The following is a 115,343-nucleotide window of genomic DNA, read 5'->3' on the forward strand; positions in this document are numbered from 1 at the left end:
AGCTCGGCTTCCACAATTTTTCAAGCGTGTCCAGGTCACTCTCAAGCCCGGCGAGAAACATGAGCAGAATAACGCCCAGGTCCGCCACGCTCTTAATGATGCTGCCCGGTTGGACCCAGTTCAAAACCGCCGGACCAATAATTATTCCCGCTGCCAGTTCACCGATTACCGCCGGCAGCTTACACCGCGCGCTCAGCTGCCCGCCAATTAGCGTAAACAGCAAAATTACCACTAGCTCTCCTAAAACCTGCATTTGCATCCCACTTTCCCAACAAAAAAGACCTTCAAAAACTGCTCAGGCAACCCAAACCTAAACGCAATTCTTGAAAGTCAATGACCTCAACCAGTTTTAATGATGTTGTCCATTATAGCAAAAATCGCTTATAAATAAAAGGTGCATGTCAAAAGCACCCTTGTACGGCGAATATAGCGAACGGTTTGGCGACCGCTTAAACCCTGGGGAATAACTTGGGGCACAACTACCGTAGAACTTTTTGCAGCCCAGCCTCCATTCATCAAAATTATTTTTATCTGCATTGGTATTGGAAAAAAAGTGCAATTAATGTATAATAATAAACGTTGCGGAGAGTTGGCAGAGTGGTAATGCACCGGACTCGAAATCCGGCGAACCAAGTTTTCCTTGGCGCGCAGGTTCAAATCCTGTACTCTCCTTAATATAGGCCTTAATAACGTTGATATATCAACGTTTTATATTGCAAATGTACGACGTGGTATCAAAATAGCACTCTGGAAATTATCCTAGAGTGCTTTTTGTTTGTATTTATTTATCTTCCAATTCTGTTCTACGTTGATCAATGTATTCCTGCAGCGTATCCAAGTCTTCTTCAATGGCATCTTTTAAAATAAAACTTTTTGCAGTTGATCTTCGATTCAAATAGCGTTTTCTTTCTTTATTTTTCTCGTCCCACTTCTTATTGGCTTTTTTCCGTGCATCTGAAATCTTTTCCATTAAATAATTTCTCCAATCAAAAATAATATAATTCCTAGTAAAATCGCAATAAATGCAGATGCATAATATTTCTTCTCTTTATCACTCATGTTATTATTTCTCCTCACCACTTGGTTAGCTTAAAAATGCTTTGACAAGACTTCTGATTAGCCCCAGCAATTCGACTACTGGCGCTGACCAAGCCGCTATTGCTGTGTATTTAGCAATTTTAGCTTGAGTTTCTTGTTGAAGCATTTTTGCTTCTTCTTTTTTATTACGGCAACAGTTTCAGGTATTGGTGCAATGTAACGAGCCTTGTTCCGCTGATTAATATCCGCCTGGCTAGTACCACGGTTTGGGCCTGAAAACTGCGTTGCTCTTAACCCACCAAATATTTTAGCATTTTTTAAGAAGCGCACAATAAGCGTTCAGCAATCCGCAAAAATCAAAGATGCCGTCCATAGCCAAAGACCGCTTCAGTTCATTGCATTGCCAAGCGCTAAGCGAGCTCGCCTGCAGCCGGCAATACGCTTTAGGTCAATCTTGCGCCGAATTAATATCATTAAACGCAAAGAGGACCAACCTCCGTGCATATAGGAAGTTGGTCCCCAACTAAACGTTTTGAATTTTAATCTTGGGGTTAACCCATAATCAGCATGATTACGGGAACCACGATCACAAACAAGACAGACGCCGAAACCACAATGTTGGTCGCAAACTTGACGTCACCGTGGTAGGTGCTTGCCAAAACGGGCAGAACCGCGAAGGTTGGCGTTGCCGATTGAATAATCAGCGTCTTGTAAAAGACCGGGATCATCGTCAAACCAGCCTGTGCACCGAGGTAAATTAAGACTGCAATTATAATCGGCGCCAAGACGAAGCGTCCAAGCAAGGTAACAACTACGGACCGGTCAAAGTTCATATTCTTTAATCCGAAGCCGCTCAGCATGATTCCAATGTAAATCAGCGACAACGGCGTAACCAGTGCTCCGACCTTTGACAACGTGGTAGTCACAAAGCTTACCAGCAGGTGGCTCTGCAGCCAAGGGATAAAGATGAACGGTATCGCCACGATAAATCCCCAAAGAGGAGCCGGGATCAGGTGGTGCCAGTCAAGCTTAACCTTTTGGTTACCGCTAGCAACGGTGGGGTCGTCGGCCGCAATAATCCACACGCCGACCGTCCACAGCATGATTGTGTTGACGATGTAGTAGACGAGCAGGTAGGGCACCGAGACGGTTCCAAACAGCGCCTCGTTAAGCGGCATCCCGATGAATACCGTGTTGGCAAAGTTCATTGCCGTTATCATTAATCCGCGCCGGCCCTTAGGAATCTTCATTGCCCTAACCACGAACCAGCCGATCAACAAGCCGATCGTAATGCTCAAGATTGTGTACAGAAGCCCGATTGACAGCCTGGACAGCTGCTCAGGCTTGAAGTGCTCCATCATCGACATAAAAATTGACGCCGGCAATGCCACTTTCATGATTATTTTAGATAACGATTGTGAAAACTTTTCATCAAACCAACCCTTTTGATTGGCAAAATATCCGATTGCAATCATGATCATGATTGCTAAAACACTTTGAATTGACGTCCAAAATATTCCCATTTTTATACTTACCCCAGTTCCTTTATATTTCCTAGCATGGAAGCAAAGTCCACCACTCACCCGGTCGCCGCTTTTGCCAGGTCAAGCGCAAATTTTTCCCAAAATTATGCTTGCACTGTTTTGATTAAGCTAATCTATTAATGCCGGACCGCAGGTTTTTCCCGCAATCCTGACGTCTTATTATGCAGCTTTAAGACTACCGGCCAAAACATTGTCGTGCCGGGCAACACGTGTCCTAATCATTATTGCTCGACACCCCAAGTGGCTTTAACTTTTAACTCTTCAATGTCATTCATTATGCCATTGCTGTTTAAAAATTTCAAATTACATCAGTTATTTTTTAAAATTTAAAATGGATTAAAAAAATACCATTGATTTGGCATTCTTGTCCAACTGCTTGCACTCATTTCTTAAAATTTATTCAAGCATTCCCCCTGCTTAAACCGCCTCCAAATACCATCTGCTAAAATATTATTGAATAAGTATTTAGGTGGAGATGCAATATTGCATAAGAGTATTTGGCTTGCAGCTTTGTCGGGCCTGATCTTGCTGCTATTAATTATTAATATCAAAAAATCACGTCGTTTTAACCTCTTCGACCACTGGCTGCACCACAAGCTGGTGCGCAGGCAGAATGGATTCAGTTGGCAGGTTATTGCCTTCATCAACGATCCTAAACTGCTGGTTGTTTGGGATGTTTTCCTGGCAAGCTTCTTAATTAACGAGGAGCAAAACGCGAAGGCATTTTGGGTGCTATTCACGCTCGGCTTTGCTGATGCGGTCGGAATCCTCCTCAAAAAATGGGTGCGCAGGCAGCGCCCACTTAAGCATTCGGAGCTCGAAAGCGGCTACAGTTTTCCCAGCGGGCACGTTTTAGGAACGACGGTCATGGTTTTGATTGTCGAACAGCTCTTTGCGCCCCAGCTGGGCACCGGCCTAGTGGTCACGCTCACTGCAATTTGGGTAATGGTGGTGATCTCACGCATCAGCCTGCGCGCCCACTACCCGTCCGACATCATCGGCGCCACCACCCTGGCAGTTTTCTGCTTCAGCGTTTCGCAACAGCTCTTTGCGGTTTTTATTTAAGGGAGCCCAAAATTCTCTGACTACCTGTGAAGTAGTGCATATCCGCCCAGTACTCAAGACGTTTTGCTGCTCAAGCCGGACCCAAAAATCGCAGCACACAAATAAGGACCAGCTCCGTTAAAAAGAGTTGATCCTTATTTGTTTTAATACGACTATATTAATGCTTAGTATTACAGCAGGCTCATCATCTTGCCTACTACGTAGATAATCACGCAGAGTGCCAACGTGTACATTGCACAGTATGGCAGAACCTTCTTTAAAAGAACGCCCTCCTTGCCATCCAGGTTGGTTGCACCGGTGGCAATTGCAATACTCTGCGGCGAAATCATCTTTCCGGCAGTTGCACCGGCCATGTTAGCTGCAGCCAGCCAGTACGGACTGACGTTCAGTGCGTGTGCAGCCTGCGCTTGCAGACCACCGAACAGAACGTTGGCGGAAGTGTCGCTGCCAGTGATGAAGATGCCAAGAACACCGATGATTGGTGAAATTACCGGGTAGAACGGGCCGGTCACAGCAACCAGACTAACGGCAATGGCATTAACCATGCCACTGTAGCCCATGACCTTGGACAGACCAACAATCGCACATACGGTCACAATGGTTTTGCTCAATTGCTTGATTGTGCTGCCTAAGACCGCGAACATCTTGCCCAGGGATAGTCCCTGAACGGCCCCACCAATAAAGCTGGAAAGCAGAATCAAGGTACCCGGCGAGGTCAGCCAGTCAACGTCAACCGGCTTGGCCCCAGGGCCATTGTAGAAGTGGAAGCTCGATTTTACGCCCGCCAAGGTGTTCTTGACACCCGGGAACAGCGACGAGGTACCGATTATCAAAATGAAGAGCAATATGAACGGGAACCATGCCTTGAATTTGTCGCCAGCCGACTTTTCAGGTGCGTCGGCTGCTGCTTCCATGTCTTTTTTAGTGTGCATTTTGGTAACCAGAACCAGTGCAGCCAGACACAGAATCGCCCCGATGATTGAAGGCAGTTCTGGTCCCATGTACTTAGTAATGAAAATCTGCGGAACAGCAAAAGTTAACCCTGCAAGAAGCGTAGAGGTAAAAATACCTTGGTCCTTAAAGGACTTCATGCCTTTGCCACCGGCAAGGTAAACCAGGACAAAGGGAACAATCAGGATTAAAACAAACAGCTGAATGGAAACAAAGAAGCCTAGTTGCGTGGCTCCCAGCCCCGTAACTTTAGCCAGTGTGGTGATTGGCAAGCCGATTGCACCAAAGGCCGTTGGTGCAGTGTTGGCGATTAAACAAATCACCGCGGCTTTGATGGGGTTCATGCCCAACATAATCAAAATACTTGCGGGGATGGCCACAGAAGTACCGAAACCAGCCACAGCCTCCAGGAAGCCGCCTAATGCCCAGGCCAGAATCAGCACGAGGATTCTGATATCCTTAGTAATAGAGGTCAACATGGACATGATCGTGTCCATGCCGCCCGACTTTTTACTGATGTTATAGATGAAAACAGCAGAAATGATAACGTAAATGATTGGCCAAATTGCCATAATGATGCCGTCCAGGCCAGCCGTAATGCTGTTGGTAAACGAGAAGTTGAACCCGACGATGCTTAATATGATTGCGCCAACAAAACCAATCACACAGGCGAGATCTCCGCGAACGTGAAAAACGCCCAGGGATAATATCAACCAGATGATTGGGACCATGGCAATCACGGTTTTTAATAAATCCATTTTAAATTTCCTCCAAAAAACTTACTCAACGTTAAAAAATACTCCCGTTACACCTCCTGAAGAGACACATCGACTGCATCAGTTGTTTTAAATTAGTAGCTATTAATCTAACCGCTTACATTATAACATGATGTCGCAACCGTTTAAAGAGAAAATTAATATTTAAAAAATGAAATTATAATGATTTTTATCACAAATAAAATTTCAAAAAAGCGGCTTTATCGGCATGATGTGTTTTCATTGTATAAATTTTCACTAATATATTTTACGCAATCGGACCAGCTAATTATTTATATAAAACATATTATTTGCAAACAAAATAATTGAATGAATAACCAGACTGCGGCCACATTCTGGTTGTGCAAAACGCGCAACTAGGGCTTAAATCGGAGTTAGCCAAAAAGACTAGCCCCCACTCGCAGCGTGAAAGTTAGTCGCGTTTTTAAAATTAGTGCCATTACAATCTAACGTTTAAGCAGTGGCCACCATGTGAATCTTAGCGTATTTATTCAAGCCTGCACATCGGCAAAACCCACCATCAGGCTGCCCTCTTCCGCGTAAAACGCACACAGTCCGCGCATGGGACGGATAATCACGCTAGTCTGCGGGTACTTTGCAATAATCTTTTCCTTGAGGCTTTGTGCGTCTTGTTCATTGTTGCACTGGTCAATAATTACCGGGCCGCCCTGATACTTCATTTCATCCATCAGCGCCAGGATTTTCTTGAGTGCCCGTTTCATTCCGCGCACCTTGGCAATCGGCTCCAGCTTGCCCGCGGTGCTGGCCGTGCCCACAAGGTCAATCTTCAGGGCTGCGGCCACCTTGGCCACGGCCATGTTAACCCGGCCGTTGAGTGCCAGGTTATGCAGCGACTGCAATACAAACAAAAGATGCGTATGCGTTTTATATGCGGAAATTTTTTGCTCTAAATCGACAAAACGGATTTTACCATCCACCAGCCGCCTAAGTTCACGCAGAATAATCGCAATCTCTGGTCCGGCCGTCAGCGTATCCACTACGATGATCCGACTATCCGGATACTCTTTCTCGTAAATTTCCTTAGCCTGGTATGCCGATGAAAAGCTTCCGCTGAGTCCGCTGGTAATCGTCATCAATACAGCCCGCTTGCTGCCTTCCAATTTCTCAAGCCAATCATTGATGCTGGGACACGAAGTTTTGCCTTCTTTGGTGTTTGCAGCCATGGCTTCAAGGAATTCGTTCATATCCAGGCTGCTGTCGTCAACAAAATCCCGCCCCGCAAGGGATATTGTCAGGGGAACAACGGCCAAAGACCCACTGCTTTGTTCGTTTGCGCCAGAATCAATTATCAATTTTACTTTTTCCATATTGCTTAATATCCTCGCCGAAATAAACCGGTCTAAATTAAATTTTGTATAGTTAAATGATATAGCATCCCGCACGAAAAAGCGACTAAATATTTTTAAAGTTTTTTTAGTAATAGAAATCGTTTACAAATGTTTACATAATCACAAACTTGGGATAAAATTTAACCTGTAGAGATGGAGCGTGCGCTCCACTAATGTATGTGCTATTCTTTAGTGCAGCATTTATTTTTTAGGAGGTTTTTAGATGTTAAAATCAGTCATTGAAAATGTTCATGCACTGGAAATCTATGATTCACGTGGCAACCCAACAGTTGAGGCTTTTGTTACCCTTTCAAACGGCGTTGTCGGCAAGGCTGAAGTTCCATCAGGTGCTTCAACGGGCGAAAACGAAGCAGTTGAATTGCGTGACGGCGGCAGCCGTGTGGGCGGCAAGGGCGTTGCCAAAGCCGTTAAAAACGTTAACGACAAGATCGCCAAGGCGCTAAAAGGCCTTGATCCACATGATCAAGCAAACATTGACCGCGTAATGATCGAATTAGACGGTACCCCTAACAAGGCCAAGCTTGGTGCCAACGCCATCCTGGGCGTGTCGATGGCTACTGCGGCTGCAGCGGCTAAGGACAGTCACCAGCCTTTGTATAGGTACCTGGGCGGAACCGACCTCGAAATGCCTCAGACTTTCCACAACGTTATCAATGGTGGTGAGCATGCAGACAACGGAATCGATGTTCAAGAGTTTATGATTACGCCCGTTAACAAGACTTCATTCCGCGACGGCTTTGAAAAGATTGTCAACACCTACCACATGTTGAAGAAGGTTCTTGAAGACATGGGTTACGAGACTGGCCTCGGTGACGAAGGTGGTTTTGCCCCTAACATGAAGAACTCTGAAGAAGCCTTGAAGGCTCTGCATGAAGCTATTGTCAAGGCAGGCTACAAGCCTGGCGAAGACATTGCCATCGCCTGCGACTGTGCCGCTTCTTACTTCTACAACAAGGAAGATGGCAAGTACCACTTCGAGGGCAAAGTCTTTGACGACGACCAATTAGCTGAATATTACGACAAGCTGTTAGACGAGTTCCCTGAATTGATTTCAATTGAGGACCCTTACGATGAAAACGACGTTGACGGTATGATCAAGTTCACTGAGACCCACAAGGACAGAATTCAAATCGTCCTGGATGACTTCATTTGTACCAACCCTAAGCTTTTAACTAAAGCAATTAAGGAAGGTGCTGGCAACGCTTCACTAATCAAGCTGAACCAAATCGGTACGGTCAGCGAGACCTTGGAAACCATCCGTCTTTCCCGTAAGAACGGCTACAACACGATGATTTCTCACCGTTCAGGTGAAACCGGTGATACCTTCATTGCCGACTTTGCTGTTGCAATCAATGGCGGTCAGCTTAAGACTGGTGCCCCGGCTCGTTCAGAGCGGGTTGAAAAGTACAACCGCTTGCTTGAAATCGAGGAAGAACTCGGTGCGGGCGAACGTTTAGCTACCTTCCCGGACAGTGTTGACAAGGATTAATCAATAACAATTTTTCCCAACTTAAAAGGGCTTGCAGATTTGCAAGCCCTTTTTGGTGCCCAATATTTTTACACCAGTATTTATGGTTAGTATTTTGTTAATTCAGTTTGTTCTTGGCAGCCAAGTACTTGGCCTTAGAAATGTACGTAATCTGGTGAACGTACTGGCCCTTATGGTCAATTGCAATATACTGCCGGCTTGGATCGTAGCCACCCACGCGCTTGATGCGGTACGGCAGCTTTTTGCCGGTCGCCGGGTCAATGGCCTGCACATTACGATGATCTTGGCTATTCTTAGACACTTTTGCATAACTGACCGTTTCCGGAATATTCTGGTTGATCCGATCGGTCCAGAAATGATCGTCAGGCGCCACCTTGCCAATCGCTATCAAAAAAAGCACGTAACCGGTGACTAGTAACTTCTCAAACATTTTTGCTCCTTTCACTGCTTACACGTTCCTATATCGAATCGAAGAAGCGGGCTGCGCAAGCGCAACCACATACGCCTATTATTTAGCATTCTGATAATTCTAGGAGGTTCAACAATTTACCTTTTTAAATAAACTTAAAATATGTCTTGCCGGTCAAGTTTAGAAATGAAAGCGTCAGTCTATCCCAATTGCTAGTAAAAACAGGCTAATTATGCTAATTTAGATAATGAATTATTAATAAGGAAGGAAAACTATGTCTGAAAAAATTAGCGGCTTAAGTCAAGCCCAAGCAGATAAACTTCTCGCCCAGAAGGGGCTAAACGCAGTTCCTGAACCAAAATTCAACTTTTTTAAGGAATTTTTATCTAAGTTGTGGAACCTCTCCGCCTGGATTCTGGAGGCGGCCCTGCTTCTTGAATGCGTGCTCGGCAAGTGGATTCAGTCGCTCTTCGTACTGTTAATGCTCTTATTTGCGGCCTGGAACGGCGCATCCAAGAAAAAGCAGTCACGCCGCGTGCTAAATAATATTTCACACAAATTGACGCCCACCGTTTCAGTCGAGCGTGACGGCAAGTGGCAAAGCATCGACTCCAAGTACCTGGTACCAGGAGACCTAATCAGCATCCAGCCCGGTGACGTCCTCGCAGCCGATATTGAGCTCGTCGACGGCCAGATTTCAACCGATGAAAGTTCAATCACGGGCGAAGCCAAAACGGTCCGCAAGAATCCGCAGGACGCGGCTTTTGCCGGCACAACCGTGATGGAGGGCAGTGGTCTTGCCCGCGTGACGGCAACCGGTGCTGATTCCCGTTCGGGTAAAACAATCAACCTGATCAACAATTCAGCTGCTCCGGGTCACCTGCAGCAGCTATTGACTAAGATTATCTACTATTTGTGCATTCTCGACGGGATCTTGACGCTGGTAATCGTGATTGCCTCCTTCTTCAAGGGCGGCGACCTCAAAAACCTGGTCGGCATGCTGCCATTCTTGGCGATGATGTTTATCGCGTCCATTCCGGTCGCAATGCCGTCAACCTTTGCCTTGTCCAACTCCTTCGAAGCAACCAGGCTGAGCAAGGAAGGGGTTTTAACTTCAGACTTGACGGGCATCCAAGATGCGGCCAACTTGAACCTGCTGCTGCTCGACAAGACGGGCACAATTACGGAAAATAAGACCGCAGTATCAAGCTGGACCAACTTCAGCCAGCTAGACAACAAGGATGTTCTTGAACTGGCCGCTGCTGCCACCGACCAGCGCAACAAGAAGATTATCGACAGCGCAATCGATGACTACGTGGTCCAGCAGGGGTTAACGGTCAAGACCGCAACCGACTTCATCCCCTTCACATCCGCCACGGGCTACTCGATGGCCACGGTTGACGGGCATAACGTCAAGCTGGGTTCTTTTAAGCAGCTATCCTTAATTGACCAGACGGCTAACGACAAAGTCAAAGAAATCGACTTCAGCGCGGGCCGTTCTGTCGCCTTGCTAATCGACGACCAGCTTGCGGGCGTCTTCATCCTGCAAGATAGAGTTCGTTCTGATTCTAAGGAAGCATTGGCGGAACTCAAAAAAAGGGGCGTCCTGCCCATCATGCTGACCGGGGACAACCAAAAGACGGCCGTGGCCGTCGCACGTCAGGTTGACCTCAAGGGCCAGGTGATCTCGATTCACGATTTTAACGAGGATACCGACACAAGCAACCTGGCCGGCATTGCCGACGTGCTGCCCGAGGACAAGCTGCGCATGGTCAAGTTCTTCCAGCAAAAAGGCTATATTGTCGGGATGACCGGGGATGGCGTCAACGACTCCCCCGCTTTGAAGCAAGCCGAAGTCGGCATCGCTGTCTCCAATGCGGCCGACGTGGCTAAGCGCTCCGGCAAAATGGTTCTGCTCAACGACGGTCTATCGTCAATTGTCAAAATTTTAGATGCAGGTCACCGGGTATACCAGCGCATGACCACCTGGTCACTGACCAAGCTGGCTAGAACGGCCCAGCTAACAATGATTCTCACCTTTGGCTACCTGTTCTTCGACTACATTCCCATGGCCTTAAACGCAATGGTAATCTACACCATCATGAATAATATGGTCACGATGATGATTGGAACCGACCGGGCACAGATTACCTATAAGCCGGAAAACTGGAATATGGCCAAGCTGGCTAAAATTGCCTTCTCGCTGGCCGCTGGCTGGACCATTATCGGCATCGCCGCGATTGCCTACCTGAATACACACGGGTGGTCACATGGCACAATCTCGACCATGGTCTACGTCTTCCTCGTTTTGAGTGCGATGTTCATTATTTTGATCACCAGAACCAAGCGCTACTTCTGGCAGGACTATCCCTCCAAGGCCGTAGCTCTGACCCAGCTGGGCGACGTCATCCTCACGGTGATCCTGGCCCTTCTCGGCATTGCCATGACCAAGATCAGCTTAGGCAACCTCTTGTTGACCTTTGTTGTGGCGCTCGTCGCAGCGGTAGTTATCGACCTGTTCTACCAACCGATTATGAAAAATAGATAATTTATCAGACAAAAAAGAGCTGAACCCACCATTGAGTTCAGCCCTTTTTTTGTATCCGATATTGTTATTTTACCAGTTCATAGACGTAGGAAATTTCACTAGGCCGGTACACGCCGTGCAGCGTCCCCACCTTCGTGAAGCCCATCTTGGTAATCAAATGCTGCATTGCCTTGTTGTCTTCGTGCGTATCAATCCGGATTGAGTCCACGTCCGAGCGCTTGGCCTTGATGTCACTAATGACGGAATTCAGCAGCTGGGTGGCATAGCCCTTGCCCGCGTGCTGCGAATGGATGGCCACGCGGTGGATAACAACGTACTTATCCGTATCCATAAGCCACTGGCCGTTCAGGCTATCGTATGAATGGTCGGGCGCATCGACAATCGCAATTGCACCCACGGTTTCGTGGTCATCGGATTCGGCCAAAAAGGCCCAGCCCCGTGCGATATCTTCTTCGATTTGGCCCGTTGAGGGGTAGTCGCCTTGCCACTGGTTAACGCCGCTTTCCGCTAATTGGTTAGCGCCATCCTTTAAAATAGTGATGATCCGGTCAAAATCGGCCGTTGTTGCTTTTCTTAATTGCAAGTTACCTAACTCCTTTTTTGAAATACCGTATTATTATAAATATTTCCGCCGGGATTGTAAAAATATTTGGTTGCATCCCAAAAACTTTAAATTTATTAAAAACAAAAGCAAAGCATGCGTAGATGATAGGCTGCTTTGCCACTCCTTTACTGCACCATTGCGGCCGGAAAATACTGCAAAGCGACCACCAGGTAAGAACGTATGGTGATGCGGTTTTAATCAAGAAACAGCGCTACTACATTGTCGCTAATAACTGTTTTGTGAAGGCCACTAACTTTATCTAGCCGGGCTACAAGGAGATGTTTATTGCTACTGGGGCATTTTTCATACTGATACCCGGCAGCAATACCAATATGACAAGATTTTCAATACGCAAAAAAGGGACCTAGGTCCCTTTTTGCAATTATCACTCATCTTTTGCCAACCGGGCAAGATGATGTGCTTTAGCTATGCTCCGTGGAATTGGGTTAGTGAAAACACGTCAAGTCCAGGCAGCTTTTCTTTACCCTTTAGATCAGGGAGTTCAATGTAGAAGGCAGCGCCAACCAGCTTGCCGCCTAAGTTCTCGACCAGCTGCTTGCACGCACGCAGGGTACCGGCCGTGGCTAGCAGATCATCACAGATGACTACCCGTTGGCCCGGCTTGATTGCATCCTTGTGCATCTCTAGGCTGTTTGAACCGTATTCCAAATCGTATGATGCACGTTCAACTTCACGCGGAAGCTTGTGGGGTTTTCTCGCTGGTACAAACCCAATCCCTAATTCGGTTGCAACCGGACAACCAACAATAAAACCACGCGCCTCAGGGCCAACGATGACGTCTGCCTGCTTGCTCTTGGCGTATGCCGCTAACTTGTGTGTAGCTGTCCTGAATAGCTCTCCGTCCTGCAGAATGGGCGTAATATCGCGAAAAATGATGCCCTCATTAGGAAAATTTTCGACACTTGCAATGTGTTCCTCAAAATCGTTTGCCATAAGAAGAAAAAACCTCCAAAACTTCAATTGCTTTCTAAAGCTTCTTTGACTTAATTATTCTAACAGACTTTTACCTTAAAAGCATTAACCACCCAGCAATTAATGCCGTTTTAATTGCTGTTCGACGTAGGCCAGCAGCTTGGTGCTGGACGCATGTCGCAGCGCCTGCACAAAGTGAATTTGCGAGCGGGCTGCCTTAAAGTAGCGCGATGAGGCAAGCGGCTGCTTTACGGGGTTAGAAACGCCAAAAATCTTCCCCTGTTCCACCTTAATGAATTTTAATTCAAAGAAGACGCGCATAATAAAGAGCAGACTATTGTAATCCATCCCCAAAAAGGCGGCCACCGGGCGGTAGTCCTCGATTGCTAGTCCCCTATGCAGGTAAACGTACCGTAAAACCTTGGCAAACTGGGACTGGGCCGGCAGACTTTGAACGGGCAGCCGGTCAATCAGAAAACGCAGGTAGAGCTGCCGGTATCCATTCTGCAGGGCCAGATCAAGTTCCCGCTGGTTACGCGGCACGTCAAGCAAAACTGCTACTTCATCGTTGCCATCATATTCGCTAACCAGCGCGATTTTTTCCGGGTCAACCCCAAACGTGTTGACGGCCCGTGACCGGTTTTTGTCATCGAACAACAGGTACGTGTCCGCAAACCCCATTACGTACTTCTCTTGGCGCAAATCAACGACAGGCACTGAAGCACTGGCTTGCGGCGCTGCAAAAATCATCCCTTGCATCATGCCCTGCAGCTTGACCCGTCCCTGGTAACGGTTCTCCTCCAGGTGCACGAACAGCTGGTCAATATATGGCAGAAGCGCCTTAGTCAGGTACTTCTTATTGAAGCCAACAACAGCAAGACTGTCATTGCCTTTAGTAATCGTCAACTTAATATGGTTCTTGTCTTTGCCCATGTAGAAGCAGCTGCTGACCTGCGGGTGGGTAATGCTAAAGACGGGCTGCTCATTATCCGTGCCAAAGGGCCCGACCTGCTTGATTGCAGCGGTTGTATCAAGCCCTATATCAGCAAACGGCAGCTCGGCGTCATAGTGCTTTGTTACCCTGCCGTGCGAACCGTGGTAACTGGCTTCAAAGGCTGCCCTAAACGCATCGATCTTATCTTCTTTCATCGAGAGGCCGCAGGCAAAATCGTGGCCGCCAAACTTTAGCAAGAAATCTTCCTTCAGGGGATTAAGGGCATTGAAGAGGTTGAACCCGGGAACAGAACGGCCCGATCCCTTGACAATGCCCGCATCATTCCTGGTTAAGACCACAACCGGCTTATGAACCTGTTCTGCAACCCTGTTGGCCACCAGCCCCAGGACGCCTTCGTGAAAAGTCGGATCGTAGATTACCAGCGTTTTTTTAGCTTGCCAGTCGTTAGCCTTAATTTGCCTCAGACTGGCCTCGTTGACCTCCTTGGTGAGCTCTTTACGTTTCTCGTTAAGCTGTTCAACCTCATCGGCGATCTTCTGCGCCCTTTCTTCATCGTCACACAGAAGCAGCTCGACCACTAGCTGCGCATTGGCAAGACGGCCGACTGCATTCATCCGCGGTGCAATATCGAAGCCAATGTCGGTCTCATTGATCTGGCCCATGGTCAGCCCCGCGTTCTTGATTAAAGCGCGCAGGCCGGGGCGTTCGGTCTGATTAAGCATTGCAAGGCCCCGCTTAACGATGACGTGCCCCTCGCCCGAAACCTTGACCATATCCCCAATGGTGCCAATCATTGCTAGTTCAAGCAGCTCGGGCATCGGGTCCTGCATCAGCTGCCGACAAATCGTGAAGGCTACGCCCGCGCCGCAATAATCGTCAAAGGGGTACTTCTGCCCCGGATAATTGCTGTGCACAAGCGCATAACTGTCGGGAACCTCTTCTTGAATCTTATGGTGGTCGGTAATGATTGTGTCCACGCCTTGGCCATTAGCATAAGCAACCTCCTTAACACCCGTAACGCCGTTATCGACGGTGATAATCAGCCCGGTCCCGTCGGCCACGATGCGCTTATAGGCCTCCATATTGGGGCCGTAACCGTCACGGAAGCGGTCCGGAATAAAGTAATGCACATCCGCGCCTAAAATGCCCAGGGTCTCAACCATAATCGTCGTGGCCGTGATTCCATCGGCATCGTAGTCACCGTAGACGGTGATTTTTTCGCCGTTGTCAATCGCCTTGTTGATCCGTTCTACCGCCTTGGCCATGTCATGCATCAGCAAGGGGTCCGCCAGGTCATTTTCCGTGGCATTGAACCAGAAGTCGAGCTTTTCATGAGTATCAATCCCGCGCAAAGAAAACAACTTAGCCGCAAGCGGGCTAAGTTGGTATTCAGCGGCCAGTTCGGGTGCTAGCGCACTGCTAGTGCGCTTTTTCCATTCAATCATCTAATAGTTAAAACCCTTTTCTAAACTTTGCAGCTTCAAAATAACATCCCCTAGTTCGCATTGAGGTCATCATCGTTCATCTTCAAAACGGCCATGAAAGCATCCTGTGGAACTTCGACGCGACCGACCGCCTTCATCCTTTTTTTGCCCCGTTTCTGCTTTTCAAGCAGCTTTGCGCGCCGGTCGGGGTCCCCCGTATGAATCTTCCACGTAACGTCCTTGCGGTAGGGTTTGACCGTTGCCCGCGAAATAATTTTGGCCCCAATTGCGCCTTGAATGTCGACCTCGAAGTTCTGCCGCGGTATCAGCTTCTTGAGCATCGACGTCATTTGCCGTGCGCGTTTCTGCGCCTCATCGCGGTGGGCAATGAAGCTTAGGGCATCGATTGCCTGCTTGTTCAAGAGGATATCGATTTTGACCAGGTCGGTCGCACGGTAGCCGGTAATCTCGTAGTCAAGCGATGCGTAGCCCTTGGTCGAGGACTTGAGGTCATCGAAAAAGTCATAGATGATTTCGGCCAGTGGCATGTCATAAATGACGTTAACGCGGTACTTGTCCAGGTAATCCATCGTGACAAACTCGCCGCGCTTACGCTGGCACAGTTCCATCACCGGACCAACGAAGTCGTTTGGAACCATCACCTCGGCCTTGACGTAAGGCTCTTGGACCTCCTTGTACTCGCCCGCCGTGGGCAGGTCAGACGGATTATCGATTACATTGGTCGAGCCGTCGTTCATGATCGCATGGTAGTCAACTGACGGTGCCGTCATAATCAGGTCAAGGTCAAATTCCTGCTCCAAGCGCTCCTGAACCACGTCCATGTGCAGCAGTCCCAAAAAACCGCAGCGGAAGCCAAAGCCCAGGGCCGTTGACGTCTCCGGTTCAAACTCCAGTGCAGCGTCGTTCAGCTGCAATTTTTGCAGGGCTTCTTTCAAATCATCGTACTTGGAATTATCGACCGGATACATCCCCGAGTATACCATCGGTGGAATCTGACGGTAGCCCGGCAGCGGCTCAGCCGTCGGATTCGCAGCCGCAGTAATCGTGTCACCGACCCGCGTTTCCCGCACAGACTTGATGTTGGCCGTAACGTAGCCCACGTCTCCGGCAATGAGGATATCCTTTTTCACCGTTTGCGGGCTCAGAACGCCAACCTCGGTTACCTCGTAGTCCTTGCCCGTGTTCATGATGCGAATGCGGTCACCGGGCCTAACCGTGCCGTCTTCGATCCGCACGGACAGAACAACCCCGCGGTAGTCATCGTACTTGGAATCAAAGATCAGGGCCTTCAGGGGCGCCTCCAGGTCGCCGCGTGGTGCCGGCACGTTTTTGACGATGTATTCCAGCAGTTCGGCAATGCCCTGGCCCGTCTTGCCGGAAACCTCTGCCGCGTCCGTGGCGTCTATTCCCAGCATCTCCGTAATTTCTTCCTTGGCTTTCTCCGGGTCCGCCGACGGCAGGTCAATCTTGTTGATTACGGGCAGGATCTCCAGGTCGTTGTCAATCGCTAAATAAGTGTTGGCCAGTGTTTGGGCCTGAACGCCCTGCGAAGCATCAACCACCAGGAGCGCGCCCTCACAGGCCGCAAGCGAACGTGAAACCTCGTAGGAAAAATCCACGTGTCCCGGCGTGTCGATCAGGTGAAAAATGTAATCCTCGCCATCCTGGGCATGGTACTTGATCTCAACCGAGTTCATCTTGATCGTGATCCCGCGCTGACGCTCAAGCGGCATGTCATCCAGCATTTGGTTCTTGAGCTGGCGTTCCGAAACCGTATCGGTCAGTTCCAGAATCCGGTCGGCAATCGTCGACTTGCCGTGGTCAATGTGGGCCACGATGGAAAAGTTGCGGATATGTTTTTGGTAGTCTTGTAGTTTTTTAATGTCCATAAATTATTTGCACCCTCTGCTAATTACCTTCCATTATAACAAACTCACATCATGGATAAAATTAAATTGGCTGTTTCTTATCGTTCTCACCCAAGCGCTTATCCAAAAAAAGAACTAGCTCCGAATAATTGTTAAGAGCTAGTTCTTTTGCTTAATTACTGCAGCTTTTCCTTCAGTCGTTCAAAGAAACCCTTTTCCTGCGGCGAAATCGAACCGCCACCGGCCTTGACAAAGTCGACCAGGGCTTTCTTTTGCTCCTCGTTGATGGACTTCGGTATCTGGACGTCAACGGTTGTTATCTGGTCGCCAGAGCCGTTGCCACGTATATAGGGTACGCCCTCGCCGTGCAGGGTAAACTTCTTGTTGGGCTGGGTGCCGGCGGGGATCTTCAGCTTCTGCTCGCCGTGCACCGTCTTAACCATGATTTCATCCCCCAGCGTGGCCTGGGCAAAGGAGATCGGCACAGTAGTATAGATCGTTGTCCCGCTGCGCTCAAAGTCTTTTGATGGCTTGATGCGATAACTAATATACAAGTCACCGTAAGGACCACCATTCTTGCCGGCCTCGCCCTGACCCTCGTAGCGCAGCTGCTGACCGTTATCAATACCAGCTGGGATATTAACCTCGATCGTGTTCTTGCCTTGAACTACGCCGTCGCCGTGACAGGTCTGGCACGGGTGTTCAATGATGACGCCGCGACCATGACACTTATCACAGACGGTTTGCCGGCGCACAACGCCAATCAGCGACTGCTGGGTAATCGTCATGTAGCCCGTGCCGTTGCACTTGTCACAAGTGATTGGGTGCGTGCCCTTTTCGGCACCGTTGCCGCCACACGTCGGACAGGTTTCGCTGCGCGTATATGAAATCTGGGTTTTTTTGCCGTTAATGGCATCCATAAATTCAATTGTCAAGGTATAGTCAAGGTCCTGCCCGCGCGTTGGGGCAGTTGGATTAGCCCGGCGCTGTGCGCTGCCTGCTGCACCACCGAAGAAGTCGTTGAAGATGTCGCCGAAGTCGCCGAAACCGCCAAAATCGCTATAGCCCTGGCCGCCTCCGCCAAAGCCCTGGCCGTTAACACCGGCTGCACCAAATTGGTCATACTGGGCCCGTTTCTTTTGGTCATGGAGCACTTCATAGGCCTCATTGATTTTTTTGTACTTTTCTTCAGCACCCGGTTCATGGTTGATGTCTGGGTGGTATTTTTTTGCTAATTTACGGTAAGCAGAGTTAATTTCTTTATCACTGGCATTGCGATCAACACCGAGCACACCATAATAATCTTCCTGTGCCATCTAAAAGCTCCTTACTTTCCAAAAGAAAAGAACTACTTTGCGGCAGTTCTTTTCTGATTTATTCAATTATAAACCTATTGCTTATCTGGGTCTACCTTATGGAACTCACCGTCGCCAGCCGCACCATTGTTTGCATCGCCGCCTTCGGTGCCCGGTTTCTGGGGACCTGCCTGCGGTCCGCCTTGACCCTGGGCACCTTGAGCGCCACCATTTGCCTGGTATAGCTTGACGGCTAGGTCCTGGGCAACCTTAGACAATTCATCCTTCTTGGTCTTCATTTCGTCCAAGTTGTTGTCCTTTTGCGCCTTCTTCAAAGCGTCAAGGGCTTCTTGAACCTTCTTGGTATCATCTTCCGATACCTTGCCCTTAACGTCCTTGAGCGTTTTTTCCGTGGAGAAGATTAACTGGTCAACTTCATTGCGCAAGTCGACTTCTTCCTTCTTCTTCTTGTCCTCTTCGGCGTGTTCTTCGGCCTCTTTTTGCATCTTCTGAATTTCTTCATCAGACAAACCGGATGAACTCTTGATCGTGATCTTCTGTTCCTTGCCTGTCCCCATGTCCTTGGCAGAAACGTTGACGATACCGTTCTTATCAATATCGAAGGTAACCTGAATTTGCGGGACGCCGCGTGGAGCAGCAGGAATATCCGTCAGTTCAAAGCGGCCCAGCGTCTTGTCGTCCGCTGCCATTGGGCGTTCACCCTGCAAAACGTGCACGTCAACGGCGGGCTGGTTGTCGGCCGCGGTCGAGAAGATTTGACTCTTAGAGGTTGGAATGGTCGTGTTCTTTTCGATTAACTTGGTGAAGACGCCGCCCATGGTTTCAATCCCCAGGGAAAGGGGCGTAACATCGAGCAGAACAACGTCTTTAACGTCGCCGGAGATAACGCCGCCCTGGATTGCCGCACCCAACGCAACGGCTTCATCAGGGTTGATTGAGTGGTCAGGCTCCTTGCCAGCCCACTTCTTAACCGCTTCTTGCACCGCTGGAATACGGGTTGAACCACCATTTAAAATCACCTTGTCAATGTCATTAACGGTGAGGTCGGCATCTTTTAGCGCATTGTCAAATGGAATCTTGGTCTTGTCGACTAAGTCAGCCGTCAATTCTTCAAACTTGGCCCGCGTTAAGTCTGCTTCTAGGTGCAGCGGTCCTGCTTCGCCAGCAGAAATAAACGGAAGCGAAATATGAGTCGACGACACGCCAGACAAGTCCTTCTTGGCCTTTTCAGCGGCATCCTTCAACCGCTGCATTGCCATCTTGTCCTTGGATAAATCAACGCTGTTTTCATCCTTGAAGTTCTTGACCAGCCAGGCAATAATCTTGTCATCAAAGTCATCACCGCCAAGGTGCGTATCACCGTTGGTAGATAAAACTTGGAAGACCCCATCGCCCAACTGCAAAACAGAAACATCGAAGGTGCCGCCGCCGAGGTCATAGACCAGAACTTTTTCATCTTCGGCATCCTTGTCAAGACCATAGGCCAGTGAAGAAGCAGTCGGCTCGTTGATGATCCGTTTAACTTCCAGGCCCGCAATCTTGCCGGCATCCTTGGTGGCCTGACGTTGCGCATCGTTGAAGTAAGCGGGAACCGTAATTACTGCCTCAGTGACCTTTTCGCCCAGGTAGTCCTCAGCAAATTTCTTGATGTACTGCAGGATCATCGCTGAAATTTCTTGCGGCGTGTAGGTCTTATCACCAAACTTAACCTTGTAATCGGTCTCGCCCATGTGGCGCTTGATTGATGAAATCGTGTTCGGATTAGTGATTGCTTGCCGCTTGGCAACTTCACCAACCTGAATTTCGCCATCTTTAAAAGCAACTACTGACGGAGTAGTCCGATTTCCTTCCGGATTGGTAATAATTTTAGGTTCTTTTCCTTCCAGAACAGCAACTGCTGAGTTGGTAGTTCCGAGGTCAATTCCGATAACTTTTGACATTGTTTAACTTCCTTTCACTTACTGTGCAACAACGACCATTGCTGGTCTTAAAGTGCGATCCTTATAACGGTAGCCCTTTTGCAGGACCTGGACAACGTGATCCTTTTGATCATCATTCTCAGCCCCAACCGTTTGCACGGCCTGGTGCAGCGTCGGATCAAACTTGACGCCTTCCGCTTCAATCTCGCTGATTCCGTGGTCCTTCATGGCTTTGACAAGTGCGTCGAGCGTCATCTGAACCCCCTTCTTGAGCTGCTTTGAGGCTTCGTCATCGACCTTAGTGGCCAGTGCGCGCTCCAAGTTGTCCATTGCGGGCAAAATATCCTTTGCCAAAGACTGCGATTCATACTTGATCAGCTGCGCGCGTTCATTGTTATAACGGTTTTGCATATTTTGCATCTCAGCTTGACTGCGCAGGAACTTGTCTTCGAGGTCCCGGTTGTCAGCCTGTAGTGCAACCAGCTTAGCGGCAGAGTCTTCTTTCTGAGCCCCTGCGTCTTTCAGCTTGCCGGAATTTGCTCCGGCAGCTGATTCATTTTTGCCTGCATCTTTTTTCTTGGATGCCGCTTCAGAAGATTCGGTTTTATCCTTCTTTAGTTTTTTTTCTTTAGGAAATTTTTCCTTACTCACGGCTAACCTCCTTTATTTAAACCGACCGTAATACTCCAGCAGCTTCTTGGCCAATTCGTTTCTGAAATATTCCAGAAGGCCAATCACCTGCGAATACGGCATATTGTTCGGGCCGAGCAGCGCGATCACGCCCTTGCCGTGCGAGCCAACGCTGTATTCTGCCGTTAGCAGACTGTAATCCTTCAGCAAGTCATTGGACAATTCCGAACCCAGGCTAACCTGAACTGGATAATGGCCGATGCTTGTGCCGCTAGGTTGGTCCATTAAACTTGAGATCAAGTCGTTGTGGTCAATCAGTTCATACAGCGACCGCAGGCTCGCGACGTCGCTCATTGAAGCGGTATTCAATAGGTTGAGCTGTCCGTCAACGTACATCTGCTCGCTGGCAGCATCGTTAATCACGTCCTCAACCAGATCAAGCAGCTCGCCCGCGTGATGACTGCTGAGCTTCTTGCCCAGGCCGCGGTTAAGCAGTGCCGGCGTTACCTTGCTGAGCGTTTTGCCCACCAACTCGTCGTTAATCATTCGGACAGCCTTCTCAACCTCATCGCCGTGAACGTTGTGCGGCAGACTGTAGACCTGGTTATGGACATTGCCGTCACTTGTCACCAGAATCGCCATAATCTGCCGGCTAAACAGCGGGACAATGCGGAAGCCCGTGATGGTCAAGTTGCTGCTTTCCGGTCCCTCCGCAAAGGCCGTATAGTTGGTCAAGTCTGACAGAATCTTGGCTGCCTCCTGCACAATTTCATTTACCTGGTGAAACGGCTGGTCTAGCTGGTTCACGATTCGCTGGTAGACGGATGACGGAATCTGTAGGGGTTCAACCAGGTTATCGAGGTAATAGCGGTAACCGTCCGTTGACGGCACGCGCCCACTCGACAAGTGGGTCTTCTCAATCAGTCCCTTGTCTTCCAAAACAGCCATCTCATTGCGGACGGTTGCGCTTGAAACCTTAATCGGCAACTGCTTCATCACGGTCTTGGAGCCGACTGGATCATTGGTCTGCGTAAAATCATTAATAATTGTTTTTAAAATTAGTTCTTGACGTTCGGTCAACATAAGTATCGCCCTCACTTTTAGCACTCATTGCTGTTAGGTGCTAACAACTATTATGATACTAGTATTTAGCAGAATGTCAAGTCGAGTGCTAATTTTTTTGCAATAAAATTAACCCGCGCTGCACATAAAAAACTATTTCTGCCGGGCAAAGTAGTCCTTGATCTCGGCCTCGTCCTGCGCCATCCGTTTTTTTAATTCAGCCAGGCCCGCAAACTTAATCTCGCCGCGGGTATACTTATACCACTTGATAATCATTTCTTGATCGTATGCCTCTTCATCAAAGCCAAAGAGGTTTGATTCAATGTAGATTTTTTTGCCATTGTGAATGGTAACGTTGTAGCCCACGCTGGTCATCGAGTCGTACCACCTGCCGCCAATCTTGGTTCTCGTGGCGTAAACCCCGACCTTGGGCACGACCTTGTTCTCGCTCCAGACCAGATTTGCGGTCGGATAGCCCAACTTGTGGCCGTTGCGCAAGCCGTGCCCGACGGTGCCCGACATCACGTAGGGTTCACCCAGAAGTTCTGCCGCCAGCGCCATGTTGCCCGCACTAATTGCCTTTTTAATTTCGGTCGAACCGATTTTCTGCCCCTCATAAGACTGTTTCGGAACATCAATAATCTTAAAGCGGCCGCGGGCAAAGCGCGGAAAGTTGGTCATGTTGGCAACGTCCCGCGGTCCGTACGTATAGTCAAAGCCCGCCACAACGGTGTCTGCGTGGAGCTTGATGATGATCTCATCGACAAATTCCTGCGCGGTCAGCCTGCTGAAACGGTCGTTAAAGTGCATCACCAGCAGGTAGTCTACCCCCAGCGCACGCATTTTGTAGGCCTTTTCTGGCAGGCTGTCAATGTAGGACACGTCGGCATTCTGGTACACCTCTTTAGGGTGCCGGTCAAAGGTCATTACCATCAGCGGCAGGCTGCTTTTTCTCGCCGCCATTTGTGCCAGCTTAATCAGCTGCTGGTGGCCGCGGTGAACGCCGTCAAAAAAGCCGAGGGCCAAAACGGTTTTGTCCGGGATTAAGTTTTCTTCTACCGGATAAGTTAAATGGATAATTTGCACGATAAAGCCTTCATTTCACCTAATTATTTTGTAAAAGCATTAAATAGGGGCGATACTGGGTATCATCTTTTTGATATATTGCCTTAACCCTTTTATTGTACCGTAATGCAACCCATTTTGCATTTGTTTCCAGGGAGATTGCCGCCCCATTTTGCACCTTGAGCCACTGGTTTTCCGGTAGGTCCACCTGCGGGTAATCCGCAAAAAAAGCATCGATGGGCTGAATAAGAGCAGCCGCCCTGCTCGGATCGCTGACAATTTCATCCAGCTTGACCGCCTGGTGAACATCAAAGCCGGCACTCGCCGTGCGCCTCAGGCTGGCCATAACGGCTGGCACGCCTAATTTTGCACCCAGATCGTTAACAAGCGAGCGCACATAGGTGCCCTTGCTGCACTCGATCTTAAAGCCAAAGGTTTCCCGGCATACCTGCCGATCCAACGTGGGGTTCCCGCTTAAATCATAAGAAAAAACCCGCACGGTCCTTTGCGGCCGTTCAACCGCGATCCCAGCCCGGGCATACTCATACAAGTGTTTGCCGTTGACCCGCACGGCCGAATATATTGGCGGGACCTGTACGATGGAGCCGGTGAAGGCCTGCATGGCCGTCTGAATCGTGCTGGCACTAATTAGGTCCGTTATTTCCTCTTTCGCCAGCACCTTGCCGCTCAGGTCGTAGCTGTCGGTTGCTAGTCCCAGGACGCCTGTGCCCTCGTACTTCTTGTTACGCGTGTGCATAAGCTCGATCAGTTTAGTCGCCTGCCCGATTGCAATCGGCAAGACGCCCGTCACATCAGGGTCGAGTGTCCCTGCATGGCCAATTTTTTTAATGTGCAGTGCACGCCGCAGTTTGTATACGACGTCGCTGCTCGTCATGCCCTTGTCCTTATCGATTACTAAAATTCCGTTTATCATCATTGCCCCCGCCGACTAAAAAAGCGCCGTTTGGCGCTTTAACTAATTGTTTCGCTCCGTGTCCTGCTTTTTGAGGTCAGCAATCAAGCGATCAATTTTACTACCATATTTGACTGAGTTATCGCGCTTGAAAATCAGCTCGGGAACCTTGTAGACGGTCAAAACCTGTCCCAGCAGGTGGCGCATCATTCCCTTGGCTTTTTCCAAACCAGCAGCGGTTTCCTCTTCTTTTTGCGGATCTTCGGAAAGAATGCTGTAATAAATGGTCGCATAAGACAAGTCATTGGTACATTCAACCGCCGTGATTGTGACGTCATCAACGCGTGGATCACGAATATTCTTCCGCAAAATCTTAGTCAGTTCACGGAGGATCTCTCCTTCAACACGACCTATTCTGTGCTTCATCGTTTCCTCCTAGCAAAACTACTTAGGCTGAACTTCCTGCTTTTCAACGGCTTCGAGTTCGTCGCCAATCTTGATATCATTGTAGCCTTCAATCGTCAGCCCACAGTCAAAGCCCTGCTTAACCATCTTGACGTCGTCCTTGAAGCGCTTGAGTGAAGCCACCTTGCCGGTGTAAATCACGACGCCATCGCGGATGAGGTTGACTTCCGAATCACGGGAAACGTAGCCAGAGTCAACGAAGGCACCGGCAATCGTTCCGACCTTTGAAACCTTCCAGGTTTCACGGACGGTCATGTTGCCAACAACCTTATCTTCATAAGTAGGCTCGAGCATCCCCTGCATGGCGGCCTTAACGTCGTCGATGGCCTTGTAAATAATGCTGTAGAGGCGGATGTCGACGCCGTCGGACTCGGCCTGTGACCTGGCCGTTGCGGTTGGACGAACGTTGAATCCGATGATGAAACCATTAGAGGCCCCAGCAAGGGTGACGTCCGAATCATTAACCGCACCGACACCGGCGTGGACGATGTTGACCCGCACGCCCTCAACCTCAATCTTTTCAAGCGATTGCTGCAGTGCTTCGACAGAACCCTGGACGTCAGCCTTCAAAACGATGTCGACTTCCTTCATGTTTTCCTTCTTCATCGTGTCAAACAGGTTGTCCAAGGTAACGTGCTGAACGTTCTCACGCGCGTGCACGAGGGCCTGTTCGGCTCTTTGCTCACCGATGGTACGGGCGGTCTTCTCGTCGTCGAAGACAACGAGCTTGTCGGCCGACTCCGGAACATCGTTCAATCCGGTGATTTCAACCGGCATCGATGGCGTCGCCTTCTCAATCTGGCGACCGCGGTCGTTGGTCATGACCCGGACGCGCCCGAAGCGGTTGCCGACAACAATCGGATCACCGGTATGCAGCGTGCCCTGCTGAATTAGCAGGTCGGCAACGGGACCACGTCCCCTTGACAGACGGGCCTCAATAACAGTACCGATTGCCTTTTGTTCAGGGTCAGCCCTGAGTTCCATCACGTCGGCCTGCAGCAGAATCATCTGCAGCAGCTCGTCAACATTTTCGCCCGTCTTAGCGGAGATATTGACAAAAATCGTGTCGCCACCGTAATTTTCCGGGATAAGGTTATACTTCATCAGCTGCTCGGTGACGTGTTCCGGGTTGGCACCAGGAACATCCATCTTGTTAATCGCAACAATGATTGGAACGTGCGCACTTTTGGCGTGGTCAATAGCTTCAATTGTTTGAGGCATGACCCCGTCATCAGCAGCAACAACCAGGACAACAATATCCGTGATCTCAGCTCCACGCTCACGCATGTTTGAGAACGCGGCGTGACCCGGCGTATCCAAAAAGGTGATCGGCTTGTTGTCGATTCTAACCTGGTAGGCACCAATCTTCTGCGTGATACCGCCGGCTTCGTGGGCCGAAACGTGCGTGTGACGCAGACGGTCAAGCAACGTGGTCTTACCGTGGTCGACGTGACCCATAATCGTGACCACTGGTGGCCGCTTAACCTGCTTCTTGGATTCCTTTGAGGCTCCCATGCGCTTGTCGTACAGGTTGTCAATGTCGGACAGGTCCTCGTGGACCTTTTCTTCAGAATTGATGCCGTATTCCGCCGCAATCAGTTCAATCGCATCCTTGTCCAGCGATTGGTTCTGGTTCGTCATCACGCCCAGCATGAAGAGTTTCTTAACGATTTCAGCCGGTTCACGGTGCAGCAGCTTGCCGAGGTCCTGCGCGTTCATCCCCACTTCATAAACCAGGGTCTCTGGCAACGGACGCTCTTTTCTCTGTGTTGGCTGCTTCTTAGGAGCCTGCTCAAATTGATGCTTCTTGTTCTTCCGCTTGCGCTTGGGATAATTATTGTTGCCGCCATACGTTTGGTTTCTGCCCTTGCGGCCAGGCTTGCCCGAATTGCGGGTATAGCCGTTGCCCCGGCGTTTTTCTTCCTTAGCCGGTTCAGGTCCGCCCGCAGCTTTCACGCCCTGTGGCTTGCCCGTGTGCGCAGCAGTCGAGCCCTGGTTCTGCTTCAACCGGGCCGGTGACGGCTTGATAATCTTGGGACCGGCCACTTGGGAGGCTGTGCTTTCAGTCCTGGCAACCTTCTTAACGGTATTTGGTGCGGGTGCTTTTTTAACGTTCTCCGCTTCTTTGCCGGCTTGAGGTTTTGCCACATCCTTGCTTAAGTTCTTGGCGGGCACTTCAGCCTGACGAATCGCCGTATGTTCTTCAACGCGCTGCTTCTGCTTCAACTGCTTAAGCAAGTCTTGCGTAGCCGGCTTGGGCGTACTCTTTTGTGAACCTTGGTTAGCGCGGCGGCCCGAATGGTCCTGGCTCTGCGAGCGGTTGTTTATGCGCCGGTTCCTGCGGCGACCGTTATTTTTGCTGCCGGAAGCATCCTCCCGCTTTTTCTCGTTTTTCCGGATTGAGTTGACGGAAATTTTGATTTTTCCGCCTTTTTTTGCGGAACTTTCTTGTTTTTGGGCAGGAGCGGGGCTGCTAAAACTTCCCTTTAGCTGATTCACTTGTGAATCTTCTAGTGATGACATATGGTTCTTAACATCGAACCCAAGATCTTTCGCCTTGGTGACCACAACTTTATTTTCGATGCCTAACTCTTTTGCGATTTCATAAATTCTTTTCTTAGCCATCCAATCACACTCCTTCATTAACCTTTTGTACTAATGCTTTGCAAAAGCCGGCATCGGTAATACCCAACACCTTGCGCTTTTTGCCAACTGCATGCGAAATTTCGCTGCCGCTAAAGGCGGAAATGACCGTAATATCATTCTGCTCAGCAACTCTTGCGACTTTTTCACGTGTATCCGCGTGACTGTCATTAGCCAAAACAACTACCTTAACTTTTTGTGCCTTGAGGCCGATAAGGACCGTCTCAAGCCCCGTAACCAGCTTCCCGGCCCGCTGGGCAAGTCCCAGCAGATTCAAAGCTTTCTGTCTATTTTGCAAATCTATTTATCACCAAATAATTCTTTCCTTGCCTTTTGATGGTCGACGTAGGCATATAATTCCTCGTAAAAACTTGCGGGGATATTTGCGCCCAGGCTCCGTTCAAGCACGCCTTTTTTCTGGGCCTGCTTTATTTTGTCCGGGTCAAGTGAAACATATGCGCCGCGCCCGGGCTTTTTGCCCGTAGAATCAACGGCAACATTCTTTTCCTTGTCGACCACAATGCGAACCAATTCCTTCTTCGGCTGCATGGTATCAGTCAACAGGTCTTTCCGCATTGGAATTTTTCTTTTTTTCAAAAGAACTCACCCCTTGCCACATTCTTCGTCAGTGCTTACGCTATTCAACTGTCTCTTCACCGTCGGTACTCCCAACAGCATCCGCTTCGGCCGCAGCATCATCGCCAGCAGCTTCTCCGTTTTCTTCAGCGACCAGGTCCGAATCTTCCTCTTCCACAGAAGACTCATTCGAATCATCCGCAGCGGTTTCCGCGTCTATTTCCGCGCTCTGAATGGCCTCTTCATTTTCCTCATCGGCTTCATCGGCGCCCTCGTTAACAAATTCAACTTCAGACTCCGGCCTGATGTCAATCTTGTAGCCGGTCAGGCGCGCCGCCAGACGAACATTCTGGCCCTTCTTGCCGATCGCCAGCGACAGCTGGTAATCCGGAACAATCACCAGGGCACTCTTTTCGTCCTCCTCGTCACCGAACTGAACGGCAATGACCTCTGCGGGATTGAGCGCATTGGCAATGAAGTCCGACGGGTCTTCTTCATATTTAACAACGTCGATGTTTTCGCCGTCAAGTTCGTTGACCACATTCTGCACGCGCGCACCGCGTTGACCCACACAAGTACCGACCGGATCAATGTTCGGGTCGTTTGACTTAACCGCAATCTTCGTCCGGTCACCGGCCTCGCGTGCGATTGAGACGATCTCGACCGTCCCGTCGTAAATCTCCGGCACTTCCTGCTCAAACAGGCGCTTAACCATGTCCGGGGCGGTTCGTGACACCGTGATCTGCGCACCCTTGGCGTCGGAACCAACGTGCGTCACAAGCACGCGGACTTGGTCCTGCGGGTTGTAGTTTTCGTGCGGCATCTGGTCATTACGCGGCATTACCGCTTCAACATTACCAATTTTAACATAAACGAAGCGATTATCGCGCCTCTCAACCGTCCCGGTAATCAGTTCGTCCTCATATTGCGAATATTCATCGATAATATGATTCCGTTCTGCTTCCCGCAAGTGCTGCATGATGACCTGCTTGGCGGTCTGGGCGGCAATGCGCCCAAAATTCTTCGGTGCCACGTCAAAGCGGATCTTGTCGCCCAGCTCGTAAGCCTTGTTGATGGCAAGAGCATCCTTCAGGCTTATTTCCAAGCGGTCATCGTGGACCTCCTCGACGACAACCTTTTCGCTCATCATCTTGAAGTTGCCCCTGCGTTCGTCGAATTCAACCACAACGTTCGTTGCCTGGTTGTAATTCTTTTTATAAGCAGCGATAAGTGCAGCCTCAATCGCTTCCACGATCACATCTTGCTTGATACCCTTAGTTTCTTCTAAAGTCGCAAACGCCTCTAGCATTTCTTTCGACATAACTTTTAATCGGCCTTTCTAAAATTCAATTGCAAAACGAATGTTTGCAACCAGTTTACGGGGAATAGTTATTACCTTCCGCCTTGTTTTGATCTTGATTTCCAACGAAATTTCGTCTTCGTCGTACGCTTTGAGCGTCCCCTCGAATTCCTTTTCACCCGCAACTTTTTGGTAAAGGCCGACGTGAACGTAATTGTTCAGCGCCTTCTGCCAATCCTTCGCGGTCTTAACCGGGCGTTCGACACCGGGCGAGGAAACCTCAAGAACGTAGGGGGTCGGAAACGGATCCGGTTCGATTTCGTCGAGCTTGGTCGAAATCAATTCGCTTAAACCCGCAATCTCATCCATATCAATCCCGTTTTCACGGTCTACGTATATCCTTAAATAGTCCTGCCCCTTTTCCTTTACGTATTCAATATCCACCAATTCGTCGTTGCGCGACGCAATAATTGGCTTAATCTCTGCAAGAACAAAATCTTTAACTTTCGCCAAGTACTTTCCTCCGTAATAAAAAGAGTGAGCAGAAATTGCTCACTCCGAATCATTATTCGAACTTATATATGAAGTATACCACAATTATATTAATACTGCAAAATTTTAAAAGAGCGAAAGTTGGTTCTGGTCGGGCATCCCCGTCAAAACCTCGTTTTCCTCGAGGTAATTCATAATTGTCTGCGACACCTTGCCCCTGTTTGCCAGGTCCTCTTTCGACAAGAATTTTTGCTCGGTCCGGGCGGCCACAATCTGCTTGGCCGCGTTGATACCAAGCCCGGGGACAGCGTTGAAGGGCGCCAAAATGGTGTGCTGGTCAATAATCTTGAAGTTAGTGGCCTCGGAGTTATTGAGATCAACCATCTTGATCTTGATGCCGCGTTCAAGACACTCGTTGGCAATTTCCAGAACCGTCAATAGGCCCTTGTCCTTGGCGGAAGCATCGTTACCCTTGTTTTGGATGTCTGCCATCGCCTTTTTGACCGTGTTCTTGCCGTGGCTCATTGCCACCAGGTCAAAGAGGTCGGCACGCACGGAAAAATACGCGGCGTAGTAGATTTCCGGGTAATAAACCTTGAACCAGGCGATACGCAGGGCCATGAGAATGTAGGCCGTCGCGTGGGCCTTCGGGAACATGTACTTGATCTTGAGACAGGACGGAATGTACCAGTCGGGAATCTTATCGTTCTTTTTCAGCTCCGCCATGTCATCGTCGCTGATGCCGCGACCGTGCCGCACGGACTCCATTGTTGAGAACGCGACCTCCGGCTTCACGCCCCAATGGATAAGGTCCATCATAATGTTGTCCCGGCAGCCAATCACGTCCTTCAGCTTGCAGGTGCCGTTATCGATCAGTTCCTCGGCATTGCCCAGCCACACGTCCGTTCCGTGGGAAAGACCGGAGATCTGGAGCAGTTCCGAAAAGGTCGTTGGCTTCGTCTCCTCGAGCATCCCGCGCACAAACCTGGTGCCAAATTCGGGCACGCCCAACGTGCCCGTCTTAGACTGGATCTGGTCGGGCGTTACGCCCAGTATTTTAGGGCTGGAAAAAAGCGACATGACGCCCGGATCATCGGGCGGAATTGTCAGCGGGTCAACGCCAGAGAGGTCCTGCAGCATCCTGATCATGGTCGGATCATCGTGCCCCAGAATATCAAACTTCAGGATATTATCGTGAATGGAGTGGAAGTCGAAGTGCGTGGTCAGCCAGGCCGCATTAACGTCATCGGCGGGGTACTGCACGGGCGTGAAATCGTAGATGTCCATATCATCCGGCACAACCACGATCCCGGCCGGGTGCTGCCCCGTTGTCCGTTTGACGCCACTAACGCCGGCCGCCAGATGGTCGAGCTCGGCCCGGCGCAGCTTCAATTCCTTTTCCTCATCGTAATGCTTAGCGTAGCCGTAGGCCGTCTTGTCGGCAACCGTGGCAATCGTACCGGCACGGTAGGAATTATCCGGTCCAAACATTACCCGAATGAAGTTGTGGGCTACTGGTTGGTAGTCGCCCGAGAAGTTCAAATCGATATCGGGGACCTTGTCGCCGTGAAAGCCCAAAAACGTTGCAAACGGGATATCCTGTCCGTCCTTCACCAGGTCAGTTCCACACTTAGGACACTTCTCGTCTGGCAGATCATAGCCCGAGCCGTATTCGCCGTTTTCAAAAAAATGGGAATACTTGCACTCGGGGCAGCGGTAGTGCGGGGCCAGCGGGTTGACCTCGGTGATCCCGGACATCGTGGCAACCAGGCTGGAGCCGACAGAACCCCGCGAGCCAACCAAATAGCCGTCCTTGTTGGACTTGGCCACGAGGCGCTGCGAGATCAGGTAGATGACCGCATAGCCGTTGGAAATGATCGATTTAAGCTCCATGTCCAGGCGCTCCTGCACAATCTGGGGCAGCGGATCGCCATACAATTCGTGTGCCTTATTGTAGGTCAGTTCTTTCATTTCCTCATCGGCGTTTTCAATGTGGGGCGGGTAGAGTCCGTCCCTGATCGGGGCGATCTCTTCCGTCCCCTCCGCAATCTTATTCGGATTGGCAATGACAATCTCCCTGGCCGCATCTTCACCCAAGAAACCGAATGCATCAAGCATTTCCTGTGTGGTGTACAGGTGCATATCCGGCTGCTTCTTGTTCCGGTTCGGATTGCTTCTTTGCGCAGAAACCAGAATTTGCCGGTAGATGGCATCGTGCTCTTCGACATAGTGGGCGTCGCTCGTCGCCACCACTGGTTTGCCCAATTCCTTGCCCAGCTTGTAAATATTGGTCAAGATTTCCTCTAATTCCGCTTCATCCGCAATCAGGTGGTCGGCAATCAATTCCCTGTAGCTAGCCGGGGGCTGAACTTCCAAGTAGTCGTAGAACCGGGCCTTTGCGCGGGCCTCATCATAGCCCTTCTGCATCATCGCAATAAAAACCTCACCCTCCTGGCAGCCCGACCCAAAGAGCAAACCATCGTGGTTCTTGGTTAGGTCCGACTTGGGCGTCCGCGGTATCCGGTAAAAATACTTGGTGCTGGCCAGCGAAACCAGCCGGTAGAGGTTTTTGAGTCCCGCCTGCGTCTTGGCCAAAATCGTCATGTGCTGCGGGCGCGCCCGCTTAAAGACCTGGCCCCGCGCTGCGTAGTCGTTCATCTTGCCCAGGTCGTCTTCACCGTACTTCTTGGTAAAAGCCGCAAGCAGCTTGAACATCAGGTAGCCCGTTGCTTCCGCATCCTGGTTAGCCCGGTGGTGGTGTTCGAGCACGACGTTGTACTTCTTAGCCAGCGAATCAAGCGTGTGCCGGGTCTGCTCCGGGTGCAGCAGGCGCGACACCTCCAGCGTGTCGACGACGGGCTGGGTGATTTTGGACAGGCCAGCCCGCTTGAGCGCCGCGTTGACAAAGCCAACATCAAACTGGACGTTGTGCCCGCAAAGGGGCCGCTCACCGTAGAAATCCTGGAACTGTTTGATAACAACGGCCTCATCGTCGGCCGCACCGACCATCTCATCGGTAATCGAGGTCAGATTAATCGTCTGCTCACTCAGGGGGTGGTGAGGATTGATGAACTTGTCGAAGCGTTCGATCACCTCGCCGTTTTTCATTTTAACCGCACCGATCTCGATGATTGTGTCATAAACGGAGGAGAGTCCGGTCGTCTCGACGTCAAAAATCACAAATTCACGGTCCTCATAGATCATGGGGGCCGGATTGAGAACAAGCAGGGCATGGTCATCGATCATGTTGGCCTCAAGGCCATAAACAATCTTGACGCCATTCTTTTTGCCGGCGCTGTAAGCTTCGGGGAAGGCCTGGACGTCAGCGTGATCGGTAATTGCGAGCGCCTTCTGGCCAAACTTCTTGGCGGCCAAGACAAAGTCGGTTGCGGTATTGGTGGCATCAAGCTGACTCATATTGGTATGCAGGTGGAGTTCCACCCGCTTTTCCGCACCTTCGTATTCTTCTTGGCGGCCCACGTGTTCAATGATCTCAAAACTGGAAATATTGAAGACGGTGTCGTGGTCCCACTGGTCCTCGGACGCGGACCCCTGCATCTTGGCCCACGTGCCGGGCTTCAACTCACCGATACTCTTTTTCTGGTCGTCATCGGACACAAATTTTTTAAACGTAATCGAATCAGTATAGTCGGTAATTTCGCCGGTAAAAATAGTTGCGCCGGTTTTCAATTCGCGCCGGTCGATGTTGAAGATGTTGCCCTCAATCACAACGTTGCGCGTGCCGTCCACTACCTCCTTGATCTGCTTCACCGGCAGGCTCTCATCGAGCTTGCGGCTGCCGTAGCGGGTTTTCCTGGTCGGGTAGCTCTGCTGCTTTGGGCGTTCCTTAGGCGGTGCGGCATTGTACGCTTCCTGCATGGTCTGCTCGTGCTGCTCCTGGAGCTGCTGGAGGCTGGCCAAGTTGCTCTGTGAATTGGCCTCGTCGACTTCCGTCACAAACTTCAGGTTGAAAAAGCCATAGTCCCGCATCTCTTCGGCCAGCTGGTCCAACATTTTCTGCTCAATCAGACCGTCCACTATCAGGTTATCCACCGGAATGATCCAGCGACCATCCTCCTTTTGGGGCTGGTGACTGGAAATAAATTCACGTGCCACCGGCTGCAGTATCTGCGAATTCTGGACCGCATAGTGCCAGTAGTCCGGCAAATAATCATCGGCACCGTCCTTCGTGCGTACAATCAAGCGCGTGTCCACGAAGGAAGAAAAATTAGCCCCGATGGACTTGTTTAGGGCATCATACGTTTCAAACTTTAGCGGTGTAGTAAAAAGAACATGGATATCCCACCTATGTTCCTTAGCGTACACATCCACGTTCTCAATTTCGCCTTTTTGCACCAGGTCATCATCCGCGAACTGTTCCGGAAAGTGAACCTGCTGCAGAAGGCGTAAGAAAAGTTTATTTTTATCAGCCACAAAAATTATCCTAACTCTTTATTGATAAAACTGTCTAATTCTGCGACGGTTACCTCAACCGCCTTTTCATCTGTTGGGCGTTTAACCTCAACGATACCGTCAGCGGCCTTTTTGCCAATAGTAATGCGGATCGGTGCACCGAGCAAATCCGCATCTGCAAACTTGACGCCGGCACGCTCATTGCGGTCATCGTACAAGACGTCGCAGTGCGCGCTGTACTTCTGCTCGAGCTGCTCTGCTAGCTGCGTTTGCGTGTCGTCCTTCATCTTCATCTGAACGATGTGAACGGCAAACGGCGCAATTTCCTTGGGCCAGGCAATTCCGTTCTTAGTCAGGTGCTGCTCAATCACAGCAGACAAAACCCGGGTGACGCCAATCCCGTATGAACCCATAATGACGGGCTGGGCCTTGCCGTTCTGGTCCAGGAAGCTGGCGCCCATGGTCTTCGTGTAGTATGTGCCCAGCTTGAAGATGTGCCCCACCTCAATCGAAGTGGTGAACTGCAGCGGCAGGTGGTCTACCGGATCTGGCTCGCCTTCGTTGGCAACGCGGACATCGCCAAAAATATCAGCATTAAAATCACGGCCCAGGTTGGCATTCTTAATCTGACAATTGTCCTTGCCCGCACCAACAATCACATTGAAGAGGTTCTTGACGGTATCATCCGCAATGATGCGGTCCGCCCAGTCGGCGTTCACCGGTCCCAGGCCGCCCTTGCCCACACCGGCAACCGCACGCAGCTCCTCGTCTGTCGCTACTCGCAGCGCATCAGCGTCCAGCAGGTGCGTGAGCTTGACCTCGTTAACCTGCTTGTCGCCCCGAATCAGAACCAAAACGTGCTCCTTCTCGTTAAGCACATACAAAACGCTCTTAACGATTCTCGTGACCGGCACCTGCAGGAAGTCAGCCAGGTCCGCAATCGTCTCCTGCCCCGGCGTAGCAACCTCTTCTACCGGACGCAGCTCTTCCTTATCCTGCTTGAAGGTGTCGACGCTGACCGCCATCTCCAAGTTGGCGGAATACGTGCCGCTCTCATTGGTTGCAATCGTGTCCTCACCGATTGCGGCAGGTGCCTGAAATTCAGTGGAATTCTTGCCGCCCATCGTGCCCGAGTCGGCAATTACGGGTGTGACCTTGACGCCGCAGCGGCGGTAGATGGCTTCGAATGCACGCTTCTCATCGTCAAACTGCTCGTCCAGCTGCTTGGTTGTTGCAGCAAAGCTATACGCATCAAGCATGACAAATTCACGCGTGCGCAGAAGCCCGAAGCGGGGCCGGTTTTCGTCGCGGAACTTATTTTGAATCTGGTAGAGGGCAATCGGCATCTGCTTGTAACTCTTCAGGTTCTTGGCCACAATCTCGGTGAAAGTTTCCTCGTGGGTTGGACCAAGCATGCTGGGCCGGCCGTGACGGTCCTTAAGCTTAAACATCTCGGGCCCGTACTTCTGCCAGCGTCCGGATTCTTCCCAAAGCGTGGATGGCAACAGTTCCGGCATGAGCATTTCCGGCACGTTGATTTTAGCCATTTCCTCACGCATGATTTTTTCAGCCTTGCTTAAAACGCGGAAGCCCAGCGGCAGGTAGGCGTACACGCCGGCCGTGACCTGGCGCACATAGCCGCCCCGGAGCATGAGCTTGTGACTCGCTACAACCGCATCCGACGGCGCCTCTTTTAAAGTTGGCATAAACAATTTGGATTGACGCATTAAATTTCCCCCAAGAAAAACAATTTTTAATATTCTATTTAATAAAGTAGCGGTAAATGTCGTTGCCGGTAACCGCAATAATCAAGAGCAGCAACAGGCCAAAACCAACCAGCTCAACCATCGCTTCGTGGTCCTCGGAAATAGGCTTGCCCCGCAGTATCTCAATGATGTTCAGCAGGAACTTCCCCCCGTCAAGGCCGGGAATCGGAATCAGGTTCACAATGCCCAGGTTGATTGAGATCATGGCTAAAAAGGCCAGGAGGTAGGAGAAGCCCATCCGCGAAACCTGCGACGTCTGTGAATAAATACCGACGGGCCCAGACAACTTATTCAGACTAAAGTGCCTGAACAGGTTGCCCACGGCACTGAAAATCATCCCCGTGGTTGAGACGGCGGTATCCCAGCCGCGGCGCAACTTAGGCCCAAAGCGTTCGTCGCTTTTGGCCTGAATGCCGATCTGATATACCGTCTGCTTTTGTACCTTGACGGCCTTGGGCTGCACCTTAACCGTCTTGACCGTGCCATTTCTAACCAGCTCAACGGTTAACGCCTTCCCCTTGCTGTGGTCAATTTGCCGGGAAATGTCCTCAAACGTGACGGTTTTGCGCCCATTGATGGCACGTATCCTGGACTCCGGCTCAATCCGCGCAGACGCGGCCGGCGAACCCGCAACCACCCTGCTGATCGTCGTTGTCGCCGGACCGGGAACGGTAAACGTCCACATCAAAAAGACGACAAAGCCTAAAAGGATATTCATTAAGGGGCCGGCCACATTGGTCGCCAGCTTCTGCCACACATTGGCTTCCTGAAACTGCGTATCGCGCGGCGCAATAATCAGTTCCGTTTTGGTCTGGTCAATAATTGTTGCATCATGATCCACGTGATACGTAACTTGTTTATCCTCGTCGCCATTTTCATAGCCGGTGATAAGCAGGTCGTCAACTAAGTCGGCCTTGGTTATCAGCACGGGAATACCCTCGATGGGCAGGTCTGCTTCCGACGCATCGATCCTAACCACCTGGTCGTGGTCGTTTAACTGCAGGATAACGGTCATGCCCGGCTCAAGGGCCGGCCCGTCATCCTTGCTTGCCAAGCGCACATAGCCGCCCAGGGGCAGCCAGCGGATGGTGTAGGTGGTCTTGGTGCGACGCACCTGGAAAAGCTTGGGCCCCATGCCAATCGAAAATTCGCGCACCAAAACGCCGCACTTCTTGGCGACGATAAAATGCCCGAACTCATGGACAAAGACCAAGAGACCGAATACAACTAAAAAAATCAGTATACCCTTCAATTAGAATTCTCCTAATGCACGATTCCTAGTAGCGCGGCAAAAACGGGCAGGACAAAAAGCATGCTGTCGAAGCGGTCCAGGATGCCACCGTGGCCCGGCAAGATTTTGCCGGAATCCTTCACGCCGTAGTAGCGCTTATAAGCGGATTCGACGAGGTCGCCCATCTGGCCAACAATTGACAGGGCAAAGGCGATGATAATCATCTGCCCCTGCGGGTAACCCGTGTTGACAAAGTAAACATAAATTGCGGCACATACAACGGCACACAGTGTGCCGCCAATCGACCCCTCCCAGGTTTTGTTGGGGCTGATCACGGGCCATAACTTATGTTTGCCAATCTTGCGCCCGATCATGTACGCGCCGGTATCGGTGAGCCAAACAACCACAAAAACGTAGCACAAAAGCGCGAGGCCATTGGTGCTGTTCCTGACGCCGGCCATGTAGTGAAAGCCGGTGCCAATGTATAAAGAGCCCAGGGTGTAAACACTGACGTCGTCAAAGGTGGTCTTGTTTTTGGACAGAACCGTCCATGAAAGCATCAGCATGATGAGCGCAAAGTACACCCCGTACTTTGTCCAGTTGAAGGGCGCACCGTTGAAAAAGCTGTTAGGCACAGCCCACGTAATGGTTGCCAACAGTGCTAGCAGGAAGTTGACCGAGACCAAGATCTGCTTTTTCATCAGGAAAATTTCACTGATGCCGACTGCTGCAAAGGCCACCGTGAGCCAGTCGATCCACGCCCCGCCCGCTAGGACAATCGGAATAAATAATATTAAAGCAATAACTGCTGTAATTACACGTTGTTTCATATCTCTACCTAACTATCTGATTCATCGACCCGACCGAAGCGGCGGTGCCGACCTTGAAACTCATTGACAAATTTTTCCAAGTCTGCGGCGGTAAAATCAGGCCAATTTTTGGGACTAAAGGCAAGCTCGGAATAAGCCAATTGCCAGAGCATAAAGTTGGAGATTCGCTGTTCGCCCGATGTCCGGATGAGCAGATCGGGATCGCTGTATTCACCCAGCTTGGCCGTCATCAGCCGTGCCGAGATCATGTCTTCGTCAATCTGCTCGCTGCCGATCGCCCCCGTCTCAACCAACGCGGCCAGCTCCTTCACGGCGGTGGTAAGCTCGCTGCGGGAACCGTAATTAAAGGCAAAATTCAGCACTAATCCCGTATTAGCTGCCGTCTGTGCCATGGCCCGCTGCACGACGTCGTGCGTCTTACGCGGCAATTCGTCCAGGTAGCCCATAATATTGACCTTGACGTTATTTTCCATCAAAGTCGGCATAAACCTGTCAAAAAAGCGCACTGGCAGATTCATCAAGTAGGCCACTTCTTCCTTGGGTCGGGCCCAATTTTCCGTCGAAAAGGCATAGAGCGACAACACCTTGATGCCCATCTGCGCAGCGGCCAGGGTAATGCGTTCAACGTTGTTCATGCCCTCATAGTGACCCGCAACGCGCGGCTTGCCCTGCCTGCGGGCCCACCGGCCGTTGCCATCCATGATGATCGCCAGGTGGTTGAGCTGGTTCTTCTTGTCTGCCATTATTTAGCCTTGCGTGATTTCTTTACGCTTCTGGTCGGCAAGCTGGTCAATCTTCTTAGTGGCATCGTCCGTCGCTTTTTGCACCCGCTTTTCCAAACTGCGCTGCTCATCTTCGGTAATATCGTCATCCTTCAATTGCTTCTTGAGGCTGTTCATCGCATCGCGACGGACGTTCCTAACCGCAATCTTGCCTTCTTCAGCCAGCTGGTTGACCTGCTTGGCGATTTCCCGGCGCCGCTCACCGGTTAGCTGCGGGATCACCAGTCGGATGACCTTGCCGTCGTTTGCGGGGGTCAGGCCCAAATTGGATGCAAGCAGCGCGTGTTCAATGTTGTCGAGACTGCCTTGGTCATAGGGCGTAATCAAGAGGACGCGTGGTTCCGGAATCGTGATGCTCGACAATTGGGTTAGGGGCGTTGGTGCACCGTAGTAGTCAACCTGAATTCCATCCAAGATTGCCGCATTGGCTACGCCAGCACGGATGGAACGCAGATTTTTGGCAAAAACAGTGATGGATTTGTCCATGTTTTCCTGCGCTTTTTTAATAGTATCGTTGTTCATTATTTTCCTCCTTCAATTACTGTGCCGATATGTTCTCCCATGACAACCTTCTTAATGTTGCCCGCGGTGTTAACGTTAAATACGATCAACGGGATGTTTGTGTCCATTGAGAGTGAACTTGCGGTCCGGTCCATGACCTTTAAGCCCTTGGAGATTACGTCAAGCTGAGTTAATTCACTGTATTTTTGGGCGTTGGGGTCAATCTTGGGATCGGCCGTATATACACCGTCGACGCCGTTCTTGGCCATCAGGATTACGTCTGCGTTGATCTCAGCAGCCCGCAGCGCCGCAGTGGTATCGGTCGAGAAGTAAGGGTTGCCTGTACCCCCGCCCATAATTACCACGCGGCCCTTTTGCAAGTGCCGAATCGCTTTGCGCCTGATGTAAGGTTCGGCAACTTGCCTCATCTCAATTGAAGTCTGCAGACGAGTCGGCACACCAACGTGCTCTAGGCCGTCCTGAAGCGCCAAGCCGTTCATGATTGTGGCGAGCATGCCCATATAATCAGCCTGTGAGCGTTCCATTCCGAGCTTGGCGCCCGTTTCACCGCGCCACATGTTGCCACCGCCGCAGACGATGCCGATATCGACCCCAAGGTCATGGACCGACTTGATCTCTTGGGCCAAGTGGCTAATAACGGTTGGACTAATTCCGGTTCCCTCTTTACCAGCTAAAGCTTCACCAGATATTTTCAAAACAATGCGATGATATTTGACTTCAGTCATGACAACCTCCTCTATTAACTTAAATTATTCTACCATAGAAAACGGGCAAATGTGGATAGCAAAACGAAAGCCGGCCACTTTTTGTTAAAGCAAAAGGCACTTGTGCGCGTGCGTGGTTTTGCGCGCAAGGGCGGATCGACAGAACGTGCACGATTCCCAAAAACCCCTAGCTGGGTCATTAAGTTTTTATAAAGTGGCTGCTCCCAAAGGCGGCCATTTGGAGGCGAGTGCAATTTGCGGCTACCTTAACGCAAAACTGCTATAATTGGATGTGAGATAATAAGATACTTTTTCCTTACGAACAAAGCCACCCGGCACTTTACCATGCCGGGCGGCTTTTTGCATGCAAAAAGAGGGAAAATCATCCGGTCAAAATGATTCCTCCCCTTTTTGGCATATTTTTAATTATCTTTTGGCGGCTTCAGCGGCGGCAACCCGGCCCGAGTAGATGCAGTAGCCGGCCTCTGACCCGGGAACGTTGACCCCGTAAGTGTCACCGACGAGAACCGCAGACGCGTCTGCACCGACCGCATACAAGCCAGGGATTTTCCGCCCCTGCTTATCCAAAACTTCGTTCTTGCGGTTCACGCGCAGTCCGCCCATCGTGCAATAGGCACCAACACCAATTTCAAAGGCGTAGAAGGGACCAGTCTTTACATGGTAAAGGTAATCTGCTGGTTTTTCAAAGTTGTCATCGCGGCCGCGGTCAACCTGCTGGTTGTAGCGTTCAACGGTTGCAGGCAAGTCGGGCAGGTCAAGTCGGGCCGCCAAGTCCGCAATTGAATCGGCAACGGTAAGGAAAGATAAGTTTTGCGCTTTAGCGGATTCAATCATGGCCTTCAACTGGTCAAGCCTGGTCCGGTCAGACAACGGCTTAAGGCTGCGCGGCAGCTTATTGTCTGCGAATTCATCTACCGCTTTTTGGTCCAATATTGCAAAGACCTTCTCCTGTCTGATAAGCGCATTTCCGGCGTGGGCCCATATTCTAAACACGCTCTCATCCACAAAGCGATTGCCGCTTTCGTTGACCCACAAAGGTGCCATCTCGCAGCTGGCTATTCCAATGTCGGTCTTCCAGAACTTAAACGACGGTACCGTATCTTCCATGATCTGTCCGCCAAACATCATTGCCATGCCCAGGCCGTACTTCTTCGCGCCGACCTTCCACGCCATCTGCAGGCCCGCGCCGGTGCTTTTGCCGGAATTCATCGGCACAATGCGGTTGGAATTGGAATTAAAGTACTCCGTCAACATCGCGCGGTTGTTTAAGTAGCCACCGGTTGCCAGGATGACCGTCTTGGCCTTGATGTCTGTCCGTTCTTTGCCGTCAAAATCTTCAATCGTGAGGCCCGTTATCCTGCCGGTGTCATCTTGCTGCAAGTCGGTGACCGCCGCGGAAGTAATAAACTCAACGCCCCTTTGCTCTGAATGGGGCTGCATCCCATCGTGAATGGCATGATTGCCCAGGCCACTAAACATGTGCCAGGTGTTCAGACCCGCGCCCAGGGTTGCAACGCCCTTAAACTTCACACCGAGTTGCTCCAGCCAGTCGACGTTGGCAGCTGACTGGGCAATGTAGTCCTTCCAGATCATGGTGTCTGCTTCAAAGTGCGAGAATTCCTGCTCGTCGTGCAGCAGTTTTTCTGCGGAAAGATCGATTCCCTGTTCCTTCTGCATCTGGCTCCCAATGGCAAACACGCCCTCAACGTAGTTGCCCGAGCCACCGGTGGTTCTGCCCTGCTCAACTACAAGCGTCTTTAGCTTCCTACTTGCGGCCTCGGCTGCAGCGGCTTGACCGGATAAACCGGAACCAACAATCACCAGGTCATACTGATTATTTTGTGCTAACATGTTTTTCTCCCTCATTATTGAAATCTTACTATTAAATGATATTTCTAAATACCGCTTACAATGCTAATATAAGTTATGAAATCACCAATGTAAAATAAATATTTTGAATTCTGATCATTGTGAAACTGCAATAATAGTGAGGCAAGATGCTATGGATGAAAAACTTTTACACCAAATTCTCCTAACCGTGAACGAGGTCAAGACGGTCAGTGAACTGGCCAATCTGCTGTACTTGAGTCAGCCCTACGTCAGCCAGATTATTACCAAGGCGGAGGGCCACTACCACGTCCGCCTGGTCAACCGCAACCGGGTGCCAATCTCCTTGACCCCAGCCGGTGCCGAGTTAGCCAGGGGGCTAGAAAAAATTATCGGCGACCGCATCCAACTTGAACACGAGTTGGAGCACTATTCACCCAACCAAAAACCATTAATTAAAGTTGCGCTTGCGCCACTCTGGACCGCTAGAACAACCACAGCGGTCATTAGTGAGTTGCAAGGTGCATTTCCCAATTTTCAATTTGAAATTCAGCACCTTTTCACTTCGAATGAGTCGCTTAAGATGCTCGAAAACCACAACGTTGACGTCTTTTGGGGTGCCCTGCTGCACGGGCCGGAATTCAACTCGCGCTACCTGTACCGTTCCCGGGCGAGCATAATCATTCCCCGCAACCACGCCCTCTTTCAAAAAGGCAGGCGCAAAGTGGCATTTTCACCGGCATTATTCCACCAGTTAAACAATAGTGCCCTCGTCTCACTGACCGATAACTCCGTTTTTCAAAAGATTGCCGATCACTTATTCGCAGACGACGGCATCAGGGTCCATAAAACAATCAAGGTGAACGACTTTATTGGCGCCTGCCAGCTTGCAATCAAGGGGTTAGGCATCACGGTTACGCTAAACGACACGCTGGATTACCTGAATGCCAGCAGGTACGAATTTAACGTCATGGAGATTCCACGCACGATGTTCAACCTGGACGTCGGTGTAACTACTAATAGAAGTGCTTCGCCCCAAGTGAACGAAGTCGCGCAAAAGTTGTGTAGGGTAGTTAATTCAGCAAACAAAAAACTTTGAATATCAATCAGAATTTAAATTGGTGTACACAATAAGATATTATCTGTCTGAAATCGGAATCCACGCTTCGTCAAAGCGAATTTCCGCCTCGGGATTGCTCAAGACCAGCAGAAGTGAAGTAATAATATCGCCGTTAAGCAGCAAATCGTTCTTTTTCAAGTAGCGCCTTACCTCGTCAAGCCATTTTTTACTGTCAATGTCTTGTGCGTTTCCCATAACCACTGTATGCAAACAGGTTTGAGTAGGAATTGTGCGTACCCTGTCACTGGCTTTCAACCCAAAACGCTTAAAATTATCTTCGCTGATAATCATTTCGATTTCGGGCTCAATTACCGATGTTTTTTGTAAGACCTCCTGCTTGCGGTATCTTATGGACGCATTTGTAATCGGCATCAGTTCGTTCCACTGCCGGTATTCTTCAGTCTGCTCCTCATTACTCTGGTGCGGACCGCCCATTTCCCTTAAGAACAGCTGCTTAAAAGCCGGTGAATTCTTCCACTTGAAAAAACGGCTGCCCTTCATCAACACTGTTTAGAAGGTTGTAATTATATTTCATAATAGCGAGTGTTACACTTAATCGCAAACTTTCTTTTTCTAGCTTATCAATTTGCGGCTTTACGTGCTCTAAAGCAACTTCTTTACTGGGAGAGTTCAGAATACCCAGTGTTTCATTTAGTGAGAAGCCCGCTTGACTCAGGTAGCGTGCCATGAATATTCGATACGAGTCGTTTAGGTTGAAGCGGCGCTGCTTATTATTGCCAACCCGTTGCGGCGATATTAATTTTTTCTTTTCATAATATTCAATGCCCTTGATTGAGATGCCAAAAAACTTTCCCAGTTGCGAAGATGTATAAATATACGGGTACTTTACTTCTCTTTTCATAGTCATTTATCTCTTTCTGCTTTCACACAGCTATATTAAAGCAGAAAAAAAGCCCCATTTCAGAAAAATTAGGGCCCTTTAACAATTTATTTAATTATGGATCTTTGAGACTGCATCCTTAGCGGCTGCACGGCCGAAAACGCCGCAGTTAAGCAGGGACATTCCGTCACCAAAGTAGTCGATTCCCATGACGCCACTGTCGGCACATGAACCAGCAGCGTACAAACCAGGAATGGGCGTTCCGTTCGCGCTCAAAACCTGGCCGTGCTCATCAATCTTTGCCCCGTGTAGCCGTCAGTACATACCTGCGGCATTCTTAAGATATAGTAGGGCGCCGTTATCTTGACCATGTGAGCAGGATTTTTGTGAAAATCTTCATCCACGCCCTTGTCGCACAACTCGTTGTACCGCTCAATCGTTTTCTGCAAGGTCTTTGCATCGATGTTAACGTCTTTCGCCAATTTTTCGATGCTGTCTTCTTTATAGCCAAAATTCCTATCATGTGCGGTCTTCTTCGTGAGGCCCAGTTCGGTCATGATCGGATATTTTTCTGCCGTCTTTTGGCCGTAAACCGCGTACCCTTCGTCATAGCCGTTGTACCAGCAGCGCTTGGTAAATTCGAAGGTAAAATCATCTTCGGAAACCAGCCTCTTGCCGCTGCCGTCTACCGAAAGAACGTCATAGTTGGGCAGCGTTGGCGATTCCGGAATTGCCTCAGGGAACTTATCGCCAAACGAGGCACCGTAGAAATAATACATAAATTGCAGGTACGGCACGTTAACAATTTTAGCGTTTACCTGGTCAAAAAATTTGAGTGCTGACCCGTCACCGTTGCCAACAACAACTTCAATATTGGTCATCTTCGTGTTGTATTTTTTAATTAGCGTGGGGTCTGCCGTGTATGAACCGGTCCCGACGATAACGGCCGCCGAATGAATTGTTAGCCTAGCGCCCTCAACGGTCGTAGCTTCAACCCCCTTTACTTGCCCGTCTTCGACAATAAGTTCGTCAACCTTCACCCCTAAACGCAGGTCGACGCCCTTGTCGCGGGCTGCCTTGACCAGCGTATTCATTAGTGCTGTCCCCATGCCCTTGATGGTGTGTGCACGCTTGGTCAGACGCGGCGCTTTAGGCGCAATGTTGACGACCTTGTCCCATTTCAGTCCCTGATCCTCCAGAAACCTGATGTAATCAGCTGATTCATTTGCCAGTTTGCGTAGCAAATCTGGTTCGATATTAGGCTCGTCGCCGTATACCGCCATGAGGTCATTATAAAAACTTTCCGCGCTGTCGCTAATCCCACGCCGCTTCTGCTCGTCGGTGTCCGCACCCATGATAAAACCCTGCGCACGGGTCGTGGAACTGCTGTAGGTTTGTCCGGCCTCAAGGAGCATCACGCTTGCACCCTCCTGGGCGGCTTCCAAGGCGGCACTGAAACCGGTTAGACCTGCACCAATGGCAATAATGTCCGTGTGCAGCTCCTCGTGCTTGGGTTCCGGTTTTGCAATCTTGCGGTTGGCAAAAGCACGTGAATCCCCACCGGCATCGTCTATAGCCTTGGCCACGCCCGCTAAGTAGCCCGTGGATGAAACCGTTGCACTCGAAATGGCATCGACGGCGGTTGACTGATTCTCAATTATCTGCTTTCTTAAAAGTTCAAAGGCCATGCCACCAATCACCGGCGTATCCGAATATTTAAGAACCTTTATATCCTTTATCTGGTTGTCCTGAAAGGTAACCTCTAAAGTTGCTCTCCCCGTTCCGGGCAAACCCTCGTTTTCGGCAAAAGACGCAATGTCTTCCCGGTAAACGCCGTCTTTTATATTGGTGTCAGTCGAAATTTCAATGCCTTCCAATTGATCCTTAATATTCTGAAGCGCCTCATTAAAGCCCCTTGAAGTATAGGAAGCACCAGAAACTGCGTCAGCCGCAAACCTGTTTGTTTTGTTCACCTGTGCAACCAGCTTGGGCAGCGCTAACTCGCCAATATTCTCAGTGTCATTGCTCGAAACAACCTTAACGTTTTTCAGTTGCTCACCGGCAACTTCGCCTTCTACAATAATGGTGCTTTTGAAGCCCTTGCCTTTTCCGGTATAAACGGCTTTGTCTGTCATTTTTATCTCTCCTTTTTAAACGCTTACGTATTTAGTGTAAGTGATGAAGGAGGTTCACCGTCAACTATATAATGAATTTTTTCACTAAGTTTACAAGGCGGTATTTTTGCAAGCGCAGCTTTTAACAGCGGTTAATCGGCCCAGTAAATTTTGCCTCTTAAGTAAAAAACACAAACGTCCCTTGCGCTGCGCCAACCGCTTTGGTGAAACGTGTTTTAAAGGACTACGTTTGTGCTTTCAAACCTGATATTTTTAACCAGGGCCGGATGACCTATTCATTAATCAATTTTCCGCAGCATTTTTGCCTGCTAACCGGCCAAAGGTCTGGGCGTGACTCGAAGCCAGACCCGGCACCCGGTCATTATATGAGCCCCAGAAGAAGCCGCCGGAATCATTTCCGCCCGCATACAAGTGCTTGATTGGCTGGTAGTTCGTGTCAAGCACCTCCATCTTGGTATTAACCCTCAGACCATCAAAAGTACACAGGATGCGGCCACCCAGAATGCAGCCGTAGTACGGGGCCTTGTTAACCGGCGTTATTCTGTAGGCTTCCTTGCCGAACTCCCGGTCGCTGTGGGCAATGACGGACTGGTTATTATTGGCCACGGCTTGCTTTAAATTATCAGCCGGCAAGTGGAGCTTTGCGGCCAATTCCTCGACCGTATTGGCCTTCGCAATAAGACCCTTTTTGATGTAGTTCTCGGTGTCATCGATAAATGCCTGCTTGCCACTCATATAACCTGGGAAACCATAGCGTGCACATCCCAACATGTGCATCTTTTCAAGTTGTTCGGCATAATTATCATCCCAAACCATTGCGTATAGGTATCCGGGCTCTTTGCTTGCGGCATTGACAATGAACTGGTACGGAACAGATTCATTAGCAAATCTTTTCCCGCGCAGGTTAACCTTTAAGAATGGATATGATCCAATCCAGAGCCAGTTATCATACGTGGCAGTTTGGTAGTACATATCTTCTGTTTTAGTTCCCACAGGAACAAGTCCACGATCGAAAATACTCTCGGCCGGCTCTTCGTCACGCATAGCACCCACATTTAAAGCTGCTGTAATCCCTGCTCCGTTCGACCGGGGAGAATCGTTATAAACATTTTTCTTGAGAGACAAAGAATTCCACTGTTGTAATAAATCCGTATTTGCAGAGTAGCCACCCGTTGCGATGATTACACCCTTTGATGCATCTATTTCATAAAATTCATCTTTAGCAAGGTCCTTGACAATAGCACCCGTCACTGTATCTTTTTCCTTAAGCAATTTAACTAAAGAGGTTTGGTAACGCATATCAACATTATGATTTTCTTGATACTTAACAAACCAGTCTCCGTAAGATACAAAAGACTGATCATCCGTCGTTGGATCGTTTTCGGTTGGAAAACCTTGATAGGCTTTTCCTGTTACCATTGCATCCGGCTCTGACTTAAAGTGCGCACCATTCGGTCTTAAAACATTGTCTTCCAACCAATTAACGCTTTCGGCACTGTTATCTGCCCATGTTTTTAGCAAGCGTTCATCAACATTGTGCTGTGCAAACGAAGCCATTGATTCAACTAGGTCTAGCTTGTTGATTACCGTTCCTGCCCGTTTCTGAGCATTACTGTCAACACTGGCTATACCTACTCTCATTAGATTTATTGTTTTTTCTTTTTCAATCAAAATAACATGTACGCCCTTTTCGTTAGCAGCCGCGGCAGCCATCATGCCGGCATTACCACCCCCAACTACTAAAACGTCAGTTTTAATTATTTTAGCGGGAACCACTTTGTCTAAATCGTAACCGTCTACATTTTGATATTGATTCATAATCATATTCTCCTTTTGCTTTTGTTTAATAGCGCTTTCAGATATAATAATATCATCTTTAAAAAGTAATGATTATTAACTTTATTATTACTAATAAGCATCTTTTATCAGGAGACTATTATGAACTTAGATCATTTAGAAATTTTTGTTGATTTGGCAGAAACGCTAAACTTCAGGAAAACGGCTTACCGTAGAAATATTTCTCAACCAGCCGTGTCTCAAGCACTAAACTCTATAGAGAATGAAATTGGTGTAAAATTATTCAAAAGATCAAGAAGAGGAGTTGAGATTTTGCCTAAAGGGCAATTGCTTTATGAAAACATCAAGCCACTTCTAAATACATATTTCAAATCAATTCAAGAAGTACAGCAAACCTATAAAGAAAAATTTGCCTTAACTATAGGTATAACAAATTCTCCGTACGAAGAAGAATTCATCCCACAACTAATACCTAGATTTCGGCATCAGTTCCCCAGTATAAAAATTTTTCTCCAAAACTATGATCATACACAACTCAAAAGGCAACTTTTAAATGGCGACTGTGATTTAATTCTAACCACTAAAGATGACGTAGCGGAGCTTAAAGATGCAAAGTATGATGAAATTATTACCGGAAATTTCTGTGCAACGGTCCCACGCTCAAACTCTTTATCCGCTAAAAGTTTTTTTATTAGTCAGGATTTTAAGGATCAAAGTATAATTCTTTTGGATAATAATTGGTGTCCACCAGAACAACTCAGACTTCAGGAAATTATTCGCAAAGAAAATATTGCTAAAGACATAGCATACGTAAATAACGTTAACACTGCCAACATCATGAGTAGGTCTGGACTTGGCATTACATTTAGCCCAGACTTTATATGTGGCAAAGACAACAAATACGTAAAGTCCATTCCAATTAAGTACGATATCGAACTAAGTTACGGGGTTGCTTCTCTGACTAGTAATAAGAAAACAAGTATTACTCAATTTACTGATTTTCTCAAAGATCAATTGCAAATAAAGCAACAAAACAAGGATTAATATAATATTTAAAATTGCCGAAACTAAAATATATACTGATTTTAACTTTAAATCTTTTATACGTAGTAACAAAGAAAGGATCGTTCAATGACGCAACGCCGTTCACCAATGCTTAACATTGCCGATATCGGCGATTACTTAAAAGTATTTGCCTGCACCGCTGTCATGTCGCAGCCAATTATGTCCATGATCCTCGGCGTGGGGCAGCCCACCCAGACGCAGGATGTTTTTGGCCTTCTTTATAACCTGGTAAAATATACCGCACCTGCCTTTATCTTTGGCATTCTTTATTCGACGATCCGTACCAATGATTTGGCGGGGGCGTTTTCTTACCAAAAGCACATGAGGGCTAGTTGGTCCAACCTGTTTGTACCCACATTTTGGTGGACGCTGGTCTACCTGCTGGGCATGCCGTGGCTGCAATTTATTATTCTAATGCCGCTTTTTTGGGCCATTAGCTGCTATGTGGGACAAAACACCAAGTGTGGTACTCTTGTGGCACTGGTTGCCGCTGCTTTGTACTTTGCCTGGCTTTATTTTTACGTCTTTCACGGCGTACACGAACGGGACTGGTACCTGCTTGACCACTTCTTTGGCGCCTGGCTATTGACCTGGCTTTTATCCTTTGCCTCGGCCTACCTCCTTCACTGCGGATGGAGCAGCGTGAAACAGGTTGCCATTGGCAAAAGCGAATAACAAAAGCAGCATTCCTGCTAGTAGCGGGATGCTGCTTTTTTGTTATTAAGTCATTTAATTCTGCAGAGGCCGGCGTTTATATCCCCTAACCCGCGACTTCTAAATCATAAACCAGAATTTGAAAACATTATTCACCATTATTCTGCCTTTTCTTGCCAATGGTTAAAGTAGCGTATAATCATCCAACTTAAGATGATGGTTAACAAAACTGGTACAACATAAGTCAATGCAGATACTTTTTGGTAAGCAAGCGGAATGTTAGGCAGCCAAAAGACGGTCAAACGGCTTTGCCATGCCCAAGGAATAACCGGCCAAATAAAATCAAGCAAGGAGGTTATGCCTAACATCGCAACTACCGCGCCAAAGAAGCCTAAAACTAAACTACCACCAACATTCCACTTCATTGCAGCCACTTCAGCAAGCTCATACTGCAAAAAGCCCAAAAGCGCCATGGCAATGCTAGTAAGCAATAATTTAATAAAAGAAATGCCCACCACGTTGAAACCAAAAGTCAAGATGAGGTAATAAATTAAATTCGTGCCGATGATTTCAATTACATACAGCAGCCAGTAATAAAACAATTGCCCCACTATTATTTTGCCCCTGCTGATCGGTTCGGTTAGCCAATTTTTAAAGTCCCCGGCCTTTTTTTCCCGGTCATAGACTAAGCACACTACAATACTTATGGCTAGTGGCGAAGCAAGTGCCAAAAGATCATTAAACGTATTGATCATATTTGCTGCACTAGAGAGGGCTTTTCGACTGCCGTAATAATAACCAAAGATAACGGGGAGGACAATTAAGGCGATTAAATGTAGGTAGAGCAGCATGCTGCGCCGTAGTTTGACATTTTCCGCACCAAAAATTTGTTTAAGCATTTTGGGTCACCTGCCTTTGAAATGAAGCAGCCGTCAAGCAGCTGAAAATAACGAATAAGCCCATCGAAGCCAGAATGGTCCAGGAAGCGTTGGGTACAACTTCACCAGCCTTTAGTGGAAAACCATTAATATGCAATTTAATTAGTGCAACGGGAAAGAGGTTGGACCAACCATACGGCAAAACCGGGCCCCAAGAAAAGGTGGTTACACAAAATATGCCAATCATAGAGCCAATAAAGGCTAGTCCAACAGTAACGTAGAGGTTAGATATTCTGCTTAACCACGTGTACAGGGGAATTTCCCACAATGTCGTTAAAAAAAGTCCCCCGACTGCTGTTAGGCAGGGCATAATTCCGACCCTAACCGGACTAACCAGACTGGTTAACAGCAGAAAAATGGCTAAAACCAGACTGACAGCAAACGACAGCAGCACACCGTGCAGAATTCTTCCTAATTCATAAGTAAATAAATTAGTGGGAGAACTTAAAATTGTTTTATACTCCGTACTATTTTTTTCATGACGATCAATCAGGCCAATAATTAGGGCCAAATATAAATTAAGCCAGAGAAAGCCCCACTGGTTAATTGTGCTTTCAAGCACGTAACCCGTAGAATTAAAGAAAAGACCAGTGAAGACAACAACCAAAAAGGGAAAAAGCACCGTTAGCGGTCTGATAATCGTTCTCTTGACTTTAAAAAGCTCATTTGCTAAAACGCTAAGCATATAAAACACCGGCCTTCTCTAGGGTAGAATTAAAGAGTTTTTCCAAATCGGTTTCGTGGTCATAAGGCTGCTCCAAAAGAAGCTTGCCCCCACCAATAATGCCAATGTTATCGGCCAGGTGTTCCACTTCTGAGAGCATGTGGCTAGAAATAATGATCGTGATGTCTCTCTGCTTGAATTCAGCGATCAAATTGCGCAGCTGCTGGATGCCTACCGGATCCAAACCATTGGTGGGTTCATCCAAAATCAGCAGCTTGGGGTGTCCAACTAGTGCTAGCCCGATGCCCAACCGTTCCTTCATTCCCAGGGAAAAGTTCTTGGTTAGTTTTTTCCCCGTGCTGCCCAGACCGACGGTTTGCAAGATACCTGGAATTTCGCTTTCGCTTGTTCCCCGCAAACGACAGATCACCTGCAGGTTTTCTTCGGCAGTCAGATTGCCGTATAAAGGAGCATTCTCAATCAGCGAACCAATATCAGCCAGGTCAGACCTTGTCCATTCATGGCCGGCAAATTTGACTTTGCCACTCGAAGCCGCAATCATTCCCGTTAAAATCTTCATTAACGTAGTTTTACCAGCGCCATTGGGTCCTAAAAGACAATAAACTTTATTTTCAGGAACATGCAAATTTATTCCATCTAAAACCAGTTGGTCCTTAAACTTTTTAACAATATTTTTCGTTTCAAGCAAATTAGTCATGTTCACAATCTCCCGCATAAACTTTCATGCCTTATCTATAATTTTCTATCTGTATATTATTGTTAATAAATACATCATCTAATATATCATATTATTAAAATTAATGGAATTTATTTTTAAGTTTGCTTGTACTAGGCCAGCAAATTTTATATCCCCAGTCCCATAAAAACCAGTCATTAAGTCGGACTACAGATGAAAAGGCGTTGAACTTCTTGTTCAACGCCTCTTTAGTTGGTGTGGAAAAACTAATCCCCACACTCTTTTTGAATTAATCAAAAATTACTTCATTTGTTCTTGAACTTCAGCAGCAAAGTCTTCCTGCTTCTTTTCGATGCCCTCGCCTACTTCGTAGCGGGTGAAGCCGGCAACTTCGCAGCCTTGCGACTTAGCGTATTCTGCAACGGTCATGTCGCCATCCTTGACGTAAGGTTGGTCAACCAGGCAGATTTCGCTCAGGTACTTGTTGACCCGACCCTCAACAATCTTAGGAATGATGTTGGCAGGCTTGCCTTCATTCTCGGTTTCCTTGGTGAAAACTTCCTTTTGCCGGTCAAAGTCGGCCTTAGGAACGGATTCCTTGTTCAGGTACTCGGGGTTGATTGCTGCAACGTGCATGGCGATGTTCTTTGCGGCTTCTTCGCTGTTGCCCTTAAGGGTAACGAGGGCAACAATTGCGCCACCGTTGTGCTTGTATGCACCGAACACTTCGTCGTCGCTCTTGGAAATCAGGTCAAACCTTCTGAGCGTGATCTTTTCGCCGATAACAGCGGTCAGGTTGGTGATGGCGTCGCCGACAGTAGAACCATCCATTGGTGCCTTCAAGGCCTCATCAACGCTAGCAGGTTTCGCAGCCAAGATTGCCTTAGTTACATCATCAACCAGCTTGATAAACTTGTCGTTTGATGATACGAAGTCGGTCTCTGAGTTGACTTCAACCAGGGCTGCCGTGTTGCCGCTGAATGCAAACTCAGCAAGACCCTCGGCAGCGATGCGGCCACTCTTCTTAGCAGCCTTGGCAACGCCGTTTTCCCTTAAAATGTCAATTGCCTTTTCAATGTCTCCATCGGCCTTAACCAAAGCCTTTTTAGAGTCCATCATTCCGGCACCAGTACGATCACGTAGCTCTTTAACTTGTTTAGCAGTAATATTTGCCATTAATGTATCCTTCCAAATAAAAGCTTAACAATAAAAATTAGTCTTTGTCTGCGTCGTCTTCGGTTGCAGCTTCATCAGCCTTGGCAGCTTCTTCCGTGCCTTCTGCTTCAGCATCCGCGCCGTCCTTGGTCATTTCAGCTTCTGCGCTTTCGCCTTCGTCAGCGCCCTGCTTGCCTTCGATTACGGCATCGGCCATTGCGCCGGAAATCAGGCGGATAGCACGGATAGCGTCATCGTTTGAAGGAATGACAACGTCAATAGGATCTGGGTCAGTGTTAGTGTCGACCATGGCTACAACCGGGATGCCCAGGATGTTGGCTTCGTGAACGGCAATCTTTTCCTTTTTCGGATCAACTACGAACAAAACGTCAGGGATTCTTGGCATGTCTTCGATACCGCCCAAGAATCTTTCCAGCTTGTCCATTTCTTTAGTCAAAAGCGAGGCTTCCTTCTTTGGCAATACATCAAAGGTACCGTCTTCTGACATCTTCTTTAAATCTTTTAATCTTTGTACCCGACTCTGGATGGTCTTCCAGTTAGTCAAAGTACCACCAAGCCAGCGTTGGTTAATAAAGTATTGACCAGCACGGGTGGCTTCTTCAGCGATGGAATCTTGGGCCTGCTTCTTTGTACCAACAAAGAGAATTACGCCGCCATCTTGAGCAACAGCTCTGACAAAGGCGTAAGCATCGTCCAACATCTTAATGGTCTTTTGCAAGTCGATGATGTAGATGCCGTTTCTTTGGGTAAAGATGTACGGCGCCATCTTCGGATCCCATCTTCTTGTCTGGTGACCAAAGTGGACACCAGCTTCAAGTAATTGTTTCATTGAAACTACTGACATAATAACTTCCTCCTATGGTTTTAAACCTCTCAAGCGGTCACCTCAACGTCTCACCATTGTCTGGCACCAAAACGTTGATCGCCCCTGATGTTTTATACATGCATGCCATTTGGCATACCTTAAAATGATACTAGATTTAGGCCTAAGTTGCAAGGCTAAAAATCAACTCCCCGGGTGCGCAAAAAGTTTTCCTTCCACGTCCGCGAATGATGCTTGAACCAGTATTCACGCTTCAGTGCCAATTTTTTGTCCGAAAACTGCTCGTGATAAATCATCTTGACCGGCCGGCGGGCCTTGGTATACTTGGCCCCCTTGCCGCTGTTATGCGCCGCCAAGCGCTTGGCGAGATCATCGGTAAAGCCCCCGTAAAAACTGCCGTCGCGGCACAAGAGGACATAAAAATAATACGATTTTTGTTCACGGCGCTTCGCCCTGTTCTCCGGCGTTTCGCGAATAATCCGCTGAATCTGCGGTAGGTAGCTGCCGTCTTCACCGTGGACCACAAGCGCATCCCTGAGAACCAGGCCGTCGCTGGCCGTGTGTTTCACCGCCTCGACGACAACCAGGTTGCTGTCCTCGCCGCGGTGGGCAACGTAGGGCTGCACCACTTTGACGCTCAGATCGTGATTGATGCACAGATAAGCAATCTCACCCAGCCGTTCCGGCCGGTGCACCATGAAGAATTTGCCCTTCATCTTCAATAATCCGCTGGCAACGCTGATAATTTCTTCCAGGTTGATTAGGAGCTCGTGGCGAGCGATGGCCTTTTCGCGGTCGGGGTTAACCTTGTGCTCGGGGCTGACCTTGAAGTACGGCGGGTTGACTACAACGACGTCATACGAATCTTTGCGCAAAAAGGCGGCGGCGTCCTGCACGTTTTTTTGAAAAACCGTGATGCGGTTCTCCATCTGGTTTAGCTCAACAGACCGCCGTGCCTGCGATGCGATGTCTTCTTGTATCTCCACCGCATCATACCTGGCCCGGTTGAAATACGCCATGTACATGGTAGCGGCGCAGTTGCCCGCGCACAGATCCGCGACCTTTGAATTGTCCCGGATTGCCTCCTTGGCAGCAGCTGCCAGCAGCAGCGTGTCCAGTGAAAAACTGAAGGATTCCTTGCTCTGGATGATTTTGAGCTCATCGCTGTACATGTAATCAATCCGTTCATTCTTGTGCAAATTGTCCATAAAAATTTTATCCTCTCCTCAGGCTCTGTTATAATATTTTACAACAATTGGAGGAGATTATGTTTTACCACTTTATTCGCCCGGTTGCCCGCTTCATCGTGTGGCTAATCAACGGGCACCTGCACGTTAATCACCGCGAGCGCATCCCTGACGGCAACTATATCCTGGCGGCACCGCACCGCACGTGGTGGGAGCCCATCCTGTTTGCCCTCGCTGGCAGTCCCAAGGAATTCATGTTCATGGCCAAAGTCGAATTGTTTAAGAATCCACTGCTGCGCTTTATCCTGAGGCATGCACACGCCTTCCCCGTGGACCGTACACATCCCGGTCCATCAGCGTTGAAAATTCCCATCAGCGGTTTGAAGAAGGGGAATTATTCGCTGATTATCTTTCCTTCCGGGACCCGGCACTCTGAGGAATTAAAGGGCGGCACCATCGCGATTGCCAAGCTTTCCGGCAAGCCAATCGTGCCGGTTGTCTACCAGGGGCCACTGACCTTCACGGGGCTCTTAAAGAGGAGACCGCTTGAAGTCTGTTTCGGCGAGCCCATCCGCGTTGACCGCAAAATGAAGCTGACCCATGACAACGAAGAAGTGGTTGACCAGCAGATGAAGGAGGCCTGGGCCCGACTTGATCAGGAACAAAATCCGGCCTTTCACTACCATGCCCAATAAAGGATTAAACGAGATTGAAGCCCCATAGGCTGCAATCTTTTTTTCTGGTGTTAGAATAACTAATATTCATTATTTATTATGGAGGGGTTAGTCAATTGTTAGAGAAGACTTTTTATAAACGGATGTTGAGCAACTCGTTCCCTTTCCCCGTGAGGGTAACCTACTGGGATGGCAAGAGCGAGGTATACGGAAACGGCAGCCCCAACATCGAAATCATTTTTAACGAGAAGATACCGATTGCGTCCATTCTGAACAATGCAGCGCTGACACTAGGCGAGGCCTACATGGACAAGCGCATTGAGGTCAAGGGCAGCTTGCAGCGGTTGATTTGCGGTGCCTACGAAAGCAGCAGCAGCTTTTTGCGTTCCAAAAAGTTCCGCAGGTTCCTGCCGCACGACAAGCACACCGAAAAGCAGAGTGAGCAGGACGTGCAGAGCCACTATGACATCGGCAACGACTTTTATAAATTATGGCTTGACCCTACCCTCACCTATTCCTGCGCGTATTTTGCCGATGACAACCACGATGACCTGGAAAAGGCGCAGCACGCCAAGATTCACCACATACTCGATAAGCTGCACCCGCAAAAGGGCAAGACGCTGCTTGACATCGGCTGCGGCTGGGGCACGCTGATGCTGACTGCCGCCAAGGAATACGGCCTCAGGGTGACCGGCGTGACCCTGAGCGAGGAGCAGTACAAGCTGGTGCAAAAGAAAATCTACGATCAAAACCTGCAGGATGTAGCCGAGGTAAAGCTTGAGGACTACCGCGAACTGGGTGAAGACGAGTGGGACTACATCACTTCGGTCGGCATGTTTGAACACGTCGGCAAGGAGAACCTGGGCCAATACTTCCAAGACGTTGCCAGGTACCTCAAAAAAGACGGTATTGCACTAATCCACGGCATTACCCGCCAGCAGGGCGGCGCCACCAACGCCTGGCTCGACAAGTACATCTTCCCGGGCGGCTACATCCCGGGATTAAGCGAAAACATCGAGCACATCGTAGCCAGCAGCCTCCAGGTAGACGACGTGGAGATGCTGCGGCGCCACTACCAACGGACGATTGAAATCTGGGACCAAAACTTTATCCGGGCCCGGTCCACGATTCAAAAGAAGATGGGTGAACGGTTCACGCGCATGTGGGACCTCTACCTGCAGGCGTGCGCCGCATCCTTTGAATCGGGCAACATCGACGTTGTCCAGTACCTTTTGAGCAAGGGTCCGTCGGGCCAAAACCTGCCGCTGACCAGAAACTACATGGTTACTAACTAGTCTTGATTAAACAAAAAAAGAGCATGAAGCCAATTCATGCTCTTTTTGGTTAGAAGCAAACTTATTTCTTAAAAATCTTGTCCGGGTTGAGGATGTAGTTTGGATCAAACAGCTTCTTGACGCTCCTAAGCAGCTCGGTGTAGTCGTGACCATAGAAGTCCTCGTAGTAGTTTGCGCGGGCGTAGCCAATGCCGTGTTCACCCGACATGTTGCCGTTCAGATTCTTGGCGGTCTTGTACAATTCAGAAATAACTTTGTCGCTGGTCTTGGCATATTCTTCATCGCTCATGTCGTCCGAGCAGAGGTAAATGTGCAGGTTCCCGTCACCGGCGTGGCCGAAGTTAGGGATTCTGATGTTCAGTTCCTTCTCCAGTTCTTCAATCCGATCCAGGACTACCGGAATGTGATTAATCGGCACGCACACGTCGATTTCGTCCATCTTTGGCGTCGAACTCTGGATTGCCAATAGCAGCTCTTCGCGACACTTCCAGACCGTCTTGGCCTCTTCCGAGTCGGCACTCATGACGATTGCCTTGCCGGCCTTAAACTTTTTAACGGCTTCAAGCGTCTGCTCCAGTTCAGCGCGCCACTCGTCCTCAGTGAAGGAGTCGATGCCGATAATGATGAAGCCGTTGCCGGCTTTGATCGGGAATTCGGTTTTGGCGAATTTTTCCCACAAGTCAATGACCTTGCGTCCCATGAATTCAACGGTCGTCGGCACCACCCCGGAAGCCAAAATTGCCGGGACGGAGCGGATGGCATCATTCAGCGTCGGGAATGGAATAACCGCATTGATTGACTTGCGCGGTTTGGGGTAAAGCCGGATGGTGATTTCGGTAATGACGCCAAGGGTACCTTCAGCACCAACAACGAGGTCCCTGAGCGAGTAGCCTGAGGACGACTTAACGGCCTTTGAACCGAATTTGTACATCTTGCCGTTAGTCAAAACAACCTTCACTTCACGGATGTGCTCACGCGTAACGCCATACTTGATTGCCTTTAGCCCACCGGCGTTCGTTGCCGTGTTGCCGCCAATCGTTGCCCAGTGCATGGCAGGAGCGGGCATGTAAGCAAACGGCTTGTCTTCCAGGTATGCGTCAAGGTCGTTGAGTCTCATGCCGGCCTGAATGGTCATGGTCAGGCTTTCCGGACTATATTCCAAAACCTTGTTCATCTTAATCATATCAAGTGAAATACCCCCCTCAACGGTCAGGTTCGCACCCATCAACCCGGTTGAGTTGCCGCGCGGCACCAGCGGAATATGATTGTCACTTGCGTACTTAACGACGTGCATTACCTCTTCGTTAGTGATCGGTTGAATAACCAAATCCGGCATTGCCTTAAAAGTTCCAAATTGATCGTGGTCCCAGTGCGCATTAGGGGAAGTAACAAAGCGCTCCGGATCGGAAATAAATTTCCGCAAATTGTCACGGTCGGTTTGATTAATCTTATGGTATTCCATAGTAGTCTCCTTCTTATTTATCAAAATTCACAAATTCAGACAAAACTATATTTATAATCTACTACTTTATGTAACCGTTATCAATAGTGCTTTCAAAAAATACTTTTCACAAATTGTCAAAGACTACTTCTGGCCGTTTTGCAGAGTATACAGGTTATAGTAATAACCCTTATGGTTTAACAGTTCTTCGTGCGTGCCTCGCTCAACGATGCACCCGTTGTCGAGGACGATAATTTGGTCAGCATCAACGATGGTCGATAAACGGTGAGCAATCGCCAGGGTCGTCCGCCCCTGACGCAGGCGCCTTAAGCCCTGCTGGATCAACGTTTCGGTCTCGGTGTCCACGCTTGCGGTGGCCTCATCCAAAACCAAAATCTTGGGATCAGTAACCAGTGTTCGGGCAAACGAAATCAGCTGCCGCTGGCCCTGACTAAATTCGCTGCCCCCCTCGCCGACCTGGGCGTGGTATTTGCCCGGCAAGTTGGCAATGAAGCGATCGGCCTGAACCGTTTTAGCAGCATCTTCAATCTGCTCATCGGAAATATTTTGGTTATAGAGCCTAATGTTAGAGTTGATGTCACCGTAAAACATGAACGGTTCCTGCAGCACCAGCCCCATTTTTTTGCGCAATTCGGCCTTCGGGTATTTTTTAATGTCAACGCCGTCGATTAAAACCTGCCCCTGGTAGAACTCGTAAAAGCGCATCATCACGTTGATGATTGAGCTCTTGCCCGAGCCCGTATGACCAACAATTCCAAGCGTTTCACCCGGGTTGACGGTAAAGGAGATGTCGTGCAGAATCTCGTTTTGGCCGTCATACGAAAAGCTGACGTGCTTAAACTCGATCTTGCCCCGGGCAATCGTTAGTCCCTTCTGGGCATCCTGTGCGGGTTCATAGTCGGTGTTGTCCAGTATCCGGAAGATGCGCTTGCCCGCAACAATGCCGTCCTGGAAGAACGTCATCTGGTCCATCATGTTGGAAATGGGGTTAAAAAACTGTGAAATATACTGCGAAAAGGCGTAAACGACGCCGGCGGGCACGAACGTTGAGCGCAGCGGAAAGCCGAAGTACATCAGCGTCAGGGCCAGGGCCAGCGAATAAAGCAGGCTGGTCAGCGGCGACAGCAAAAGCGAGTTCAGGTTGATCATGTTGAAGCGGGTCTTCATCAGGGCCGAGTTTTCCCGCTCAAAGTTGCCGGTCATGCGCTCTTCCTGCTTGAACTGCTGGATCAGGGAAACGCCCTCAATTGATTCGTTCAGGTTCGTGTTGATCCGGCTGAGCCGCTCCCGGTAGTTGCGGTAGAGCTTAGAGGAGCGCCTTGAATACGCCCAGATAATGAGCAGGAGAAACGGCAGAAAGGCCAGCACGATTACCCCGGCCCAGAAGTTGGTCGTAAACATTGCGACCATCGCCGAGATGATAGAAAAGAAGGATATAACGACACTGGATAAAACCGTTAGAAAGTTGCTCAGGGTCATCGTGTCATTGGTCACCCGCGACACGATTGAACCGGCCGGCGTCTGGTCAAAGTAGCGCATGCCCAGCGTGTGCAGCTTCTCATAGAGCGCGGCCCGCAGGCCCTCCAGCGATTTTTCCGAACCCAGGGCAAAGAAGTACTCGTACGTGAACTGTAAAACGCCCTTGATCACTGAACCCAGCGCGTAAAGCAGCCCCGCAAATATGATTACCTGCGTAGTCACATCGGCCTTGACAAGATAATTATCCAGGAAGTACTGCAAACCGTAAGGCAGCAGCATGTTAATGACACTGACTAAAAAGGCGCCAATGCCCGCAACAATCATCTCGTTTTTGAAGTGCAGCACAAAACCCAAAAGGCGCTTAAAGATGCCGAGCTGCTCTTTGACCGGGATTTCTTGGGACCAAACGGATTGGTTCATGTTCTGTTCATCCATATTATTCGCCCACCTTTTCTTCTAGTTCCTGTCTCTGCCACATGTCGGCATACCAGCCCCGTTCAAGCAGCAGCTGGTCATGGGTCCCGCGCTCAACAATGCGGCCGTTTTTCAGCACCAGTATCAGGTCGGCGTTCATCACCGACGTCAGCCTGTGCGTTGCAATCAGCGTGGTCTTGCCCGCACGCTCTCTACGCAGCGAGTGCAGGATTGCCTGCTCTGTTCTAGCGTCAACCGCCGACAGCGCATCGTCTAAAACCAGTATCTGACTGCTCTTCAGCAGGGCGCGCGCAATCGACATCCGCTGTTTTTGGCCACCGGACAGCGAGACGCCGTTCTCCCCGACTAGCGTGTTGTAGCCGCCCGGCATTTGCAGGATGTCATTGTGCAGGTCACTCTTTTTAGCGGCCGCAACAATTGCGTCCGTACCCGTGTTGGCATCGGCGAACGCAATGTTCTTTTGAATGCTGGTTGAAAACAGGTAGTTGTCCTGCGGCACGTATGCAATCTGGCGCAGCAGCACGTTCAGCGGGATCTCGCGGATGTCATGGCCATTCAGCGTTATTTGGCCGTCGTAGCGGTCAAACTCACGCAGAAGCAGCTGAATTATCGTGGTCTTGCCCGCTCCCACCTTGCCGACAAGCCCAAGCGTTTGCCCCGTTTTCAGCGTAAAGTCAACGTTTTTCAGGACCGGAATCTGCGGCTCATCGGGGTAGGCAAATGACTTAACCTGAAACTTCAGGTCGCCCGCAATGTCGCCGGCACCTAAACTTTCGTCGGCATTTTGATCGGTAATTGCCGGCTTCTCGTCGAGCAGCTTTTCAATACGGTCGTAGCTGGCGCTGCCCCGCTCCAAAATGTTAAAGAGGTAGCCAATCGCAAACATCGGCCACACCATGTTGCCGATGTAGGCAATAAAGGAAACCAGCTGGCCAATTGTTAGAACCTTGCTGCTGACGAGCAGACCACCGTAAATAATCGTGATTGTGTAAGTCAGACCGATGAGAATCGTTCCCAGCGGGTCAAATAGCGCATCCCACTTGAAGACGCGCTTGTTGATCGTGATCGTATCATCGATCATCTTATCGAAGGCTGCAGTGTCGTCTTGACCCTGGCCAAAAGTCTTGAGCACCTTAATCCCCGACACGGATTCCTGCGTCTTGTTGTTCAGACGCGAAAAGGCTGCCTGCGACTTGTCGAAGGCATCATGGAGCTGGTCGCCCAGTTTCCACGCCCCCCAGGCCAGAAACGGCAGCGGCAAAAGCGCCACGACCGTCAGGCGCCAGTCGACAAAGATAATCATGGCAACCATCGTCGAGACGCTCATGATCAGCGAGTCAACCAGGGTCAAAACACCCTCACCGGCAACTTCTTGAACGGCGGAAACGTCATTGGTGGCATGGGCCATCAGGTCCCCGGTCCGGTGCCGCTGGTAAAAGGTGCGGTCCATTTCCATAAAGTGGGCAAACAATTTCGAGCGCAACTGCAATTCCAGTTCCGCGGAACCGCCCCAGATCTGCCGGCGCCAAAAGTAACGGAAGCCATAGAGCAGGAGCGCCGCCAGGATTATTGCCAGGATCAACAGGCCATACTCCTGCCAGCTGATGTGGCCCAGTTCCAACTGGTCAGCCATTAGCCCCAGAATGCGGGGCGGCACCAGGTTGACTATCGAGGTCAAGGCCAAAAAGGCAATGCCAATCAGGTAGCGCTTCTTTTCTTTTTTAAAAAACCAGCCTAGTTTAAAAAATATTTTCATAGCTCATCTATCTTCCATAAATAAAAAGGCGGAGACAATCCTCCGCCTTTATTCTCAATCGTGCAAGACCATTATTTTTGGTGCTTCATCATGTTCATCACCTGGTTAACCTTCTTGGCCGAAGGTTTTTGGCCCATCTGTGACATCATGGCAACAATCATGTCTTCATTGATTGGTGGATTATCCTTAAAATACTTCTTCATGTATGCTCTTGCACCGTAAAAACCGCCAATTAGGCCCAGCAACAGTGCTATTACAATTAAAAAGACTGCTAATCCCATATTCATAAAATGTTCACCTCAATTTGTCCAATAGTTATATCTTACCTAAAAATTAAGTAAAATTAAAGATAAACGTTAATCTTTTCTTAAACCTTTTTCCCGTTGAGCCCGTTTGGCCTTTTCAGACGTTACCTCACGTCCGTTTTTATCAATCAGAACCAGGTTTTCAACGTCCTGCTTAAAGCCCGCGCGGAAGTTCTTGATGAACTTTTGGTGTAACTCTTTACGCTCATCTTCCTCCTCAACGCTCAGTCCGACGGTCTTTTTCTTATGGTACAGTTCGTTGATGCGGTTGATCAACTTTTTTTCTTCGTCTTCAGTCATTATTTACACCCCTTATCCTAAAAAGTCTACCTTATTTCGTCCAATAAAAAAAGTTTAATTTCTTAGAACGTTTGTTTGCGTTTATGCCAGATATTTGCTAAAATATGCTTATCAACAGTTTGTCAAGTGCAAGGGAGCAAAATTATGACCAACATTCAGGATAATAAGCAAGTGCAAATTCTACGCTACATCTATGATACCGTCCAAAAGCGGGGGTTCCCGCCCACCGTCCGCGAAATCTGCCACGCGGTTGACCTGTCGTCCACTTCGACCGTTCACGGCCACCTCTCCCGAATGGAACGCAAGGGCCTGATCATTAAGGACGCAACGAAACCGCGCGCACTGGAAATAACCGACGAGGGCAAGAAGCTGCTTGGGCTCAAGCCAACCGAAATTCCCGTTGTCGGGGTCGTCACGGCTGGTCAGCCCATTTTGGCGGTGGAGGACATTGAAGACTACTTCCCGCTGCCGCCCGACCTTGCCAACGATGCGGGCGACCTGTTCATGCTGCGGGTACACGGCGAGAGCATGATCAATGCCGGTATTCTGAACGGCGACAATGTTATCGTACGCAAGCAGAGCACCGCGACCAACGGTGAAATTGTCGTCGCCATGACCGATGAGAACGAGGCCACCGTCAAGCGTTTCTACAGGGAAAAGGATCACTTCCGCCTGCAGCCGGAAAACGACACGATGGCACCGATCATTCTGGAGAACGTGCAGATTCTGGGCAAGGTAGTCGGCCTTTACCGCAGCAATATTTTCTAGTTGCTACTGCCCGAGTTGTTTCTCCCAATCTATTCGGGCAAACGGGCTCTTGCCCTTCAATACAGCCGTTTTGCCAACTCATGAATTCCACAATTCAGGGGTTGGCCGGACGGCTTTTTTGTTGCAGAAGAAATCGTGCGCTGCCCCACCCTTCTTGCCTGTCCGTTAGCGGCGACGCCGCCTTGACGTCGGGGTGCAGCTGGTGCTTTAATTTTGCAAAGGAGAAAAATCAATGAATTACTTAACCTGTTTCTTAACCATTTTATACGGCGGCATCATGGGTTTGGCGGCGCTGGCAGCCCACAAAACCTTGCCCGTCTGGCTCGTTGCAGCCAATTTTCTGCTGGGCGCTGGCGTCGTCCTTGCCGGGCTAACGGACCGGCCCACAATCGTTACGGGTTTCCTGCTCGCCCTTTTAATTGTCGCCGCGGTCAACGGCATGGCACTCCACCATCGGGTTGACTGGAGCCACTGGCTCGTCCGCTTCTTCCTGACCATCCTGCTGATTGGGCTCAACCTCAATTTTTAGTTAATTTAAAGGACGCAAGAAACGCATGCGGGACGGCTGATGAAGGGGCAGGCGCCGCCTACCACCTGCCAAAAGCGGTATGCGGGACTTTCCACATCTACTGTATAATCACGCTTCACAAATACTGGGCCTGGTTTAAAACAATAAAGCCTGTCAAACCAGCATTATTGTTTTTGCTTGTGAAATTTCCATCCGTTCCACGGTCGTTTCATGGCTGCTGCTTTTCACAAAGTTGGGACTAGGGGTTATCCAGAATCTGGGCTGCAAGGTCAAGTGCCTCTTCGTGTGCGTCCCTGCCCCAGCCCCGTCCTGCATGCTGGTCCAGGTCACTGAGCGAGTCCGCCGTAAACAAAACCTGGGCAAAATCAACGCCGCGGAATTGTGCACAAGCCGCCAGTGCCGCGCATTCCATCTCCACGCAGGACGCGCCCAGGGCCTTAAACTGCTGGGCCTTTTGCGGCGTTTCCCGGAAGAAGCCATCGGTAGTCCAGGTCGTGACCTCCTTGACCCGCACTCCGTTCGTACCCATCAATTTTTCCACGCGCGTCAAAAAGGACGACCGCAGGTCAATGAAATTCTGCGCTGGCGCATAGTGCATGGACGTCCCTTCGTCGCGAATTGCCCTCGTTGGCACCAAGAAGTAGTTTTCGGGCAGGTCGACCAAAACGCCGGCCGATCCGATTGCCAGTACCTGCCTAACGCCGTAGCCAACCAGCCAGTCCAAAAGCTGTACGGCTGCCGGGGCGCCCAATTTAGCCTGGCAGAACGTGACCGTTTCGTTTGGCAAGTCAACCGCGTAGATTGGCGTCAAGCCCTCAAAGCAGTCGAACTGGCCGAGGACGCGGTGCGGGTGCTGGGCCAAAAAAGCGTCAATGGCATCGCTTGTGATAAAGCCAAACAGCAACTTGGCCGGAAAGTGGTAGTGCGTTTCGGCCTTTTCGTGGTCGGGTTCGATGACGGCGCGCGGGCTAGCATCAAAGTCCGCCAAAAACAAGTTTTCCATAGTAGTTTCCTCCACAAATTATATTGCTATCGATTTTACCATAGCCAAAAAAAGAGAACCACCCCGCAACAGGATGGTTCTCTTTAATTTAAGCGGATTAACGGCGCTTTTCTGCAATTCTAGCAGCCTTGCCGTGACGATCACGCAGGTAGTAGAGCTTGGCACGACGTACACGACCGTGACGCAGCACCTCAACCTTCGCTACACGCGGGTCGTTAACCGGGAAGGTACGCTCAACGCCAACACCGGAGGCCATCTTACGAACAGTGTAAGTAGCACCAATACCGGCACCCTTCTTCTTGATAACAACGCCTTCATACATCTGAATACGCTCGTGCGTTCCTTCAACAACGCGGACGTGAACACGAACAGTGTCACCGGCGCGGAAATCAGGAATGTCATCACGCAATTGTTCTTTGGTCAATTCTTGAATTAATGGATCCATTTTTTTCTCCTTCTACGGCATTCATGGGCGCTCTTTAGCCCCAGCGGAACACCCCTAATTATTAGTGCAAACAAAATTGCACCTTGATTATTCTAGCAAACAAATCCGCTGAAATCAAGCGCGGTCCTCCTCACGCTTGACCTCTTCCAGCATCTTCTTCTCCGCGCTCGACAATTCATACTTTGCCAATAGGTCAGGGCGGTGCAGGTAGGTTGCACGCAGCGCCTCCTTGTGGCGCCACGCGGCAATCTTCTGGTGGTTGCCGGACAAGAGCACCGCCGGCACCTTCATCCCGTCCAGGTCTTCCGGTCTGGTGTACTGGGGGTACTCGAGCAGGCCGTGGGCAAAGCTTTCCTCAAAGGGCGACGCAGCGTTGCCCAGGATGCCGGGAAGAAGACGCACCGTTGCGTCAATCATGCTCATGGTCGGCAGTTCACCACCGGTCAGGACGTAGTCGCCAATCGAAACAACCTCATCGGCCAGGTCGTACACCCGCTGGTCAAAGCCCTCGTAGTGTCCGCAAATGAAGGTCAGGTTTTCTTCCTGCGACCACTCCTGGGCCATCTTCTGGTTGAAGGTTTGCCCCTGCGGCGCGGTGATGATCACCTTGCCCTTAACGGCCACCGTGTCAAGGGCCTTCTTGATTGGCATGACCTGCAAAACCATGCCGGCACCGCCGCCATACGGCGAATCATCCACGTGGTGGTGCACGTCGGTGGTGAAGTCACGGAAGTTGATCAGGTTGAGCTGCCACTTGCCGTCTTCCAGGCCCCGCCCCAGCATCGACGTGGTCAGGGGCGTAAACATGTCCGGAAAGAGAGTCAAAACGTTAATCTTCATCGCGCAAACCCTCCAGTAGTTCAACGTAGACCTTCTTATTGGCAACGTCAATTTTTTTCACGACCTGGTCGATATAGGGAATCAGGTACGTGCGGCCGGATTCCTCGGTAACTTCCCAGACGTCGTTGGCTCCGGGAGACTCGATGCTGGTGATCGTGCCCAAAAAATGCCCCGTCTGGTTGTCAATCACCGTGCAGCCAATGATATCGCGGTAGTAATACGCCCCCGCGGGCAATTCGTGCTGATCCTCTTCACTAACGACCAGGATCTTGCCCCTGATGCGCTCGGCTTCATTAATGTCAGTGATTTGGGCAAACTGCACCAGCCAAAACTGCTTGAAGGGGCGACTGCTGCTAACCGTCAGCACCTGGCTCTCGTTACCCTTGAGCGCCAATTTGCTGCCCGGGGCAAAGCGCTCGGCGGGAAAGTCCGTGATTACCTTGACTTTCACTTCACCTGCCAGACCATGTGTCGTCAATACTTGCGCAACATCGTAAAATTGCATTTTTTCTCCTAGTCAACAAAGAAAAAAGTTTGAAGCAGCTGGCTCCAAACTTTTAACTGACAAATTCATTATTTGGTGAATTTTGATTCATGCAGCTTCTTCATTAAGCCGGCACCTGAAAGCAGTGACCGAACAGTGTCTGAAGGCTGTGCGCCCTTCTTCAACCATTCAAAAATCTTTTCTTCATCAAGTTTCAGTTCTTTTGGTTCTGAAACTGGGTTGTAGAAACCAACTTCTTCGATGAAACGACCGTCACGAGGCATTCTGGAGTCCGCAACAACGATTCTGTAGAAAGGCTTTCTCTTGGCACCCATGCGGCGCATACGAATTTTTACTGACATAATTAATTCCTCCTAAAAGTTACGAACATTAATATAGCACTTTTTTTGATGGGTGTAAAGTGTTTTTACTTAACAGGCAAAACAACCATAGACGCCTGCTAATTATGAATGATAACGTTTGACCTTCAGACGTTTTTTCTTGTTTTTCTTAAACTTCTTGCCCATGTGGCGCATTGCCATCTTGGCCATCGGCGAGTCCATTCCCGGCAGCTTGTCCATGCCCTTGAAGTTGCCCTTGGTGATCTTGCTCATCATGTCGCGGGCCTGCTTGAACTGCTTAATCATGCGGTTAACCTCGACAATCGGTCGACCGGAACCCGCCGCAATCCTCCTTCTGCGACTCGGGTTGAGCAGTTCCGGATTTTCGCGCTCCTGCGGGGTCATGGAAGAAACGATGGCCTTGACGTGCGTAATCTGACTTTTATCAAAATTAATGTTCTTAAGCTGGGGGTTGTTGGCCATGCCCGGAATCATCTTCATGATCTGGTCCAATGGTCCCATCTTCTCAACCTGGTCCAGCTGGTCAACAAAGTCGTTGAAATCGAAGGTGTTTTCCTTCATCTTTTCGGCAACTTCCTCGGCCTTCTTGGCGTCATAGTCCTCCTGGGCCTTCTCAATCAGGGTCAGCATGTCGCCCATGCCGAGGATTCTTGAGGCCATCCGGTCCGGGTAAAACGGCTCCAGGTCGGTCAGCTTTTCGCCCTGACCGGTGTAGATGATCGGCTTGCCCGTGACGGCCCTGATCGAAAGGGCCGCACCACCACGGGTGTCGCCGTCGAGCTTGGTCAGGATGATGCCGGTAATGTCCAGGCGGCTGTCAAAGCCCTTGGCAACGTCCGTAGCGGCCTGACCGGTCATCGCATCAACGACCAGCAGAATGTTGTCGGGCTGGGCTACCTGCTTGACCTGCTCCAGCTCTTCCATCAGCGGTTCGTCAATTTCCAAACGGCCGGCGGTATCGATGATAACGTAGTCGTTCTTATTTTGCGCGGCCTGCTTCAGGCCGTTTTCAACGATCTGCGCAACGTTCTTCTGGTCCCTTTCGCTGTATACCGGTACCTGCAGCTCATCGCCAATCTGCTGGAGCTGGTCAATGGCTGCGGGGCGGTAGACGTCGCCGGCAATAAAGAGCGGCCGGGCCTTTTCCTGCTTCATCAAGCGGCTGGCCAGCTTGCCGACCGTCGTCGTCTTACCGGTACCCTGCAGGCCGACCATCATGATAACCGTCGGGATGTGTTTCGACTTGTTCAAAGTTGCGGCACTCGTGCCCATCATCTTGGTCAATTCATCGTTGACAATCTTGATGACCTGTTGACCCGGATTCAGACTCTCCTGGACCTCCTTGCCCAGTGCCTCCTCCTTGATTTTCTTGATAAAGTCCTTGACCACCTTGAAGTTAACGTCGGCTTCAAGCAGAGCCAGTCTGATCTCCCGGCTGGCAGCATTAATGTCTTCCGCCGAAATTTTGCCCTTGCCCGTTAAATTGCGCAGCGCCTTCTGAATTCTTTCACTCAAATTTTCAAAAGCCATGAATTACTCTCCCCTCATTTTCGTCAATAATTCGTCGATTCTTTGTCTGGCTTTTTCTGGTTTCCCCTGCTTTAGCAGTCCAGAAATACCCGTTAATTCTTGCTCAATATCATCATAGTCCCGCTTCAGGTGCAGCTTAGCTTCATAATTGCCCAAAAGCTTGCGGCAGCGCCGCAGGTTGTCATAGACCGCCTGGCGCGACACGCCGTGGTTAGCCGCAATCTCGCCCAAAGAAAGATCATTGTAGTAATAGTCAGAAAAATAATCCTGCTGGTTCTGGGTGAACAGAGCACCGTAATATGCGTACAGGTCGCCTAATTCTTCATTTTTTTCGAGTTCATTCATTAACTTTCACCTTGAACCAGTATAGCAAAAATAGCGGCTATTGACGATTGAAAAAGCCAAGATTAGGCCCCCCCAATTCCGTAAATCTTGCTTTTTGGCCTGAATATCTGTATGATTACCATTGATTATTTTTAACAACCAACTTATTATTTTTAATATAATGATGTTATTAATGTTAAAATATTTTAATTGCGGCGCTTAAAGTTTGACCTGAGTGCCGTCTTTTTATTTAATCCTGCAAGGGTCACTAAAAGCATGACTACTTCGCACAATGCCAGTCACGTTAACGGTTACTCCGCGCTCCGGATTGCCGCCTTTTAGCGCCCATCTTAGTAACAAAGGAGTATATTTTACGTGAATTTATGGAAAGCAATGAACCGGAAAGAAGATCCCAGCATCTACCAGCAAAAAGACGGGCGGCTGGTTCGGACGCTCAAGGTGCGGGACTTTCTCGCCCTCGGGGTGGGCACAATCGTGTCAACGTCGATTTTCACCTTGCCCGGTGAGGTGGCAGCACTGCACGCCGGGCCCGCCGTTGCCCTCTCCTGTATCATCGCTTCGATCGTTGCCGGCCTTGTTGCCTTCGCCTACGCCGAGATGGCGGCGGCAATGCCGTTTGCCGGCTCCGTCTACTCGTGGATCAACGTCATCTTCGGCGAATTCTGGGGCTGGATCTCCGGCTGGGCCCTTCTGGCCGAGTACCTGATCGGAATGGCCTTCATCAGCTCGGGGCTTTCCGCCAACCTGCGGGCCCTGATTGCGCCCTGGGGCTGGAAATTGCCGCGTGCACTGGCCAACCCGCTCGGCGTTAGCGGCGGCATCCTTGACTTGGTTGCGCTGATTGCCATCGTAATCGCTGCCATTCTTGTTAGTTTTGGCGTTTCCAAGGCTTCACGCGTCGAAAACATCCTGGTCGTCGTCAAGGTATTGGCCATCCTCTTATTTGTGGTCGTCGGCCTCACCGTAATAAGAAAGGCCAATTTCTTGCCCTTCATTCCCCACTACCGCCAAACGCCACACGGACCTTTCGGTGGTTGGCAGGGAATTTATGCCGGCGTCTCGATGATCTACATTTCCTTTTTGGGCTTTGATACGATTGCGTCTAATTCGGCGGAGGCGGTCAACCCGCAAAAGACGATGCCCCGCGGCATTATCGGCTCCCTTCTGATTGCCGTCGTCCTGTTCGTTGCCGTCAGCCTGGTACTGGTCGGCATGGTGCCCTACCATCAGTATCTGAACTCGGCCGAACCCGTTGGCTACGCCTTAAGACAAACGGGCTATGGCAAAATTGCCGTCATCGTTCAGGGTATCGCCATCTTAGGCATGTTCACCGCGCTGATTGGTCTTGCCATGGCCAGTTCCCGCCTCGTCTATTCCTTCGGCCGCGATGGCATGATGCCGAAGGCGTTAGGAAAATTGAATAAAGACCACCGCCCGGCTAACTCGCTTTGGACCGTCGCAATTATCGCGATTGTGATCTCGGCCTTCATCCCCTTTTCGTTTCTGACCCAGCTTGTTTCCGCAGGAACGCTCATTGCATTCATGTTTGTTTCCATCGGCATCTACAAATTGCGCCCGCGTGAGGGGCTCGACATCGCTGACCCGGCCTTCAAGGTGCCCCTTTACCCGGTTCTGCCCGGTCTCGCCTTTCTGGGCTCTTTAGCGGTCTTCTGGGGCCTTGATAGCCAAGCCAAAAAATACATGCTGGGCTGGACCATCATCGGACTGTTCATCTACTACCTGTATGGAATCCGCCATTCGGCAATCATCACCAAACAGTAAATTTAATACTCAAAAAGCCGCGAGCAGAAATTACGCTCACGGCTTTTTTGTGCCTACATCGGGGGCTTGCGGTAGCGGCGCTTACTGACTGCCTCTTTTTTGCCTTCCGCCTTGCGCCGCAGCTTTTTGGCCGTCTTCACGTCCAGATATCCTTGAGTCCTGTTCCCTTCTGCCTGCAGTTCGATGAATTGTTCATAGTCGCGCGCGTCCAGCTGGCCGTTCTCAACGGCGGCACGAACGGCACACCCGGGCTCATTATTATGCCTGCAGTCACGGAAGCGGCAGTTTTGGGCTAATTCAACGATTACGGGGAAAACTTGGGCCGCGTTGCTTGTCCCGACGCCCACGCTCTTGATGCCGGGCGTGTCAATCAGGACAAAGCCACCGCGCGCAATCGGAATAAGCCGCGAAGAGGTCGTCGTGTGCCGGCCCTTGTCGGTCTTGGCACTGATGCTGCTCGTTGCCATTACCTCTTCGCCCGCAACCGCATTGACCAGTGTCGACTTGCCCACGCCCGAATTGCCGTAAAACGAGACCGTTTGACCAGGCAAGATGCTGGCCTTGAGCCCATCAATTCCCCCACCCGTGACGCTTGACGTGCAAAAAACGGCAACGCCCAATTCCGCCGCAAGCCTAGCCGCCAATTCACCGCTTGCCGGATTAAGGTCCGCCTTGGTCAAAACTAGGGACGTTTGGTATTCCTCATCTTTTTGGAAGGCGTAAAGGTAGCGCTTGATCCGCGTATCCTTAAAATTCTTGTTCAGCGAGATGCAAATGAATAGCTGGTCGAGGTTGCTGGCAGTATCCTTTTCGACGGCGTGGTACTCTTCGCCTGTTATGCGGCCCAAGGTGCTGTAACGCGGCAGGCGTTCATTAATGAGGTCGAAGTCAACTTGCCCCTCAATTGCCACCCAATCGCCCACCAAGAACCGCTCCGTGCGGTCCTTCGGAATGGCAGTATATTCACTGCCGTCGAGGTGCAGCACCTTGCAAACGCCCGCCGAGTTGAGTGCAACGCGTGCTAGCGTCAGGCTGCCTGCGACTTGCACGTGCTTTTTATATGTATCTAAACCTAATTCCATGTTTAACCCCTATAAAAAGCAGCGTTTGACGATGGCAGGCAACTTTTTCCTGCAGTCTTGCCACCGCTTTCAACGTTTAACTAACCTTTATTAGCTGCTTACCTTCTAATTTATACGCATGCGTAAACTCATTCTGCAAATCTTCCGGAATATGGTGATCAATCTCGACCACGGTCAGGTCGGAACCCAGAATTAATTCGTGAATTTCGTGTGCGGTTTGCGGATCTAATGAAGCGGTACCCTCGTCAATCAGCAGGAAATTGCGGTTATACAGGAATGCCCGGGCCAATTCAATCCGCTTCTTTTCACCGCCCGACAGGTTGGTCCCGTCTTCCTTGATGACCGCGTCCAGGCCAATCTTCTCGACCAGCGGTGTCAGGCCCGCTTCTTGAACGGCATGCGCTAGTTCCTGTTCAGAAAAATCCCGTCCCAGCGTCAGGTTGAAGCGCAGGGTATCGTGAAAAATGTTGGAATCCTGGTTAACCTCCCCGAAGTAGTCGGGGCGCGGGGCGATGGCCGTGCCGTCCGGCTGGATCAGTTCGACTCGACCCCGGCTAGGCTGCAGGACGTGGTCAATCAGCTTAAGCAGCGTACTCTTGCCCTGACCGCTGCGCCCGGTCAAAAGGATCTTCTCCCCGCGCCTAACCGTCAGGCTGGCGTTTTGCACAATGGATTTATCTGCATAGCCAAAGGTTACATTGTCTAGATGCAGCTCCTTGAAGTCGATTGTTGTCAGCTGGTCGCTTACTTCAGACTGGGGCAGCTTTTTAATCTTTTCCAGCTTGCCCAGAAGCGGCTTAGCCGAATTAATTGTTGTCATCGACTGGTTAATGGCTAAGATTGAGTTGACCACCCAGGTACTGGAATACTGGACCATGATAAAGGAAGAAAGCGGCAACCGGTGATCTAGAACAAACAAAATACCGATTCCGATGGGCAGGTACGACAGGGCATAAGCCAAGATGCCAGCCAGCAAGTTGCTCATAGCAATTGTGTTCTCCCGCTTTTGCTTAGCAGCAGCAGTGTCGGTAATAGCCTTCCTACCCTTTAGTAAAAAGAAGGGCATGGCGTTGTAGTGCAGAATCAGGTCGATGTGCTTAAGGTAGTCCGACATGAAACCCGTGTACTTGCCCACGCTGGCACTCCACGCCTTGGAACTAAGCATGACGCGCTTGGCCATAATCCTGGGAGCGACTGCCGAAATAACCGAGAAACACATGAAGACCAAGGTTAGCAGGAAGTTGGCGTTTAGAGCCATGACCAGGCAAAGCAGCAGGTTAACAATACTAGTAATTAATTTAAAGATTTCCTTGACGTAATTATTCTCGACCAGCTCTAAATCATTGGTGACAAAAGACAGCTTGTCGGAAACCGATCCCTTCTGCCGGACAAAGTCGGAAGAGAGCAGGTCGCTGCGCACGTTCCGGTTAAAAAGGTAGATGTTCCGGTTCAGGGTCCGCTCATACAGGTAACGAGCAAACGTCAAAAGAATGGTAGCCAGGACAATCAGACTAACTTCGACCACCACCCGCCTTTTATCGGCGGCCTCAACCATGGCAAAGATCTGCGAATAGGTCCACGTGCTGAAGGGCGTATCCAGGCCCACAATCACGGTCAAAATATTTTTTCATAATTTTCCATTCCTTGCGTTATTTTAGAAGGCCCCTTGCCTATCGTTACAAGCCATAGTGCAGATGCTGCAGCAAAATACAACGAAACAATCTTTTCTTAATTATAGAATATCTTATTAATATTTCAATGTTAAACTAATATTTTTTTAATTAAGTGCAACAAAAAAACGATTCAGTCATGCTGAATCGTTTTAAATTAAAGAGATAATTGGCGCTGTTGCCCTAAAGGTTGGCGTCCATGTTAAACGTCAACTTCGACATCTTGATCGACTCGATCATCATCTGGCCCCAGAATTTTTCGGAGCGTGTGCGCGTGTACTTAACCGTCTCCTGGTTTTCCTTGGTCAGGTATGCGGTCAGATCGGCACCGGTCTTGCCCTCTGCACCGTCAATTACATCGTGAACGCGACGACGGTAATACTGGTTCAACTCATTCAGGTAGTCCGTATCAAGCTGCACAAACTGCGGGTAGTGGCTTTCAACCAGAACGGCGAGCGACTTGTAGTACCACCAGGCGTCCTTCATGTTGTAGTCCAGGGACGTGTTGTTGTATGACGGATCCGTATCGCTCATGTTGGCAAAGAACGGCACAAACGGCGTGAAGGTCGGGCCGCCGATGCAGACCCACATGATGGCAGCGCGGTCTTGAGGCACGTCGTTCCTAATCTGCAAAATATGCGAGTTCTGCGTCCGGTTCAAACCGATTGGACGGAAGCGGTGCCTATCCTCTTCGGAACCGTGGCCAAACGGATCATACGGGGTGTTCTGGTAGTGACTGCCGAGGACAAACTCGATGTCCTCGCGCGTAATCTTCTTGGCGGCACGACGAATGAAGGGCAGGTCGCCGTCGGTTGGATCCTGCTCAATTTCCGGGTTGAAGTACTTTTGGCCGTACCATACCCGGTTGGTGTTATAGAAGCGGTCCTGCTGGCTGTAAGTGCCGAAAATATGGCGGAAGTTCCAGCCCTCATGGTCAACGTTCAGGTGGTGGCTGGAGACAAAGTCCTGGATGCCCTCGCTCCACATGAAGTTGTCCGGATCATCGAAGTCCACCTGCTCGATTGAAACCCGGTTGGCTGCGACAGCATAGGCATCATCCGGAATGCGCTGTGCAACCCAGTGGTGACCCGTGACGATCTCCATGTACCAGATTTCGTCCTTGTCACCAAACAGAACGGAGTTGCCGGCAGGAGAACCATACTTCTTGATCAGCTTGCCCAGATACTCGACGCCGCCGCGGGCGGAGTGGATGTACGGCAGAACGACGGTCTGCATGCAGTCCTCGTCCAGGCCGTCTTTGACCAGCGGATCATAAGCCAGTGCGCGTTCGTTGCCGTAAGTGGATTCGGTGCAGGACATCGCCACGTTCTCCTGGTTGATGCCGCTTTCGTCGTAGTAGCCGCGGTGCTTGTAGTCAACGTTCGGAACGGCTGGGACCGCCTGTGCATCTTCCGGCAGGTCCATGGCGAACTTGTTCAGCCAGGACTTGATCTTGCGGCCCTTTTCACCCTTGGTGGCCGGTTCAATTATGAACTTCTGCGGGGTGATGGGGCGGAAGGTGTCGTCGTTGCGGGCAATCATCGTTGACCCGTCAACCGAGGCGTTTTTTCCAACTAAAATCGTGGTGCATGCACTATATTCTTTCATGTGTAAACTCCTTTAAACTAAATACAATTATACTAAACAAGGTCATGAAAAAGACCGACGGCATAGTCAGCGGCATCAAAGTCAGCCAGATCGCTAGGCTTTTCACCCAAACCCACCAGTTTAACCGGCAGTTTCATCTCATTGCGAATGGCTAAGACGACGCCACCCTTGGACGTCCCGTCCAACTTGGTCAGAACAAGCCCGGTCAGCTTCGTTGTCTTGTCAAAGTCCTTGGCCTGGAGCAGCGCGTTTTGCCCCGTTGAACCGTCCAGGACTAGCAGGGTCTCGGTTGGCTCGTCCGGTGCCTGCTTCTTGATCGTCCGCTCAATCTTTTCCAGCTCGCTCATCAGGTTCTTCTTATTCTGCAGGCGGCCCGCCGTATCCACAAGCAGGTAGTCAGCGTGATCTTCTAGCGCCCTGCTCGTGGCATCAAAGACCACCGCGGCCGGGTCGGCCTGGTCCTGCCCGGTCACAACAGGCACACCCACGCGCTTGCCCCACTCAACCAGCTGCTCAACCGCACCGGCCCTGAAGGTATCGGCAGCGGCCAGCAGAACCGACTTGCCTTCGTCCTTGAAGCGCTTGGCTAACTTGCCGATGGTCGTGGTCTTGCCGGCACCGTTCACGCCGACAAAAAGGTAGATGTTGGGCTTGCCGTCAGCGTGTGCGCGCAGATGCTCGTTTGCGGAATCACCATTTTGGTCGTAGAGGTTGACCAGCTTTTCGACGATTACCTTCTTCAAGTCATCGCGCGACTTAGCGTTCTGCAATTTGGCCTCATCCCGCAGCTGGGTTGTCAGCTCCTCGGCGGTCTCATAGCCCACGTCCGATTCAATCAGCAATTCTTCCAAATCATCAAAAAAATCCTCATCGACCGCGCGGAATTGGGCAAAGAAACGGTTGAGCCGGGCACCAAAGCCCTTGTTGGTCTTCTCCAGCCCCTTTTCATAGAGTGCGGTCTGGTCAACCGGACCGCTTGCTGCGGTTTTTTGCACGTCCGCCGGTGCAGAATCATCGCTTTCCGGTGCGGTATCCTCAACTTCTCCTGCGGGTGCTTCCTTCGCATCATTGCCTGCCCGGGCAGTGTCTACTTCGCCCGCGTCTGACCCAGGAATATCCTGCCCTTTAGCGGGCGCATCAGCTTTTACCGCAGACGTTTCAGACGACGCTTCAGCTGAAGCGGACGCAGCATCCCCTTCAGCGGCGATCTCATCAGCGGCCGCTTTTTCCTGGCCATCCTGCTTCTTTTGCTCTGTCTGGTCACTATTGTCGCCAAACAATGACTTCTTAATCTTATCAAATAAACCCACTCTCAGCTCACCTCATCCTTTAATTCTCTTAACGAAACCGACAAAACCTGCGAAACGCCGGACTCCTGCATCACGACGCCGTACAGTTGGTCGGCCCGTTCCATCGTTCCACGCCTGTGCGTGATCACGATAAACTGGGTATGCATGTCGTAGCGCTCCAAAAACTGGGCAAAGCGCGTCACGTTGGCATCGTCAAGCGCCGCTTCGACCTCATCCAGTATGCAAAAAGGCACGGGCTTGACCTTGAGCAGCGCAAAGAGCAGCGTGATTGCCGTCAGCGCGCGCTCACCACCGGAAAGCAGACTCAACCGCTGCTGCTTCTTACCCGGCGGCTGCGCCACAATCTCAACCCCGCTCGTCAACAGGTCGTCGGGCGCAGTCAAAACCAGCTTGGCACTGCCACCGCCGAAGACAACCGGGTAAAGCGCGGTAAAGCTCTTGGCGACCGCGCAAAAAGTCTCGTTAAAGCGGCTGCAGACTTCGGCGTCCAGTTCAGCCATCGATTCGCGCAGGTTGTCGCGCCCCTTGAGCAGGTCAGACTGCTGGCCGGTCAAGAACTCGTAGCGCGACTTAACGTCTTGGTACTCCTCAATCGCCTTCAGGTTGACCGGTCCAATGTCGGCTAGAGACATCTGGTGGAGCTTAACGCTCTTTTGCAATTTGGCCCTTGTTTGTTCATTATTTTCGCCTTCAGCTTGGCTCAGGGCAGCCTCATAACTCAAAGCGTAATCCTTGGAGAGCTTCTCTAGTCGCTGGTCAATCTTGCTGGCCAACTGGGCAATCTTAACGGAAAAATCCTGCTGCTCGGCGGCTGCACCCTTGCGCAGGTCATAGTTGCGACTCGCAACCTGATCAAGCTGGTTGATTTTGGCATCATACCTGCCCAATTGTGCACTCATAGTATTCAGCTTGGCCTGCAGCTTCTTTTTGCGCTCCGTTTCCCGCTTCAAATCAGCGGCCAGCTTCTTTTTCTTCTCCTGGTCCAAGCTGCCGTTCTGCTCAAGTGCCGCTAGCTTGGCCGTTAGGGTCTTAACCTGCTCTTGGGACTGGTTCAAGCTGTGGGACTTCTCCGTCTTCTTGTTGACCAGGTTCTCAAGCTTGTTGGTAAGGACGGCAATTTGCGGATCGAGGTCGGCCAATTTTTCCTGCACCTGCTGGTTGATTGCCGTAAAATTCTTGATCTGCTCCTGGACGGCGTTAATCGCAGCCTTTTGCTGGTCAATCTGTTCTACGTAGGCTTGCTGCTTGTCTTCAGCCGCCCTAATCTTTTCCTTGATTGCCTCGGCCTGCTCAGCACGTTCCTGCTTGCGCTGGACAAACAGCTTGCTGGCTGCCTTGAGGCGGTTGACTTCCTTCTCCTGGTTTTGGTACGAAAGCACCGCCTCACCCAAGTCACGGCTGTATTCCTGCGTCCTGGTCTGGGCATCCGCCACCTTCTGCTCCACGTCCGCACTGACCGCCGTCAACGCAGCAAACTGACTCTGGTCGTGATCCAACTGCTGCTTGAGCTGCGCAATATTCTTCTTCAGCTCATTAAGCTCGGTGGTCGTCTGCAGGGGCGAGTTGTTCTTCTGGCTGCGTTCCCCACCGGTCATCGAACCGCCGGGCGCAACCACGTCCCCGTCCAGCGTGACGATGCGGTAGCGGGCAATGCGCTGCCTGATCTTCATCGCATTATCAATCGTGTCGACGATTACCGTGCTGCCCAACAAGTAATTGATGGCCGCACTAATGTCCCTTTTCGCCGAACTCGCGACCAGTTCACTGGCAATGCCCTGGTAGCCCGGATAGGAAGCCAAAATCTTGACCGTTGAAGGCGGAATCACGTATTCACGCAGGCCGTCAAGCGGCAAAAACGTTGCCCGCCCAGCGTGGTCTGCCTTCAACTGGTTAATCGCGTCCCGTGCACTAACCCGCGTCGTTGTGACCAGGTCCTGGACGCCGCCGCCCAGCGCGGTCGACATCGCCGCCTCCAGCTGCACTGGAAAAGTGATCAGTTCGCCCACTGCTCCAATGACGCCCGGATAGCGGTCCAGGTGGTTGAGGACATTTTTCACCCCGTAGTAGTAGCCCTCGTGGCGCTTACGGATATTTTCCAACGCCTCATAGCGGGCCTGCACCTGGCTGTAGCGCCGGCTGTTGTCATTGACCAGTTTGCGCAGGTCGGCCAATTCAGACTGCTGCTCCTGCTGCTTTGCGGTTAAGCCGGACCAGCGCTTTTTCTCGGCCTGATACTTTTGCTTGAGGGTTTTGCCCCGCTCGCGCAGCCGGTCCAGTTCCCCGCTCGACTTCTTCAGCTGAGCGGACACGTCGTCTTTTTGGTATTCACGGTCGTTAGCCGTCCGGCTCAGTTCCGCTTTGAGGTAGACCACCTGGTTATTGTTAGACGTCTGGTCCTGCAGCAGCTGAATGTAGCTGGCACGTAGGTCCTCAAGCTGCCGGTTCAGCTGCTCCGGGTTTGTGTCCAGACGGTTCGTCAATTCCCTGCGCTTATCCTGGAGCTTGGCCTGGTCACGCTTCAGCTCAGCCTCACCTTGGGCCAGCTTAGCGCATTCGTTGGTCAGCAGCTTAGTCTGCTCCTGCAGGTCGGCCAGTTCGGCTTCGTATTCCTTCTTCGTTGCATCGCTGTACTGCTTGCTCTGCTCTGCCACCTGCAGGCTGGTGTTAAAATCAGACAGTTTCTTGGTCAAAGCCAAGAGGTCGCTTTGGACCTGCTCGCGCTCCGTGCTGATCTGCTTGTATTCGTCACGCTTGGCCGCAACGGCATCCTGTGATTCCTTGACCTCCCGGTCAAACTTTTCAAGCAGAACCTGATTCTGGTCCGCCTGCTCCTGCACCTTCTGTTTCTGCTGGTCCAGGTCCGCAATTTCAAAGGCCAAAAGGGTCTTCAGGTCCCGATCCAGTCCTTCCTTTTGAAATTGGTGCTGCTTGGCCAGAGAACTTTGTTCGTGCAGCGGTTCAACCCGCTGCTCCAGTTCCTTGACCAGGTCATTGATGCGAATCAGGTTGTCGGTCGTCTGGTCGAGCTGCGCGCTGGCTTCTTCCTTCTGCTTCTTAAAGTGAAGGATTCCGGCCGCTTCCTCGAACAGGCTCCGCCGGTCCTCCGGCCGCGAATTCAGAATCTGGTCAACCCGACCCTGCGAAATAATCGCCAGGCTGTCCTGCGAAATGCCCGAATCCAAAAACAGGGCCCGAACATCACGCTGACGCACGCTGTGCTTGTTGATTAAGTACTCGCTTTCGCCGGAACGCAAAATGCGACGGGTAATAATTACCTGGTCGTCATCAAAATTGAGTTCGCGGTGCTCATTGGCAAAGATCATCGTTACTTCGGCGTGACTGGCCGCCTTGCGGAATTCGCTGCCCGCAAAAATAACGTCCTTCATATTCGAACCGCGCAGCGACTTGGCACTCGACTCGCCCATGACCCAGCGAATAGCTTCGGTGATATTGCTTTTGCCGCTGCCGTTGGGCCCAACTACACCCGTAATTCCGGTATTAAACTTGATCTCTGTTTTATCGGCAAATGACTTAAAACCATCAATAATAAGTTCTGTTAATGGCACTAACTCATCCCCCTTTAATTGAGCAGCTTCAGGGCGGCCTTGGCGGCCTCTTGCTCTGCGGCCTTCTTGTTGTGTCCTGCGCCCTGGGACACGGCCTTGCCGTTGACCGCCAGTTGGACGGTAAAGCGGGAAGGCATCTGCTCCTCGCTCAAGACCGTGTATTCAATCCGCACCGGTCCATCCTGCTGCAATAATTCCTGCAGGTCAGTCTTATAGTCGCGCGAGGCATCAAACTTGCCGGCATCAATTAACGGGTAAACGGTCAGGCTCAAAAAGTGCTCGACCGCATCCATGCCCTGATCAAGGAAAAGCGCACCGTTGAACGCCTCAAACACGTCTTCTAAGAGTGTTTTGCGCGCACGTGCCCCCGCTTTTTCTTCACCATGACCCAGATTGATTTGGGCAGGGAAGCCAAACTCCTGCGCAAACTCGGCAAAGCCCTCGGTGTCAACAATATTGGACCGCATGCGCGTCAGTTCACCCTCGTTTAAATCGGGGAAATTCCGGAACAGGTAGTTCGAAATTGTCAATTCAAGCACCGCATCCCCCAAGAATTCCAGCTTTTCATAGTTGCGAATCCCGTCTCCGGGGTGCTCATTTGCATAAGAAGAGTGGGTAAAGGCCTCTTCCAGAAGTTTGGGATTTTCAAACCTGATTTTGTATTTCGTCTTTAACTGATTAATAAATTTTGTACTAACCATTTTGCCAGCCCCCTTGTCTTCTTAGATTATACCAGTTTTTACCACCTAAAATAAAAAAGAAAACTATTGCTGAAAATTTATGCAATAGTTTTCTTCATTACTGTAAAAAGTGTGGTCTAATTGATGCATTAAGGAGACTTTAATTATTTAGCGTAGCCAACTTGGTACCATAATTGGTGACCATTATTGTTTTGTGAAGGTTTAAGTGAATATCCGGCCAGCTTGCTGTTAACAGCATCAATTTGGTATTCATTATAAGTTGGAATTACGTAAGCCTGATCAACCATGTACTTCTGCCACTCATGGAACTTCTCAACCCGGTATTTGTGATTGAAGGCCTTTTGCGAATCCATTTCCTCAATGAGCTTATTGTTCTCCGGCGTGACAAAACGGGAGTAGTTTGACATTGTTCCTTCACTGAACATTTGCTGCTGCGAAGGCTCTGAAGACAGACTCCAGCCTGCCATGAACATATCGACCTTCGGATCATCGTGCTGGACCTTGTCGTAGAACGAATTGAACTCCGTTAGACGACCGCCCAGCAGCTTCACGTTCAGGCCAATCTTGTGCCACTGTTGAATATAGTTTTGCACAATCGGTTCCTGGATTGCACTACCAGACATGGCCGCAAAGGTAATCGCAAGCGGCTTGCCGTTCGGCTGCACCCGCCATTTGCCCTTCTTCTTAAAGCCGGCCTTATCCAGAATTTGGTTGGCCTTCTTCAGATTATAAGTGTAGCCCTTGTTGCTCTTGTCGAAGTAATCACCAAACTGGGCCGGAATTAATGTTGGAATCTGGAAACTCAAGCCATCAGTATAGTGCTTGTAGACCGCATCGGTATTCATCGCATAAGCCATGGCCTGGCGCAATGACTTGTTGCCCATTTTAGCGTTAGGATTCATGACGTTCTTAGACTTCTTGTCATCCCACTTGCCGACCTTGAATGCAACATAGCGGTATGCAAGTGGAACCTGGGCGACAAACGTAACGTCCTTGGTGCCCTTGACCTGCTTCCACTGTGCGTTAACAACGCGTGCAACGTCAAACTTATGGCTCTTAATTGATTGCGAAGCTGAATTAGGGTTAACCACTTGGTAGATGATCTTATCCAATTTTGGCTTGCCGCGCCAGTAGTACTTGTTTGGCACCCATGTAACCGACTGACCGCGGACGATATGATCGACTTTATACGGGCCAAAGTACAGCGGCTTTTTTCTAACTTCATCTGAAGCTTCCAACTTTGCAAACGGAATATGCTTTAAGTAGTGGTACGGAGCCGCTGATTCCCAAAAATAGCCATTGCCGCTGTTGTACATTCCGGGTTTCAATTCCTTGCAATGCAGCACAGCTACACGGCCGTTTTCGCCATCCGGCATTTCGATGCCGGAAATCGTCTTGGCCTTGCCTTCATGATATTCCTGCATGCCATTAATGATATTAAATTGACTGGAATATCGCTGTGATTTTGTGGCCTTGTTGGCGATAATTTCATAAGCATATTCAATATCCTTAGCGGTTACCTGCTTGCCGTCGGACCACTTGACGCCCTTTTTAACCGTAATCGTAACCGTCTTGGCCTTACGATCTAGCTTTAAGGTTGCAGGACCCTTGTCAGTGATCTTATAGTGATCATCGGTATCAAACAACGATTCTTGTCCAGGCGATGAAACATCGGCGGAAGGCTGGTCCATTTGCAGCTCTTCATTAAATACGCCAGTAAAAGGAGTATCGGTTTCTTCTGCAATTTTTAATGTTCCGCCTTGCTTAGCGTCCTTTTTAGACATTTCAACGGGAAACTTGCTGGCCGTTTTTGCACCTTCATTGCTGCTGCCGCTTTTGCCACAGGCTACTAGAGTAAGTGCTGCTGCACTAACAACGCCAATTGAACTAAGTAATTTTGTTTTATTCATTTTTTTACTCCTTTTCACTAGTAGAATAATTAGTGAAGTTTCTAAAACAAGTTAATGATTAAATAATACCACATAAAATGAAAAAAGCAATAAAATTATTCATTTTTATCTAATTAAATTTATAACATATTTGTGGCCACAATTAAAGATCCTGAGACAAAGCCCAAGATCTTTATTAACTAGTATTGACTATTTACTTAACAAAACCAACCTTGTACCACAGCGGGTAACCATTAGTGCTTTCAGACGGCTTCAAAGAGTAACCAGAAATCTTCTTATTAACTGCTTTGACACTGTAACTGTTCTGTTCGGGAATGACAAACGCCTGGTCAAACATGTACTTCTGCCATTCGTGGAATTTCTCCACCCTGTACTTGTGGTTGAAGGCCTTCTGTGAATCCATCTCCTCAAGCAGTTTATTGTTCTCGGGTGTCACAAAGCGATCATAATTGAACTCTGTATGTTCATTATAGAGACCCATTGGTGATGGCTCAGATGAAAGCGACCAGCCTGCTTCAAACATGTCATATGACGGATCATCGTTATGAATCTTATCGTAGAAGGAGTTGCCTTCGGTCAGGCGTCCACCGGTAAGGGTAACATTCAGACCAATCTTGTGCCACTGTTGAATATAGTTCTGGATAATCGGTTCCTGCGTAACGCCACCGGACATGGCCATGAACTTAATGCTCAGTGGCTTGCCGTTGGGCTGAACACGCCACTTGCCCTTCTTCTTGTAGCCGGCCTTGTCTAGAATTTCGTTGGCCTTCTTCAGGTTATACGTATAGCCCTTAATGTCCTTGTTGAAGTAATCGCCAAATTGGGCTGGAATTAAAGTTGGAACTCTAAATGACATGCCATGAGTGTAGTGCTTCAAAACGTCGTCAACGTTCATCGCATAGCCGATAGCTTGACGCAATGCCTTGTTGTTCATCTTCGACTTGTGATCCATCACGTTCTTGCCCTGTTTGGCATCCCACTTGCCGAGATGAAAGCCAATATACCAATAGCCCAATGGAATATCAGCTACAAAATTGACTCCTTTAGTGTCCTTAACTTGATTCCACTGGGAGTTGATTACCTGAGTAATGTCAAACTTGTGGCTCTTAATGGCCTGAGAAGCTGATTGTGACGAAACAACTTGGTAAACAATCTTGTCCAATTTTGGCTTACCGCGCCAGTAGTACTTGTTGGGCGTCCACGTAGCGGCTTGCCCACGCACTAACTTGGTTAAGACGAACGGTCCAAAGTAGAGCGGCTTCTTTCTGATTTTATCAGAAGACATCAACTTGCTGAACGGCACATCCTTCAAGTAATGATACGGCGCAGCTGATTCCCAGAAGTAATCATTGCCTGAGTTAGTCATGCCCGGCTTTAGTTCTGAGTAATGCAGAATCACTGTCCGACCTGATGGGCCATCCGGCATTTCAATTCCGGAAATCGTCTTTGATTTGCCGTCGTGGTATTCCTTCAAGCCCTTGATTTTTTCAAGTTGGGAATTATAGCGCTGTGACTTTGACGATTTGTTTGCAATAATTTCGTAGGGATACTCAACGTCCTTGGCAGTCACCTGCTTACCGTCGGACCACTTGACACCCTTCTTAACCGTGATTGTCACCGTCTTGTTCTTGTGGTCAATCTTCATCGTAGCCGGACCCTTATCGTTAATCCGGTAGTCATCATCCGTATCAAACAACGCTTCATTACCCGGTGATGCTACTTCTGAATCAGTCGTAACGGTAGACAGCTCATTAGAAAAGATACCGGTAAAAGGTGAGTTGGCAAGCAGGGCCAACTTTAACGTGCCACCCTGCTTCGTTTCCTTGGCCGGCACTGCGGCTGGAAACTTGCTGGCCGTCTTAGCATCGTCAGCATTATCATTGTTGCTGCTCTTGCCACAGGCAACAAGGGCAAGTGCTGCTGCACTAACGACCCCTAACGAACTAAATAATTTTGCTTTCTTCATATACATAACTCCTTCATTATTAGGATTGGCAATGTTTTCAAAACAAGTTAATAATTTAATATTAGCATAATTAATTAAATATTCAATAGCATTGTTCATTTTAATCTAATGCAATTCTATATAATTAAATATACGCTCACATAAAAACCCCGAGAAAATCTCGAGGCTTAACTGTCTTATTGAAAAATACTTATTTAGCATAGCCAACTTGGTACCATAATTGGTGGCCGTTGTTATTTTGTGACGGCTTCATTGAATAACCCGTCAGCTTGTCGTTAACCGCTACAACCTTGTAGGAATTATTAACCGGAATAACGTAGGCTTGATCAAACATGTACTGCTGCCACTCGTGGAACTTCTGTACCCGGTACTTGTGGTCGAAAGATTTTTGCGAGTCTAATTCGTTAATCAGTTTGGTATTCTCCGGCGTTGCAAAACGGGCGTAGTTCCATGATGCATTCTCCGCGTACATCGTAGCCGGGGAGGGTTCACTTGCCAAACTGATAGCTGCCATGAACATGTCAACAGACGGATCATCATTTCGAAGCTTGTCGTAGAATGAATTGAACTCGGTCAAACGGCCACCCGCAAGACTAACATTCAACCCAATCTTGTGCCACTGCTGCAGGTAGTTCTGCATAGTCGGCTCCTGGGTAGAATTGCCAGCCATGGCCATAAACTTGATCTTGAGCGGTTTGCCGTTAGGCTGCACGCGCCACTTGCCCTTCTTCTTGTAGCCAGCCTTGTCCAAAATCTGGTTGGCCTTCTTCAAATTGTAGCTGAAGCCCTTGGTATCTTTGTCAAAGTAGTCGCCAAACTGAGCCGGAATGAGGGTTGGCACCTGGAAGGATAACCCGTGCGTGTAGTGCTTGTCAACATCAGATACGTTCATTGCGTAGCCAATGGCCTGCCGCAGTGCCTTGTTATTCATCTTGGACTTCGAATCCATCACGTTCTTGCCCCTTTTGGCATCCCACTTGCCGACCTTGAACCCCATGTAGCTGTATGATAGCGGTATTTGTGCAACAAATTTTACGTCCTTGGTGTTCTTCACTTCAGTCCACTGGGAATTAACTACTTCAGCTACATCGAACTTGTGGCTCTTGATTGCCTGGGAAGCCGAGTTTTGTGAAACAACCTGGTAGACAATCTTGTCGAGCTTTGGCTGGCCCCGCCAGTAGTACTTGTTAGGCGTCCACGTAGCAGACTGGCCCCGCACCAATTTAGAAAGCTTGAACGGGCCAAAGTAAAGCGGGTTCTTTCTAATCTTGTCCGAAGATTCCAGCTTGTTAAAGGGCACATCCTTAAGGTAGTGGTAAGGGGCAGCACTTTCCCAGAAATATCCGTTGCCCGAATTGTACATGCCCGGCTTTAACTCCGTGTAGTGCAGTACCATGGTACGGCCATTCTCGCCTTCTGGCATTTCGATACCAGAAATAGTATCAGCCTTGCCCTCGTGGTAGTCCTTCATCCCCTTGATAAGTTCAAACTTGGAATCGTACCTTTGCGACTTGGTTGCCTTGTTGGCCATGATTTCGTAGGAGTATTCCATGTCCTTGGCGGTTACCTGCTTGCCGTCTGACCACTTGACGCCCTTTTTCATCGTAATTGTGACAGTATTGTTCTTGCGGTCAAGCTTCAGGGTAGCTGGCCCCTTATCGTTGATCCGGTAGTTATCATCCGTATCAAACAATGATTCCTCACCCGGGGAAGCAACATCACTATCAAAGGCCGTTGAATTTAATTCATCTGAGAAGATGCCCGTGAATGGGGACTCTGTCTCCAGGGCCACTTTAAGCGTGCCCCCCTTTTTGATATCCTTCTTCGGCATTTCACTTGGAAACTTGCTGGCCGTCTTGGCATCATCGGCATTGTTGTTATCGCTCTTGCCACAAGCAGCTAGGGCAAGCGCAGCTGCACTCACAATTCCTAATGTACCAAGTAATTTTGTTTTTTTCATTTACACATAACTCCTTCTTATATTGGAATAGAAAAAGTTTTTAAAACAAGCTAACAACTAAATACTAGCATAGATAATTAATAGTTCAACCTCTAGACGCCTATCACTTCTTTATGAATCAACAAGCAAACTCCATTTTAATATTTCGACATAAAAAAGCGTTCACAATAGTCAGACTGTTGCCTGTCTATTGTAAAGCACTCCCTTAATTATTATATTTTTCCTTGCTAGTTTTCACGCTGCCGAGCGTCACCCGCACGCTGCAGGGCCCGACCAACGTAGTTAATGCTAAGAGAAATCGCCAACAGCAAGATTGTCGCAGGCAGCCACAGCCACGGCCGACTGACAACATTCACCGGGTCGTTGGCAAACCCAATTAGGGTACCAAGCGATGGTACATCAGATGGCAAGCCGTAGCCGATAAAGGACAGAGTCGTTTCGATACCAATGTTGCCGGCAACCGTCAGAACCACGTCGATAATCAACATGGAGGTAATGTTAGGCAGAACCTCCCGAAACATGATCTTGATGTCAGATGAACCAGACGTCTTGGAGGCCAACACGTAGTCGCGGCCCCGCTGCGAGAGAACGAAGGCCCTCATCAGCCTTGCCGTCGAGGTCCAGCCAAAAAGCGAAATAATCCACACTAATGTTATTGGACTAAATTTAGGAACAACTGTTACTAAGACAATTTCAATTGGAAATGTCGGCAGCACCTGGACAAAGTCGACGATTCTCATGATGACTGCATCAACCCAGCCGCCGTAATAGCCTGAAACCAGACCAATGAGCAAGCCGACCGTCTCACAGACAGCGGTCACGCCCAGACCGATTAGGATAGAGTTGCGACCACCCATTATCAAGAGATTAAGGATGTCACGCCCCCCGTCATCGGTACCCAGCAAGTGGCCATTTGTGGCCCAGCTGGTATAAGATTCGATAATATTAGTCTCTGCAACCTTATCCGAATTGAGGAATAAGGAACCACCAAACGTAAATAGCAAGACCAGGATAATAACAATGAAGGCCGTCAGGGCAATCTTGTCTTTGACAATCTCGTGCACAACCACCTTGAAACCTGACGTCGGAGAGGAAATTTTACGCTTCTTAGTATCTTTTTTCAAAGTATTTTCTTTCTTTTCAGACATTTCTTTCTCCTCCCTATTTAATCCGGATCCGCGGGTCAATAATACTCATGATAATATCGGACAGCAGGTTGCCCAGAAGAGTCAAAATACCAAAGATTAAAATCAGCGCCGTCAGGGTCGTGTAGTCACGTTGAGCAATCGAATCCAGAAACAGCTTGCCCATGCCGGGGTAACTGAAGACGGACTCGATAATCATCGAACCACTCAAAAGACCGGTAATAACCGTACCAATTGATGAAGCAATCGGCAAAAGCGAGTTGCGCAGGATGTGCTTTCTGAAGACGACGTTTTCAGGAACGCCCTTACTGTGGGCCGTCCGCACGTAGTCTTCCACCTTGTTGTCAACGATCCCCGTTCTGAGGTACTGGACGATATTGGTCGTAGTGACCAGAGCAACCAGGCAGGCCGGTAAAATGATGTGGTAAATCTGACTACCTAGCGTTCCGAAGAAACCCGAAGCATTAGGTGAAACCGAACCAGAAATCGGGAACCAGCCCAGGGTAAAGCCGAAGAGCCAAATCCCTAAGATATAGAAGACAAACGGTGGAACTGCAAAGGTAATGTAGTTAAAAATCTGCACAGACTGGTCCTGCCACTCGTCCTGGTGACGTCCGGCAGCAACACCCATCGGAATAGAAATTGAGTAACTGATGATGGTTGTCAAAAGCGACAGCCAGAAGGTGTTGACCGCACGGTCGGCAATCAGCGAGGTAACGGGAACGTGCTGAATGTAGCTGGTCCCCAAATCGCCCTTAAAGAGGTTGCCCACCCAGCGCGCATACTGCACCGGTGCCGGATCATAAAGTCCAGCGGCACGCTTCAGTGCCTCTAACTGCTTAGGATCCGTGTTCGGGTTGATCTGCCCCGTGAACGGGTCACCGGGCATCATTTTAGCCAAGAAGAAGACCAAGATACTCAAAATAATCAACTGTGGGATCATGATTAATATACGTCTTAAGACTGTTTTCCACATTATTAGTCGCTCCCCTTTTCATTCAATGTTTCTTGTCTGACCTCATCTGCAGGGAGGGCAACCAGGTGGTTGCCGGATACCTGCTGCAGCGGGAAGACACGGCCATCCTTGTCATACCACTTGCTCTGATCATTCTGAAATTCTTGTTCAACTTCCTCACGGTGCTGCTTGTGTTCCTCTCTGTGTTCCACATCAACCATTGGAATAGCCGAAAGCAAACGCTTCGTGTAGATATGCATTGGATGCTTGTAAATATCTTCCCGACTACCGATTTCCACTAGCCGGCCGCGGTGCATAATCGCCAGATTCTCAGACATATGCTTAACCACACCCAAATCGTGCGAAATAAACAGGTAAGCAATGTTGTACTGCTGCTGAATATGCTTCATGAAGTTCAAAACCTGGGCTTGGACCGAAAGGTCAAGGGCACTCGTTGGCTCATCGGCAACAATCAGCCGCGGGTTGGTCGCAACCGCACGCGCAACACCAATTCTTTGCCGCTGGCCGCCCGAGAACTCGTGCGGATACTTATAGATCGAATCGCTCGGCATCCCCACAATATCAAGCAATTCCTGTACCCGATCACGCTCTTGGTCGGTCGTTAACTTTTCAAAGTTGCGAATCGGCTCGGCAATGATGTCTTCAATTCTTTTGCGCGGATTCAAGCTGGACATGGAGTCCTGAAAAATCATCTGCACGTCCTTATTGTAGTTAAGCTTGCGCCGGTTGGCGGACTTGGTAATATCCACGCCCTTATAAATAATTTGTCCACTGGTGACCGGTTCAACGCCCACAATTGCCTTACCGGTAGTGGACTTACCGGAACCAGATTCACCAATTAAGCCATAGGTCTCACCCTCGTTAATAGTGAGACTGACATCGTCAACGGCACGAACGTAGTCGGTAATTCTGTTCCAAAAACCAGACCTAATCGGATAGTGGACTTTTAAATTTTTAACTTGAATAATTTCTTTAGCCATAAAACTTACTCCCCACTCGCTTCATCCTGGAAGTGGAACGTCTTCCAACAGGTACATCTGACCCAGTGGCCAGGTTCAACTTCATGCATTGTCGGATTCTCTTCGTGTGCACTGGCCGGAATCCAGGGAATGCGGTCGGCAAAACGATCGCCTTCACGCGGCATGTTTTGCAGTGACGGCACTGTCCCTTGGATCACGTGCAAGTCATCTTCTTCATCTTCGGTTTGTGGCATCGAATTAAGCAATGAACGAGTATAAGGATGTAACGGATGTTCAAAGATCGTCTTAACGTCGGCTTTTTCCACAATTTGACCTGCATACATCACCGCCACCTGATCAGCTGTCTCGGCCACAACGCCCAAGTCGTGAGTGATTAAAATGATTCCTGAGTGTGACTGCCGTTGAATATCTTCGAGCAGGTCCAGAATCTGAGCCTGAATCGTCACGTCAAGCGCGGTGGTCGGTTCGTCAGCAATAATAATCTCCGGCTTGCAGGCAATCGCCATCGCAATTACAATCCGTTGCCGTAATCCACCAGAAAGCTCAAAGGGATACATTGCAAAAGTTTCTTCGGGCTTAGGCATCCCCACCTGGTTGAACAATTCAATCACACGGGCATGACGCTGCTTTTCATTCATATCGGTATGGTAGTAAAGCGTTTCTGCCACTTGGTCACCCACCCGCATCAGTGGGTTAAGGCTGGCCAAGGGATCCTGGAAAATCATCCCAATCTTATTCCCGCGGATTTTATCAAACAGGGTTTCGTTTAAACCTACAAGGTTCAATTCATTATACAGAATATCCCCGGTTACTTTCGTATTCTTGTGGTCATACAACCCAATAATACTTGCAGCAATTGTACTCTTGCCACAGCCAGATTCCCCCACAACTGATAAAATCTCATCACGCTTGAGCGTTATGTTAATATCATCCGCAGCATCGTAAAATTTTCCTTGCAAACGGTATGCAGTGTGCAAATGCTGGATATCTAGCAAGAGATCACTTTGTCTTTCCAAAGGTCATTTCCCCTCTCAAATTTTCAACGAATTTATTAAAGATATTTAATAAATTTATTTAATTTCTAATTATAAACATCAAACCGACTATATGCAAATCACAAATCGATTATTTAGAAATTATTTTTGGTGATCCGCAATATAATTCACCGCATCACCCACCGTTTTAATTTTTTCGGCGTCCTCATCAGCAATCTCGGCGCCAAATTCATCCTCTAGCTGCATGATAAATTCAACCAGATCTATGGAATCAGCGTCCAAATCCTTGGTAAAGTTGGTGGCATTAGTAATCTTATCCCGGTCGACTTCAAGGTTCTCCGCCAGGATGGCCTGGATTTTTGTAAAAATTTCTTCTTTAGTCATGATTTTTCTCCTTATATAGGTTATACACCTAATTACTCAGCGTGCCCAAATTCAGCCCGAAACTCATCAATAATCTTTTCCTGCATGATCTTATCAACCTGCTTGATTGTGTAGTAGATCGCACGCGCATCGGAGCGCCCGTGCGTCTTGACCACAGGGGCGTCAACGCCGAGCAGGACGGCGCCGCCGTACCTGTCGACGTCAAACTTCGCCATCAGGTTTTTCAGCGCCTTTTTAGTCAGCAAGGCGCCCACCTTAACCACAAGTCCGTTGTTTAGCAACCCATCCTTCAGCAGGTGTATCAGCACGCTGGCCGTGCCCTCGATATTCTTAAGCACCGCATTGCCGGTAAAGCCATCGGTCACGACGACGTCGGCCCGGCCGTCAAGCAGCTCGTTGCCCTCAATGTTGCCGATAAAGTTCAGCTTGCTGGCCAAAAGCAGCTGGTAAGCCTGTTGGTGAACGTCGTCGCCCTTGTCGCTCTCAGCCCCGTTGTTGAGCAGGGCAACGCGCGGACTTTTGACGCCCCGGACCCGTTCGGCATAGTACGACGCCATTGTGGCCCAATTGAGCAGGTATTCTGGCTTGCTCTTCGCGTTTGCGCCAACGTCAATCATGTTGAAGCCCGCGCTTGAACTTTTAACCGGCAAGGTCGGCATCAGCCCCGGCCGTTCAATGCCCTTGATCCTGCCAATGACAAAAATGCCGCAGGCCAAAATTGCCCCCGTATTGCCCAAAGACAGAAGCGCATCCGCCTTGCCCTGCTTAACGCAGCGGGCGGCAGCAACAAGTGATGAATCCTTCTTGGTGCGGATTGCCTTGACCGGTTCGTCCTCATCCTTGATAATCTCGGTAGTTGCAACGACCTCTATGCGGTCGCCGTCAGCGCCTACCAACTCGCTTATTTTGGCCTCGTCCCCAAACAGGATGAACTTCGTTTCTGTTAGTTCGGCCTTCGCACGTAAAACGGCTTGGACGATCGCTTCTGGAGCATGTTCGCCACCCATCGCATCAACTGCAATTGTTCTCATTTGTTACCACAATCTTTCCTAAGTTCGCTTTTGTTGTAATTGTTTATATTCTAGCACTTGTTGCAGGTTTTTATGGGGCGGATCTTGCAATTCGGGATCTTTTCCGATCAACGCACGGGCCACCTGTTGGGCAACCACCAGCGTTTCGTAGTTGTTGACTACGTTGCCAACCTGAAATTCGGGCAGGCCCGACTGGGCGCGTCCAAAGATATCGCCCTCGCCGCGCATCCGCAGGTCCTCCTCCGCCAGCTTGAAGCCGCTGGTCGTTGAGGCCACCACCTGCATCCGCGCCTTGCCCGCTTCCGTCTTAGGATCAGCGACGAAAACGCAGTAGCTCTGTGTTTTGCCCCGACCGATACGGCCGCGCAGCTGGTGCAGCTGACTGATGCCGAAGCGGTCCGCGTTGTAGATGACCATCATGTTGGCGTTTGCCACATCGACCCCGACCTCGATCACGCTCGTTGCAACCAGAATATTGATTTGACCGTCCGCAAAGGCAGCCATGATCTCGTCTTTTTTGGCGCCCGGCATCTGACCGTGAAGCAGAACCACCTTTTGGTCAGGAAAGTCGTGGCTCAATTTGATAAAGAGTTCCTCCGCGTTTTTTAAGTCAAGCGCTTCAGATTCCGTAATCAGGGGCGTGACCGCGTAGACTTGAAAGCCCGCATCCAGCTGCTTGTGCATTAGCCGGTAAACCTCGTCCATCTGGCTGCTGGTCTTCCACGCGGAAATGATTTTCTTGCGCCCGGCCGGCAGGTGGCGAATTTCGGAAATCGTCATGTCGCCGTAGACGGTCAGTGCCAGCGTCCGCGGGATAGGCGTGGCGGTCATCGCCAGCACGTCGGGCAGGTTGCCCTTGTTGATCAGCGCCTGCCGCTGCCCCACGCCGAAGCGGTGCTGCTCGTCAATTATTACCAGGCCCAAATTCTCAAAAATCACCTTGGACTGGATCAGAGCGTGCGTGCCGATCACCGCGTTGATCGTGCCATCGGTCAGTTCCCGGTATATTTCCCGGCGCTCAAGCGTCTTGGTCGTCCCCGTTAAAAGGGCGCTGCGCACGCCCAGGGGCCTGAGCAGCTCGTCAATTTTTCTAAAGTGCTGTGTAGCCAGTATTTCGGTGGGGACCATCAACGCAGCCTGAAAGCCAGCCGTAATGGCGGCGTAAATGGCGTAGACCGCAACGATTGTCTTGCCCGAACCGACATCCCCCTGGAGCAGACGCTGCATTTGCCTTTCCGAGTGCATATCGGCAAAAATTTCGTTGATTACCTGTTTCTGGTCGGCGGACAGTTCAAAGGGCAGGGACTTGGTCAGTGCCCCCACCTCTTTTAGGTTGTACTTCTTGGCAAAGCCCTTGTTCTTGGCGTTGCGGCTGCCCAACAGGGCCAATTCCACCTGAAAAATAAAGAATTCACGAAAGATTGCGCTCCTCTTGGCCAGTTCCGCTTCCCGGCCATTTTTGGGGTGGTGCATCTTTTTGATGATTTCCTGTTCGGGCAGCAGGCGGTACTTCTTGCGCACCTCGTCCGGCACTATATCAGCAACTTCAGGCAAAAAGTCCGCCAGTGCAAGGTCAATCAGTTCAACCAGCTTTTTTTGCCGGATGTGCCGGTTGACCGAGTAGATTGGCGCCATCCCGCTGTCGTTTTCCTTGGCGGCAACAAACTTAAAGCCGGACAGGCTCTGCCTTGCGGCGTTGAACTTGCCGTAGACCGCCACCTCGTCGCCCACCTCGATTCGGTCCTTAAGCCAGGGTTGGTTAAAAAAATTGACCATGACAACATCATGGTCAATTCGCATTTTAAAACTGAGCCGGCTCTTCTTGTAGCCGAAACGACTAATGAAAGCCTCAGTAGCAACGACGCCCTTCAGCATTGTTTTTTGACCATCCATGATCTGGTCAAGGGGAATCGTCTGGAGTTCGTCGTAACGGAAGGGAAAGTAAAACAGCAAATCATAAATACTGTAAATTCCTAGGCTGCCAAGGGCAGCTGCGGTTTTTGTCCCCACGCCCTTCAAGTCCGTCACGGGTGCAAACACCTTACTTGCGTCCATTGCTATTCAACGGAAACCAGGAAGTTGTAGACCGGCTGGCCGCCGTCATGAACTTCAAACTCGAGGTCATCGTGCTTTTCTTTCAAGGCGGCAACAACTTGCTGCGCCTCGTTTTTGTTTGCATCGCGCCCAAACATAATGGTAATTATCTCGGAATCCTCATCCAGCATCTTTTCAATCATCTTCACGGTTGCGCTCACCGCGTCCAGACCCGTAATCTTGATGTCGCCGTCGATAATGCCGAGGTAGTCATTCTGGTGGATATCAATCCCGTTGATCGTCGTATCGCGGTTGGCCTGAGTCACTTCACCCGAAACCACCGCTTCAAGCGCTGCGGTCATGCTGCTTACGTTCTCGTCCACCGTAGCATCGGCATCAAACGACAGCATCGCAGACAATCCCTGTGAAATTGTCTTGGTCGGAACAATGCCCACCGGAATGTCGCTGACCTCGGCCGCCTGCTTGGCCGCCATGATGATGTTGCCGTTGTTCGGCAGCACGATCGCCTGCTTGGCGCCCGACTTCTTAATGGCATCGATGATGTCCTGCGTTGACGGGTTCATTGTCTGACCGCCGGAAATTATCCGGTTTACGCCTTCGCTTTCGAACAAGCTGCGGATGCCGTTGCCCGAAGCCACGGCAATTACGGCAAAGTCGACGCTTTCCTGGTCCTCCGCACTGTTATTGACAATCGTCTCGTGTTGGATACGCATGTTGTCGATTTTAATCTTCCCTAACTGACCAAACTGGCTGCCGTATTCAAAAATCTGCCCCGGATACTCCGTGTGCACGTGTACCTTGGCAACCTCGTCGTCAGAAACAGCCAGCAGCGAATCGCCTAACTTGGACAAGTGTGCACGAAATTCTTCAAGGTTAAACGGTTTTTTATCGGGAACATTGGCAGTCAAATCAACCATAATCTCCGTGCAGTAGCCGTTGGCGATGTCCTGCGTTGCAAGCTGGGACTGGACGGACTGGTGGTGCATGGCGTTGATCATCTCATCCATCTCGCCTTCATCCGGCTGGTACTGGTCGGCAAACTTTTCGCCCAGCAGGCCTTCCAAAAAGCCCTCGTAGATGAAGAGCAGGCCCTGACCGCCGGAATCGACCACACCCACTTGCTTTAAGACGGGAAGCAGGTCCGGTGTTGTCTTCAAGGCCTTCTTGGCCCCTTCGACGATTGCCCTCATTACCTCTTCAACGTCATCGGTTGCGCTCGCCTTGTTCGCACCCTCCTGGGCGGCAACGCGGGCAACCGTGAGGATGGTTCCCTCTACGGGCTTCATCACGGCCTTGTACGCGGTTGCCACACCGTTGGAGAAGGCACTCGCAAACTCCTGGGCATTCAGGGTCTTCATCCCCACCGTGGCCTTGTACACGCCCCGGAACAGTTGCGATGAGATGACCCCGCTGTTACCGCGGGCCCCCATCAGCATCCCCTTGGCGAAGCTCTTGGTCAAATCGCCAACGCTGGTGCTGGTATCTGCGGCAACCGCCTTGACGCCGCTCTCGATCGTCAGGTTCATGTTGGTACCGGTATCGCCATCTGGAACGGGGAAAACGTTCAAAGAGTTGATAAATTCGGCGTTGCGCCCAAGCCGGTGCGCTGCTACGCGAACCATATCCCTAAATTTTTTACTATCTATTTCCTTTAAAACCAAATTATTAACCTCCGCTTGATTTATTCGTCAAGCACTTTAACACTTTGAACGATGACATTAACAGCTTTTGTATCAATTCCAAGCTGGTTCTTTAAGTTGAACTTCACGCTCCCCTGAACGTTGCGGCTCACCTCGGATATCTTTAAGCCGTAGCCCACGATAATGTAAACGTCAACCGTGATCTTATTGTCCTCCGACTTAACGACAACGCCCCGCTTATAGTTTGCCCGGTTCAGAATGCCGTCAAAGCCATCGCGAATGGCGTTCTTGGATGCCATGCCTACAACACCATAATTAGATGTAGCTGCGCAGCCAACGACAATTGCGACCACACCGTTTGAAATATCAATCAAACCATCTTTTGTTTTGATTTTAACAGCCATGTTTCTCCTCCGTATCAATGTTCTCAATATTATGACTCTATTTTATCATAGTAAGCAAGCATAAATACAACATTCCCGTTCAAAAATACTTTTGTTGTTGCAATGACCAAAAAGATATGCTATCTTAGTTAAGTATGAAAACACAATAAAGGAGGTTTAGCAAATGGCAAAAGATTATATCACTGGTAAAAAGACCACTTTTGGTAACACACGTTCGCACTCACTGAATTCATCACGGCGGACCTGGAAGCCAAACCTTCAAAAAGTTCGTATTCTTGTTGATGGTAAACCAAAGCGCGTATGGGTTTCAACCAAGACCCTGAAGTCTGGCAAAGTTACCCGCGCCTAACAAATGATTAAGAGACCAGCGATTTACTTCGCTGGTTTTTTGTTTACCGTCAAATGTTAGCGCACACTTTGTTTACATCTTGTTTTTGCTAATATAATGTTGCACACAGCTGCCGATTAAAATATAATTAATTTCATACGTTAAGTTAGCAAGAGTGAGGTGCAGGCGCAATGCTTACAGAACAAACAATCAAAAAATTTCACCTAGTGCAGACCAGCGGGCAGCTCATTATCCTGCTGGTTTGCGGTTTACTCGGTCTTACCCGGGGCGGACTGTTCGAGCAGACACAGATGTTTGACGTCTTGCTTTGCCTTTTGCTAAGCCTTCTGGAATTTTCCCTGCTAGTGCCCGAAAAAGAATCCCCCAAGCGCTGGCAGTTATTTAACCACTACTTCGAAACGGTCGCGCTTTGCTACACCATGCCGGAGAGTTTGTTTTTCCTGACGCAGACGCTAAATCATTATCACTTGGTTAATATGACCATCTGGATAATTCTGGTCACCCTTTATTCCTTTGTCATGTATATTCCAATGGCCAAGCTGGCGCTGGGGCGCGTGCGCAACAACTGGGGCAGGATCCTGCTTTTTGCAGGGGTCGTTTATAATTCGCTAATGTGGACGCCAAGTATGGTTGTCGGCTCTTCGCATTATGCCAAAATACTCATGCAGATGAATAATTCCGGCCTTGCCGGTATTCCGGTTCTGGTCATTATTACGCTAATTATTATGCCTGAATGGAAAGTTGCCAAGCCCCATTTTACTATTAGCCGGCAGGCTTCTCTTTGGTCTAGCAGCTTAATAATATTGCTGCTAGTTGCACATCTTGTCTACATCATTTTGCCAACTATACTTGGTGCATACAGCCTGGATGCCGTCTTAGATTACTACCTGGGGCTGATCAACTTGGGGGTAGTATTCACTGCACTAGAAGCCGGCATCGCCGAGGAATGGCTGATGCGCCTTATTGTCATTGCCCTTCTTGCCCAGGTCTTTCAGGGCAACAAGTACCGTGTCTACCTAATCGTTTTGACAGACGGTCTCATCTTCGGTTCGTGGCACCTTGCCAACGTTTCACACCAGACCCTGGCATCCACGCTGCAACAAATGGTCGAAGTGGGTGGCTGGGCACTGCTTATTGCCGCCGTCTACCTCTACACGCATTCGCTGCTTCTAACGATGACTTACCACGGCTTGTACGATTTTACCTTATTTATGCTGCAGGGGGGAATTTCTGTATCTGGCAGCCCAATAAAAAGCGTGACGCAGCCCACCGCATACGAATGGCAGGTGACCCTTATCAGTGTGGCAATCTGTGCCATCATTGCCCTGATCATTATTTCTGGCAAGCACAGACGCAGAGTGATTGAAGGTAATTTGGCCACCCTGTAGTCGTCATTCATCAAGACCAGTTAGGGAATATCCCTGGCTGGTCTTTTTTGCTGCAAAGAAAAAACCTGCTATCAAGCAGGATTCCATCTTTAATACTAACTAAATGTTCTGGTAGCGGTCAATGTCTTTGGACTGAATTACCGCCACCACGCCCTGTGCAAACGACAATTCAAAGTCGAGCCGCCCGGGCAAAAACTCATTGGAACTGAGGGACAGGGGGAAGCTGCTGTCATAGTGGGCCAGGTTGTACTTGGCGCGCGCAATGTTTAAGTCGCAAACGGCCGTTAAGGGGGCCACGCCAAAGTAGGCGTAGCCCGGCTCCCGCTTTACAACGTGCCTGCCCGGATTATAAAAACTGATCAGGTTCTGACGGTCAACAATTTTGATGCTCTCGGCATAGTCGTTAAATTCCGGCTTGGCCACCATTAACAGGTTGGTCAGAAAATGATCGAGCCGCCCGCCCGTTGCGCCAACCACTACCAGGCTGTCGGCCCGGTAGTCCACAAGGGCATAATTGACCGCAAGCTCGGCATCCGTGTAGTCTTTTTCCGGAACCGAATAGCGGATATCCACGACCTTTTGCTCAATCTTGGCCAGTTCCTGCGGATTGAGCGAATCGAAGTCGCCCACAGCCAGGTCTGGCGTCACGCCCATTTCCACCAGCAGCTGGCTGCCCCGGTCAACGCCGATTATCAGGTCGCCCTCAGCCCGGCTGGTTTTCAAATCTTCTTTCAGGTTAGCGGCCCACTGCGCCTTGGGCCCGCCTAGCAGCGCAACTGCCCTCATTGCAAGATCCCCTGCAGTTCCTCAACCTGAGCGCGCACGCTCTTTTGGCAGAACAGGTAGGAGCCGGCCACAAAAATGCTGGCCCCGGCCTCTTTAGCAATCTTGGCCGTCTCTTTGTTGATGCCGCCGTCAACTTCAACGGGCACCCGGTCCCCCAGCAGACTTACCGTCTGCACTATTTTTTTACCAGATTCGGGAATGAACTTCTGCCCGCCAAAGCCGGGATAAACCGTCATGAGCAGAACCTGGTCAAGCCTGGCCGCAAAATGATCTAAGACATCTACCGGCGTATCGGGGTTGAGCACCAGGCCCGCCTTAACCCCGTGGTCCTTCAGGTAGTCCAGCCACTTGTCCAAAGCATCTTCGTCCATCGCCTCGTAGTGCAGCAGGACGAGGTCGGCCCCGGCCTTGACAAAGGCGGGAACGAAAACATCCGGGTTGTTGCTCATCAGGTGGACCTCAGCCTCAAGGTCTGGAAAGGCACGCTTGAAGTCACTCACGAGCTGCGGTCCAAACGACAAGTTGGGCACGAAGTGCCCGTCCATGATGTCAATGTGGAAGCGGGAAATTCCCGCCTCGGCGGCCGCCTTAATATCCTTAGCCAAATTCAAGTTATCAATATTTAAAATCGATGGTGCAATTAACATATTTTTCCTCACTTCAAGTATTCTGGCAGCTTGCTATTCGTTATCTCCGACCGCATCAGCAGGTAGTCGTCGTAGCGGCTCTTTTTAATCTGGCCTTCCTCAACCAGTTTTTTGACCGCACACTGCGGCTCCTGCAGGTGCTGGCACGTGCGAAACTTGCAGCGGCTGCTGGCACGTTTGAATTCGCAAAAGTAGCTGCACAACTCATTGACCTTGACCGGTGACAGGTCAATTGCCGAAAAGCCCGGCGTGTCGGCCAAGAAACCCTGACCCAGGGGAAAAAGCTGGACCGTTCTGGTCGTGTGCTTGCCGCGGTTCAGGCTGGTCGAAATCGCCGCCGTTTCCTGTTTCAAGTCCTTCTTGAGGTGGTTGATCAGGGTCGACTTGCCGGCACCGGACTGGCCCGCAAGCGTCCAGATCTGTTCCGGACCGATTGCCTGCGGCAGTTTTTCCTCAAGCCTCTCCCAATCATCAAAAATGGGGTAGCCGATTTCGGCGTAGTAGTCTAGGTCCGCCCTGATTTTGGCCAGGGCACCCGAACCGGCCAGATCGCTCTTGGACAGGTAGATGCTGACGTCGACCCCCTTCCAGGAGAAGAAGGTCAGGTAGCGGTCCAGCAGCTGCAGGGAAAAGTCCGGTTCAACCGCCGACATGACCAGCAAAACGTGCGCAACGTTGGCCAGGGCCGGCCGACCAATCAGGTTGGTGCGGTCCAGGACCTCGACCAGGTAGCTGGTTCCCTGCTCATCCACCTGGATTCTGACACGGTCGCCCACCGTGGGCTTCAGGTTATTCTTGCGAAAAACACCGCGTGCCCTTGTACGCACGACACCTTGACTTGTCTGCACGTCGTAGAAGCCGGCAATCAGGCCCACGACAATTCCTTCTGCTTGCCTAGTCATTTGTTCACCCTTTCATTTAAAATGGTCTGTCCGTCACGGACCACGCGCAGAGACCCGGGCCCGTTCTTGAGTTCAAACGGAACCGAAAAACTGGTATCCCGCTTGATGTAGAGGTCGCGGTAAACGTCCGCCCGCGAATGGTTGTCGTCTGCGACGTAAATCTGCACGTGGTTGCCCCGCTTGTCATCATCGTCTTCATCATCATTATTTTCATAGGTCACGGTGAAGGTCTTAATGGCGGTCGTGTCATTTTCCTTCTTAGGACCTTCCGAGACGCTGACCGTAATCGTGCTGCCACTAGGCACCTTGGTTCCAGCCGCGGGACTCATCGAAACAATCATGTTCTTCTTAACCGTATCGGAGTAAGTTGTATTGACTTGCAGCGCCAAATCGTGCTTTTTGACGTACCTTTTGACCTCTCTAAGCGAATAATCCTTGAAGTTAGGCAGTTTGATGAGGTTGCGCTTAACGTGGTCGTCGCGGCCCTTGGACACGGTCAAAGTGATTGTGGTTTGGTTGGGCTTAACTTCTACGCCGGCTGCAATGCTTTGGGCGATAACGTGGTCGGGGGGAACATCATCCGCAAACTGGTTTTCCCTAATAACGTCAAAACCCATCTTTTCCAACTTTTCAACCGCCGAGCGGTAATCGGCGCCCGTCACGTCGGGCACCTGGACCATGCCGGAGCCATCCGAAACGTAGAGGTCGATGTAGCGGCCCCGCTTAATGTGCTCCCCTGCCGGCGGCGAAGTTTCAATCACCCTGCCGGAATCAATGCTGGCGGAACTTTTGTGCTTGATGCGGCCCACCTTGAGTCCCATGGTCTCTAGCTTTTCACGGGCACTTCGTTCGCTCAGATTCGTCACGTCGGGAATCCTTACGTCCCCGTTACCACGATTGGAAAGCACTAAAAACATCAGGCCGACCACAACCAGCGCAGCCAGGCCGACAAAAAGCCACCACCACTTGTACTTGCGCAGACTGTACGCAAAAGCTGACCTTTGGGTTTGCTTGCCTTTATCCTCTGGCCAGTCTTCTGCATCGGTCTGACCTGCACCGCTTTTAGCTTCAGGGCTAGACTTGAAGTTAGGCAGAATAATTGTTTCATCATCATTCAAGTCGCCGCTAGCCATAAAGGCGGGTTCATTTGCACGCTCCGGGTTAAGGCTGGTATCCAAATCCGCCTGCATGTCGCTGGTTGATTCATAGCGGTTGCGCGGATTCTTAGCGGTCGCCCTTAACACAACATTTTCCAGCGCCTGGGGGACCTCCGCATCCTTTTCCCTGATCGACGGAATCGGTTCCTGGGCGTGCTTGAGCGCGATTGCAACCGCGGAGTCACCGTTGAACGGCACGGAGCCGGTGATGAGCTCGTAGAGGATTATCCCTAAAGAGTAAATATCAGACTGCTTGGTAACGAGTCCGCCCCGGGTCTGCTCGGGGGACATGTAGTGAACCGAACCGAGCGCCGAATTGGTCTGCGTGATTGAATTTTGGTTCAGCGCAACGGCGATGCCAAAATCGGCAATTTTAATGTTGCCGTGCTTGTCCATCAAGATGTTCTGCGGCTTAAGGTCGCGGTGAATCACGTTGTGCTTGTGCGCCAGGGTCATTGCACTCAGGATCTGGTCCATGATGCGAATCACCCTGTGCAAAGCGAGCGGTGCATTCTGCCTGATGTAGTCCTTCAAGTCGGGACCGTCAACGTACTCCATGACCATGTAAGGCACGCCGTGATCATTGTCAACATCGAGCACCATGACAATATTGGGGTGGCTTAACTCGCTAGTCGCCAGGGCCTCACGCTGAAAGCGCGCAAGCGTCTGCGGCTCCTTCTGCAGGTCGAGGCGCAGGATTTTGACGGCAACCTTGCGCGCCAGGATAATATCATCGGCTAGGTACACGTTAGACATGCCGCCCTCGCCCAGCGTATCAATGATGCGGTAGCGGTCGCCTAGTAGATAGCCCTTAGTGATCACTGCTTTTCACCACCTTCATTCAGAACAAGGCAAACAGTGATATTGTCGCCGCCACCCAGACGGTTGGCCTCGTTGATCAGCTTGTGGCAGCGCTCCTTGAGCGACAGGTCCTTGGTGGCCAGTATCTGCTGAATCTGCGGATCACTGAGCGAATTGGTCAAACCATCCGTACACAGCAAAATAATATCATTATCATTGAGAGCTATTTGGCGAAATTCCGGATTAATCGTGCTGGAAACGCCCAACGACTGGGTAATGATGTTTTTTTGCGGGTGGTTCTGGGCCTGCTGCTTGGTGATCTGGCCCATTTTAACCAGTTCATTAACCAGTGAGTGGTCTTCCACTAGCTGAATAAACTTGCCGTCCGTGTAACCGTAAGCCCGCGAGTCACCCAGGTGGGCAATGAGTGCCTGGTCTTCAAACACGATGGCTAATACGATCGTTGTCCCCATTCCGTTAAGGTCGGGAAAACGGTCAGCAGTTTTCAAAATCGTCTCATTCTCGGTGTTGAGCTGCACGTCGAGCCACTTGTGGGCACGCGCACAGTCGAAAAAGTCGGTTGTGCTGAAACTATGACCCAGGTGGTTGACGGCCATTGCCGAAGCAACGTCGCCGCCCTGATGACCACCCATGCCATCACATACAATCGCCATCGTTGCGCCATTCTTGTTTTCAAAAACCTGGACAAAATCCTGGTTGCTCTTTCGTATTCGTCCAATGCTTGAAGCAAATGCTGTTTTTATCAAAACCTTAACCTCGCATTACAAACTTGGCAATGAAAAAGCCATCACTGCCATAACTATCTGGCAAAATCTTCAGCATCCCGCTTGGTGCTGCTATTTTGCCCGCCGTAAAGGGCCGCAGCTCAAATGCCGGATTCGCCCGCAAAAAAGCCCTGACAACCTCTTCGTTTTCCGCAGCCGTGATTGTACAAGTAGAATATACCAATTCACCGCCAATAGACAAGAGCGGCGCCACGTGCTTCAAAATTGCCAGCTGAATTTGCGCTAAATCATCCAGGTCGGACCGGCTCTTGTTGTAGCGAATCTCGGGCTTGCGCCGCAGCAGTCCGAGTCCGGAGCACGGCGCATCCACCAGGATTTTGGCGAATTGGCCGGCTTCAAACACCGTATCCGCATTGCGGGCATCGATGGCCCTCGTCGTCAGCCGCTGCCCAACGTTCATCCGCTGGCAGTTCTGCTTGACCAGGCGCAATTTATTCTCGTGAATATCCAGCGCCGTCACGTGCCCGTGAGGCAAATTTTCGGCTATTTGAACAGTCTTGCCACCGGGCGCACTGCAGGCGTCAAGCACCTCTTCATCCCCGGAAAAAGCAAACGCGCTGACGGCCAAGCTGGCGGCTTCATCCTGAATTGTCAATTGGCCCCTTTTAAACAAGGCGGTCGTGCTGACGCCCCCGTGACTCAGAACCAGCTCCTGGCTGGTTAGGGCAGATTCTTGCGGTGCAAAGTCCAAAGCGGACAACTCGGCACTAACGTTGGCGGTGTCCGCCAGACGTGCAACCCGCACCGTATTTTTGGCGGGCTCATTGATAGAAGTCAGGATGCTGGCAGCTCGCTCTGCGCCCCAGTGATCAACCATGTACTGGACCAGCCACTTGGGCACGCTCTCCTTCACGCTGAGGTAATTGATCTTATCATCGGGGTTGGGCAGGAGGGGGCCGCGCCTAATGAGCGCACGCAGAACGCCGTTGACAACCTTGAAGCCCGTCGAATGGCTCTTGCCAAACTGCTTGGCCAAGATGTTGGCCTCATTCACAACCGCCCGGCTGGGCACCTTGTCCATGAAAATAATCTGGTAGGCCGACATGAGAAGGAGCGGCTGCAGATAATTCTCCTTGAGCTTGGTCTTGATGAGGTCGTGCAGCTGGAACTCCAGGTATATCTTGTACTGAATTGTGCCGTATACCAGCCGCGTTGCAAAACTGCGGTCAACGGGCGACAGGGAGGAACCCTGCAGGGCGTTGTTTAAACTGATATTGGAATACGACCCGTCGTGCAGAACGTGCACCAGGGTTTTGAGTGCCACGGCACGCGCGCTTTTGCTTTTACTCGTCAACAATTTTTTCTCCTACGTTGAACTTTGCGCCCTGCCCGTTCAAAAAGTTCTTAACCGGCATTGACTTCTTCCCCGCGGGCTGCACTTCTTCTAGGTCTAAAACCGTCCCACTTGCAAAGCTGAGGGCAAAGCGGCCGTCCTTGGCAACGAGGCTGCCGGCGGGCAGGCTCGTCTTTTGCGGACTGACCCGTGCACGCCAGACCTTGAGCCTTTTGCCACCGACACTCAAGTAGGCCCCGGGCGCCGGATTAAGCCCCCGGATCAAGTTGTTGGCCGCGCTCGCCGTCATCGCGGGCTTAATCTGTTCCTGCTGCTTACTGATATTGGGCGCAAAAACAACCTTGGCCGGATCCTGCGGCGTCTTCTTATCCGGATTGGCAATAATCTGGGGCAGGGTCTCAAGCAAGAGGTCGCGGCCCACAAGCGCCAGTTTGGCAAAAATGCTGCCCGCCGTATCGTCGTCTTCAATCTTAATGGCCTGCTGGGCGTAGATAGCGCCGGCATCCATTTCCTTGACCATTTCCATGATGGTTACGCCCGTTTTTTTATCGCCGTTGATCAGCGAATACTGAATAGGCGCACCGCCGCGGTATTTGGGCAGGAGCGAGCCGTGAACGTTCACCGCAGCAACCTTGACGGACCGCAAAAACGTGGTGGGCAAAAACTGCCCGTAAGCAGCGGTGATTATCAGGTCGGCATGCAGTGCAATCAGGTCGGCCAGTTCCGGCGACCGCGGCAGCCTGGCCGGTTGGTAGACCGGCAGGCCCAATTCCTCAGCGGCGGCCTTAACCGGCGTCTTAGTTACCTGCTGCTTGCGGCCCACCTTCTTGTCCGGCTGCGTTACCACGGCCTTGACTTCATAATTATTTGCCACTAGTGCTTTTAAAATCGGCACGCCAAAGTCTGGCGTCCCCATAAAAATTACTGATGTCATTATCGTATCCCCCTTACATAATGCGTTCGGGCTCGTTATCAATGTAGATATTTAGTCCGTACTTCTTGACTTCCTGCGCTGAATCTTGAATTTGGTGCAACAAATTATTTAGGTTATCCTCTTTTTTATATTTTACCAGTATTTGGTAATAATATTGATTTTTTAGGCGAGAAATTGCGCTCGGCGTCGGCCCCAGGATAATGGTCGACCGCTGCAGGCTTTGCTGGAGGCGGTTTTTGATCTTGAAGGCCGCACGCGCGGCGTTCTGTTCCTTCTTGGAAGCAACCGCAATAAGGACGGTGTAAAAATAAGGCGGGTAATTGCCGGCGTGGCGCACGTTCATTTCATAGGAGTAAAAGCGCTCATAGTCCTGGGTCTGCGCAAATTTAACCGCATAGTGGTCAGGGTTAAAAGTCTGAATGATGACTTCCCCGGTCTTGTCCGCGCGCCCGGCGCGGCCCGCAACCTGGGTCAAGAGTTCGAAGGTGCGTTCGGACGCGTTGTAATCGGGCAACCAGAGGCCGGTGTCGGCATTGACAACGCCGACCAGCGTCACGCTGGGAAAATCCAGTCCCTTGGCAATCATTTGCGTTCCGAGCAGTATGTCTGCCTCATGACTGCCGAAGGCATCGAGGATTTTTTTGAAGGACCCTTTGCGCCTCGTCGTGTCCACGTCCATCCGCAGCACCCGGGCCGCGGGCAGCAGTGCGCCTAGTTCTTCCTTAATCTTCTGCGTTCCCGTTCCCAAAAAGCGAATCTTGCGGCTCTTGCAGTTGGGACAGACCTGCGGAACAGCAGTGGCATAGCCGCAGTAGTGGCACTGCATCTGCATTGTATCCTTGTGCATGGTCAAGGAGAGGTCACAATTGGGACACTTCATAACGTAGCCGCACTCGCGGCACAGCATGAAGTTGGCAAAACCGCGCCGGTTGAGCATCAAGATGACCTGCTCCCCGCGTGCCAGACGCTCCTTGATTGCATCAACGAGCCGGTCAGACAGGTCAAACTGGCTGCCCGCAAAACTGGTCTGCTTCAGGTCGATGAGAGATACTTGGGGTAATTTTTGCTGGTTGGCCCGCCTTGTCAGACGCAGCAAGCGGTAGACCCCCTTTTGGGCCCGCGCCCGACTGCCAAGCGAAGGCGTTGCACTGCCCAGGATCAGCGGGCACGAATTGTACTTGCTGCGCCAAATGGCAACATCGCGTGCATGATAGCGTGGATTATCCTCCTGCTTGTAGGAAGATTCGTGCTCCTCGTCAATCACAATCAGGCCAATATTGGTTAAGGGTGCAAAGACGGCGCTGCGGGCCCCAACAACGACGTGAACCTCGCCGCGGCGAATGCGCCGCCATTCATCGTATAGTTCACCCTCCGACAGTCCGCTGTGCATGACCGCAACCTGCTTGCCAAAGCGCCCCTTAACCTGCTCCACCATTTGCGGCGTCAGCGAGATCTCCGGCACCAGCATGAGCGCATTTTTACCGGTTGCCCGCACCTGACTAATCGCATGCAGGTAGACCTCGGTCTTGCCGCTGCCTGTTACCCCCTCAAGCAAAAAGGTTTGCGCCCGCTTTTCTCGGATTGCAGGCTTGAGTTCGTCTAGGGCAGCGCTTTGCTCGCTATTCAGCTGGTTTTCCTTGGGTTCATGAGCCTGGCCCACAAAACCAGCCAGCGGATCGCGGTAAACCTCAGTTGCTTCCTTTTTAAGCCAGCCCTTCTTTACGGCCCCGTTCAGGTCTGCGGTGTGAACCCCGGCGCTTTGCTCTAGCTGCGCTTGCACCTGCGGAAAGTCCGCGTAATTCTCAATCACGTACATTAAAAGCTGCTTTTGCTTCACCGCGTTGGACCTAAGCGATTCATAAATCGCGGCGTACTTTTCCTTGTCCAGCGGCAGCGAGTAGCAGTTTTGCGTCTTGACGCGCGCCCGGTTTTCGACGATGTACTCAATCTTGGCGTCCTGCGCACGCAGCAGCTTGCGGATAAAAACAATCTCCTCGTTATCGGTGACCTGGGAGAGGTCAACCGGATCACCCTGAAAGAGGGACATTTTTTTGGCCCGGGGCGTGACCGGCGTCAGGATCTTGCGGTAGTTTGCCCGCATCACCCGCGGCAGCATTGCCTTGAGAATCGAAATGCGGTAAGAAAAAACGCGGTTGGCCAGGGCCCGCGACAATTCCACCAGTTCGGGCGTCAGTGGCGGCATTTCGTCAACGACCAGCAGCAGGTCGCGCAGCTTGCCCTGGAAGTGGCTCTTCGTGCTTAAGCCCACAACGAAGCCCTGCAGTTTGCGGGTGCCAAAGGGGACAAAAACCCGGGAGCCCACCTCAACGTCACCCTCAAGCGCAGCGGGAATATGGTACTCAAAGATCCGGTCTGTCTGCTTGGCCGCAATATCAACAATAATTTGTGCAATCATTTAATCACCTTCAAAAAATGACCTCCATCCTTTTGGTGATGGGGGTCATAATTTTACCAACTATTTATTGACCTGGCTATGTTTAGGGTCAACCGTAACCTTGCCGGCTTCAATTTCCTCAAGGGCCTTGCCCACTGGTTTTAGTGATTGGTATTCCTTAAGCGCATCCGGCTCGCCGGCCTCTAATTCGTGTGCCCTCTTTGCGGCAAGCACAGAAAGTGAATAGCGCGAATCAACGCGGTCTAACAACTTATCAATTGATGGATATGTTACTCTCATCTTTAATCCTCCCTGACCATTTTCCGATAGGTATCGATGACACGCTTAACGCTCACGTGCTCGGCATCAACAATTGCTTTAATGTGATCAACGGCATTAGCAACCGTATCGTTGACGACGGCGTAGTCGTAATCCTGCATGACCAATATCTCATTGCGGGCCTGCTTGATCCGGCCCACAATCACGTCCTCTGGTTCTGTTCCCCGGTTTTCCAAGCGCAAGTGCAGCGTGTGCAGGTCAGGCGGCGTCAGAAAAATAAAGACGCCATCCGGCATTTTTTCACGCACCTTTTGCGCACCATTCACGTCAATCTCAAGCAGAACGTCCTTGCCCGCAGCCAGCATCTTCTTAACCGGTACCAGCGGGGTGCCGTAATAGTTGTTCACGTACCGGTTGTACTCTAACAGCTCACCGCGGCCAATAGCTTCCTTGAATTGTTCTTCGCTAACAAAATAATAGTCCTGACCGTCAACTTCGCCCGGCCTGGGCCTCCTCGTTGTCATCGAAACCGAATACTCAAACGGGAAAACCTTGTTTTCGACGATTGCACTTTTAACGGTTCCCTTGCCAACCCCAGAAGGTCCCGAAAGGACAAGCAACAAACCTCTTTCTACCATGCCATACTCCCCTATAAAAAGCTATTATATCTAGTTTGCACTAAAAGGAAAATATTTTCAAGCTGAGCGATTAATAAAATATCCCGATAAGATATTTGCATACCAAAACGCCTCAAATAAATTCAAACTAAAAGCTTGTTTTTCTGAACAGATGTTCTATAATTGGTTTTGTCAAACAAATGTTCGATAAAACTGTGAGGTGCGTGCTGATGAAAAATTCACTCAAAAAAGTCTACCATTACTTATTCGCTTACGACGACGACAAATTAAGCATCTACAACCAGTACAATAGCGAAATCCTCTGCGCGCTGGAGTGGGCGCTCCTTCACCGCGCATACGTTCTGCTCTCCTACCAGGACGGTACAAGCGAGGTTGGTCAGGTTGCCCGGCGCGTTTCGGCCGGCCGCTTTGTCCTACGGTCAACCGATCACAGACTGATCAGGATAGTGGACATCGACAGCATCTTCCGCGTCGACCTGGCATAAAAATTAAGCAAAAAAATAGTCAGAATTGCATCCTGACTATTTTTTATATGCCGGTCAATCTTTCTTGACCAGGTAAACTGTTTTGCCCCTGAATTCAAACCCGGCATTTTGATAAGCGTGGATGGCCGCGCGGTTGTCAGCCTCGACGTCCAGGACAAATTTACTTGCACCCTGCTGTTGGCGCTTCTTCATCATCTTCTTGATGAAGTACGTGGCAAAGCCGTGGCCGCGCAGCTCTTTTACGACGAACAGGCCAAAAAAGTAGTCATACGTCCCGACATCCACCGCACAGTAGCCCGCGATTTTATCCTGGCAGACCAGGACAAAGCTGCACGCATCCTTATCCTCCAGCCCCTGGGCAATATACTTCCTGGAAGATGCGGGGTTTTCGCCAAAGGCCTGACTGTGCATCGCCGCCACCTCGTCAACGTCTGCTGGACTTAACGTGCGCACGGTCAAAGCCTGGTCAAGCTCATCGTCATGGGCAATCGGCGCAGGTGCGGTGCAGCACATATTGTATTCCGCATCGTCCACTTCCAGCTTAACGTTTGCCAAAAACTGAGGATTGAGGTCTAAAAAGCCCTGCTCACAAACGTAGTAAAATTGCTCGTACCCGTAACGGGACAGGATTTTGTAAGCCCGCGCAAGCATTGCCTGCGCAATTTTGCGCCTGCGCATGCTTGGTGCAACCTCCAGGTGGATGTCGACCCCTTCATTGGGCGCATCATCAGCGTAGAGCATGGTCAGCCCGACCAGCTCGTCTTCGTGGTAGGCCAAAACAAAGGTCGGCATGTCCGCAAAGTAGTTGTACTGGTTATTCAGGTAGATATCCGAATAGGTACCGTCTTTTTCGTGCACCAATTGCGCCAACCTTTCAGCCTGGTCCGTTTCTTTTTTGGACAGCGTTATTTTTTCAACGTACTTCATTTTTGCTTTTTCCTTTTAAAACTCTTCATCAGGTCCTTGGCATTCTGCTTGGCCGCCTGGGTCACGTTGCTGCCGGCCATCATCTCGGCAATCGCCGTGACGGTCTCCTCCTGCGTGAGCGGACCGATCTGGGTGTAGGTGGCGCCGTCCTCAACCTTCTTGGCAACCAGGTACTTCTGGTCACCGGCGGCCGCAACTTGCGGCGAGTGCGTGATTGCAATCACCTGCTTGTGTTCACCGATTGAGTGCAGTTTCTGGCCGATTGCCGCCGAAACCCGCCCCGACACGCCGGTATCAATCTCATCGAAGATCATCGTCCCCACCGGTTCAACCCGGCTAAAGATTGCCTTTAAGGCCAAAATCAGGCGGGACTGCTCACCGCCGGAAACGATTTTTACCAGCGGCAGCAGCTCTTCCCCGGGGTTAGGCGCAATCAGGAAGACGACCTCGTCTGTGCCCTTTTTGGTATACGTGTTGGCCCGTGAAAACGAGATGGAGAACCGGGCCTTGGCCATGTAAAGGTCGGCCAGCTCCTGCTTGATCTTGTCTTCAAGCGTGCCCGCAACCTTAATGCGGGTTTGGTGCAGCTTCTGGGCTTCATCCGCCAGTCTGGCCTCAACTTCGGTCACCTGCTTCTGCAGGCTTTCCTCGTCGAGACCGCCGGTTTCGTACTGGCCTAACTCCTTTTGCACCTTCTCGTAAAAGGCAAAAACATCCCGCAGGGTCGGGCCGTATTTTTTCTTGAGCGAGTTGAGCAGGTCCAGGCGGCTCGAAACGTACTGGAACCGTTCCCCGTCAAAGTCAAGCGTATCAAGAACGTTGGATAACTCGCTGCGCGCGTCGCTCAGGGCAAAGACCCCGTCATCGATCGTCGCGGCAATATCCTTGAACTTGGCACCATACTCCGACAGTTCGTTAGCCGCATTCTGCGCATTGCCGAGCAGCGTTTCGATGCCGTGCTCATCGTCATCGTAAAGCTGCATCAGGTAGTTGGCCGTATCGACTATTTTCTGGTAGTTGTTAAGCTCGCTATACTCCTGTTCGAGGTGCTCGTCCTCAGCCGGATCGCTCAGGTTGGCCGCAGTCAGCTCATCGTTTTGAAAAGTCAGAATGTCCTGCTTCTGGGCGAGTTCCTGCGCGTCCTGGCGCAAGTGACTCAGCCGGGCGGTCAGCTTTTGCCAGTCGCGGTAATCACTCTGGTAGTCCGCAAGGGTCTGCTTGAAGCTTGCGGGTGCATAGTTATCGACCAGGTCGATCTGCCTGTCCTGGTCCATCAGGATCTGCTGGTCGTTTTGCCCGTGAATGTCGACCAGGTAGTTGCCCACCAAGCGCAAGACGTTGATGGTCGTCAACTGGCCGTTGATCCGCACGACGTTGCGGCCCTTTGCGGCCAACTCGCGGCTGATGACGAGCTGGCCGTCCGAATCGGGCAGGCCGTACTCCTCGCAGAGTGCGGCGATATGATTGGAACCGGCAGACCCCGGCTCAATTTCAAAAAGGCCGCTAACAACCGCCTTCTTTTCCCCCGAGCGGATCATTTCTTTCTGCCCGCGGCCGCCCATGAGCAGCGAAACGGCGTCAATAATGATCGACTTGCCGGCACCGGTCTCACCGATCAGCACCGTCATGTTTTCTTGAAAGCGAACCTTTAATGCCTTGATAATAGCGAAGTTTTTAATGTCCAGTTCAACTAGCATAATTTTCTCCTAAAGTTCGGCAGCCGCCCGTGCGACAACGTCTTCTGCGGTTTCAGACCACAATAGCCTGCCGCCCGCGCGAACGTCTTTTTGTAAGTGAATCAAGAATTCAATGTTGCCCTTGCCGCCCTTAATCGGCGAATAGTCCACGTTTAGAACGTTGAAGCCGATTGCGCGCGCTTGATCCACCGTGTGCTCAATGACCGCACGGTGGACGGCATGGTCGTGAACAATGCCGTGTTTACCGACATTTTCCGGTCCCGCCTCAAACTGGGGCTTGATCAGGCACACCGCTTCGCAGTTGTTTTTCAAAATCTGAAACATGGGCGGCATGATGAGGTCCAGCGAAATAAACGAAACGTCGGTCATCGCAAAGTCCGGCAGGCCGCGTTTAAAGTCCTCCGGCTTGCTGTAGCGGAAGTTCTGCTTCTCCATTACCACGACGCGCGGATCGTCCCGCAGCTGCCAGGCCAGCTGGTTGTAGCCGACATCAAGTGCGTAGACCATTTTCGCCTTGTTTTGCAGCGCCACATCGGTAAAGCCCCCGGTCGATGATCCAATGTCGAGGCAAACCTTGTCCGTCAAATCGATTGCGAAGGCCTTCAGGGCCTTTTCCAGCTTAAAGCCACCGCGGGACACGTACTTCTTCTTGGTCGCCTTGACGAAGAACCGTTCGTCGCTTGGAAAGCTCGTACCGCTCTTGTCAATCCGCTGGTGGTTGTGGTCGGACACCAGTCCCGCCATGATCGCACGCTGGGCCTGCGTCCGGGAATGAAAAACGCCCTGCTTGGCCAGTAATACATCTGCTCTTTCTTTTGCCATCTATAACACCTTTTGGTACAAATCGAGAAAGCCGCTGAGAACGCTTCCGTCAAGGCCCGCCAGGCTAGCCCTGGCCGCGCTGATCAAGTCGCTCAACTGGCGACGGCTCTCTTCCAGCCCCTTCAGCGTCAGCGTGTTGTTTTTGCCGTGTTCTTGGTCCTTGTGGGTTGCCTTGCCGGCTTCCGCGGTAGTCTCAACAACATCAACCAGGTCGTCGTAGATCTGGTATGAGCGGCCGAATTTCTGTGCAAACGCCTGGAGCTTATTTTTGGTTTCACCGTCAGCACCCGTCAGGGCAACGGCCATCTCAACGCAGGCTTCAATCAAGCAGCCGGTCTTAAGCCACTCCATCCGGTTGATGAACGCAACGTCGCCGGCAACGCTGGCATTGTTGGTCGAGTCGATATCCAGGTACTGGCCGCCCACCATGCCGTTGGCACCGACCGCATCCGTGATAATCCTCACCAGCTCGATCTTGTTAGTGCCCGTGGCAATCCACCGGATGCCCAGTGGCAGGAGCGCATCGCCCGCCAAAATTGCCTCGGCTTCGCCCCATTTTTTATGGCTGGTCAGCTTGCCCCGCCGGTAATCATCATTATCCATCGCGGGCAGGTCATCGTGAATCAGCGAATACGTGTGAATCAACTCGATGCCGCACGCAATTTGCACGTCGGCGGGCGTTATTTCACGTTCAAGGGCAGCAAGAGTCGCCAGAAACAGGAGCGGCCGCAGCCGCTTGCCGCCGGCCATGACCGAATAGCTCATAATGCGGCTGATTTTTTCATCGTCTATTTCTCCCGCCAGGTGCGCAGACAGGAATTCATCCACCACCGGCGTCCATTTTTTCCTAAAGTCGTTAAAGTTCATCGTTATTCTTCCGGTGCCGCTGCATTGTTCGGATCCAGCGGATGTTCGGTCCCATCCTCGTCGATCAGCTTGGCCACAGTCTCCTCGGCCGCCGTCAACTTCTTGTTCAGGTCGCGGCTCAGCTTGACGCCGGTCTGAAACGCGGTCAGGGCTTCCTCCAAGGGAACATTGCCGCCTTCAAGGCTATTGACTATCTCCTGCAGCTCCTTCAATTGCTCTTCAAAATTATTTTTCTTTGCTACCATTATTGTTTCTCCTCGTTGATTTGATCACTGCGGTTGCACGACCATCCTTAAAGTGCAGGGCAACCTCATCTTCCTTTGCGACCTGCGCAACCGAGCTGACCGTGCCCTTATCAGCTGCGGTCACATAGACGTAGCCGCGGTCCAAGGTTTTAAGCGGGCTGTAATCGTTCAATTGCTGCGCGAGCTGGGCCAGTCCGTGTCTTTTATCACCCACAAAGTGGCGCATAACATCGAGCAGGTTCTGGTAATAAAACCCCGCCTGCTGCTGCATTTGCCCAATCCGCTTGTCCGGACTCGCAGAACGCAGCTTCTGCGCCAGCAAGCGGTAGTTCTGCCGGGCCCGTTCCATCTGGTGGAGCACGTTGCGGTTCAACTGCGCGCGCAGCAGGTCCAGTGTTTGGGCCTGTTCGTCGTAAAGCCTGCCCGGCTCGCGCATAATAACTGAGTTGTTGATCCGCTCGAGCGTCTCTCGCCGCACCCTGATGGTGTTCTGCATGCTTATTAGGAGCCTGCCCTGCAGCTGGTGAATGCTAGCCAGTTCATCCGTTAAGTTGGGCGTCGCGTATTCAGCCGCGGCCGTCGGGGTTGCGGCCCGGACGTCTGCAACCAGGTCGCAGAGCGTCGTGTCCGTTTCGTGGCCCACCGATGAAATGACGGGCATGGCCATCTGGTAAACCTGCCGCACGACCTCTTCCTCATTAAACGGCCACAGGTCCTCAAGCGAGCCCCCGCCGCGGCCAATAATCATTACGTCATACTTGTCGCCGCACGCGGCAATCTGCTTCATGGCCCGGATCAGCGATGCTGCAGCACGGTCGCCCTGCACCTGCGCCGGGAACAGGTCGACCTGCGCGTGCGGAAAGCGCCGGTTGACCGTCACCAGGATGTCGTGAATGACCGCACCGGCGGCACTGGTAACAACCGCAATGTGGTCGGGAAAATGGGGCAAGGGCCGTTTGTGCTCTTGGTCAAACAAGCCCTCCTGGGCAAGTTTTTTCTGCAGCTGCTTGAGCTGCTCATACAGAGCGCCGAGCCCGGCCGGCTCCATTGCTTCGGCGTAAAACTGATAGGAGCCCTGGGGGCCGTAGACGCTGACGTAGCCGCTGATGTAAACCTTCATGCCCTCCTCCGGCCTGAACTTGACCTTGTCGAAGTGGGACCTAAACATGACTACATTAATCTTGGACTTCTCATCCTTCAGTGAAAAATACTGGTGGGAGTTGCGCCGGAAGCGAAAGTTGGATAATTCCCCCTGAAGAAAAACTTTGTGCAGGTACGGATCATTCTTAAATTTTTGCGTAATATAATAATTTAAATCCGTAACGCTAAGATACTTATTATCGTCCATCTTTTCTCCTCGTCAATTTTACCACTTGTTCCATCAGCGCCTCGACCGTTAAGGGCCCGATGCCACCCGGAACCGGGGTAATGTAGCTCGCCTTGGGCAAAACCCCGGCAAAGTCCACGTCGCCGACAACCTTGCCGCAAGCGCGGCTGATGCCAACATCCACAATAGTGGCGCCCTCCTTGACCATATCGGCAGTAACCAGGTGCGCATGGCCGGCCGCAGAAATCAGAACGTCGGCGTTTTTCGTATATTCCTGCAGGTCACATGACTGTGAATGCAGAATCGATACCGTGGCGTCACGCTCTAGCAAAAGCGCGGCCAGGGGCTTGCCCACAATACCCGAGCGGCCAATAATTGCCACGTTTTGGCCGCGGAGATTGATGTGGTAATGATCCAGCAGGGTTAAAATGCCGTGGACGGTTGCCGGCTCGACGAAGTGGTCGCCGCGCCACAGCCGGCCGATGTTGCTTGGTGTCAGGCAATCGACGTCTTTTTCCGGATCAATGTGTTCAAGCGCCTCGTTAACGTCGATCTGTCCGGGTACGGGCAGCTGAATCATGACGCCGTGCACACGCTCATCCGCATTAAGGCGGTCGAGCAACGCGCACACCTCGCCCTGGCTTGCACTTGCGGGCAGCTGGTAGACCCGCTGGGCGATTCCCACCTCGTCTGCCCGCTTCTTCTTCGTTTTCAAGTAAATTTTGCTGCCAGCATCGTCGCCAACGTTAACTACGCAAAACAGGGGCCGTATCCCTTCGTGCTTGAGCTTCTTTACTTTTTCTTTAAGCGCGGCCGCACGGACATCCGCCAGCAGCTTGCCGTCTAACAAT

Annotated in this window: 102 protein-coding genes, 1 tRNA gene and 1 pseudogene (2 of these 104 cut by a window edge); 16 read left to right on the forward strand and 88 right to left on the reverse strand. The window is 50.5% G+C overall.

Features of this window, described 5'->3' with window-relative positions; all coding sequences use genetic code 11:
* Window positions 1-253: the beginning of a cation:proton antiporter gene (locus AC2JF6_RS01080; protein ID WP_500728898.1), read on the reverse strand. 908 nt of this gene lie to the left of the window's left edge; only the first 253 of its 1,161 coding nucleotides appear in the window; the start codon lies at window positions 251-253; its stop codon lies beyond the left edge, outside the window.
* Between the two features lie 330 nt (window positions 254-583).
* Between AC2JF6_RS01080 and AC2JF6_RS01085 the strand changes: the two genes are divergently transcribed.
* Window positions 584-672, forward strand: a tRNA-Ser gene (locus AC2JF6_RS01085).
* Between the two features lie 109 nt (window positions 673-781).
* On the opposite strand, the gene AC2JF6_RS01090 is transcribed toward AC2JF6_RS01085, so the two are convergent.
* Together AC2JF6_RS01090 and AC2JF6_RS01095 are read right to left on the reverse strand one after the other, a co-directional pair.
* Window positions 782-970, reverse strand: coding sequence for a hypothetical protein (locus tag AC2JF6_RS01090; RefSeq protein ID WP_500728899.1), 189 nt, complete (start codon window positions 968-970; stop codon window positions 782-784).
* 619 nt (window positions 971-1,589) lie between these two features.
* Window positions 1,590-2,561 carry an AEC family transporter gene (locus tag AC2JF6_RS01095; RefSeq protein WP_500728900.1) on the reverse strand — a complete coding sequence of 324 codons (972 nt, stop codon included), beginning with the start codon at window positions 2,559-2,561 and terminating at the stop codon, window positions 1,590-1,592.
* Window positions 2,562-3,065: 504 nt separating this feature from the next.
* Between AC2JF6_RS01095 and AC2JF6_RS01100 the strand changes: the two genes are divergently transcribed.
* Window positions 3,066-3,647 (forward strand): phosphatase PAP2 family protein, encoded by a 582-nt coding sequence (locus AC2JF6_RS01100; protein WP_500728901.1) that lies wholly within the window; start codon window positions 3,066-3,068, stop codon window positions 3,645-3,647.
* A gap of 170 nt (window positions 3,648-3,817) precedes the next feature.
* Here the strand turns inward: AC2JF6_RS01100 and AC2JF6_RS01105 are convergent, their stop codons facing one another.
* Together AC2JF6_RS01105 and AC2JF6_RS01110 are read right to left on the reverse strand one after the other, a co-directional pair.
* Entirely contained in the window at window positions 3,818-5,356 is a 1,539-nt protein-coding gene (locus AC2JF6_RS01105; protein WP_500728902.1) for an L-lactate permease, read from the reverse strand.
* A gap of 509 nt (window positions 5,357-5,865) precedes the next feature.
* Entirely contained in the window at window positions 5,866-6,702 is an 837-nt protein-coding gene (locus AC2JF6_RS01110; RefSeq protein WP_500728903.1) for a DegV family protein, read from the reverse strand.
* Window positions 6,703-6,946: 244 nt separating this feature from the next.
* Here AC2JF6_RS01110 and eno point away from each other — a divergent pair, with 244 nt between their 5' ends.
* Window positions 6,947-8,233 carry a phosphopyruvate hydratase gene (gene eno / locus AC2JF6_RS01115; protein WP_500728904.1) on the forward strand — a complete coding sequence of 429 codons (1,287 nt, stop codon included), beginning with the start codon at window positions 6,947-6,949 and terminating at the stop codon, window positions 8,231-8,233.
* Between the two features lie 97 nt (window positions 8,234-8,330).
* Here the strand turns inward: eno and AC2JF6_RS01120 are convergent, their stop codons facing one another.
* On the reverse strand, window positions 8,331-8,663 hold the full coding sequence (locus tag AC2JF6_RS01120) for a YxeA family protein (protein ID WP_500728905.1): 333 nt from the start codon (window positions 8,661-8,663) through the stop codon (window positions 8,331-8,333).
* A 253-nt stretch (window positions 8,664-8,916) separates the two neighbouring features.
* Between AC2JF6_RS01120 and AC2JF6_RS01125 the strand changes: the two genes are divergently transcribed.
* A complete protein-coding gene (locus AC2JF6_RS01125; protein WP_500728906.1) occupies window positions 8,917-11,190 on the forward strand; it encodes an HAD-IC family P-type ATPase in 2,274 nt (757 codons plus the stop codon).
* A 64-nt stretch (window positions 11,191-11,254) separates the two neighbouring features.
* Here AC2JF6_RS01125 and AC2JF6_RS01130 read toward each other — a convergent pair whose 3' ends face one another.
* Window positions 11,255-11,773 carry a GNAT family N-acetyltransferase gene (locus tag AC2JF6_RS01130; protein WP_500728907.1) on the reverse strand — a complete coding sequence of 173 codons (519 nt, stop codon included), beginning with the start codon at window positions 11,771-11,773 and terminating at the stop codon, window positions 11,255-11,257.
* A 122-nt stretch (window positions 11,774-11,895) separates the two neighbouring features.
* Between AC2JF6_RS01130 and AC2JF6_RS01135 the strand changes: the two genes are divergently transcribed.
* On the forward strand, window positions 11,896-12,057 hold the full coding sequence (locus tag AC2JF6_RS01135) for an SLAP domain-containing protein (protein WP_500728908.1): 162 nt from the start codon (window positions 11,896-11,898) through the stop codon (window positions 12,055-12,057).
* Between the two features lie 163 nt (window positions 12,058-12,220).
* On the opposite strand, the gene AC2JF6_RS01140 is transcribed toward AC2JF6_RS01135, so the two are convergent.
* From AC2JF6_RS01140 to vprA, 23 genes are all read right to left on the reverse strand, one after another.
* Complete coding sequence (locus AC2JF6_RS01140; protein WP_500728910.1) at window positions 12,221-12,748, reverse strand: adenine phosphoribosyltransferase; 528 nt, start codon at window positions 12,746-12,748, stop codon at window positions 12,221-12,223.
* Between the two features lie 99 nt (window positions 12,749-12,847).
* Complete coding sequence (recJ, locus tag AC2JF6_RS01145) at window positions 12,848-15,124, reverse strand: single-stranded-DNA-specific exonuclease RecJ (RefSeq protein ID WP_500729095.1); 2,277 nt, start codon at window positions 15,122-15,124, stop codon at window positions 12,848-12,850.
* Window positions 15,125-15,177: 53 nt separating this feature from the next.
* A complete protein-coding gene (gene lepA, locus AC2JF6_RS01150) occupies window positions 15,178-17,016 on the reverse strand; it encodes a translation elongation factor 4 (RefSeq protein ID WP_500728911.1) in 1,839 nt (612 codons plus the stop codon).
* Between the two features lie 155 nt (window positions 17,017-17,171).
* Window positions 17,172-18,311 carry a molecular chaperone DnaJ gene (gene dnaJ, locus AC2JF6_RS01155; RefSeq protein WP_500728912.1) on the reverse strand — a complete coding sequence of 380 codons (1,140 nt, stop codon included), beginning with the start codon at window positions 18,309-18,311 and terminating at the stop codon, window positions 17,172-17,174.
* Between the two features lie 74 nt (window positions 18,312-18,385).
* Complete coding sequence (gene dnaK / locus AC2JF6_RS01160) at window positions 18,386-20,251, reverse strand: molecular chaperone DnaK (RefSeq protein ID WP_500728913.1); 1,866 nt, start codon at window positions 20,249-20,251, stop codon at window positions 18,386-18,388.
* A gap of 18 nt (window positions 20,252-20,269) precedes the next feature.
* The gene (grpE, locus tag AC2JF6_RS01165; protein ID WP_500728915.1) at window positions 20,270-20,881 is read right to left on the reverse strand and encodes a nucleotide exchange factor GrpE; all 612 of its coding nucleotides are present in this window, start codon (window positions 20,879-20,881) and stop codon (window positions 20,270-20,272) included.
* Window positions 20,882-20,893: 12 nt separating this feature from the next.
* Window positions 20,894-21,943 carry a heat-inducible transcriptional repressor HrcA gene (hrcA, locus tag AC2JF6_RS01170; RefSeq protein ID WP_500728917.1) on the reverse strand — a complete coding sequence of 350 codons (1,050 nt, stop codon included), beginning with the start codon at window positions 21,941-21,943 and terminating at the stop codon, window positions 20,894-20,896.
* A 132-nt stretch (window positions 21,944-22,075) separates the two neighbouring features.
* Window positions 22,076-23,008 (reverse strand): riboflavin biosynthesis protein RibF, encoded by a 933-nt coding sequence (gene ribF / locus AC2JF6_RS01175; RefSeq protein ID WP_500728919.1) that lies wholly within the window; start codon window positions 23,006-23,008, stop codon window positions 22,076-22,078.
* Window positions 23,009-23,027: 19 nt separating this feature from the next.
* Window positions 23,028-23,921 carry a tRNA pseudouridine(55) synthase TruB gene (gene truB, locus AC2JF6_RS01180; protein WP_500728920.1) on the reverse strand — a complete coding sequence of 298 codons (894 nt, stop codon included), beginning with the start codon at window positions 23,919-23,921 and terminating at the stop codon, window positions 23,028-23,030.
* 42 nt (window positions 23,922-23,963) lie between these two features.
* Window positions 23,964-24,326: a ribosome-binding factor A gene (locus AC2JF6_RS01185; RefSeq protein ID WP_500728921.1), complete on the reverse strand. Its 363-nt coding sequence runs from the start codon at window positions 24,324-24,326 to the stop codon at window positions 23,964-23,966.
* Window positions 24,327-24,344: 18 nt separating this feature from the next.
* Entirely contained in the window at window positions 24,345-26,990 is a 2,646-nt protein-coding gene (gene infB, locus AC2JF6_RS01190; protein WP_500728922.1) for a translation initiation factor IF-2, read from the reverse strand.
* Window positions 26,991-26,994: 4 nt separating this feature from the next.
* Window positions 26,995-27,306 (reverse strand): L7Ae/L30e/S12e/Gadd45 family ribosomal protein, encoded by a 312-nt coding sequence (locus AC2JF6_RS01195; protein WP_500728923.1) that lies wholly within the window; start codon window positions 27,304-27,306, stop codon window positions 26,995-26,997.
* 2 nt (window positions 27,307-27,308) lie between these two features.
* Window positions 27,309-27,605, reverse strand: coding sequence for an RNase P modulator RnpM (gene rnpM / locus AC2JF6_RS01200; protein ID WP_500728924.1), 297 nt, complete (start codon window positions 27,603-27,605; stop codon window positions 27,309-27,311).
* A 40-nt stretch (window positions 27,606-27,645) separates the two neighbouring features.
* The gene (gene nusA / locus AC2JF6_RS01205; RefSeq protein ID WP_500728925.1) at window positions 27,646-28,905 is read right to left on the reverse strand and encodes a transcription termination factor NusA; all 1,260 of its coding nucleotides are present in this window, start codon (window positions 28,903-28,905) and stop codon (window positions 27,646-27,648) included.
* 18 nt (window positions 28,906-28,923) lie between these two features.
* Window positions 28,924-29,397 carry a ribosome maturation factor RimP gene (gene rimP / locus AC2JF6_RS01210; RefSeq protein WP_500728926.1) on the reverse strand — a complete coding sequence of 158 codons (474 nt, stop codon included), beginning with the start codon at window positions 29,395-29,397 and terminating at the stop codon, window positions 28,924-28,926.
* Window positions 29,398-29,502: 105 nt separating this feature from the next.
* The gene (locus tag AC2JF6_RS01215; protein ID WP_500728927.1) at window positions 29,503-33,810 is read right to left on the reverse strand and encodes a PolC-type DNA polymerase III; all 4,308 of its coding nucleotides are present in this window, start codon (window positions 33,808-33,810) and stop codon (window positions 29,503-29,505) included.
* A 5-nt stretch (window positions 33,811-33,815) separates the two neighbouring features.
* On the reverse strand, window positions 33,816-35,516 hold the full coding sequence (locus AC2JF6_RS01220) for a proline--tRNA ligase (protein WP_500728928.1): 1,701 nt from the start codon (window positions 35,514-35,516) through the stop codon (window positions 33,816-33,818).
* A 34-nt stretch (window positions 35,517-35,550) separates the two neighbouring features.
* Complete coding sequence (gene rseP / locus AC2JF6_RS01225; RefSeq protein ID WP_500728929.1) at window positions 35,551-36,807, reverse strand: RIP metalloprotease RseP; 1,257 nt, start codon at window positions 36,805-36,807, stop codon at window positions 35,551-35,553.
* 11 nt (window positions 36,808-36,818) lie between these two features.
* The gene (locus tag AC2JF6_RS01230; protein WP_500728930.1) at window positions 36,819-37,616 is read right to left on the reverse strand and encodes a phosphatidate cytidylyltransferase; all 798 of its coding nucleotides are present in this window, start codon (window positions 37,614-37,616) and stop codon (window positions 36,819-36,821) included.
* An 8-nt stretch (window positions 37,617-37,624) separates the two neighbouring features.
* Window positions 37,625-38,359: an undecaprenyl pyrophosphate synthase gene (uppS, locus tag AC2JF6_RS01235; protein ID WP_500728931.1), complete on the reverse strand. Its 735-nt coding sequence runs from the start codon at window positions 38,357-38,359 to the stop codon at window positions 37,625-37,627.
* A 3-nt stretch (window positions 38,360-38,362) separates the two neighbouring features.
* Window positions 38,363-38,920 carry a ribosome recycling factor gene (frr, locus tag AC2JF6_RS01240; RefSeq protein WP_500728932.1) on the reverse strand — a complete coding sequence of 186 codons (558 nt, stop codon included), beginning with the start codon at window positions 38,918-38,920 and terminating at the stop codon, window positions 38,363-38,365.
* A complete protein-coding gene (gene pyrH, locus AC2JF6_RS01245) occupies window positions 38,920-39,645 on the reverse strand; it encodes a UMP kinase (protein ID WP_500728933.1) in 726 nt (241 codons plus the stop codon). Before pyrH ends, frr begins: the two co-directional genes overlap by 1 nt.
* Before the next feature lie 405 nt (window positions 39,646-40,050).
* Entirely contained in the window at window positions 40,051-41,496 is a 1,446-nt protein-coding gene (gene vprA, locus AC2JF6_RS01250) for a vinyl phenol reductase (protein WP_500728934.1), read from the reverse strand.
* A 151-nt stretch (window positions 41,497-41,647) separates the two neighbouring features.
* Between vprA and AC2JF6_RS01255 the strand changes: the two genes are divergently transcribed.
* Complete coding sequence (locus AC2JF6_RS01255; protein WP_500728935.1) at window positions 41,648-42,571, forward strand: LysR family transcriptional regulator; 924 nt, start codon at window positions 41,648-41,650, stop codon at window positions 42,569-42,571.
* A gap of 39 nt (window positions 42,572-42,610) precedes the next feature.
* On the opposite strand, the gene AC2JF6_RS01260 is transcribed toward AC2JF6_RS01255, so the two are convergent.
* The 5 genes from AC2JF6_RS01260 to AC2JF6_RS01280 form a co-directional block, all read right to left on the reverse strand.
* Complete coding sequence (locus tag AC2JF6_RS01260; protein ID WP_500728936.1) at window positions 42,611-43,093, reverse strand: hypothetical protein; 483 nt, start codon at window positions 43,091-43,093, stop codon at window positions 42,611-42,613.
* Window positions 43,047-43,454: a MerR family transcriptional regulator gene (locus AC2JF6_RS01265; protein ID WP_500728937.1), complete on the reverse strand. Its 408-nt coding sequence runs from the start codon at window positions 43,452-43,454 to the stop codon at window positions 43,047-43,049. Before AC2JF6_RS01265 ends, AC2JF6_RS01260 begins: the two co-directional genes overlap by 47 nt.
* 90 nt (window positions 43,455-43,544) lie before the next feature.
* Window positions 43,545-43,709 (reverse strand): FAD-binding protein, encoded by a 165-nt coding sequence (locus AC2JF6_RS01270; RefSeq protein WP_500728938.1) that lies wholly within the window; start codon window positions 43,707-43,709, stop codon window positions 43,545-43,547.
* Window positions 43,706-45,568, reverse strand: a complete 1,863-nt coding sequence (locus AC2JF6_RS01275) for an FAD-dependent oxidoreductase (protein ID WP_500728939.1) — start codon at window positions 45,566-45,568, stop codon at window positions 43,706-43,708. Before AC2JF6_RS01275 ends, AC2JF6_RS01270 begins: the two co-directional genes overlap by 4 nt.
* A 282-nt stretch (window positions 45,569-45,850) precedes the next feature.
* On the reverse strand, window positions 45,851-47,386 hold the full coding sequence (locus AC2JF6_RS01280; protein ID WP_500728940.1) for an FAD-dependent oxidoreductase: 1,536 nt from the start codon (window positions 47,384-47,386) through the stop codon (window positions 45,851-45,853).
* A 120-nt stretch (window positions 47,387-47,506) separates the two neighbouring features.
* On the opposite strand from AC2JF6_RS01280, the gene AC2JF6_RS01285 reads away from it, so the two are divergent.
* A complete protein-coding gene (locus AC2JF6_RS01285) occupies window positions 47,507-48,409 on the forward strand; it encodes a LysR family transcriptional regulator (RefSeq protein WP_500728941.1) in 903 nt (300 codons plus the stop codon).
* 87 nt (window positions 48,410-48,496) lie between these two features.
* Window positions 48,497-49,003, forward strand: a pseudogene (locus tag AC2JF6_RS01290) (acyltransferase); the annotation flags it as partial.
* Between the two features lie 239 nt (window positions 49,004-49,242).
* On the opposite strand, the gene AC2JF6_RS01295 reads toward AC2JF6_RS01290, so the two are convergent.
* From AC2JF6_RS01295 to AC2JF6_RS01320, 6 genes are all read right to left on the reverse strand, one after another.
* Window positions 49,243-49,983: an ABC transporter permease gene (locus AC2JF6_RS01295; RefSeq protein ID WP_500728942.1), complete on the reverse strand. Its 741-nt coding sequence runs from the start codon at window positions 49,981-49,983 to the stop codon at window positions 49,243-49,245.
* On the reverse strand, window positions 49,976-50,707 hold the full coding sequence (locus AC2JF6_RS01300) for a lantibiotic immunity ABC transporter MutE/EpiE family permease subunit (RefSeq protein WP_500728943.1): 732 nt from the start codon (window positions 50,705-50,707) through the stop codon (window positions 49,976-49,978). The genes AC2JF6_RS01295 and AC2JF6_RS01300 overlap by 8 nt, the downstream gene beginning before the upstream one ends.
* The gene (locus AC2JF6_RS01305; protein ID WP_500728945.1) at window positions 50,700-51,404 is read right to left on the reverse strand and encodes a lantibiotic protection ABC transporter ATP-binding subunit; all 705 of its coding nucleotides are present in this window, start codon (window positions 51,402-51,404) and stop codon (window positions 50,700-50,702) included. The genes AC2JF6_RS01300 and AC2JF6_RS01305 overlap by 8 nt, the downstream gene beginning before the upstream one ends.
* A gap of 279 nt (window positions 51,405-51,683) precedes the next feature.
* The gene (gene tsf, locus AC2JF6_RS01310) at window positions 51,684-52,559 is read right to left on the reverse strand and encodes a translation elongation factor Ts (protein ID WP_500728946.1); all 876 of its coding nucleotides are present in this window, start codon (window positions 52,557-52,559) and stop codon (window positions 51,684-51,686) included.
* A gap of 37 nt (window positions 52,560-52,596) precedes the next feature.
* Window positions 52,597-53,403 carry a 30S ribosomal protein S2 gene (gene rpsB, locus AC2JF6_RS01315; protein WP_500728947.1) on the reverse strand — a complete coding sequence of 269 codons (807 nt, stop codon included), beginning with the start codon at window positions 53,401-53,403 and terminating at the stop codon, window positions 52,597-52,599.
* A 155-nt stretch (window positions 53,404-53,558) separates the two neighbouring features.
* Complete coding sequence (locus AC2JF6_RS01320; protein WP_500728948.1) at window positions 53,559-54,590, reverse strand: GIY-YIG nuclease family protein; 1,032 nt, start codon at window positions 54,588-54,590, stop codon at window positions 53,559-53,561.
* 59 nt (window positions 54,591-54,649) lie between these two features.
* Here AC2JF6_RS01320 and AC2JF6_RS01325 point away from each other — a divergent pair, with 59 nt between their 5' ends.
* The gene (locus AC2JF6_RS01325) at window positions 54,650-55,264 is read left to right on the forward strand and encodes a lysophospholipid acyltransferase family protein (RefSeq protein WP_500728949.1); all 615 of its coding nucleotides are present in this window, start codon (window positions 54,650-54,652) and stop codon (window positions 55,262-55,264) included.
* 95 nt (window positions 55,265-55,359) lie between these two features.
* Window positions 55,360-56,538 carry a class I SAM-dependent methyltransferase gene (locus tag AC2JF6_RS01330; RefSeq protein WP_500728951.1) on the forward strand — a complete coding sequence of 393 codons (1,179 nt, stop codon included), beginning with the start codon at window positions 55,360-55,362 and terminating at the stop codon, window positions 56,536-56,538.
* Window positions 56,539-56,599: 61 nt separating this feature from the next.
* Here AC2JF6_RS01330 and AC2JF6_RS01335 read toward each other — a convergent pair whose 3' ends face one another.
* The 5 genes from AC2JF6_RS01335 to AC2JF6_RS01355 all read right to left on the reverse strand — a co-directional run bounded on the left by AC2JF6_RS01335 (window position 56,600) and on the right by AC2JF6_RS01355 (window position 62,275).
* Window positions 56,600-58,000 (reverse strand): FAD-binding oxidoreductase, encoded by a 1,401-nt coding sequence (locus tag AC2JF6_RS01335; RefSeq protein WP_500728953.1) that lies wholly within the window; start codon window positions 57,998-58,000, stop codon window positions 56,600-56,602.
* 123 nt (window positions 58,001-58,123) lie between these two features.
* On the reverse strand, window positions 58,124-59,914 hold the full coding sequence (locus AC2JF6_RS01340; protein WP_500728954.1) for an ABC transporter ATP-binding protein: 1,791 nt from the start codon (window positions 59,912-59,914) through the stop codon (window positions 58,124-58,126).
* A gap of 1 nt (window position 59,915) precedes the next feature.
* A complete protein-coding gene (locus AC2JF6_RS01345) occupies window positions 59,916-61,670 on the reverse strand; it encodes an ABC transporter ATP-binding protein (protein ID WP_500728956.1) in 1,755 nt (584 codons plus the stop codon).
* 71 nt (window positions 61,671-61,741) lie between these two features.
* Window positions 61,742-61,957, reverse strand: coding sequence for a YneF family protein (locus tag AC2JF6_RS01350; protein ID WP_500728957.1), 216 nt, complete (start codon window positions 61,955-61,957; stop codon window positions 61,742-61,744).
* Between the two features lie 69 nt (window positions 61,958-62,026).
* Window positions 62,027-62,275 (reverse strand): DUF896 domain-containing protein, encoded by a 249-nt coding sequence (locus tag AC2JF6_RS01355; protein WP_500728958.1) that lies wholly within the window; start codon window positions 62,273-62,275, stop codon window positions 62,027-62,029.
* A gap of 144 nt (window positions 62,276-62,419) precedes the next feature.
* Here AC2JF6_RS01355 and lexA point away from each other — a divergent pair, with 144 nt between their 5' ends.
* Together lexA and AC2JF6_RS01365 are read left to right on the forward strand one after the other, a co-directional pair.
* Window positions 62,420-63,043, forward strand: a complete 624-nt coding sequence (gene lexA / locus AC2JF6_RS01360) for a transcriptional repressor LexA (RefSeq protein ID WP_500728959.1) — start codon at window positions 62,420-62,422, stop codon at window positions 63,041-63,043.
* A gap of 232 nt (window positions 63,044-63,275) precedes the next feature.
* Window positions 63,276-63,572 carry a hypothetical protein gene (locus AC2JF6_RS01365; protein WP_500728960.1) on the forward strand — a complete coding sequence of 99 codons (297 nt, stop codon included), beginning with the start codon at window positions 63,276-63,278 and terminating at the stop codon, window positions 63,570-63,572.
* Window positions 63,573-63,810: 238 nt separating this feature from the next.
* Here AC2JF6_RS01365 and AC2JF6_RS01370 read toward each other — a convergent pair whose 3' ends face one another.
* The 7 genes from AC2JF6_RS01370 to ylxM form a co-directional block, all read right to left on the reverse strand.
* Entirely contained in the window at window positions 63,811-64,575 is a 765-nt protein-coding gene (locus AC2JF6_RS01370; protein ID WP_500728961.1) for a nucleoside phosphorylase, read from the reverse strand.
* A 97-nt stretch (window positions 64,576-64,672) separates the two neighbouring features.
* A complete protein-coding gene (gene rplS / locus AC2JF6_RS01375) occupies window positions 64,673-65,020 on the reverse strand; it encodes a 50S ribosomal protein L19 (protein ID WP_500728962.1) in 348 nt (115 codons plus the stop codon).
* 114 nt (window positions 65,021-65,134) lie between these two features.
* The gene (gene trmD, locus AC2JF6_RS01380; protein ID WP_500728963.1) at window positions 65,135-65,860 is read right to left on the reverse strand and encodes a tRNA (guanosine(37)-N1)-methyltransferase TrmD; all 726 of its coding nucleotides are present in this window, start codon (window positions 65,858-65,860) and stop codon (window positions 65,135-65,137) included.
* Window positions 65,850-66,365 carry a ribosome maturation factor RimM gene (gene rimM / locus AC2JF6_RS01385; protein WP_500728964.1) on the reverse strand — a complete coding sequence of 172 codons (516 nt, stop codon included), beginning with the start codon at window positions 66,363-66,365 and terminating at the stop codon, window positions 65,850-65,852. The genes trmD and rimM overlap by 11 nt, the downstream gene beginning before the upstream one ends.
* A gap of 68 nt (window positions 66,366-66,433) precedes the next feature.
* Window positions 66,434-66,706, reverse strand: a complete 273-nt coding sequence (rpsP, locus tag AC2JF6_RS01390) for a 30S ribosomal protein S16 (protein ID WP_500728965.1) — start codon at window positions 66,704-66,706, stop codon at window positions 66,434-66,436.
* A gap of 102 nt (window positions 66,707-66,808) precedes the next feature.
* Window positions 66,809-68,236: a signal recognition particle protein gene (ffh, locus tag AC2JF6_RS01395; RefSeq protein WP_500728966.1), complete on the reverse strand. Its 1,428-nt coding sequence runs from the start codon at window positions 68,234-68,236 to the stop codon at window positions 66,809-66,811.
* Between the two features lie 3 nt (window positions 68,237-68,239).
* Window positions 68,240-68,581 carry a YlxM family DNA-binding protein gene (ylxM, locus tag AC2JF6_RS01400; protein ID WP_500728967.1) on the reverse strand — a complete coding sequence of 114 codons (342 nt, stop codon included), beginning with the start codon at window positions 68,579-68,581 and terminating at the stop codon, window positions 68,240-68,242.
* 354 nt (window positions 68,582-68,935) lie between these two features.
* On the opposite strand from ylxM, the gene AC2JF6_RS01405 reads away from it, so the two are divergent.
* Entirely contained in the window at window positions 68,936-70,363 is a 1,428-nt protein-coding gene (locus AC2JF6_RS01405) for an APC family permease (protein ID WP_500728968.1), read from the forward strand.
* 53 nt (window positions 70,364-70,416) lie between these two features.
* On the opposite strand, the gene rsgA (AC2JF6_RS01410) is transcribed toward AC2JF6_RS01405, so the two are convergent.
* From rsgA (AC2JF6_RS01410) to AC2JF6_RS01495, 18 genes are all read right to left on the reverse strand, one after another.
* A complete protein-coding gene (gene rsgA, locus AC2JF6_RS01410) occupies window positions 70,417-71,445 on the reverse strand; it encodes a ribosome small subunit-dependent GTPase A (RefSeq protein ID WP_500728969.1) in 1,029 nt (342 codons plus the stop codon).
* A 76-nt stretch (window positions 71,446-71,521) separates the two neighbouring features.
* Complete coding sequence (locus AC2JF6_RS01415) at window positions 71,522-73,057, reverse strand: ATP-binding cassette domain-containing protein (RefSeq protein WP_500729096.1); 1,536 nt, start codon at window positions 73,055-73,057, stop codon at window positions 71,522-71,524.
* 241 nt (window positions 73,058-73,298) lie between these two features.
* Window positions 73,299-74,723: a C69 family dipeptidase gene (locus tag AC2JF6_RS01420; protein WP_500728970.1), complete on the reverse strand. Its 1,425-nt coding sequence runs from the start codon at window positions 74,721-74,723 to the stop codon at window positions 73,299-73,301.
* A 32-nt stretch (window positions 74,724-74,755) separates the two neighbouring features.
* Window positions 74,756-76,033, reverse strand: coding sequence for a signal recognition particle-docking protein FtsY (gene ftsY, locus AC2JF6_RS01425; RefSeq protein ID WP_500728971.1), 1,278 nt, complete (start codon window positions 76,031-76,033; stop codon window positions 74,756-74,758).
* A 2-nt stretch (window positions 76,034-76,035) separates the two neighbouring features.
* Complete coding sequence (gene smc, locus AC2JF6_RS01430) at window positions 76,036-79,599, reverse strand: chromosome segregation protein SMC (protein ID WP_500728972.1); 3,564 nt, start codon at window positions 79,597-79,599, stop codon at window positions 76,036-76,038.
* Window positions 79,600-79,613: 14 nt separating this feature from the next.
* Window positions 79,614-80,300, reverse strand: a complete 687-nt coding sequence (gene rnc / locus AC2JF6_RS01435; protein ID WP_500728973.1) for a ribonuclease III — start codon at window positions 80,298-80,300, stop codon at window positions 79,614-79,616.
* Window positions 80,301-80,443: 143 nt separating this feature from the next.
* A complete protein-coding gene (locus tag AC2JF6_RS01440; RefSeq protein ID WP_500728974.1) occupies window positions 80,444-82,210 on the reverse strand; it encodes an oligopeptide ABC transporter substrate-binding protein in 1,767 nt (588 codons plus the stop codon).
* A 193-nt stretch (window positions 82,211-82,403) separates the two neighbouring features.
* Complete coding sequence (locus AC2JF6_RS01445; RefSeq protein WP_500728975.1) at window positions 82,404-84,176, reverse strand: oligopeptide ABC transporter substrate-binding protein; 1,773 nt, start codon at window positions 84,174-84,176, stop codon at window positions 82,404-82,406.
* Window positions 84,177-84,366: 190 nt separating this feature from the next.
* The gene (locus AC2JF6_RS01450) at window positions 84,367-86,136 is read right to left on the reverse strand and encodes an oligopeptide ABC transporter substrate-binding protein (RefSeq protein ID WP_500728976.1); all 1,770 of its coding nucleotides are present in this window, start codon (window positions 86,134-86,136) and stop codon (window positions 84,367-84,369) included.
* Between the two features lie 227 nt (window positions 86,137-86,363).
* Window positions 86,364-87,284: an ABC transporter permease gene (locus AC2JF6_RS01455; protein ID WP_500728978.1), complete on the reverse strand. Its 921-nt coding sequence runs from the start codon at window positions 87,282-87,284 to the stop codon at window positions 86,364-86,366.
* A 13-nt stretch (window positions 87,285-87,297) separates the two neighbouring features.
* Entirely contained in the window at window positions 87,298-88,257 is a 960-nt protein-coding gene (opp4B, locus tag AC2JF6_RS01460; RefSeq protein ID WP_500728979.1) for an oligopeptide ABC transporter permease, read from the reverse strand.
* Between the two features lie 2 nt (window positions 88,258-88,259).
* On the reverse strand, window positions 88,260-89,237 hold the full coding sequence (locus tag AC2JF6_RS01465; RefSeq protein WP_500728980.1) for an ATP-binding cassette domain-containing protein: 978 nt from the start codon (window positions 89,235-89,237) through the stop codon (window positions 88,260-88,262).
* A gap of 5 nt (window positions 89,238-89,242) precedes the next feature.
* Window positions 89,243-90,253, reverse strand: a complete 1,011-nt coding sequence (locus AC2JF6_RS01470) for an ABC transporter ATP-binding protein (RefSeq protein WP_500728981.1) — start codon at window positions 90,251-90,253, stop codon at window positions 89,243-89,245.
* Window positions 90,254-90,373: 120 nt separating this feature from the next.
* Entirely contained in the window at window positions 90,374-90,616 is a 243-nt protein-coding gene (gene acpP / locus AC2JF6_RS01475) for an acyl carrier protein (protein WP_500728982.1), read from the reverse strand.
* Between the two features lie 32 nt (window positions 90,617-90,648).
* A complete protein-coding gene (gene plsX / locus AC2JF6_RS01480) occupies window positions 90,649-91,647 on the reverse strand; it encodes a phosphate acyltransferase PlsX (protein ID WP_500728983.1) in 999 nt (332 codons plus the stop codon).
* Window positions 91,648-91,665: 18 nt separating this feature from the next.
* Window positions 91,666-93,702: an ATP-dependent DNA helicase RecG gene (gene recG, locus AC2JF6_RS01485; protein ID WP_500728984.1), complete on the reverse strand. Its 2,037-nt coding sequence runs from the start codon at window positions 93,700-93,702 to the stop codon at window positions 91,666-91,668.
* A 2-nt stretch (window positions 93,703-93,704) separates the two neighbouring features.
* Complete coding sequence (locus AC2JF6_RS01490) at window positions 93,705-95,363, reverse strand: DAK2 domain-containing protein (RefSeq protein ID WP_500728985.1); 1,659 nt, start codon at window positions 95,361-95,363, stop codon at window positions 93,705-93,707.
* Window positions 95,364-95,383: 20 nt separating this feature from the next.
* Window positions 95,384-95,746, reverse strand: a complete 363-nt coding sequence (locus AC2JF6_RS01495) for an Asp23/Gls24 family envelope stress response protein (RefSeq protein WP_500728986.1) — start codon at window positions 95,744-95,746, stop codon at window positions 95,384-95,386.
* Between the two features lie 163 nt (window positions 95,747-95,909).
* Between AC2JF6_RS01495 and rpmB the strand changes: the two genes are divergently transcribed.
* Together rpmB and AC2JF6_RS01505 are read left to right on the forward strand one after the other, a co-directional pair.
* The gene (gene rpmB / locus AC2JF6_RS01500; protein WP_046307139.1) at window positions 95,910-96,095 is read left to right on the forward strand and encodes a 50S ribosomal protein L28; all 186 of its coding nucleotides are present in this window, start codon (window positions 95,910-95,912) and stop codon (window positions 96,093-96,095) included.
* A gap of 170 nt (window positions 96,096-96,265) precedes the next feature.
* Window positions 96,266-97,483, forward strand: a complete 1,218-nt coding sequence (locus tag AC2JF6_RS01505; protein WP_500728987.1) for a CPBP family intramembrane glutamic endopeptidase — start codon at window positions 96,266-96,268, stop codon at window positions 97,481-97,483.
* 99 nt (window positions 97,484-97,582) lie between these two features.
* On the opposite strand, the gene AC2JF6_RS01510 is transcribed toward AC2JF6_RS01505, so the two are convergent.
* From AC2JF6_RS01510 to gmk, 10 genes are read right to left on the reverse strand one after another with little or no spacing between them, the layout of a single operon-like run.
* Entirely contained in the window at window positions 97,583-98,269 is a 687-nt protein-coding gene (locus AC2JF6_RS01510; RefSeq protein ID WP_500728988.1) for a thiamine diphosphokinase, read from the reverse strand.
* Window positions 98,266-98,916 carry a ribulose-phosphate 3-epimerase gene (gene rpe / locus AC2JF6_RS01515; RefSeq protein WP_500728989.1) on the reverse strand — a complete coding sequence of 217 codons (651 nt, stop codon included), beginning with the start codon at window positions 98,914-98,916 and terminating at the stop codon, window positions 98,266-98,268. The genes AC2JF6_RS01510 and rpe overlap by 4 nt, the downstream gene beginning before the upstream one ends.
* Window positions 98,917-98,924: 8 nt before the next feature.
* On the reverse strand, window positions 98,925-99,818 hold the full coding sequence (gene rsgA, locus AC2JF6_RS01520) for a ribosome small subunit-dependent GTPase A (protein ID WP_500728990.1): 894 nt from the start codon (window positions 99,816-99,818) through the stop codon (window positions 98,925-98,927).
* Window positions 99,815-101,797 carry a Stk1 family PASTA domain-containing Ser/Thr kinase gene (pknB, locus tag AC2JF6_RS01525; RefSeq protein WP_500728991.1) on the reverse strand — a complete coding sequence of 661 codons (1,983 nt, stop codon included), beginning with the start codon at window positions 101,795-101,797 and terminating at the stop codon, window positions 99,815-99,817. The genes rsgA (AC2JF6_RS01520) and pknB overlap by 4 nt, the downstream gene beginning before the upstream one ends.
* Entirely contained in the window at window positions 101,794-102,543 is a 750-nt protein-coding gene (locus tag AC2JF6_RS01530; RefSeq protein ID WP_500728992.1) for a Stp1/IreP family PP2C-type Ser/Thr phosphatase, read from the reverse strand. Before AC2JF6_RS01530 ends, pknB begins: the two co-directional genes overlap by 4 nt.
* Before the next feature lie 4 nt (window positions 102,544-102,547).
* A complete protein-coding gene (gene rsmB / locus AC2JF6_RS01535) occupies window positions 102,548-103,876 on the reverse strand; it encodes a 16S rRNA (cytosine(967)-C(5))-methyltransferase RsmB (protein WP_500728993.1) in 1,329 nt (442 codons plus the stop codon).
* Complete coding sequence (fmt, locus tag AC2JF6_RS01540) at window positions 103,866-104,810, reverse strand: methionyl-tRNA formyltransferase (RefSeq protein ID WP_500728994.1); 945 nt, start codon at window positions 104,808-104,810, stop codon at window positions 103,866-103,868. The genes rsmB and fmt overlap by 11 nt, the downstream gene beginning before the upstream one ends.
* Before the next feature lie 13 nt (window positions 104,811-104,823).
* Window positions 104,824-107,226, reverse strand: coding sequence for a primosomal protein N' (priA, locus tag AC2JF6_RS01545; RefSeq protein WP_500728995.1), 2,403 nt, complete (start codon window positions 107,224-107,226; stop codon window positions 104,824-104,826).
* Window positions 107,227-107,286: 60 nt separating this feature from the next.
* Entirely contained in the window at window positions 107,287-107,505 is a 219-nt protein-coding gene (gene rpoZ / locus AC2JF6_RS01550) for a DNA-directed RNA polymerase subunit omega (RefSeq protein ID WP_500728996.1), read from the reverse strand.
* A 2-nt stretch (window positions 107,506-107,507) separates the two neighbouring features.
* A complete protein-coding gene (gene gmk, locus AC2JF6_RS01555; RefSeq protein WP_500728997.1) occupies window positions 107,508-108,122 on the reverse strand; it encodes a guanylate kinase in 615 nt (204 codons plus the stop codon).
* A gap of 209 nt (window positions 108,123-108,331) precedes the next feature.
* On the opposite strand from gmk, the gene AC2JF6_RS01560 reads away from it, so the two are divergent.
* Window positions 108,332-108,607: a hypothetical protein gene (locus AC2JF6_RS01560; RefSeq protein ID WP_500728998.1), complete on the forward strand. Its 276-nt coding sequence runs from the start codon at window positions 108,332-108,334 to the stop codon at window positions 108,605-108,607.
* Window positions 108,608-108,661: 54 nt separating this feature from the next.
* Here the strand turns inward: AC2JF6_RS01560 and AC2JF6_RS01565 are convergent, their stop codons facing one another.
* The 7 genes in view from AC2JF6_RS01565 to AC2JF6_RS01595 are tightly spaced (at most 9 nt apart) and all read right to left on the reverse strand, a layout consistent with a single transcriptional unit that may run on beyond the window.
* Window positions 108,662-109,534 (reverse strand): GNAT family N-acetyltransferase, encoded by an 873-nt coding sequence (locus AC2JF6_RS01565; RefSeq protein WP_500728999.1) that lies wholly within the window; start codon window positions 109,532-109,534, stop codon window positions 108,662-108,664.
* The gene (gene recN / locus AC2JF6_RS01570; protein WP_500729000.1) at window positions 109,531-111,231 is read right to left on the reverse strand and encodes a DNA repair protein RecN; all 1,701 of its coding nucleotides are present in this window, start codon (window positions 111,229-111,231) and stop codon (window positions 109,531-109,533) included. The genes AC2JF6_RS01565 and recN overlap by 4 nt, the downstream gene beginning before the upstream one ends.
* A 9-nt stretch (window positions 111,232-111,240) precedes the next feature.
* Complete coding sequence (locus AC2JF6_RS01575; RefSeq protein WP_500729001.1) at window positions 111,241-112,053, reverse strand: TlyA family RNA methyltransferase; 813 nt, start codon at window positions 112,051-112,053, stop codon at window positions 111,241-111,243.
* The gene (locus AC2JF6_RS01580; protein WP_500729002.1) at window positions 112,054-112,920 is read right to left on the reverse strand and encodes a polyprenyl synthetase family protein; all 867 of its coding nucleotides are present in this window, start codon (window positions 112,918-112,920) and stop codon (window positions 112,054-112,056) included.
* Between the two features lie 2 nt (window positions 112,921-112,922).
* Window positions 112,923-113,165, reverse strand: coding sequence for an exodeoxyribonuclease VII small subunit (locus AC2JF6_RS01585; RefSeq protein WP_500729003.1), 243 nt, complete (start codon window positions 113,163-113,165; stop codon window positions 112,923-112,925).
* Window positions 113,146-114,513, reverse strand: coding sequence for an exodeoxyribonuclease VII large subunit (gene xseA / locus AC2JF6_RS01590; RefSeq protein WP_500729004.1), 1,368 nt, complete (start codon window positions 114,511-114,513; stop codon window positions 113,146-113,148). The genes AC2JF6_RS01585 and xseA overlap by 20 nt, the downstream gene beginning before the upstream one ends.
* On the reverse strand, window positions 114,503-115,343 hold the 3' portion of the coding sequence (locus tag AC2JF6_RS01595; protein WP_500729005.1) for a tetrahydrofolate dehydrogenase/cyclohydrolase catalytic domain-containing protein. The gene runs 8 nt beyond the window's last position; only the last 841 of its 849 coding nucleotides appear in the window; the start codon falls outside the window, past its right edge; the stop codon is at window positions 114,503-114,505. The genes xseA and AC2JF6_RS01595 overlap by 11 nt, the downstream gene beginning before the upstream one ends.

The organism is Lactobacillus sp. XV13L, assembly GCF_059900875.1.

Excerpts from the sequence above, each read along its gene's own strand:
- recG (WP_500728984.1), bottom strand. The coding sequence starts at position 93,702 with ATGGACGCAAGTAAGGTGTTTGCACCCGTGACGGACTTGAAGGGCGTG.
- eno (WP_500728904.1), top strand. The coding sequence starts at position 6,947 with ATGTTAAAATCAGTCATTGAAAATGTTCATGCACTGGAAATCTATGAT.
- dnaK (WP_500728913.1), bottom strand. The coding sequence starts at position 20,251 with ATGTCAAAAGTTATCGGAATTGACCTCGGAACTACCAACTCAGCAGTT.
- AC2JF6_RS01510 (WP_500728988.1), bottom strand. The coding sequence starts at position 98,269 with ATGAGGGCAGTTGCGCTGCTAGGCGGGCCCAAGGCGCAGTGGGCCGCT.
- AC2JF6_RS01300 (WP_500728943.1), bottom strand. The coding sequence starts at position 50,707 with ATGCTTAGCGTTTTAGCAAATGAGCTTTTTAAAGTCAAGAGAACGATT.
- AC2JF6_RS01305 (WP_500728945.1), bottom strand. The coding sequence starts at position 51,404 with ATGACTAATTTGCTTGAAACGAAAAATATTGTTAAAAAGTTTAAGGAC.
- rnc (WP_500728973.1), bottom strand. The coding sequence starts at position 80,300 with ATGGTTAGTACAAAATTTATTAATCAGTTAAAGACGAAATACAAAATC.
- AC2JF6_RS01445 (WP_500728975.1), bottom strand. The coding sequence starts at position 84,176 with ATGAAGAAAGCAAAATTATTTAGTTCGTTAGGGGTCGTTAGTGCAGCA.
- AC2JF6_RS01090 (WP_500728899.1), bottom strand. The coding sequence starts at position 970 with ATGGAAAAGATTTCAGATGCACGGAAAAAAGCCAATAAGAAGTGGGAC.
- infB (WP_500728922.1), bottom strand. The coding sequence starts at position 26,990 with ATGGCTAAGAAAAGAATTTATGAAATCGCAAAAGAGTTAGGCATCGAA.
- truB (WP_500728920.1), bottom strand. The coding sequence starts at position 23,921 with ATGATAAACGGAATTTTAGTAATCGATAAGGACAAGGGCATGACGAGC.
- AC2JF6_RS01280 (WP_500728940.1), bottom strand. The coding sequence starts at position 47,386 with ATGAATCAATATCAAAATGTAGACGGTTACGATTTAGACAAAGTGGTT.
- AC2JF6_RS01560 (WP_500728998.1), top strand. The coding sequence starts at position 108,332 with ATGAAAAATTCACTCAAAAAAGTCTACCATTACTTATTCGCTTACGAC.
- AC2JF6_RS01110 (WP_500728903.1), bottom strand. The coding sequence starts at position 6,702 with ATGGAAAAAGTAAAATTGATAATTGATTCTGGCGCAAACGAACAAAGC.
- AC2JF6_RS01450 (WP_500728976.1), bottom strand. The coding sequence starts at position 86,136 with ATGAAAAAAACAAAATTACTTGGTACATTAGGAATTGTGAGTGCAGCT.
- gmk (WP_500728997.1), bottom strand. The coding sequence starts at position 108,122 with ATGGTAGAAAGAGGTTTGTTGCTTGTCCTTTCGGGACCTTCTGGGGTT.
- AC2JF6_RS01125 (WP_500728906.1), top strand. The coding sequence starts at position 8,917 with ATGTCTGAAAAAATTAGCGGCTTAAGTCAAGCCCAAGCAGATAAACTT.
- AC2JF6_RS01255 (WP_500728935.1), top strand. The coding sequence starts at position 41,648 with ATGGATGAAAAACTTTTACACCAAATTCTCCTAACCGTGAACGAGGTC.
- AC2JF6_RS01355 (WP_500728958.1), bottom strand. The coding sequence starts at position 62,275 with ATGACTGAAGACGAAGAAAAAAAGTTGATCAACCGCATCAACGAACTG.
- plsX (WP_500728983.1), bottom strand. The coding sequence starts at position 91,647 with ATGAGAACAATTGCAGTTGATGCGATGGGTGGCGAACATGCTCCAGAA.
- opp4B (WP_500728979.1), bottom strand. The coding sequence starts at position 88,257 with ATGTGGAAAACAGTCTTAAGACGTATATTAATCATGATCCCACAGTTG.
- AC2JF6_RS01260 (WP_500728936.1), bottom strand. The coding sequence starts at position 43,093 with ATGAAGGGCAGCCGTTTTTTCAAGTGGAAGAATTCACCGGCTTTTAAG.
- pyrH (WP_500728933.1), bottom strand. The coding sequence starts at position 39,645 with ATGACTGAAGTCAAATATCATCGCATTGTTTTGAAAATATCTGGTGAA.
- rpoZ (WP_500728996.1), bottom strand. The coding sequence starts at position 107,505 with ATGAGAGTAACATATCCATCAATTGATAAGTTGTTAGACCGCGTTGAT.
- nusA (WP_500728925.1), bottom strand. The coding sequence starts at position 28,905 with ATGTCGAAAGAAATGCTAGAGGCGTTTGCGACTTTAGAAGAAACTAAG.
- hrcA (WP_500728917.1), bottom strand. The coding sequence starts at position 21,943 with ATGTTGACCGAACGTCAAGAACTAATTTTAAAAACAATTATTAATGAT.
- dnaJ (WP_500728912.1), bottom strand. The coding sequence starts at position 18,311 with ATGGCACAGGAAGATTATTATGGTGTGCTCGGTGTTGATCGCAATGCC.
- AC2JF6_RS01320 (WP_500728948.1), bottom strand. The coding sequence starts at position 54,590 with ATGGACAATTTGCACAAGAATGAACGGATTGATTACATGTACAGCGAT.
- rsgA (WP_500728969.1), bottom strand. The coding sequence starts at position 71,445 with ATGGAATTAGGTTTAGATACATATAAAAAGCACGTGCAAGTCGCAGGC.
- lepA (WP_500728911.1), bottom strand. The coding sequence starts at position 17,016 with ATGGACATTAAAAAACTACAAGACTACCAAAAACATATCCGCAACTTT.
- uppS (WP_500728931.1), bottom strand. The coding sequence starts at position 38,359 with ATGGCAGACAAGAAGAACCAGCTCAACCACCTGGCGATCATCATGGAT.
- AC2JF6_RS01505 (WP_500728987.1), top strand. The coding sequence starts at position 96,266 with ATGCTTACAGAACAAACAATCAAAAAATTTCACCTAGTGCAGACCAGC.
- AC2JF6_RS01275 (WP_500728939.1), bottom strand. The coding sequence starts at position 45,568 with ATGACAGACAAAGCCGTTTATACCGGAAAAGGCAAGGGCTTCAAAAGC.
- AC2JF6_RS01365 (WP_500728960.1), top strand. The coding sequence starts at position 63,276 with ATGAATTACTTAACCTGTTTCTTAACCATTTTATACGGCGGCATCATG.
- trmD (WP_500728963.1), bottom strand. The coding sequence starts at position 65,860 with ATGAAGATTAACGTTTTGACTCTCTTTCCGGACATGTTTACGCCCCTG.
- AC2JF6_RS01095 (WP_500728900.1), bottom strand. The coding sequence starts at position 2,561 with ATGGGAATATTTTGGACGTCAATTCAAAGTGTTTTAGCAATCATGATC.
- tsf (WP_500728946.1), bottom strand. The coding sequence starts at position 52,559 with ATGGCAAATATTACTGCTAAACAAGTTAAAGAGCTACGTGATCGTACT.
- AC2JF6_RS01580 (WP_500729002.1), bottom strand. The coding sequence starts at position 112,920 with ATGAACTTTAACGACTTTAGGAAAAAATGGACGCCGGTGGTGGATGAA.
- AC2JF6_RS01495 (WP_500728986.1), bottom strand. The coding sequence starts at position 95,746 with ATGGCTGTTAAAATCAAAACAAAAGATGGTTTGATTGATATTTCAAAC.
- rimM (WP_500728964.1), bottom strand. The coding sequence starts at position 66,365 with ATGCAATTTTACGATGTTGCGCAAGTATTGACGACACATGGTCTGGCA.
- AC2JF6_RS01455 (WP_500728978.1), bottom strand. The coding sequence starts at position 87,284 with ATGTCTGAAAAGAAAGAAAATACTTTGAAAAAAGATACTAAGAAGCGT.
- ffh (WP_500728966.1), bottom strand. The coding sequence starts at position 68,236 with ATGGCTTTTGAAAATTTGAGTGAAAGAATTCAGAAGGCGCTGCGCAAT.
- rpe (WP_500728989.1), bottom strand. The coding sequence starts at position 98,916 with ATGTTAATTGCACCATCGATTTTAAATATTGATAACTTGAATTTGGCT.
- lexA (WP_500728959.1), top strand. The coding sequence starts at position 62,420 with ATGACCAACATTCAGGATAATAAGCAAGTGCAAATTCTACGCTACATC.
- AC2JF6_RS01185 (WP_500728921.1), bottom strand. The coding sequence starts at position 24,326 with ATGAAGCACAGAATAGGTCGTGTTGAAGGAGAGATCCTCCGTGAACTG.
- acpP (WP_500728982.1), bottom strand. The coding sequence starts at position 90,616 with ATGACTAAAGAAGAAATTTTTACAAAAATCCAGGCCATCCTGGCGGAG.
- frr (WP_500728932.1), bottom strand. The coding sequence starts at position 38,920 with ATGAACAACGATACTATTAAAAAAGCGCAGGAAAACATGGACAAATCC.
- AC2JF6_RS01230 (WP_500728930.1), bottom strand. The coding sequence starts at position 37,616 with ATGAAACAACGTGTAATTACAGCAGTTATTGCTTTAATATTATTTATT.
- rpsB (WP_500728947.1), bottom strand. The coding sequence starts at position 53,403 with ATGTCAGTAGTTTCAATGAAACAATTACTTGAAGCTGGTGTCCACTTT.
- AC2JF6_RS01285 (WP_500728941.1), top strand. The coding sequence starts at position 47,507 with ATGAACTTAGATCATTTAGAAATTTTTGTTGATTTGGCAGAAACGCTA.
- AC2JF6_RS01370 (WP_500728961.1), bottom strand. The coding sequence starts at position 64,575 with ATGGAAAACTTGTTTTTGGCGGACTTTGATGCTAGCCCGCGCGCCGTC.
- fmt (WP_500728994.1), bottom strand. The coding sequence starts at position 104,810 with ATGACATCAGTAATTTTTATGGGGACGCCAGACTTTGGCGTGCCGATT.
- AC2JF6_RS01265 (WP_500728937.1), bottom strand. The coding sequence starts at position 43,454 with ATGAAAAGAGAAGTAAAGTACCCGTATATTTATACATCTTCGCAACTG.
- AC2JF6_RS01350 (WP_500728957.1), bottom strand. The coding sequence starts at position 61,957 with ATGAATATGGGATTAGCAGTCTTTTTAATTGTAATAGCACTGTTGCTG.
- AC2JF6_RS01335 (WP_500728953.1), bottom strand. The coding sequence starts at position 58,000 with ATGGAATACCATAAGATTAATCAAACCGACCGTGACAATTTGCGGAAA.
- vprA (WP_500728934.1), bottom strand. The coding sequence starts at position 41,496 with ATGTTAGCACAAAATAATCAGTATGACCTGGTGATTGTTGGTTCCGGT.
- AC2JF6_RS01585 (WP_500729003.1), bottom strand. The coding sequence starts at position 113,165 with ATGGTAGCAAAGAAAAATAATTTTGAAGAGCAATTGAAGGAGCTGCAG.
- AC2JF6_RS01340 (WP_500728954.1), bottom strand. The coding sequence starts at position 59,914 with ATGGATGAACAGAACATGAACCAATCCGTTTGGTCCCAAGAAATCCCG.
- AC2JF6_RS01440 (WP_500728974.1), bottom strand. The coding sequence starts at position 82,210 with ATGAATAAAACAAAATTACTTAGTTCAATTGGCGTTGTTAGTGCAGCA.
- recN (WP_500729000.1), bottom strand. The coding sequence starts at position 111,231 with ATGCTAGTTGAACTGGACATTAAAAACTTCGCTATTATCAAGGCATTA.
- xseA (WP_500729004.1), bottom strand. The coding sequence starts at position 114,513 with ATGGACGATAATAAGTATCTTAGCGTTACGGATTTAAATTATTATATT.
- priA (WP_500728995.1), bottom strand. The coding sequence starts at position 107,226 with ATGATTGCACAAATTATTGTTGATATTGCGGCCAAGCAGACAGACCGG.
- AC2JF6_RS01295 (WP_500728942.1), bottom strand. The coding sequence starts at position 49,983 with ATGCTTAAACAAATTTTTGGTGCGGAAAATGTCAAACTACGGCGCAGC.
- rsgA (WP_500728990.1), bottom strand. The coding sequence starts at position 99,818 with ATGACTAGGCAAGCAGAAGGAATTGTCGTGGGCCTGATTGCCGGCTTC.
- rplS (WP_500728962.1), bottom strand. The coding sequence starts at position 65,020 with ATGGATCCATTAATTCAAGAATTGACCAAAGAACAATTGCGTGATGAC.
- AC2JF6_RS01345 (WP_500728956.1), bottom strand. The coding sequence starts at position 61,670 with ATGAAAATATTTTTTAAACTAGGCTGGTTTTTTAAAAAAGAAAAGAAG.
- AC2JF6_RS01420 (WP_500728970.1), bottom strand. The coding sequence starts at position 74,723 with ATGAAAGAATATAGTGCATGCACCACGATTTTAGTTGGAAAAAACGCC.
- rpmB (WP_046307139.1), top strand. The coding sequence starts at position 95,910 with ATGGCAAAAGATTATATCACTGGTAAAAAGACCACTTTTGGTAACACA.
- AC2JF6_RS01140 (WP_500728910.1), bottom strand. The coding sequence starts at position 12,748 with ATGGCAAACGATTTTGAGGAACACATTGCAAGTGTCGAAAATTTTCCT.
- AC2JF6_RS01465 (WP_500728980.1), bottom strand. The coding sequence starts at position 89,237 with ATGGCTAAAGAAATTATTCAAGTTAAAAATTTAAAAGTCCACTATCCG.
- AC2JF6_RS01565 (WP_500728999.1), bottom strand. The coding sequence starts at position 109,534 with ATGAAGTACGTTGAAAAAATAACGCTGTCCAAAAAAGAAACGGACCAG.
- AC2JF6_RS01325 (WP_500728949.1), top strand. The coding sequence starts at position 54,650 with ATGTTTTACCACTTTATTCGCCCGGTTGCCCGCTTCATCGTGTGGCTA.
- AC2JF6_RS01575 (WP_500729001.1), bottom strand. The coding sequence starts at position 112,053 with ATGGCAAAAGAAAGAGCAGATGTATTACTGGCCAAGCAGGGCGTTTTT.
- AC2JF6_RS01120 (WP_500728905.1), bottom strand. The coding sequence starts at position 8,663 with ATGTTTGAGAAGTTACTAGTCACCGGTTACGTGCTTTTTTTGATAGCG.
- AC2JF6_RS01135 (WP_500728908.1), top strand. The coding sequence starts at position 11,896 with ATGATAGGCTGCTTTGCCACTCCTTTACTGCACCATTGCGGCCGGAAA.
- ylxM (WP_500728967.1), bottom strand. The coding sequence starts at position 68,581 with ATGAATGAACTCGAAAAAAATGAAGAATTAGGCGACCTGTACGCATAT.
- AC2JF6_RS01105 (WP_500728902.1), bottom strand. The coding sequence starts at position 5,356 with ATGGATTTATTAAAAACCGTGATTGCCATGGTCCCAATCATCTGGTTG.
- AC2JF6_RS01220 (WP_500728928.1), bottom strand. The coding sequence starts at position 35,516 with ATGCGTCAATCCAAATTGTTTATGCCAACTTTAAAAGAGGCGCCGTCG.
- rpsP (WP_500728965.1), bottom strand. The coding sequence starts at position 66,706 with ATGTCAGTAAAAATTCGTATGCGCCGCATGGGTGCCAAGAGAAAGCCT.